Raw genomic sequence first — 115,343 nt, forward strand, 5'->3', positions numbered from 1 at the left:
CAAGGAAACCCGCGGCAGCTTTTCGGTGGACATGCTCGCCGGCGGGCACTTTTTCATTCATGAGCATGAAGCCAAAGTGCTCAAGGTGATCAAGGATCAACTGGAAGGACATCATCGCCGGCACAGCCTGGCCATCACCGCCTGATCCGCTCCCTGTAGGAGCTGCGGCACGCTGCGATCTTTTGATCCTAATCTTTAAAATCAAAAGATCGCAGCGTGCCGCAGCTCCTACAGGGTTGTGCGATACGACAGAAATTCCCTGCTCTGCCTCCCGCCTGACACTTGTTCTCATTCGCTAATTTTTCCGGTCTGCATTCGTTTTATAGGGACGACGTGCCTTTGTGCTTCCTGCCTACTGATCCGGATGCTGAGAAATGAATGCTGAAGACTCCTTGAAACTTGCTCGCCGGTTTATCGGGTTGCCCCTGGAAAAGCGCCAGATGTTCCTCGCGGCCCTGCACAAGGAGGGCGTGGATTTCGCGCGGTTCCCGATACCCGCCGGCATAGAAGCCGAGGATCGTCAGGCGCTGTCCTACGCGCAGCGCCGCATGTGGTTCCTGTGGCAACTCGATCCGCAGAGCGGCGCCTACAACCTGCCGGGTGCGGTGCGGCTCAACGGGCGGCTGAACCTGACGGCACTGGAGCAAGCCTTCGCCAGTCTGGTGGAGCGTCACGAAACCCTGCGCACAGTGTTCCAGCGCCAGGCCGATGACAGTCTGCTGCAAGTGCCGGCCACCGCATCGCTACTGATTAACCGGGAAGACTTCAGCGCTCTGTCGACCAGTGAGCGCGAACAGGCGGTGATCGATGCCGCCGAACAGCAGTCGCTGCTGCCATTCGATCTGGCGGTCGGCCCGTTGCTGCGAGTGACCTTGCTCAAGCTGGCCGAGCAGGAACACGTGCTGCTGCTGACCCTGCACCACATCGTGTCCGATGGCTGGTCGATGAACGTGTTGATCGACGAATTCATCCGTTGCTACGACGCGTTCGACGCCGGTCACGCGCCGCAATTGCCGCCACTGCCGATCCAGTACAGCGACTATGCGCTGTGGCAACGCCGCTGGCTGGAGGCCGGTGAGCAGGCGCGTCAGCTCGACTATTGGCAGGCGCAACTGGGCGACGAACACCCGGTGCTGGAGCTGCCACTGGATCATTCGCGCCCGGCGATGCCGAGCTATCGCGGCACCCGCTATGAATTCGCGGTCGACGACCAACTCGCCGAGCAACTGCGCAGCACGGCGCAACAGCATCAGGTCACCGTGTTCATGTTCCTGCTCGGCGCCTTCAACGCGCTGCTGCACCGATACACCGGGCAGACCGACCTGCGCGTCGGTGTGCCGATCGCCAACCGCAATCGCGGCGAGATCGAAGGCCTGATCGGCTTCTTCGTCAACACCCAGGTGCTGCGCACGCAACTGCACGGTCAGACCCGGGTCGACGAACTGTTGCGGGCGGTCAAGGAAACCGCGCTCGGTGCCCAGGCGCATCAGGATCTGCCGTTCGAGCAACTGGTCGAAGCGCTGAAGCTGGAACGCAGCCTCAGCCACACGCCGCTGTTCCAGGTGATGTACAACCATCAGCCGCACGTCGCCGATATCGCCACCCTCCGCACCGCATCCGGCCTGCAACTCGACAGCCTCGACTGGCAGAGCCGCACCACCCAGTTCGACCTGACGCTGGACACCTGGGAGCAGGGCGGCAAGCTGCACGCCGCGCTGACCTACGCCAGCGACCTGTTCGCTGCACCGACCATCGAACGCATGGCGCGGCACTGGCTGCGCTTGTTGACGGCGATGGTCGCTGATCCGTCGCAGCGCATTGGTGAGTTGCCGCTGCTGGAGGCTGACGAGCAGCGCACGCTGGTGCACGACTGGAACAACGTCCATGCGCAGTACCCGAGCGACACGCCGATTCACCGACTGATCGAAGCGCAGGTCGCGCGTACGCCGCAGGCACCGGCACTGCTGTTCGGCGAACAGACCCTGAGTTACGCCGAGCTGGATGCCCGGGCCAATCGCCTGGCGCATCTGCTGAGCGAACAGGGCGTGCAAGCGGACAGTCTGGTTGGCGTCTGCGCCCTGCGTTCGGTGGAAATGGTCGTCGCGCTGCTGGCGATTCTCAAGGCTGGCGGCGCTTACGTGCCGCTGGATCCGGAATACCCGCAGGAACGTCTGGCCTACATGATCGAGGACAGCGGCATTACTTTGCTGCTGACGCAACAGGCGCTGCTGGCAACGCTGCCGACTGACGGCGTGAATGTCGTCATCCTGGATCAGCCGGAGCTGCTCGACCGTTACAGCGATAGCCGTCCCGACGTCAGTGTCGATCCGCTGAACCTGGCGTATGTGATTTACACCTCGGGTTCCACCGGCAAGCCGAAGGGCGCCGGCAACAGCCACGCGGCGCTGGTCAACCGTTTGTGCTGGATGCAGCAAGCCTATGCGCTGGACACCAGTGATTCGGTGCTGCAGAAAACCCCGTTCAGTTTCGACGTGTCGGTGTGGGAGTTCTTCTGGCCGCTGCTGACCGGCGCGCGGCTGGTGGTGGCCGCGCCGGGCGCGCACCGTGATCCGCTGCAACTGATCGATAGCATCAACCGCCACGGCATCAGCACGCTGCACTTTGTGCCGTCGATGTTGCAGGCGTTTATTCACGAGACCGGCGTGGAAAGCTGTAGCAGTCTCAAGCGGATTGTCTGCAGCGGTGAAGCGTTGCCGCTGGATGCGCAGCTGCAAGTCTTCGCCAAGCTGCCGAACGCCAGCCTCTACAACTTGTATGGCCCGACCGAAGCGGCCATCGACGTCACCCACTGGACCTGTGTCGATGAAGGCGCGGACAGCGTGCCGATCGGCCGGCCGATCGCCAACCTGCGCACCCATGTCCTCGATGCCGAATTGCTGCCGGTACCGAGCGGTGTCGCCGGTGAGCTGTATCTGGGTGGCGCCGGGCTAGCGCGCAGTTATCACCAGCGTCCGGCGCTGACGGCCGAACGTTTTGTGCCGTGCCCGTTCCATGACGGCGCGCGCCTGTACCGCACCGGCGACCGTGTGCGGCAGCGTGCCGACGGCGTGATCGAATACCTCGGCCGTCTCGACCACCAGGTAAAATTGCGCGGTTTGCGCATCGAACTGGGCGAAATCGAAACCCGCCTGATGCAGCATTCGCTGGTGCGTGAGGCGGTGGTGCTGGTGCAGGGCGGCAAGCATCTGGTGGCTTATCTGGTGCTGGAACAGGCGCAAGCGGACGAACAGTGGCAGCAGGAGCTCAAGGCGTGGCTGCTCGGCAGCCTGCCGGAGTTCATGGTGCCGACCTACCTGATCACCCTCGACAAATTGCCGGTCACCGCCAACGGCAAACTCGACCGCAAGGCCTTGCCGCAACCGGATGCCGCGCCGCAACAGGCGTTCGTGGCGCCACAGGACGCCATGCAGAAAGCCCTCGCGGCGATCTGGGAAGCTGTGCTCGGCCTCGACCGCGTTGGCCTCGACGACAACTTCTTCGAGCTGGGCGGCGATTCGATCATCTCGATTCAAGTGGTCAGCCGCGCGCGGCAGGCCGGGATCCGTCTCAGCCCGCGTGACCTGTTCCAGTACCAGACGGTGCGCAGTCTGGCACTGGTCGCGAGCCACGACCATCTGTCTTCGGTGGATCAAGGGCCGGTGACCGGCGATGCCGTGCTCGGGCCGATCCAGCAAGACTTTTTCAGCCGGGCGATGCCGGTGCGCGAGCACTGGAACCAGTCGTTGCTGCTGACCCCGCGTGAGGCATTGAACGCGCAATGGCTCGATGCGGCGCTGACCCACCTGATCAATCACCACGATGCCTTGCGCCTGCGCTTTGTCGAAGGCAGCGAAGGCTGGCAGCAAAGCCACGGCCCGCTGTTGACCGGCGCTGAGCTGTGGCAACGCGACGCCGAATCTGCCGAACAGTTGCAGGCGCTGTGCAACCAAGCTCAGCGCAGCCTCGACCTGCAAAACGGCCCGCTGTTGCGTGCGTTGTTGGTGACGATGGCTGACGGCTCGCAACGACTGGCACTGATTATTCATCACCTCGCGGTCGATGGCGTTTCCTGGCGGGTGCTGCTGGAAGATCTGCAGCAGGCCTACGAGCAGCTCGCGGCGGGCGGCGGCATTCAGTTACCGGCGAAGACCAGCGCGTTCCAGAGCTGGACCGCGCGTCTGGCGCAGGACGCATCGCGCTTCGATGACCAATTGAGCTATTGGAAAGCCCAGCATCAGGGCGCCGAGGATCTGCCGTGCGACCGCCCGGATGGCAGCCTGCACAATTTGCATGGCGAGAAAATCGAATGGCGCCTCGACGCCGAGCGCACCCGCCAGTTGCTGCAACAGGCGCCGGCCGCGTATCGCACCCAGGTCAACGATCTGTTGCTTACCGCACTGGCGCGCACCATCAGTCGCTGGAGCCAGCAGCCGGGCACGCTGGTCGAACTGGAAGGGCATGGCCGCGAAGACCTGTTCGATGACATTGACCTGACCCGCACCGTGGGCTGGTTCACCAGCCTGTTCGCGGTCAACCTGACTGCGAGCGAGGATCTCGACGGTTCGATCAAGGCGATCAAGGAGCAACTGCGCGCGGTGCCGGACAAAGGTCTGGGTTACGGCGTGCTACGGCATCTGGCCGCGCCGTCGGGGCGCGCCGAACTGGCCGCGCTGCCGCAACCGCGCATCACTTTCAACTACCTGGGCCAGTTCGACCGCCAGTTCGACGAGGCGGCGCTGTTCGTGCCGGCTGTTGAAACCAGCGGCGTGGCGCAGGATCCGTCGGCGCCTCTGGGCAACTGGCTGACCGTGGAAGGTCAGGTGTATGGCGGCGAATTGTCGATGAGTTGGGGCTTCAGCCGCGAGATGTTCGACGTTGCCACGGTGCAGCAACTGGTCGATCAATACGCCATCGAGTTGCAGGCGCTGATCGAACACTGCTGCACGCTACCCATTGCGCAAGCGACGCCATCGGACTTCCCGTTGGCTCGGGTGACCCAGGCGCAACTGGATGCGCTGCCGGTGCCGGCCGGTCAGCTCGATGATGTCTATCCGCTGTCGCCGATGCAGCAGGGTTTGCTGTTCCACACCCTCTACGAGCAAGCGGCGGGGGAATACATCAACCAGTTGCGCGTGGATGTGCAAGGTCTTGACCCTGAGCGTTTCCGCGCCGCGTGGCAGGCCACCGTCGCTGCGCAGGACATTCTGCGCAGCGGTTTCGTCTGGCAGGGCGAACTGGCGCAACCGCTGCAGATCGTGCACAAACAGGTGCAGTTGCCGTTCAGCATTCTCGACTGGCGCGAGCGTGATGATCAGCCGGCAGCCCTCGCGGCGTTGGCCGATGCCGAGCGTCAGCAAGGGTTCGATCTGAGCCATGCACCGTTGCTGCGTCTGGTGCTGGTGCAGACCGCTGCCGAGCAATGGCACCTGATCTACACCCATCACCACATTCTGATGGACGGCTGGAGCAACTCGCAGTTGCTCGGTGAAGTCTTGCAGCGTTACAGCGGTCGCACCCCGGCTCACGGCGGCGGACGTTATCGCGATTACATCGCCTGGCTGCAACGTCAGGACGGCAAGCTCAGTCAGGACTTCTGGAGCGCTCAGTTGGCCACGCTGCAAGAGCCGACCCGACTGGCCCGCGCCGCCACCGGTGGCGAGCGCAACAGTGGCCACGGCGACCATTACCTGACGCTGGAAGTGCCGCGCACTCAGGCACTGGAAGCGTTTGCCCGCCAACAGAAAGTCACCGTCAACACCCTCGTGCAAGCTGCGTGGCTGCTGTTGCTGCAGCGCTACACCGGTCACGAAGCGGTGGCGTTCGGTGCAACCGTGGCCGGGCGTCCGGCGGATTTGCCGGGCATCGAGCAACAGGTCGGCCTGTTCATCAACACCTTGCCGGTGATCGGCGCGCCGCGTCCGGACCAAAGCGTGGGCCAATGGCTGCAAGCGGTGCAGGCGCAAAACCTCAGCCTGCGCGACTTCGAACACACGCCGCTGGCGGATATCCAGCGCTGGGCCGGGCAGGGCGGGGAAGCGCTGTTCGACAACATTCTGGTGTTCGAGAACTACCCGGTCGCCCAGGCGCTGAGCCGGGCCGGACAAGGCCTGACATTCGGTGAGGTCGGCAACCTGGAGCAAACCCACTACGCCTTGAGCGTGGCGGTCACCCTCGGTCAGCAACTGGCGCTGCACTACAGCTTCGACCGCAGCCAGTTTGCCGGTGAAGTGATCGAAGGCATCAGTGCCCATCTGTTGCAATTGCTTGAGCAGTTTGCGCTGTCGGCCGAACGCAACCTCGGCGAAATCGCTCTGGCCAGCGCTGACGAGCATGCCCGCCAGCAAGCCGAAAACCAGCCGCAGCCGTACCCGCTGGACACCGCTGTGCATCAGCGCATTGCCACGCTGGCGGTCGAGCGTCCGCAGCGCACCGCGGTGATCTTCAACGGTCAGCACTTCAGTTATGGCGAGATCGAGCAGCGTGCCAATCAACTGGCCCACGCGCTGATCGCCCGTGGCGTCGGCGCCGAGACTCGGGTCGGCGTGGCCCTGCCGCGCAGCGAGGCGGTGATCGTCGCGCTGCTGGCGGTGCTCAAGGCCGGCGGTGCCTATGTGCCGCTGGACACCAGTTATCCGCGTGAACGCCTGGCCTATCTGATCGATGATTCAGGGCTGGCGCTGTTGCTCAGCGATTCGTCGGTGTCGGCGCAATTGCCGGTCGGCGAATCGGTGCCGTTGCTGGAGCTGGATCGTCTCGACCTGCACGAGTTGCCGAGCACGGCGCCACAGGTAGCAGTCGATCCGCATAACCTCGCGTACGTGATCTACACCTCCGGTTCCACCGGCAATCCGAAAGGCGTCAGCGTTGCTCACGGCCCATTGGCGATGCATTGCCAGGCCATTGGTCAGCGCTACGAAATGCGCGACAGCGACTGCGAATTCCACTTCATGTCGTTCGCCTTCGACGGCGCCCACGAGCGCTGGCTGACCAGCCTGACCCACGGTGCTTCGCTGCTGATTCGCGACGACACGCTGTGGACGCCGGAGCAGACCTACAACGCGATGATCGAACACGGCGTGAGCGTGGTTGCGTTCCCGCCGGTGTACCTGCAACAACTGGCCGAACACGCCGAGCGTGTCGGCAACCCGCCGAAAGTGCGGATCTATTGCTTCGGCGGCGATGCGGTGCCAAACGCCAGTTTCGAGCGGGTCAAACGCGCGCTCGATCCGGACTACATCATCAACGGCTACGGCCCGACCGAAACCGTGGTCACCCCATTGATCTGGAAGGCTGGCCGTGAAGAGCCGTGCGGCGCCGCTTACGCACCGATCGGCAGCCGAATCGGCGATCGCAGCGCCTATGTGCTCGACGCCGATCTGAACCTGTTGCCGCAAGGCATGGCCGGGGAGTTGTACCTCGGTGGCACGGGTTTGGCGCGGGGTTATCTGAACCGTCCGGGGCTGACCGCCGAGCGTTTTGTCGCTGACCCGTTCAGCGCCCATGGCGGCTTGCTCTATCGCACAGGCGACCTGGTGCGCCAGCGTGTCGACGGCACCTTTGACTATCTGGATCGCATCGACAATCAGGTGAAGATTCGCGGGTTCCGTATCGAACTGGGCGAAGTCGAAGCGGCGCTGCAAGCCCTCGACGGCGTGCGCGAAGCGGTGGTCGTGGCGCAGGAAGGCAGCGCCGGCAGTGGCAAGCGTCTGGTGGCCTACGTGGTCGGTGATTCAGCGAGTGCCGAGTTCACCGACCACCTGCGCGCGCAGCTCAAGGCCAGCCTGCCGGCGCACATGGTGCCGGCGTATGTCCTGCGTCTTGAGCGCATGCCGCTGACGCCGAACGGCAAGCTCGATCGCAAGAACCTGCCAAAACCGGACGTCAGCCAACTGCAACAGGCCTACCTCGCGCCACAGACGGCGCTGGAGCAGCAACTGGCGGCGATCTGGCAAGACGTGCTCAAGCTTGAGCAGGTCGGCGTCAGCGACAACTTCTTCGAACTGGGTGGCGACTCGATCATCTCGATTCAAGTGGTCAGCCGGGCGCGGCAGGCCGGGATTCGCTTCAGCCCCAAAGACCTGTTCCAGCACCAGACCATTCAGGCCCTGGCCACGGTGGCGCAGACCGGCGAAGTCGTGCAGCCAATCGATCAGCGCGCGCAAACCGGCGAAACCGCGCTGCTGCCGATTCACCAGGCATTTTTTGCCGAGGCGATTCCCGACCGTCACCACTGGAACCAGTCGGTGATGCTCAAGCCGACGCAGGCGCTGGACGCTCAAGTACTGGAGCAAGCGCTGGATGCGTTGGTCGTGCAGCACGACAGCTTGCGTCTGGACTTTGTCGAGCAGGCCGCGGGTTGGTCGGCGCACTACCGCGACGTCGCCACGCAAGCGGGGGAAACCATTCTCTGGCAGGTCGAGGTCGCTGATCTCGCCGCCCTTGAGGCACTGGGCAACAAGGCCCAGCGCAGCCTGCAACTGAGCGGCGGCTCACTGATCCGCGCGGTGCTGGCGAACCTGGCTGATGGCAGTCAGCGCCTGCTGCTGATCGTCCATCACCTGGTGGTCGATGGCGTGTCGTGGCGGATTCTGTTCGAAGATCTGCAAAACGCCTATCGCCAGCTCCTCGCAGGTAAGCCCGTGCAATTGCCGGCGAAAACCAGTGCGATCAAAGCTTGGGCGGCGGCGTTGCAGGACTATGCCAAAACCCCTGCATTGCAGGCCGAGCTGAGCTTCTGGCAGCAGCAGTTGCACGGCGCTTCGGCGGCCTTGCCTTACGACCGGCCGCAGGGTGGTCAGCAACACGATCAGGCACTGACCCTGCGCAGCAAACTCGATCAGACTCTGACCCGTCAGCTGTTGCAGGAAGCTCCGGCGGCTTATCGCACCCAGGTCAACGATCTGTTGCTGACCGCGCTGGCGCGGGTGCTGGTGCGCTGGACCGGGGACGACAATGCACTGGTGTTGCTTGAGGGGCATGGTCGCGAAGACCTGTTCGAACACATCGATCTGACCCGCACCGTGGGCTGGTTCACCAGCGTATTCCCCGCACGCCTGGCACCGGCCGCCGAACTCGGCGCGTCGCTCAAGCAGATCAAGGAACAGCTGCGGGCGAGCCCCCACAAAGGCATCGGCTTCGGCGCGCTCGCACACCTCGGTGATGAGCCGGCGCGTGCCACCCTGCAAGCCTTGCCGACGCCGCGCCTGACCTTCAACTACCTCGGCCAGTTCGATGGTAGCTTCGACGCTGCCAGCGATGCGCTGTTCGTGCCGACCAGCGAGTCCGGCGGCGCCGAGGTCAACCTGCAAGGGCCGCTGGGCAATCCGCTGGCGCTCAACAGCAAGGTGTTCGGCGGCGAGCTGGACCTGAGCTGGACCTACAGCGGTGCGATGTTCGACACCGCCACCATCCAGCGTCTGGCCGACGACTATGTGCAGGAACTGACCGCGCTGATCGGCCACTGCTGCGACAGTGCCAACCGTGGCGTGACGCCGTCGGACTTCCCCCTGGCGCAACTGTCGCAAGCGCAACTGGATGCGCTGGTGCTGGAGCCGCAAGGCATCGACGACATCTATCCGCTGTCGCCGATGCAGCAGGGCATGCTGTTCCACACCTTGCTCGAACACGGCAATGGCGACTACATCAACCAGATGCGCCTGGACGTCGACGGTGTCGATCCGCAACGCTTCCGCGCGGCGTGGCAGGCGGCGGTAGATGCCCACGACATCCTGCGCAGCGGCTTCTTCTGGCAAGGCGATCTGCCGCAACCGGTGCAAGTGGTGCAGCGTCAGATCGAGGTACCGTTCAGCGTGCTCGACTGGCACGGCAGAACTGATCTGGAGGCAGCGCTGCAAACCCTCGCTGATGAAGAGCGCGCCCTGGGTCTGGATCTGAGCTGTGCACCGCTGATGCGCCTGGTGCTGGTGCGCACCGCAGCCGAGCGTTATCACCTGATCTACACCAACCATCACATCCTGATGGACGGCTGGAGCAGCGCGCAGTTGCTCGGCGAAGTGTTGCAGCACTACAGCGGCGAAGCGGTCGCCCGTGGCGCGGGTCGCTACCGCGATTACATCGCCTGGCTGCAACGTCAGGATGGCGCGGCGGCGCAAGCCTACTGGCGGGCGACGCTGGGCAATCTGCAGGAACCGACGCGCCTGGCCAATGCCATCGCACGGCCGCAGGCCGGTTTGCCGAGCGTGGGTTACGGCGATCATTACCAGGTGCTCGACGCTGAGCTGAGCCAGCGCCTGGGCGAGTTTGCCCGGGCCGCGAAAGTCACCGTCAACACCGTGGTGCAAGCGACGTGGCTGCTGCTGTTGCAGCGCTACACCGGCAAGGATTGCGTGGCGTTCGGCGCCACCGTCGCCGGGCGCCCGGCGGACCTGCCGGGTGCCGAAGCGCAGATCGGCCTGTTCATCAACACGCTGCCGGTGATCGCCGCACCGCCCGCGCAGCAGAGCGTGATCGCCTGGCTGCAAGCGGTGCAGGCGCAGAACCTCGCCTCGCGCGAGTTCGAACACACGCCGCTGGCGGACATTCAGCGCTGGGCCGGGCAGGGCGGCGACGCGCTGTTCGACAGCCTGATGGTGTTCGAGAACTACCCGATCGGCGAGGCGCTGGAACGCGGTGCGCCGCAAGGTCTGCGCTTCGGCGCGGTGGCCAATCAGGAGCAGACCAACTATCCGCTGACCTTGCTGGTCAACATGGGCGCGCAACTGTCGGTGCATTTCAGTTATCAGCGCGACAGCTTCGCGGCAGCCAGCGTGGCGCAGTTGGGCGCGCATCTGCAGCGTCTGCTGAGCCAGATGGCGGATGGCGGTGAGCGCACATTGAGCGAGCTGAACCTGATCGAACATAACCCGCCGGTGAACAGCGATTTCGTTACCGAGCAGTGCATCCATCAAGCCATCGCCCATCGAGTGGCGGCGACCCCGGATGCCTTGGCGGTGACCTTCGCCCATACGCAATTGACCTATGCCGCACTGGACGCGCAGGCCAACCGTCTGGCGCACAAGCTGCTTGAGCTGGGCGTCGGCCCGGAAGTGCGCGTGGGCGTGGCGATGCCGCGTTCCGAACAGTTGCTGATTGCCTTGCTGGCGGTGCTCAAGTCTGGCGGTGCGTATGTGCCGCTGGACCCGGATTACCCGGCGGATCGCGTGGCCTACATGCTCGAAGACAGTCGGGCGCGGGTGTTGCTCACCGAGCAGGCCGTTGCCGCGACTCTGAGTGTGCCGGGCGATACCCAAGTGCTGCTGTTGGATCAGCTGTCGCTGAGCGACTATTCAGCTGTTGCGCCAAAAACTACGGTGCAGCCGGACAACCTCGCCTACGTGATCTACACCTCCGGTTCCACCGGCAAACCCAAAGGCGTGGCGATTGCCCATCGCAACGTCATGGCGCTGATCGACTGGTCGGCCAAGGTCTACAGCCGCGACGACATCCAAGGCGTACTGGCCTCGACGTCGGTGTGCTTCGACCTGTCGGTGTGGGAGCTGTTTGTCACGCTGGCCAACGGTGGTTCGCTGATCATCGCGCGTAATGCCTTGGACCTGCCGCAACTGCCGGCCCGCGATCAGGTGCGTCTGATTAACACCGTGCCGTCGGCGATTGCTGCGCTACAGCGTGCCGGGCAGATTCCGCCAAGTGTGCGCATCATCAACCTGGCGGGTGAACCGCTGAAGCAAGCGCTGGTGGAGGCGTTGTATCAGCAGTCGACGGTCGAGCACGTTTACGACCTGTACGGCCCGTCGGAAGACACCACCTATTCGACCTGGACCCGCCGCAGCGCCGGTGGTCAGGCGCGAATTGGTCGTGCGCTCGAGCACAGCGCCAGCCATCTGTTGGATGCCGATTTGCACGCGGTTCCGCAGGGTGTTTCGGCCGAGCTGTACCTGTCCGGCGCCGGCATCACGCGCGGTTATCTGGGGCGTGCGGCGATGACCGCCGAGCGCTTTGTACCGAATCCTTTCGTCGGCAGCGGCCAGCGCATGTACCGCACCGGCGACCTGATTCGTCAGCGCGAGGAGGGCGAGCTGGAGTACATGGGCCGGATCGACCATCAGGTGAAAATTCGTGGATTCCGCATCGAACTGGGGGAGATCGAGGCGCGACTGCTCGCCCAGCCGACGGTCAGCGAAGCGGCGGTGCTGGCCGTCGACAGCGACACCGGGGCGCAACTGGTGGCGTATGTGGTCGCTCCGCAACTGGAGATGCACGACGGGGACGCGCAGCGGCAACTGCGCGAGGGACTAAAGACTGGCCTCAAGTCTTCGTTACCTGACTACATGATTCCCGCGCACCTGCTGTTCCTTGAGCAGTTGCCACTGACCCCCAACGGCAAACTCGACCGCAAGGCCCTGCCGGCGGTCGATGCCAGCCAGATGCAGGCCGCGTATGTCGCGCCGCACAGTGAGCTTGAGCAACAGGTCGCGGCGATCTGGCAGCAAGTGCTCGAAGTGCAACGCATCGGCTTGAACGATCAGTTCTTCGAACTCGGCGGGCACTCGCTGCTGGCGGTCAACGTGGTGTCGCGCATGGCTCTGGAACTGGGCCTGACGCTGACCCCGCAACTGTTATTCCAGCACCCCGTCCTGAGCGAGTTTGTCGCTCGACTCGATACAGGAGGCGGGGCAATCAACGAACAGAAACTGAGCAAGCTGGAAGCCCTGCTTGACGATATGGAGGAAGTCTGATGGACAAGAGTGTTGCTTTGAGGGTAGCCAAGCGCTTTATCACTCTGCCGCTGGACAAACGTAAGCTGTACCTGGAAAAGATGCTCGAAGAGGGCGTCTCTCCGGCCAACCTGCCGATCCCGGAAACACGTTCCGGGTTTGCGGCGATTCCTCTGTCGTACGCTCAGGAACGTCAACTGTTTCTCTGGCAAATGGACCCGCACAGCACCGCGTATCACATCCCCAGCGCCCTGCGCCTCAAGGGCCGGCTGGATGTGGCGGCGCTGCAACGCAGCTTCAACGCAGTGGCGGCGCGCCATGAAAGCCTGCGTACGACTTTCGCCGAGCAGGGTGAAAGCTTTTGCCAAGTGATTCATCCGCAACTGCCGCTGAGCATCAGCCTGACGCCATTGCCGGAGGGCCTCGATGCCGCCGGGGAAGACGCCGCGATCAAGGCCTTCGTCGAGAGCGAAACCGCGCGCCCGTTCAATTTGCAGCAGGGCCCGCTGCTGCGGGTGGCGCTGCTGAAAGTGGCGGAAGACGACCATGTGCTGGTGCTGATCCAGCACCACATCATCGCCGATGGCTGGTCGATCAAAGTCCTGGTCAACGAGCTGATCGAGCATTACGCCGCCGACACCGCCGGGCAGCCGCTGAGCCTGCCGGAACTGGAAATACAGTACGCCGACTACGCGATCTGGCAGCGCCACTGGCTGGAAGCGGGCGAGCGTGAACGCCAGTTGGCCTACTGGGTCAAGACCCTGGACGGCGAGCAGCCGGTGCTGGAACTGCCGATCGATTACCCGCGTCCGGCCGTGCAAAGCCTGCGCGGTGCGCGGCTGGAACTGAACCTGCCGGCAGACCTCGGTGATGCCCTCAAGCAGTTGGCGCAGCGCGAAGGCGTGAGCCTGTTCATGCTGCTGCTGGCGTCGTTCCAGGCGCTGTTGCATCGCTACAGCGGTCAGGCGCAGATTCGCGTCGGGGTGCCGACCGCCAACCGTAACCGGGTCGAGACCGAAGGCCTGATCGGCTTTTTCGTCAACACGCAGGTGCTGAGTGCCGAGGTCAGCGGGCAACTGCCGTTCAACCGGTTGCTGGCTCAGGTCAAACAGGCGGCGATGGCCGCGCAGGCGCATCAGGATCTGCCGTTCGAGCAACTGATCGAAGCTTTGCAACCGGAGCGCAGCCTGAGCCACAGCCCGGTGTTCCAGGTGATGTTCAACCACCAGACCAGCCGTGATCAGGGGCGCAGCGCGGCGCAGTTGCCGCAGCTGAGTGTCGAGGATGTGCAGTGGGAAGGGCGCACCGCGCAGTTCGATCTGACGCTGAATACTTATGAGTCCAGCGACGGCTTTGCCGCCGAGCTGACCTACGCCACCGATCTGTTCAAAGCTGAAACCGTCGAGCGCCTGGCGCGTCACTGGCAGAATTTGCTGCGCGGCATCGTCGCCGCACCGAACCAGCGGGTCGGCGAATTGCCGTTGCTGGAAAGCGCCGAGCACGGCGTGCTGTTGCAGGACTGGTTGCGCATCGCCGACCGCAGCGCGCAAGCCGAATGCGTGCAGCAGGATTTCTCCCGGCGTGCACAGCAAACGCCGCAGGCCACGGCCCTGATCATCGGCGAACACGTGCTGAGCTACGGCGAGCTGGATGCCCGCTCCAGTCAACTGGCGCACAAGCTGATCGAGGCCGGTGTCGGCCCGGATCAATTGGTCGGTATCGCCGTCGAGCGCAGCGTGGAAATGATCGTCGGCCTGCTGGCGATCCTCAAGGCTGGCGGTGCTTATGTGCCGCTGGACCCGGCGTATCCGCAGGATCGTCTGGCCTACATGATCGAGGACAGCGGCCTGCCATTGCTGCTGGCCCAAAGCCATTTGCAGACGCAGCTGCCGATCCCGCCGGGCGTGCAAACGCTGGTGCTGGATCAACCTCACGAGTGGCTGGCGGCTTATCCACAGACCGCGCCGGACGTTGCAGTCAATGGCGAGCATCTGGCCTACACGATCTACACCTCCGGTTCCACCGGCAAACCCAAAGGCGTGATGGTGCGCCACGCAGCGCTGAGTAACTTTGTCGCGAGCATGATCAAGCAGCCGGGCATCGTGGCCACGGATCGCGTGCTGTCGCTGACCACCTTCTCGTTCGATATTTTCGGCCTGGAAATCTACGCTCCATTGCTGGCCGGCGCTTGTGTGGTGCTGACCGGCAAGGATGTGCATCAAGACCCGCAAGCGGTGCTCGAACTGATCGAGCGTCACGCCGTGACGACGCTGCAAGCCACGCCCTCGACCTGGCGCATGCTGCTGGACAACGAACAGGCGCCCATCCTTTCGGGCCGCACGTTCCTCTGTGGCGGTGAAGCGCTGCCGCAGGAACTGGCGCAACGCATGCTGGCGCTGACGCCGAGCGTGTGGAACCTCTACGGCCCGACCGAAACCACCATCTGGTCGGCGCAACACGCCTTGAGTGCGGACAACAGCCGTCCATTCCTCGGCACACCGATCGACAACACCGCGTTGTACATCCTCGGCAGTGACCTGGAGCTCAATCCGCTCGGCGCCCCGGGTGAGCTGTTGATCGGCGGCGATGGCCTCGCTCGTGGTTACTTCCAGCGCCCGAGCCTGACTGCCGAACGTTTTGTCCCGGATCCCTTTTCGCAAACCGGCGCGCGCCTGTACCGCACCGGCGACCTGACCCGTTACCGCGCCGAGGGCGTGATCGAGTACATCGGGCGGATCGACCATCAGGTGAAAATCCGTGGTTTCCGGATTGAACTCGGCGAGATCGAAGCGCGTTTGCTCGCCCTCGATAGCGTGCGCGAAACCGTGGTAGTCGCTCAGGACGGCCCGACCGGCGCGCAACTGGTCGGCTACGTGGTGCCGACCGCCGACGATATTGATGAAGGCGAACTGCGCGCCGCATTGAAAGCCAGCCTCAAGGCCGAGCTGCCGGAATACATGGTGCCGGCGCACCTTTTGTTCCTTGCGCAACTGCCGCTGACGCCGAACGGCAAAGTCGACCGCAAAGCCTTGCCGGCACCTGACGCCAGCCAGCTGCAATCGACTTACATCGCCCCGCAAACCGCCACTCAACACAGCGTCGCCGAGATCTGGCAAGCGGTACTCAAGCTTGATCGCGTGGGCTTGAGCGACAACTTCTTTGAGCTGGGCGGCCACTCGTTGCTGGTCACGCAAGTGGTCTCGCGCGTCCGTCAGGCGCTGAACGTGCAGGTGCCGCTGCGCACGTTGTTCGAACACAGCACGCTGAAAGATTTTGTCGCCGCGCTGGGTGTCGATCAGGCGCATCAGCAACCGCCGATTGTTGCGTTGCCCCGCCAGCAACCGCTGGCGCTGTCCTATGCTCAGGAACGTCAATGGTTCCTCTGGCAACTGGAGCCGAACAGCACCGCTTATCACGTGCCGGCTGCGTTGCGTCTGCGCGGTGAGCTGGATTTGCCGGCGTTGCAGCGCAGCTTCGACGCGCTGATCGAACGCCATGAATCGCTGCGCACCTGCTTCGTCGAACAGCAGGGCCAGACCCTGCAAGTGATCCAGGCCCACGGCACGCTCGACCTGCAGGTGCAGGACGTGGCGGCGGATCTCGACGAGGCGACGCTGCAAGCGCGGGTCGCCGCCGAAACCCTGCACCTGTTCAATCTGCAGCAAGGCCCGTTGCTGCGGGTCAAACTGCTGCGTCTGGCGGCCGATGACCACGCGCTGGTCATCGCCCTGCATCACATCGTCGCCGATGGCTGGTCGATGAATGTCATGGTCGATGAGCTGGTGGCGTTGTATGCCGCCCACAGCCAGGGCCAGCGCGTGCAATTGCCGGCGCTGCCGGTGCAATACGCCGACTACGCCGCGTGGCAGAAACAGTGGATGGACGCCGGTGAACGCGAGCGGCAATTGAGCTACTGGACTGCACAACTCGGCGATGGCGATCAACCGCTGCTGGAGTTGCCGACCGACCGTCCGCGTCCAGCCGAGCAAAGCTATCGCGGAGCCCGTCGCGAGATCCCGCTGAGCCTCGAACTGGCCGCCGCGCTCAAGCAACTGGCGCAACGCGAAAACGTCACGCTGTTTGCGCTGTTGCTGGCATCGTTCCAGACCTTGCTGCATCGCTACAGCGGTCAGGCCGATATCCGCGTCGGCGTGCCGGTGGCCAACCGCAACCGGGTCGAGACCGAAGGCCTGATCGGTTTCTTCGTCAACACCCAGGTTCTGAAGGCCGAGTTCGACAGTCAGCAGACGTTCCGCAGCCTGCTGCAACAAGTGAAAAACACCGTACTCGGCGCGCAGGCGCATCAGGATCTGCCGTTCGAGCAACTGGTCGACGCGCTGCAACCGGAGCGCAGCCTCAGCCACAGCCCGCTGTTCCAGGTGATGCACAACCACCAGAGCCAGGTGCGTCAGGCGCAGGGCGCCACACGGCTGCCAAACCTGGCGATTGAAGGCTTGCCTTGGGCGTCCAGTACCGCGCAGTTCGACCTGACCCTGAACACCTTTGAATCGAGCGACAACGTCTGGGCCGAGCTGACCTATGCCACCGACTTGTTCGACGTGGAAACCATTGAGCGCCTGGCGCAACACTGGACCCATCTGCTGCAAGGCATCGTCGCCGACAGCGCTCAGCGCATTGCCGAACTGCCGCTGCATGATGCCAGCGAACGCGCGGCGACCCTGCGCCAGTGGAACCCGTGCATCCGCGATTTCCCGAGCGAACAGTGCCTGCATCAACGCATCGAACAACAAGCCGCCCGCGCCCCGCAAGCGATTGCCGTGAGCTGTGCCGGGCAGTCCCTGAGCTACGGCGAGCTGAACAGCCGCGCCAACCAGTTGGCCCACAAGCTGATTGCCAGCGGTGTCGGCCCGGACGTGCGCGTCGGTCTGGCGGTGGAGCGCAGCCTCGACATGCTGGTCGGCCTGCTGGCGATTCTCAAGGCCGGCGGCGCCTATGTGCCGCTGGACCCGACGTATCCGGAGGAACGCCTGAGCTACATGATCGGCGACAGCGGCATCGCCTTGCTGCTGACGCAGAGTCATCTGCTGGGACGTCTGCCAGTACCCGATTTGCTGCGCAGCCTGATGCTCGATCAGGAGCGTGACGGTCTGGAAGGCTACAGCGACAGCAATCCGCAAGTACGCATGAGCCCGGATAACCTGGCTTACGTGATCTACACCTCCGGTTCTACCGGTCAACCGAAGGGCACGTTGTTGGCCCATCGCAACGTGCTGCGCCTGTTCGAGGCCACGGATGCGTGGTTCGGTTTCGGCGCCACGGATGTCTGGAGCCTGTTCCATTCCTACGCTTTCGATTTCTCGGTGTGGGAGATTTTCGGGGCACTGCTGTACGGCGGCAAACTGCTGGTGGTGCCTTACGAGGTCAGCCGCTCGCCGGAAGATTTCTTCGCCTTGCTCTGCCGCGAAGGCGTCACCGTGCTCAATCAGACGCCGTCGGCGTTCAAGCAATTGATGCAAGTGGCTTGCGCCCCGCAGCATGCGGCGCAAGCACTGGCGCTGCGTTACGTGGTGTTCGGCGGCGAGGCGCTGGAGGTCAAGAGCCTGCGTCCATGGTTCGAGCGTTTCGGCGATCAGGCACCGCAACTGATCAACATGTACGGCATCACCGAAACCACCGTGCACGTGACCTACCGGCCGATTACGCTGGCCGACTTGCAGCGTGACGCCAGCAGTCCGATCGGCGAGCCGATTCCCGACCTGTCCTGGTACTTGCTCGACGGAGATCTGAACCCGGTCGCCAAAGGCTGCATCGGTGAGCTGTATATCGGTCGTGCCGGCCTGGCTCGCGGTTACCTGAACCGCGCGGATCTGACCAGCCTGCGCTTTATTCCCGACCCGTTCGCCGCCGATGGCGGGCGTCTGTACCGTACCGGTGACCTGGCGCGCTATCGCGCCGACGGCGTGATCGAATACATCGGGCGCATCGATCATCAGGTGAAGATTCGCGGTTTCCGTATCGAACTCGGCGAGATCGAAGCGCAACTGCTGGAACAGGCTGCCGTGCGCCAGGCCGTGGTGCTGGCGCAACCGGGGCTCAGCGGTCAGCAACTGGTGGCTTATCTGGTGCCAGGCGACGCCGCGCTGCTCGACGCAAGCCCGGCCGAACAGGCGCTGTGGCGCGACAGCGTGCGCGCCGAACTCAAGGCCAGTCTGCCGGATCACATGGTCCCGGCGCACCTGTTGCTGCTGGCGCAATTGCCGTTGACCGCCAACGGCAAACTCAACCGCAACGCCTTGCCGTCGCCGGACGCCAGTCAGGCGCAGCAGACCTATCAGGCGCCGCAAAGCGCGATGGAGCAGGGGCTGGCGGCGATCTGGCAGGACGTGCTGAAGCTGCCGCAAGTCGGCATCCACGACAACTTCTTTGAATTGGGCGGTGACTCGATCATCTCGATTCAGGTGGTCAGCCGCGCCCGTCAGGCCGGCATCCGCCTCAATCCCAAAGACCTGTTCCAGCACCAGACCGTGCAGCGTCTGGCGCTGGTCGCGCAGTGGGGTGGCGACGAATCGAGCATTGATCAGCAAGCCGCGAGCGGTGCGGCGTTGATGCTGCCGATCCAGCAGCAGTTCTTCGCCGACGAAATTCCGCAGCGTCATCACTGGAACCAGTCGGTACTGCTGCAACCGCGGCAGGCGCTGGACGCTGAAAAAGTCGAGCAAGTGTTGCGCGCACTGGTCGCTCATCACGATGCCTTGCGCCTGAGCTTCACCCAGCGCGATGGCGTGTGGCAGGCCGAGCATCGCGCGGTCGAAGCGCTGCCGCAGAACCTGCTCTGGCAGGAAGGCGTTGCTGATGCCGCCGCTCTTGAAGCCTTGGGTAATCGCGCCCAGCGCAGCCTCGATCTGCAACACGGGCCGTTGCTGCGTGCGGTGCTGGCAACTCTGGCCGATGGCACACAGCGTTTGCAGTTGGTGATTCATCACTTGGCGGTGGACGGCGTGTCGTGGCGGATTCTGCTGGAAGACCTGCAAAACGCTTATCAGCAATTGCTTGATGATCAGCCGTTGAGTCTGCCGTCCCGAACCAGTGCCTTCAAGGACTGGGGCGAGCACTTGCAGCGCTACGCCAACAGCCCGGCGTTGCAGGCCGAACTGGATTATTGGCAGACCTGCCTGAGCGATGTGAGCACCGATCTGCCGTGCAAACGCGTTGACGCCAGTCAGGACAATCGTCTGGCTCAGACCGTACAAACCCGCCTCGGCACCGAGCTGACCCGCCAACTGCTGCAAGAGGCCCCGGCGGCGTACCGCACCCAGGTGAACGATCTGTTGCTGACGGCACTGGCGCGGGTCATCGGCCGTTGGAGCGGGCAGGCGTCGACGCTGATCCAGCTCGAAGGCCATGGTCGCGAAGAACTGTTCGACGGTGTCGATCTGACCCGCACGGTGGGCTGGTTCACCAGCCTGTTCCCGGTGCGCCTGACACCGGCAGACACGCTTGGCGAGTCGATCAAGCAGATCAAGGAACAACTGCGCTCGATCCCCAACAAGGGCATCGGTTTCGGCGCCTTGCGTTACCTCGGTGATGCCCGCGCGCAGCAGAGCTTGCAGGCCTTGCCGAGCCCGCGCATCACCTTCAACTACCTTGGGCAGTTCGACGGCAGTTTCGCCGGCGACGAGGCTGCGCTGTTCGTGCCGTCGCCGGACAACGCCGGCCTCGATCAGAGCCCGGAGGCGCCGCTCGGCAACTGGTTGACCCTCAACGGTCAAGTGTATGGCGGCGAGCTGCGGGTCGGCTGGACGTTCAGCCATGAGCGTTTCGACAGCGCGGTGATCGAAGCCCTGGCCGCAGATTACGCCGCAGAACTCGCAGCGTTGATCGGCCATTGCCTGACCCCGGGCGTCGAAGGCCTGACCCCGTCGGACTTCCCGTTGGCCGGCCTGACGCAGGCGCAGCTTGATCAGTTTCCGCTGGCGCCACGCCAGGTCGCCGATGTGTATCCGCTGTCGGCGATGCAGCAGGGCATGTTGTTCCACAGCCTCTACGAGCAGGCCACTGGCGATTACATCAACCAGGTCCGGCTCGATGTCGAAGGCCTCGATCCGCAACGCTTCCAGCAAGCCTGGCAAGCGGCGGTGGACAACCACGACATCCTGCGCAGCAGCTTTGTCTGGCAGGGTGAACTGGCGCGTCCGGTGCAGGTGGTGCACAAGCAGCTGGACATGCCGTTCCGCGTGCTCGACTGGCGTGATCGCGACGATTGTCAGAGCGATCTGAATGCGCTGGCCGCAGCCGAACAGGCGCAAGGTTTCGACTTGAGCCAGGGGCCGCTGTTGCGCATGGTCGTGGTGCGTCTGGACGAGCAGCGCTGCCACTTGATCTACACCAACCACCACATCCTGATGGACGGCTGGAGCAACTCGCAGTTGATCGGCGAAGTCCTGCAACGCTACAGCGGGGTTGCCCAACCGCCACTGGCCGGGCGTTATCGCGATTACATCGAATGGCTGCAGCGCCAGGACGTGCAGGCCAGCGAACGTTACTGGACCGCGCAACTGGCTGACCTGCAAGCGCCGACCTTGCTCGCGCAAGCGTTGCAGGCGCAGCGCGGCGATGCACCACGCGATGGCCACGGCGAACATTTCTGCGTGCTCGACGCTGAGCAGACGCGGCGTCTGGGCGAGTTCGCGCGCCAGCAGAAGGTCACCCTCAACACGCTGATTCAAGCGGCCTGGCTGCTGCTGTTGCAGCGCCTGACCGGCCAGCCGTGCGTGGCGTTCGGTGCCACGGTGGCGGGGCGTCCGGCTGAACTCAAAGGGGTCGAGCAGCAGATCGGTCTGTTCATCAACACCTTGCCGGTCATCGCCAGCCCGCAGTCCTCATCGAGCGTTGGCGAATGGTTGCAGAGCGTGCAGGCGCAGAACCTCGCCTTGCGTGAGCATGAGCACACCCCGCTGTTCGATATTCAACGCTGGGCCGAGCGCAACGGTGAGGCGCTGTTCGATAACATTCTGGTGTTCGAGAACTACCCGGTGTCCGAGGCGCTGGCGCAGGGCGCACCGCAAGAACTGCGCTTCGGTGAAATCCACAATCATGAGCAGACCAACTATCCGCTGACGCTGTTGGTGCACTTGAGCGACGAGTTGTCGATGCACTTCAGCTACCAGTGCGAAAGCTTTGCCGAGCACAGCGTGGTGCAGCTGGCCGGGTATCTGCAGCGCTTGCTCGGGCAGATGAGCGAGTCGGGGGAGCGTTCGCTCAGCGAGCTGAACCTGATCGAGCACAGCCCGCAGGCGAACACCGACTTCTCCACCGATCTATGCATCCATCAAGCCATCGCCCGTCAGGTGGCGGCGACCCCGGATGCCTTGGCGGTGACCTTCGCCCATACGCAACTGACCTACGCCGAGCTGGACGCGCAGGCCAATCGTCTGGCGCACAAACTGTTAGAGCTAGGCGTCGGCCCGGAAGTGCGGGTGGGCGTGGCGATGCCGCGTTCCGAGCAGTTGCTGGTCGCCTTGCTCGCGGTGCTCAAGGCTGGTTGCGCTTACGTGCCGCTGGACCCGGATTATCCGGCGGATCGCGTGGCTTACATGCTCGAAGACAGCCGTGCGCGGGTGCTGCTCACCGAGCAGGCGGTTGCCGCGACGCTGAGGGTGCCGGGCGATACGCAAGTGCTGCTGATGGATCAGCTTTCGTTGAGCGATTATCCGAGCAGCGCGCCGCAAACATCGGTCGCTCCGGACAACCTCGCCTACGTGATCTACACCTCCGGTTCAACCGGCAAACCGAAAGGCGTGGCGATTGCCCATCGTAACGTCATGGCGCTGATCGACTGGTCGGCCAAGGTCTACCGCCGCGAGGACATTCAAGGCGTACTGGCCTCGACGTCGGTGTGCTTCGACCTGTCGGTCTGGGAGCTGTTTGTCACCCTGGCTAACGGTGGCTCGCTGATCATCGCCCGTAATGCCTTGGAGCTGCCGCAACTGCCGGCCCGCGATCAAATTCGTTTGGTCAACACGGTGCCGTCGGCGATTGCCGCGCTGCAGCGTGCCGGGCAGATTCCGCCAAGTGTGCGCATCATCAATCTGGCGGGTGAACCGCTGAAACAAGCGCTGGTGGAGGCGCTGTATCAGCAGTCGACGGTCGAACACGTCTACGACCTGTACGGCCCGTCGGAAGACACCACTTATTCGACCTGGACCCGCCGCAGTGCTGGCGGTCAGGCGCGGATTGGGCGTGCCCTTGATCACAGCGCCAGCCATCTGCTGGATGCCGATCTGCACGCGGTGCCGCAAGGCGTTTCGGCCGAGCTGTACCTGTCCGGCGCCGGCATCACGCGCGGTTATCTGGGGCGTGCGGCAATGACCGCCGAGCGCTTCGTGCCGAATCCTTTCGGCGGTAACGGCGAGCGCCTGTACCGCACCGGTGACCTGATTCGTCAGCGCGAGGAGGGCGAGCTGGAGTACATGGGCCGGATCGACCATCAGGTGAAAATTCGCGGCTTGCGTATCGAGCTGGGCGAAATTGAAGCGCGTCTGCTGGCGCATGCTGCCGTGCGTGAAGCGGTGGTCGTCGCCAGCGAAGTGTCGGGCAGTCAGCAACTGATTGCCTATCTGGTGCCGAGCGATCCGGCGATCATCGACGCCAGCGCCGAACAACAGGCGGCACTGCAGCAAAGCCTCGGCAACTGGCTGGGCGCGACCTTGCCGGATTACATGGTGCCGAGCCATCGCCTGTGGCTGGCGCAGTTGCCGCTGACCCCCAACGGCAAGATCGATCGCAAGCGCCTGCCAGCACTGGAACTCAGCGCCGCGCAGTTGCATGTCGAACCGGCGAATGCCACTGAGCAGGCGCTGGTGGAGATCTGGAAAGACGTGTTGGGCCTTGAGCAGGTCAGCACCCACGACAGTTTCTTTGCCTTGGGCGGCGACTCGATCATCTCGATTCAGGTGGTCAGTCGCGCCCGTCAGCAAGGGCTGGAGCTGAGCCCGAAAGACCTGTTCCAGCAACCGACCATTCAGCAACTGGCCCTGTGCGTGCAAGCTGCCGAAGGGCGTGTGGCGCCGGAGCCGGCGCTGATCGACCTGCCGCTGCACGGTTTGAGCGAGGCGCAAGTGGCGCAGCTGCCATTGCCGGCGGGGCAACTGGACGGGCTCTATCGCTTGTCGCCGATGCAGCAGGGCATGCTGTTTCTCGGCCTGAATTCGCCGGAATCCGATCTCTACGTCAACCAGTTGAGCGTTCCGGTGCAGGGCCTTGAGCCGCTGCGTCTGCAAGCCGCGTGGGAAACCGTCAGCCGTCGTCACGATATTTTGCGCACCGGTTTCCTTTGGCAGGACATGGCCGAGCCGCTGCAATTCGTACTCGCCGATCCGCAGTTGCCGTTCAGCCTGCTTGACTGGCGCGAGCAGGATCATTGCGCCGAGGCCTTGCAAGGTCTGGCGGATGCCGAGCGGGCCAAGGGCTTCGACCTTGACCAGCCACCGCTGCAACGGCTGACGCTGGTGCAAGTCGGCGAGCACAGCTATCAGTTGATCTGGACCTACCATCACATTCTGATCGACGGCTGGAGCAGTTCGCAGTTGATCGGTGAGGTGCTGAGCCAGTATTCCGGACGCCCACTGGCCGAAGCGGTGCCGTATCGCGGTTACATCAACTGGCTGCAGCAGCAGGACGCGAATGCCAGCGAAGGTTTCTGGCGTCAGCACCTGAGCCTGCTCGACGAACCGACCTATCTGGCGGACGCGGTGACGCGCACCGGCAGCGGTCGCGGTCACCAGGCGCTGTACAGCCGTCTGGGCGAGGCCCGCACCGAACAGTTGAAAGCCTTTGCCCAGGCGCAGCAGGTCACCCTCAACACTTTGGTGCAGGGCGCGTGGCTGGTGCTGCTCAGCCGGTACAGCGGCCAGCGTTGCGTGGCGTTCGGCGCCACGGTGGCGGGGCGTCCGGCGAGCCTGCCGGCCTCGGAATCGATCCTCGGCCTGTTCATCAACACCTTGCCGGTGATCAAGGACGTGCCGGCCGAGCAGGCCGTGGGCGCCTGGTTGCGCGAGTTGCAGGATTTCAATCTGGAACTGCGCGAGCGCGAATACACGCCGCTGACCGACGTCCAGCGTTGGGGCGGGCGTGCCGGGCAGTCGCTGTTCGACAGCATCATCGTGTTCGAAAATCACCCGATCGATCAGGCGCTGCGCGAGTGGCGCGATGATTCGCTGAAGTTTGGCGAGATCAATAACTCGGGCCTGACCAACTTCCCGATGGACCTGATGGTCACCCTCGAAGACGGGTTGGTGATCGAGTACATGTTCCTGCGCGAACATTTTGATCTGGCGACCGTGGAGGGCATCCGCAGCAACATGGAAGGCCTGCTCACGGCACTGGTTCAGGACGCCGGGCAGGCGCTGGGACGCATCGGTCTGCCGACCGGGCAAGTCGCGCCCGCGCCGGACGTTGTCGCGCAACCGCAGACCACGCTGGTGCACCAGCGCATTGCCGGGTGGGCCGCGCAGCGGGCCGAACAAACCGCAGTGATCTTCAATGAGCAAGCCTTCAGCTACGGCCAGATCGACGCGCGGGCCAATCGACTGGCGCATGCGCTGATCGCCGAAGGTGTCGGTCCGGAAGTGCGGGTCGGTGTGGCCCTGCCACGCAGCGAAAACATGATTGTCGCGCTGTTGGCGGTGCTCAAGGCTGGTGGCGCCTACGTGCCGCTGGACGCGACCTATCCGCGCGAACGCTTGAGCTATTTGATGCACGATTCGGGCATCGCTTTGCTGCTCAGCGATTCGAGTCTGCGTCAGGTGCTGCCGACCCAGGCCAACCTGCAGGTGCTGGAACTCGATCAGCTGGATCTGCGCGCTCAGCCGGATTCGGCGCCGCAGGTCACGGTGCAGCCGGGCAACCTGGCCTACGTGATCTACACCTCCGGTTCCACCGGTCAGCCGAAAGGTGTCGGCGTGGCGCACGGGCCGCTGGCGATGCACTGTCAGGCGATCGGTCAGCGTTACGAAATGAGCGCAGCCGATTGCGAGTTGCACTTCATGTCGTTCGCCTTCGACGGCGCGCATGAGCGCTGGCTGACCACCCTGACACACGGTGCTCGTTTGCTGATTCGCGACGACAGCCTGTGGACGGCCGAACAAACCTTTGACGCCCTGCATCAGCATGGCGTGAGCGTGGCCGCGTTCCCGCCGGTGTACCTGCAACAACTGGCCGAACACGCCGAACAGCACGGCAATCCGCCGCCGGTACGGATCTACTGCTTCGGCGGGGATGCGGTGCCGGTGGCGAGTTTCGAACTGGCCAAACGCGCACTGCAACCGCAGTACATCATCAACGGCTATGGCCCGACCGAAACGGTGGTCACGCCGCTGATCTGGAAGGCTGCGGCGGATGATCAATGCGGCGCGGCCTATGCGCCGATCGGCAGCGTGGTCGGCGAGCGCAGCGGTTATGTGCTCGACAGCGATCTCAACCCGCTGCCGGCCGGCATTGCCGGTGAGTTGTACCTGGGTGGCGTGTTGGCGCGCGGTTATCTGGGGCGTGCCGGTGGCACCGCCGAACGGTTCGTCGCCAACCCGTTCAGCGCCGACGGCAGTCGCCTGTACCGCACCGGCGACCTGGTGCGCCAGCGTGCCGACGGCACTGTCGACTACCTCGGGCGGATCGACCATCAGGTGAAGATCCGTGGTTTCCGCATCGAGCTGGGTGAAATCGAAGCGCGCCTCAAGCAGCAGCCGGGCGTGCGTGACGCCGCCGTGGTGGCCCGCGAGGGCGTGAGCGGCAAGCAACTGCTCGGCTATGTGCTGGCCGCTACCGACACGCCGGCCGACGGTTTGGGCGAGCGTCTGCGCGAGCAACTCAAGGCCAGCCTGCCGGATTACATGGTGCCGGCGCACCTCATGGTCCTTGAGCGCATGCCGCTGACACCGAACGGCAAGCTCGACCGCAAGGCCCTGCCGAATCCGGACGCCGAACAGCGTCTGGCCTATGTCGAGCCGCGCACCGAGCTGGAAAAAGCCCTGGCGAAGATCTGGCAGGAAGTGCTGAAAGTCGAACGGGTCGGGCTCACCGACAACTTCTTCGAACTGGGTGGCGATTCGATCCTCAGCCTGCAAGTGGTGGCCCGCAGCCGCGTACTCAAGGCTCAAGGCCTGAGCCTGAAACTGCGTGATCTGATGCAGAAACCGAGCATCGGCGAACTGCTGGCGAGCGTTCAGGGCACGGCGGAAAAAGCCTCCGGGTTGCTGGCGATGAACGCCGAGGTCACGGGCGTGGCGCCGTTGTTCTGCCTCCACGCCGGCTTCGGCACGGTGTTCGACTACGAGCCGCTGGCGCGGCGCTTGAGCGGTCGGCGCCAGGTGTTGGCGATTCAGTCGCGGATGCTGCTGGATCCGGCGTTCAACGACACCTCGCTGCAGGAAATGGCCAGTGATTACCTTGCGCAGATTCGCCAGAAACAGCCGCAGGGGCCGTATCACCTGCTCGGCTGGTCGCTGGGCGGTACGCTGGCGATGTTGATCGCCGCGCAACTGGAGCAGGCCGGGCAACAGGTCAAGTTTGTCGGGCTGGTCGACAGCTTCGTGCCGTCGGCGGCGGTCGACGCCGGGGCGGTCGATGACTGGCAAGCCGACCTGCGCGACTTCCTGCAGGTGACGCTGCCGGACGCCGCACCGGGCTTGTCCATCGACGGTGAAGAAACGCCGCACAATCTGCGTGCGCTGTTCCAGCGTGCGATGAGCGCCGAGCGCGGGGCGTCGACTTATGTGGCGCTGGGTGCCGATGAACTGGCGCAGGTGTTCAGCGTGGCGCGCCGGCTCAAGCAGTTGTCGCTCAAGCTTGAGCGTTGTGCGCCGTTGACCGTCAACCCGACGTGCTGGTGGACACTGGGTCGCGAAGCCGAGGCATTGGAGCTGGCGGCGCAACTGGAACAGCCGGGCATGGGCGGCGAATGGCTGGATTGCGGGCACTTCCAGATCCCGCGCGATGAAACTTTCCTGTCCGAGGCTGAAGAAATGCTCGGCCAGATCGTTGAATCAGTAGTCATGTCCTGAAACCTGCTGTGAAAGCCAAGTAAAACCGATCGGGCGCTGATGGCGCCCGATCGGTTTGGAGATTTGAATGTCATTGAATCCTGATATCGGCGCATTTCTGCAACTGGTCGGCAACGGCCGGGCCAGTGGCAAACGCGTCGGCATGTATGAGTTGAGCCCGACCGAGGCTCGCGAACAATTCGATCAGTCGTCCTTGCTGATGGACGCCGGCGGTGAAGAACTGGCCGTGGTGGATGAGCTGCAATTGCCGGTGCGTGACGGTGCACTGTTGAACGCACGGATCTACAGCAATCATCCGTTGCAGGCGGGCGCCGGTCGTCCGGCACTGTTGTATTTTCATGGCGGCGGCTATGTGGTCGGCAGCCTCGATTCGCATGATTCGCTGTGCCGTGCGTTGGCCTCGCTGGCCGATTGTGTGGTGATTTCGGTGGCGTATCGACTGGCACCGGAACATCGCTTTCCGACAGCGGCCGATGATGCCCGCGATGCCTGGGACTGGCTGCTGGCGAGTGCGGCTGATCTGGGCATCGACACGGCGCGGCTGGCGATTGCTGGTGACAGCGTCGGTGGCAGCCTGGCCACGGTGCTGGCTGCGCAACTGACGGATGCCGCTGTGCAGCCGCGTTTGCAGGTGCTGATTTATCCGGTCACCGATGCCAGTCGCAGCACGCCGTCGATCGAGCGTTTCGCCGAAGGTTATCTGCTGGAGAAGGCTTCGCTGCAGTGGTTTTACGAGCACTATCAGCGTGATGCCAGCGATCGTCTTGATCCACGTTTTTCGCCGTTGCTCGGCGAAGTTCCGGCCGATGTCGCGCCGGTGTTGATGGTGTTGGCCGAGTGTGATCCGTTGCACGATGAGGGGGTGGCGTATGCCTGGCATCTGCAGGCGGCGGGGGTTGTTGTGGATTTGCAGGTGTACTCGGGCATGACCCATGACTTTATGCGGATGGGGGCGATTGTTGATGAGGCTGAAGAGGCGCTGGAGTTGATTGCTGGGCGCTTGGTGGAGGTGTTTGATTTGGCTTGACGGGGCGGGGGGTGAATATCCGTTGCTGCGGTAACGGCGGCCTAGGGTTCCGCCCTTACGGCGGGTCACTTTTGGCAAACGCCCCAAAAGTAACCAAAAGGTCTATGCCCTGACGTTCGGCCCTCGCCTAGGCTCGGGTTCCTTCGCTCCGGGATTCATCCGGGGGCAGCGCCTACGGTTTGCTTCGCTGCACCTCCTCTCGCTGTGTTTGGCTGCGCCAAACGGTCGCTGCGCTCCCACCCCGGATAAATCCCTCCACTCAGCCTGCCGACGGGCCCTCAGATCAAAAGCTTTACTCGAGCTAACGCTCATTGTGTTGAGCGGTGGAAAAGCGAGCGCTCGGCTTTTGCTTTTCTGTAGGAGCCAGCCTGCTGGCGATGGCGGCCTGCGAGCCGACCGATCTCTGACTGAATGCACTCATCCCCCTGTGGGAGCGAGCTTGCTCGCGAAGGCGGCCTGACAGCCGACCAAACTCCAACTGAATACACCCAATCCCCTGTAGGAACTGCCGAAGGCTGTGATCTTTTGATCTGCTTTGGCTTTGGCTTTGGCTCTTGATGTGGCTTTTGATCTTCAGCCCCATCGGCAGGCCGAGCGTAGGTGTCCAACCGGGGGGTAGGCGCGCAGCGCCATGCGGCGAAGCCGCATCCATCGAGAGGAGGTGCAGCGAAGCAAACCGTAGGCGATGCCCCCGGATGGACACCGTAGCGAGGGAACACTGAGCCTCAGCGAAGTGCCGTACGCCGGGGGAAGCCTTTTTGGTTACTTTTTCGGCGTTTGGAAAAAGTGACCCGCCGTAAGGGCGGAACCATAGGAGGCCGTTACCGAAGCAACGGATATTCACCCAAAACCCCAAGAGCCTGGTCGGCCCAAAGGCCGCCAAGCCCCAATCAGCCCGCAAAAAAAACGCCAGCAAATGCCGGCGTTTCAGTGAGCGCTAAACGTATTACCAGTTGTAGGTCACGTCAGCAGTCATGGTCCGGCCTTCGCCGTAGTAGCAATCGAGGGTACCGTTGCACGCGGCAACGTATTTCTCGTCGGTGAGGTTTTGCAGGTTGGCTTGCAGCTTCACGCCTTTGACATGCAGCGGCGATTTCTCCAGGTCGTAAGAGACCATGGCGTCATACACGGTGTAGGACGGAATCTGGAACGAGTCCGACTCGTAATCCGAACCGTAGCTGCTGCGCACGTAGCGGGCGCCCAGGCCCATGCCGAAACCGGCGAGGGCGGTGGAGATGTCGAAGTCATAGTTGACCCACGCGGAGGCGGTCAGCGGTGGACGCATGGCCAGGGTGCGACCTTCGCGCCCGTCGTTGTCTTTCTCCCACTTGGTCTGGTTGCGCGACACCGCTGCCAGCACGCGCAGGTTGCGGGTGACGTTGACCTTGCCTTCCAGCTCGATACCGCGCGAACGCACGGAGCCGCTCTGGGTGCTGAAACCAGGGTTGTTGAGGTCGGTGGTGAGCATGTTGTCCTGGTCGATCTGGTACGCCGACAGCTGAATGAAGCCGTCGATCGACTTCGGCTCGTACTTGACGCCGACTTCGTACTGCTTGCCGGTGGTCGGTTCGAAGGCGCTGCCGCTCATGTCGGTACCGGTTTGCGGCAGGAACGATTCGGCGTAGCTGACGTACGGTGTGATGCCGTTTTCGAACTCGTAGCCGAGGCCGGCACGCCCGGTGAACTTCTCGTCCTTCTGGTTGCTGTGGCCGCCGCTCAGCGGTTGCTTGTTGTCGGTTTCAGCGAAGTCATACCGACCGCCGAGGGTCAGGAACCACTGGTTCCAGCGCAGTTGATCCTGAGCGTACAGGCCGGTCTGGGTGATGGTGTTGTCCCACTTGTACGGCTGGCGGAAATTGATCTGACTGCCATACACCGGGTTGTACAGGTCCAGACCTGGAGCGGTGCGGTCGTACAGGCCGAGGAACTTCGAATTGTAGTGGTAGTAGTCCACACCCAGCAGCACGGTGTGTTCGACATCGGCGGTGTTGAACTTGGCCTGGGCGATGTTATCGATGCCGTAGACCTTGTTGTGCTGCGACCAGTCCACCGCATAACGGCTCTGGTAGCTGCCGTCGTTGAGGCCGGTGACCGGGTTGGTCGGGAACGAATAACCGTGCAGCGGCGCCACGTACTGGTCATTGATGTCGGCGTAACGCGCGTTCTGCTTCAGGGTCCAGACGTCGTTGAGTTCGTGGGCAATCTCGTAACCGACCACGAACTGCTCGCGGTGGTATTTGTTCACGTCCGGCTCGCCGAGGAACAGGCTGCGGCTGATGCGCCCGGCCTGGCTGCGATGCACGGTGCCGTTGGCCGGCAGGCCCTGGGCTTCCGGTACGTCGTGGTCTTTCTGGTACTGACCGAACACGGTGATGGTGGTCTGATCGTTAGGCAGCCAGGTCAGGCTTGGCGCCAGCAGCATGCGGTTCTGGCTGGCGTAGTCGATGGCCGAGCCGCTGTCGTTGACCACACCGGTCAGGCGATAGAGGAATTCGCCTTGATCGTCGATCGGGCCGCCGAGGTCGAAGGCACCGTACTTGCGGTCATAGCTGCCGCCACCGATCTTCACTTCGTGCAGCGGGGTCGCGGTCGGACGCTTGCTGACCATGTTGACGATACCGCCAGGCTGGTTCTGGCCGTACAGCACCGAGGCCGGGCCCTTGAGCACTTCGACGCGCTCCAGCGTGTACGGGTCGATCTGCAGCGAACCACCGGTGCTGCCGCCGCCGTAAGGCATGTGCAGGCCGTCGAGGTACAGCGGAGTAGGGGAGAAGCCGCGGGAGGTCGGTTCGTCGAAGATCTTCACCCGGTCCGAGAAACCGCCGCCGGTCATGCCTGGCGTGTATTGCAGGGCTTCGGTGACGGTCTTCGAGCCGCGCATCTTGATTTCGTCTTGAGTGACGACGTTGATGGTCTGCGGGATTTCCTTGAGCGACGAATCGGTCTTCGAACCGGTGGCGCTGCGCTTGGCGACGATCCCGTCGACCGGGCCCCAGGCCGATTCGGCGGTGGCGGAAATGCTGGTCGGGGCCAGATCGAGGCTGGCGCCACCGCTGCTGCGCGAACGCAAGGCGACGTTGTTGCCCTCGACGCTGTAGGCGATGTTCGTGCCTTGCAGCAGTTGCGCGATGGCGGCGGTCGGTTCCAGGTTGCCACTGACCGCGCTGCTGCGCAGGCCGCTGACTTCATCCGGGCTGTACAGCACTTGGAGGTTGGTCTGGCGACCGAATTCCTGCAGGGCGCTCCCCAGCGACTGTGCAGGAATATTGATCGCCACGGCGGCGGCCTGGGCCTGGCCGATCATCGGCACGGTCAGGGCCATGGCGCAGAACGCGGGCAAGGTGCAACGGAAGGAGCGGCGGATCAGCAGGGCCTTGGCGAGCGGGTGGAGTCCGTGCGGTGCGGGCATTGTTCTTCTACTCTTCAAAGTGTTGACTGAGAACTATTTCTATTAACTGTTAGTAAGACGTTGAGCCTTCCGAAAACCGGAAAGCTCAACGCCATTTTTTTTACAAAATTTTCACAGTCAGGCGGGTTGCAGCTCAGTGACCACTTTGCCGGCGCTCATGCGCACCAGTTGGTCTGCTACATCGAAGTAACGATCGTCGTGGGAAATGACGATGATGGTCTTGCCCAGACGCTTCAGGTCCGGCAGCAGCTCGGTGTAGAAAATCCGCCGGAAGGTCGGGTCCTGATCGGCGGCCCACTCGTCGAACACCAGCACCGGACGCTCCTCCAGCCAGGCGTTGATCAGGGCCAGACGCTTGCGCTGGCCGGTGGACAAGTCGGTGGTGGTGAACGAGCCGTCACGCACACTGACCTTGTGCGCAATTTCCAGGCGCTCCAGGTATTTGTTGGCGTCTTCCGGGATATGGGTGTCGCCCTGGACCACGTCGTCGAACAGGTAATAGTCGGCGAAGATCGTGGTGAACAACTGGCGGTAATCGTCGCGGTTGGCGGCATCGACGAGCTGCTGATTGAGGCGGATTTCGCCTTGCTGTGGCGCGTACAGGCCCAGCAGCAATTTGATCAGCGTGGTCTTGCCGCAGCCGTTTTCGCCGACGATGAAAATGATGTCGCCCTGTTCGATTTTCAGGTTCACCGGCCCCAGACGGAACGGCTTGGCGCCTTCTACCGTCGGGAAACTGTACGAGACATCGGTCAGTTCCAAACTGTGCACCGGGGTCTTTTGATGGCCCTGGTCGCTGAGCAGCAGGTGCGGCTCGGGCGAGGAGAATTGCTCGGACAGATCGGCAATGCGGCGGAACGCAATCTGCGCGCGACTGACGATCGGCAAGGTGCCGATGATGTGTTCCAGCGGCCCTTTCATGTACAGCAGCACCAGCACGAAGCCGCTCATGACTGCTTTGTCAGCACTCGGCCACAGCGATTGCAGGCCCAGCGCCAAGCCGATCACCACGAAGAACAGCATCGAACCCAAAGTCTTGGCGACCACGAAAATGTTTACCGAACGCACCTGCGTCGCGCAGATCTTGTCGGCCGTGCCTTCGATGCCCGAGACAAACATGCGATGCCGGCGCGGGCGGTGGATGCGCAGTTCCTTGGCGCCCTCGGCGACCGCGTGGTAGTGCTTCTGCAACTCGTCTTCGTAGTCGCGGGCCTTGAGGAAACCCTGCATGCCGCGCCCGCGCGCGATGTACTGAATGACCGTGCCGACCAGGATCGCCACCGCCATCATCAGGAACATCGGCCACGACAGTATCGCCAGGTAGCCCATGCAACCAAGGGTCACGGTCAGGGAAATCGCCAGCGGCGCAAAGGCAAAGGCGAAGTCGCTGATGGTGTCGACGTCGTGGGTCAGCACCGGAATCAGCCGATGGCTGCGATAGCGCTCGATCTGCTCGATCGGCGCCGAGAGGACTTTCTCGCCGAGCTCTTTGCGCAATGTAGCGATGATGTGCTGGCCGACGAAATTGGTGCCGATGTCGGAAAAGATCGAGCTGGTCAGCGCCAGCAGGCACAGGCCGGCGAACACCGCGACCATCGTGCTGGTCAGTGCGCCCTCGGTGTGCAGCGCATTGTTGATGGTCGCCAGCAGCGCGGTGACGCTCAGGCCACCGACCATGCCGAGCAGGATCGACACGCTGACGATCAGTCGAAAGGGTTTGAGCAGGGCGAACAATTCATTGATCACCCCGCGTGTTGGTTTGCTCATGGAGGTTCCCTGCTTGAAGGAGCGGCGAACACCGGCACTGCGCGTGGGTTCGCCTGGATGACGTAGAGGGCAGTGGGCGCGCCATGGAGGATCGCGCCCACTTTTAGAACGACTGGCAGGACGGCTAATTTAGCCGGGCGATGGCCTTACAGATCACGGGCGACCCGGAAGCCGATCCAGTCGCCACGGGTGTCGGTGTAGGTGGCGTTGCGGTTGCCCGAACGCGAGAACACCGGGGCCTCGCCCCAGTCGTTGCCACGGATGCGCCGCACTTCGCACTTGCCGCTCAACCAGGCGCTGCCATCGCTAGGCGCGCCGACGTAGTTCTCGTTGTAGCAATCGGCGGTCCACTCATAAATATTGCCGTGCATGTCGTAGACGCCGAAGGCGTTGGCCGGGAAGCTGCCGGCCGGCGCGGTGAAGTTGTAGCCATCAGCGGCGCCGTAGGTGTTGGCGTGTTTGGCGATGCTGTATTCCTTGCCTTCGTCGAACGGGAAGGGGAAGGGTCCCGTGCTGCCGGCGCGGGCGGCGTATTCACGCAGCGACTCGCTGACCAGTCGATAGGGCTGGCCGGTCTTCTTCGACAGCCAGGCCACGTACGCTTCGACCTCCGGGAAATCCATGCACACCGCCGGGTGCTTGTCGGTGTACTGCTTGCGCGGGTCGCTGCCCTGATAATCCGGGATCCCGGCCTTGCACGCGCGACCGGGGCGCGTGTCGCCGTCGGGCATCTTGTAGCCGCTGTCCTTGAGGTAGGCGTCCCACTCGCCGCGCAGAATCTGGAAACGGCTGATCGCCAGCGGTTTGGCAAACGTCACCGGGTGCATCGGCCCTTCATCCGGCTCGCGGCCGACCTCATCCTCCGGCGTGCCCATGGTAAACGTGCCGGTGGGCAGCACGACCATTTCCGGGCAGTCCTTGCAGTCCTTGAACACCTTGCCCGGCGCAGGCGGGGTGGCGGCCTGCGCGGCGCCCGGCAGCAGGCCGGCGGCGAGGGCGGTGAGCATCAGCGCCGGCAGCGCCTTCAAGGAAAATCGACGCAGTTCACTGTTCATTGCGAGTCTCGCTAAATGGAAAAAGGGAGCGTCCGGGTTCACAGGGCCTGGTCGAGCACGGCCAGCAAGCGGTTGATTTGCTCTTCGTCGTTGAGCAGCCCCGGTGCGGTGCGGATCACCGGGCCGACGTCGCGGTGCACGGCATCGGCCACCACACGGTTGGCCATCAGGTGCGCGGCGATCTTGTCGCTGTCCTTGCCCTTGACCCGGAAGAAGGTGAAACCGGCGGACAGCTCAGGGCTCAACGGCGTGACCAGTTCGATCTGCGGACGTTGCTGCAGGCGTTGTTTCAGGTAGCTGTTGAGCGCGTGAATGCGCGCCTCGACCTCGGCCTTGCCCAGCTCAAGATGCAATTTGAACGCTTCGTCCAGCGCCCAGCGGTGTTCGAACGAGTGATAGCCGCCAGGCGTCATGGTGGTGGAAAACGCCGTGGCTTCGGAGAACGTCGGAATGATCGGGGTCACGTACCTGACTTCGGCGAAGCGGCTGCAGACGATGCCGGTGCCGCGCGGGCCGAACATCCACTTGTGGGTGCCGGCGATGAAGAAGTCGCAGTTCATTTGCGCAAAGTTCAGGTTGTCCACGCCGAAGCCATGCACTCCATCGACCACGTAAACGATGCGGTCGGCGTCGCTGCGACCACGGTTGTGCCGGTCGACGATGGCGCCGATTTCACCGATGGGCAGTTTCATGCCGCTGCCCGAATGCACCCAGCACATGCCCAGCACCCGGGTTTCGGGGCGAATGGCGCCGTCGATGGCAGCAAGGATTTCTGCTTTGCTCGCGTTGTACGGATCCTTGAACAGCCGAATCTTGCGCACCCGGGTGCCGTCGCGTTCGCTACGCAGGGCGAGGATGGTGTGGGTCGCATAGTGCTCGTGTTCGGTGGTGAGGATTTCCTGATCGGGGCGCACGTGCACGCCGCCGTAGATCGTCGCCAGACCTTCGGTGGTGCTGCCGGTCAGGGCGATCTGTTTGGCGTCGGCTTGCAGATAGCGACCGGCCCAGACCCGCACGTTCTCTTCGCGCTGTTCGATCACGCCGTGGTCCCAATCCATGGCCAGGCCGGGATTGTTGTCGAGGGCGGCGCGGTGTCGTTCAATCGCCTCGCGCACCGGTTTCGGGTGCGAGGTGATCAGGAAGTTGGAGAAGTGCAGATACGCTGGATCCTGATCGAACAGCTGCTGCAACCGCGTCCACTTGTTGCCGGTCGCGGGCGCCGCGTTCGCAGCACCGGCGACGTTCGGCAGGCTCGCGCCCAGTGGCAGCGCCGCCGCGAGAATCCCGGCCTGCTTCAAGAACTCACGACGATTGCTCATGGCTGGGCAGTTCCCGGCGCAGCGGCCAGTGCCGGTTTCGCGGCTTTCTCGACCTGATCCCAGACCCGCAGGAAGTTGCCGCCCCAGAGCTTGGCGATGTCCGCTTCGGAATAACCGCGCGAGATCAGCTCGGCGGTGACGTTACGGATCTCGCCGACGTTCTCGAAGCCTTTGACGCCGCCTCCTTCGTTGAAGTCGGAGCTAATGCCGACATGGTCGATGCCGATTTTGCGCACCGCGTAATCGATGGCATCGCCCAAATCCTTGAGGCTGGCTTTCGGTTCCTCTTCGAGGATCGCGTACAGGCGGCTGGCGTACTGGCCGAACTTCTGCTCGGACCACGCGGCAATGATCGGGTCGCCGGGCATCAACGCCATCGCCAGGTTCGGCAGCGGCGGCAGGTCGAAGTCCTTGCGCATCGCGTTGAGCTTGTCCTGGGTTTGCTGGGTGAGCGGACGCAGGTACTGCGAAAACGCAACGATCTGCACCACGCCGCCGCTGTTTTTGATCAGCTGCATTTCCTTGTCGCTGAGGTTGCGCGGGATGTCGACCATCGCGCGTGGCGCCGAATGCGAGGCTACCAACGGCGTGCGGCTCAGTTGCGCAACTTGTTCGAGGGCCTTCGTCGACATTTGCGAGACGTCGATGATCACGCCCAGATCGTTGAGGCGCTTGACCGCTTGCTTGCCCAGATCCGAGAGACCGTCGAGGGCGTCCGGCGAATCATTGAGAAATGGCAGCGGCCGCGACGAATCCGCCCAGTCGTTGTTGCCGATGTAGCTGAAACCGAACATGCGCATGCCGCGCGCGGTCCACAGGTCCAGCAGGTTGAGGTCGTGACCCAGCGGATAGGCGTTGAGCATGCTGATGAAAATCGCGAATTTGCCTTCGCCGTGCAAGCGCCGGAAATCGTCGGGGGTATAGGCAATGGCGACCTGATTGGGGTAGTCGCGAACCATCCCGGAGATGATCTTGAAGCGGATTTCCTGCTGGTTGCGCGCCTCGTCGACGAAGCCGGGTGTTGGCTTGTGCGGGGCGTTCGGGCCGTTCCACATTTCCGGCCAGCCGAAGATGGTCAGCGCGGCGCCGGACAGGCGCCCGCGGTTGGCCTTGGCGAGGTCGAACTGGCCGTCGCCGTCCTTGTCGGCTTCGTGGCCGTCGGTGCCGAAATTTTGCGTCAGGCTGACATGGCTGTCGAAAGAGAGCATGCGTTCGTGCAGCTCATCGGCCTGCTTCATGACTTTGGCCGGGTAGCCGAGGTCGTCCTTGAACCAGTGATGCCACACGGCAAAGCCTGCGCCGGCGCTGATCGCCAGGGCCAACGGCAGGCCGATGAATAGAGCCTTTTTCGAACGTGGTTTTGTCATTGCCATCTCAGTCAGGTTCGCCATCGAGGTGCAGGCGCGGGGGCCTTCGCTATCTGGGAAGAACGAGTGGATGGCGGCAAAATTTAAGCCTGGTGCTGTGGCGAGGGGATTTATCCCCGATCGAGTGCGGCGCTCGCAAAGCCTGCGAGCGCTGTCCCTTCTGGTGTCGCCGCCAAGGTCGGATGGGAGTTGCTTCGCAACTCATCGGGGATGAATCCCCTCGCCACGGGTCATCAGCGCCGGGCGCGTTAAATTTGCCGGGGCAACAAACGTTCTAGCTTGGATAAAGCCTGCTTCATGGCTGACACAGGTAGGGCAATGAAGATTTCTCGACGATGGTTCATGGCGGGCCTGGCGCTGACCGGCGCTGCCGTGCCTGCGGCGTATTTTGGGCATCGTGAATGGACGAAGCCGGACCCGACGATCACCCCGGGCGAAGCGTCTTTCGATGTCGCGGACAGGGCCGGGCAGCGCCTGGCAAATGCGTTGCGCGGGGTGTGGGATATCCGTTTCGAAGGTGCCGATGCCGGCCTCGAAGGCTTGCCGCCCAAGGGCCTGCAGGTGTTTCTCGACATCGGCCAGAAGGGCCGTGGCGTGTGCGGCTTTCTCGACACGCCCGAGCGCCTGCGTTCAGCTGAAACCCCGCGTTATCGAATTCTGGGCGACCTCGCGAAAGCCGATGCGGCGAAACTGAGCTGGCGCCTGATTGGCGCCGATGGCCAGATCAGCTATGAGCTGGAGATGATTCTCGATGAGGTCTGGGCCGACTTCGGCAATGCCGGCAGTGGCACCCTCAGCGGCAAGGCCTTGCGCCTGGACCGGTCGCTGGCCTTGCCGGCGCAGGACAACCGCTTCGTCGCCGTCAAACGGCTATTTCCCGAAGCGCGCGAGCGCACGCCGCTCAACCCGACATTGCTGGCGTGGCTGATCTCGCCCGAGCACCGCCTGTTTCACCAGTTGTGGCATGCGACCCGGGACAAGTGGCACAAGCTGCCCGAGGACAAACGCGAAGCCTTGCGCGGCATTGGCTGGCAGCCCGGCCCGCGCGACAAGGAGCGCGATGCCCGTGGCCCGCGCAAGGATCGCAATGGCTCGGGTGTGGACTTTTTCTTCATGCACCGGCACATGCTCGGGACGGCGCGTTCGATGCAGGATCTGCCGTCGTGGGAATTCTTCCCGCTGCCGCAGCCGGAGCTGATCCGCGACCGCGTAGGATTCGCCCGCTATTTCGACAACCACGACGGCACGGCCTTGCCGCCGACCTGGACGGCGGCGGGCGATGACGAATTCAGTCAGTGGGTCAGCGACATCAAGACTGCCGAGACTTACGAAAGCAACTTTCAGGTCTGGGAGTCGCAGTATCGCGATCCGGCGTATCTGGCCCGGCTCACCCTCGGCCAGTTCGGCTCCGAAGTCGAGTTGGGCCTGCATGACTGGCTGCACATGCGCTGGGCCTCCGTGCCACGCGATCCGTCCAACGGTCAGCCGGTGCCATTCGCCCGCGATCCGGCGGACTTCGCAGCCCGCTGGTACAACGCCGAAAACGATTTCCTCGGCGATCCGTTTTCTTCCCACGTCAACCCGACGTTCTGGCATTTCCATGGCTGGATCGACGATCGCATCGAGGACTGGTTCCGCGCCCACGAGCGGTTCCATCCGGGCGAAGTCACGCGGCTGCAGGTCAATGGCGTGCCATGGTTTGCCCCGGGGCGTTGGGTGGAAGTCGACGACCCATGGCTCGGGCCGATCACCCATGGCTGCAGCACCACGCCGGGTTTGCAGATGGGCAAGTCGGTGGAGATGGATCCGGAAACCATGAAACTGGCGCTGCGCATCACCTTCATCAGCGACGAGGAAAAACTCGCCGGCCTGTTCCGCCGCGTGCCGCAACGGCCATGGTATGCGCGCAATCTGAAGGCTAAAACCAGCCCGACTTGAGGGCTGCGTCATCGATCATTCGCGAGCAGGCTCGCTCCCACAGGTTCAGGTGTCAGCCCACGGGCTGACTTCTACATGGGAACGCATTCTTACTGATGGAACGCGTTCAAATGTGGGAGCGAGCCTGCTCGCGAAAGCGATCTGTCAGTCGCTGCAATTACAGCGTCTGCCACCCGCCGCCAAGTGCCTTGTACAGCGCAATGCTCGCCTGCACTCGTGACAGCCGTAGTTGTGCATGCTGATCCTGGGCCGCGTACAGCGTGCGCTGGGTTTCCAACACGGTCAGCAAGTCTTCTGCGCCGGCCTGGTAGCGGCTTTGGGCGATGTTGAAAGCGGTCTGCGCCTGATTCAGTTCTTCGTTCTGCCACAACCGCTGCTCATCCAGGCGACGAATGCCATTGAGCGCTTTTTCCACATCGGCAAACCCGTTGATGATCGCCCCACGGTAGGTTTCCAGCAGCTCTTGCTGGCGCGCTGCAGCCTTGTCGCGTTCAGCACCGAGACGACCGTTATTGAAAATCGGCGCGACCAGTCCGGCGGTCAGGTTGTAGAAAGGGCTGCGAATCAAATCGTCGAACTGATTGGCGCCTGAGCCGAGTTGGGCGGTCAGGGTCAGTGCCGGCAACATGGCCGCGCGAGCGACTTTGACGTCAGCTTCGGCGGCGGCCAGTTGGGCTTCGGCGCGTGCGATGTCTGGACGATGCGTGAGCAACTCGCTGGGCACGCCGGCGGTGATATCTGGCCATTGCAGGTGATCGAAGGACTCTGTCGCCGACAGTTGCTGCACCGGTCGGCCAAGCAGGGCGGCGAGGCTGATCAGCGCGTCCTGGGCTTGCTGTTGCACGCGCGGCAGTTGCCATTGCTGGGCGGCGACCAGGCTCTTCTGCTGGGCCAGCTCCAGCGCGGTGGCGGAGCCTGAATCAAACCGCGTCTGCACCAGTTTCAGCACGCTTTGTGCGTTGGCCAGATTGAGTTCGGCGATGCGGCTCTGCTCGCGCAGCGACAAGGTTTGCGCATACGTGCTGGCAACGCCGCTGAGCACTGTCAGCTCGACCGTCGCCCGGTCGAATTCGCTGGCGCGCAGGGCGAACTGCGCACTGTCGCGCGACGCGCGTTTGCCACCCCAGAAATCGATTTCGTAGGTGGCGCTCAGGTTGGTATCGAAATAGTCCACCGCCTTGTTGCTGCTGTTGGCATCGAGTTGGCTGTAGCCATTGCCGCGCAGCAGTTTCTGCCGATTGGCATTCAGTCCGGCCTTGACCTCCGGCAACTGTGAGCCGCCAGCGATGACGGTGCCCGCCTGCGCCTGACGCACGCGAGCAACGGCGGCCGCGAGGTCGAAACTGCCGACGCGCGCCTGTTCGATCAGGCGATCCAGTTCCGGGCTGCCAAATTGCGTCCACCATTGCGGGTTGTTGCGCGCGAGGCTGGCCGCCGGCGCCGATTGCCAGGCGGCGGGCGGCTGCACGCCGCTGTCGGGACGCTGAACGGGACTGCCGCAGGCACTGAGAATCAGGCAGACGGTCAACAGGCTGAGACGCGGTTTCATAGATCGATCATTCACTGGTAAGGGCCGTGACCGGGTCGAGCCGGGCAGCTTTGCGGGCAGGCATGAAGCCGAAGACAACACCGGTGACCAGGGCGCAACCGAAGGCACCGAGCACCGCCATCAACGAAAAAGCCACGGCCACTTCGCTGAGGATCAGCACGCCGCCGACGAGCAGCGCCAGGGCGATCCCGGCAAGGCCGCCGACCACCGAGAGCATCACCGCTTCGGTGAGGAACTGCCGGAGGATGTCGCGCTGGCGGGCGCCGGTGGCCATGCGAATGCCGATCTCGCGAGTCCGCTCACGCACGGTCATGAGCATGATGTTCATCACCCCGATCCCGCCGACCAGCAGCGAGATCGCGGCAATCGAGCCGAGCATCAGCGACAGGGTGGTCTGGGTGCGCGCCTCGGCCTGAATCATCGCGGCGTTGTTGGTCAGTTCGAAGTCCTTCTTGCCGTTGTGCAGGCGCAGCATCAGTTGCTCGATGGCCTGCTCGGTGTCCTTGACCTTGCGCGCGTCGGCGGCGGCGATGGCCACGTATTCCGGGTTGCGTGTGCCGAACAGCCGGACGCTGGCCGCCGAATAGGGGATGGCGATGCGATTGTCGCTGTCGGAGTCGCCGGAACTGGCGCCTTTTTCCGCAAGCACGCCGACCACCTGGAACGGCACATTCTCGATCAGGATGAATTGGCCGATCGGGTTCGGCACATCCTTGAGCAGTTTGCTGCGGACCTTGTGGCCGATCACCGCGACGGCTGCAGCATTCTGCTCATCGGCCTCGGTGAAGTAACTGCCTTGCACCACCGGCCAGTTGAAGATCGCCGGGAAGTGGGTGTCGTTGCCGCCGACGTAACTCAGGTGGTCGGCATTGCCGTACCGCACGCCGGCCTCGGCACCGTTGACCGGCATGATCCGCTGCACTTGCGGCAGGCTGGCCAGGGCGTGCACATCGTCGAGGGTGATGATCCCCGGCGGCGTGCGCGGGTTGGGCGCCGAGCCGCTCAGGTAAATGATGTTCGAACCGAAGGCGCCCATCTGCGCCATCACCTGGCGTTTGCTGCCTTCGCCGACCGCCAGCATCACCACCACCGACGCCACGCCGATGATGATCCCGAGCAGGGTCAGCGCGGTGCGAAAGCGGTTGATCCACATCACTCGCCACGCGGCGTGCAGGGCATCGATCAGTTCGCTTTTCCAGGCACCGGTGGCTTCGGCGCCGTCGGCCAGACGCTGGCGCAGATCCACCGCTTGCAGGGCGCCGGGGTTGGCGCTGGTCTGGGCGTGGGGATTGTCGCGGGCGCTGTCGCTGATGATCAGGCCGTCGCGGATTTCGATGATGCGTTTGGCCCGGGCCGCGACTTCGCGGTCGTGGGTGATGAGGATTACCACGTGGCCCTGACTTGCCAGTTCATCGAGCAGCGCCATCACCTCTTTGCCGCTGTGACTGTCGAGGGCGCCGGTGGGTTCGTCGGCGAGAATGATGTGGCCACCGTTCATCAGTGCCCGGGCAATCGACACCCGTTGCTGTTGGCCGCCGGACAACTGATGCGGGCGATTGCCGGTGCGCGAGGCCAGGCCGAGGCGGTCGAGCAGGGCGGCGGCGCGGGCGTGACGCTCGGCAGCCGGGGTGCCGGCATAGATCGCCGGCATCTCGACGTTTTCCTGAGCCGAGCCGGACGGGATCAGGTGATAGCCCTGGAACACAAATCCAAAGGCTTCGCGGCGCAGCCAGGCCAGCTCGTCACTGTCGAGGCCGGCGACGTTTTCCCCGGCGAAGCGGTACTCGCCGGAGGTCGGGCGGTCGAGGCAGCCGAGGATATTCATCAGGGTCGATTTGCCGGAGCCGGAAGCGCCGACAATCGCCACGAATTCACCGGCGTGAATCGACAGGTCGATGCCGCGCAACACGTGAACTTCAGGCACGTCACCGCCGCCGTAGGATTTGCGAATGTCCTGCAGGTCGATCAGAGGCGTTTGCATTCAGCCTCCGTTGCCGTCGACCGGGCCGATCAACAAGTGATCGCCTTCGTTGAGGCCGTCGACAATCTGCACCTTGAGCCGGTCGCTGATGCCGGTGCGCACCTCGCGTTGCTGGATGTCGCCGTTGGCCGCCACCACCTGCGCGGTCTGCAGGTTGGCGCTGGTGCTGCCCTGCAACGCGGCGACCGGCGCGGTGAGCACGCCTTTGGCCTGATTGGCGACGAAAAACACCTGGGTGGTCATCTCGGCCATCAAGGCGTTGTCGGCGTTATCGACGTCGAGCAAAACCGTGTACAGCACAACGCGGGCGCTGCCGCTTTTGCTGGTGCTGGCCGGGCTGCCGCCGCCCTGGCTGGTCTGATCCAGCGGCTTGGGCGGCACCGGCAGAATCTGCCGCACGGTGCTGCTCCAGCGCCGCTGGCCGCCGCTGAGGGTGGTGAAGTAGGCGGTCATGCCCGGTTTGACGTGGCCGATGTCAGCCTCGGAAACCTCGGCCCACACGGTCATCGGTGACAGTTTGGCGATGCGCAGGATCAGCGGTGTCTGCTGTTGTGCGTTGAGGGTCTGGCCCTCGCGGGCGTCGAGGGCGACCACGGTGCCGGCCATCGGCGCGTAGATTCGGGTGTAGCCGAGCTCGGCCTGATCGCTTCGCAGGCTGGCTTCGGCCTGGCGGATCTGTGCCTGGAACATGTCGACGCGGGCCTGAGTGGCTTTCAGTTCGGCGCGGGCGGTCTGCACGTCTTCTTCACGGGTGGCGCCGCCGGCCGCGAGATGCTGCTGCCGCTGATACTTCTGCCGCGCCAGCTCATGCTGGGCGAGTTGCTCCTGCAATTGCGCCTTGAGGTTTTCGATCGAGAAGCGCCCGGCGTCGAGTTTGGCCTTCTGCGTGGACGGATCGATTTCCACCAGCAGTTGACCCTCCTTGACCACGTCACCGACTTCGACGTGGATTTTCTGGATCTGCCCGGAGGCCTGCGCACCGACATCGACATATCGGCGCGGTTGCAGGGTGCCCAGCGCAGTGACGCTGCTTTCAATGTCGCCGCGGCTGACTTGCACGGTGGCGAAGCGCTCGCGGCCTGGCGGCATGATTTGCCACGCGGCGTAGGCAACAACGGGTATCAGACAGAGGGCTGCGAGCAGGGCGCGTCGGGCGGGGCGGGGACGTTTCATGCAGGGTTCCGGCCAGTGGAATTCGGCCCGTCGTCCGGCTGTACGCCACAGCGCGCAGCCGCAGAACGCTGTCGCAGGACGCGACAGACACGGGGAGCTGTCCTGTAAACGAGGAATGCGCAGGGGAATTTAAGCGAAGACACAGGATGTTACAGGTATAGAACGGCACTATTTGGCGGGCAACGACAAACGCCACTTTAAATCTATATGAGAATTACTATAAATTACGCACCTCAAGTTGCCACTATCTTGCTACCCGTGTTTGCGGGGCCGTCGATCAGTGTGCTCAAGGATCGAATCCGCATCGAAGCGGCCGGGAGTCATGTTGGAAAACTACTATCGCGAGCTGGTGTGTTTCCTGAACGCCAAGCTCGGCAACCGTCAGGTCGCCGAAGATGTGGTGCATGACGCTTATGTGCGCGTACTGGAACGCTCCAGCGACACGCCCATCGAGCAGCCGCGGGCGTTTCTTTATCGCACGGCGCTGAATCTGGTGATCGACGATCATCGGCGCAACGCCTTGCGTCAGGTCGAACCGCTGGAAGTGCTCGACAACGAAGAGCGCTATTTCACCCCGTCGCCCCACGGCACCCTCGATCACGGCCAGCGTCTGGAGATGCTCCAGCGCGCACTGGCGGAATTGTCGCCGCTGTGTCGCGACAGTTTTCTGCTGCGCAAGATCGAAGGCCTGTCGCACCCGCAGATCGCTGAACATCTGGGGATTTCCAAGGCACTGGTGGAAAAACACATCGTCAACGCGATGAAGCATTGCCGCCTGCGCATCAAGCAATGGGATGCCCATTGAGCCGCCATCGCTAAATTTTATTTCACTGTCCTCGTTCCTACTCAACAGACGACCTGCTGTCCTGCTCAAGGCCAGTCGGGTCACTTAGGCTCTCCTTTCCCCTTGTTGAGGGGTTCATCCAGAGGACACTGGAAATGACTCAGGCAATTGCATCGCCCATCGTTCACGACCTGATCGGCGTCGGTTTCGGCCCTTCGAACCTGGCGCTGGCCATCGCTCTGCAAGAGCGCGGCCCGACCCACGGCGAGCTGGATGTGCTGTTCCTCGACAAGCAGGCCGACTACAGCTGGCACGGCAACACTCTTTCGACCCAAAGCGAATTGCAGATTTCCTTCCTCAAGGATCTGGTGACCCTGCGCAACCCGACCAGCCCGTACTCGTTCGTCAATTACCTGAAGGCCCACGGCCGTCTGGTCGACTTCATCAACCTCGGTACCTTTTACCCGTGCCGCATGGAGTACAACGACTACCTGCGCTGGGTCGCCGGGCAGTTCACCGAGCAGAGCCGCTATGGCGAAGAAGTGCTGACCATCGAACCGGTGCTGCACAACCATCAGGTTGAAGCGCTGCGCGTGATCTCCCGCGACAGCGAAGGCCAGCAGTTCGTGCGCACTGCGCGTTCGGTGGTGGTCAGTGCCGGTGGCACGCCGCGAATTCCTGAAGCGTTCAAGGCACTGAAGGGCGACAGCCGCGTGTTCCACCACTCGCAGTATCTGTCGCAGATGGCCAAGCAGCCTTGCGTCAACAATCAACCGATGAGCATCGCGATCATCGGCGGCGGGCAGAGCGCGGCGGAAGCCTTTATCGATCTGAACGATTCGTTCCCGTCGGTGCAGGTCGACATGATCCTGCGCGGCTCGGCGCTCAAGCCTGCGGACGACAGCCCGTTCGTCAACGAAGTGTTCTCGCCGGAGTTCACCGATCTGGTGTTCCAGCAAAACAGCGCCGAGCGCGAGCGGCTGGTCAACGAGTACCACAACACCAACTACTCGGTGGTCGACATCGACCTGATCGAGCGCATCTACGGCATCTTCTATCGGCAGAAAGTCTCGGGCATTGCCCGTCATGCGTTCCGTACCCTGACCACCGTCGAGAGCGCCACCGCCACCGAACGCGGCATCGAACTGGCGGTGCGCAACAACGCCACCGGCGAAGTCACCGTGCGTATCTATGACGCCGTGGTCCTGGCCACCGGTTACGAGCGGCAGATGCACCGCAAACTGCTGGCACCGCTGGAAGAATACCTCGGTGATTTCGAGGTCGATCGCAACTACAAACTGATCACCGACGAACGCTGCAAGGCCGGCCTGTATATGCAGGGCTTCTGCCAGGCCAGCCATGGCCTGAGTGATACGTTGCTGTCGGTGTTGCCGGTGCGTGCCGACGAGATTGCCGGGTCGTTGTATGAGCATGGCAAGAACCGTGGGCATCGTTCGATGGCGGATCTGTTGTTGGCGACTGCCAGCTGATTCTGTAGCGCCTGACACACCGCTTTCGCGAGCAAGCTCGCTCCCACAATGGTTCTGTGTACGCAGAACAAAATGTGGGAGCGAGCCTGCTCGCGAAGGGGCCGTCAAAAACACCCTGAAATCTGAATCCTGAACCCTTCCTGAACACCCGCCACATTCCCCGACACACTTCCTTTTGCGGGTTTACTCTCCAATCCTCGAGGCGTAAGCTTCGCGCGTTTTCATCAATAGCGGAGACCCACAGTGGGTACTTGTTCGAGTGACAGTTGTCGGCCGGTCTCGGTAACCGGCAGATTCTCGGCAAGATAACGCGCAGCCTTTCTCTGCCGTTGTCTCGCCGTAAAGCGAGCAGCGGCATCCCGATCATGGTCAGTTGAGGCCATGTCCCGACGTCCTTCTCATCGACACTGAAAGTATGTGATTTCGACCGTGTGGTCGTGATCGCAAACCTATCGACACGCCTGTCTTTTCTGACCGGCGCGCCAAGCCTTGCCGTGCCGGATTTTCCGGTGAACGAGGCATGGTCGTACCTGCTCGACGGTTTCCCGGCTGACCATAGGGGCAACAGCCATGAAACTTACGCTCAAGGAATTTTTCGCAGGCTTCCTGCGCACACGCCACATCGCCCGGCACTTCCGTCGTCTGGCGCTGCTGGAATCGATCAACGACACCACGGTCAGCCGTGAAGTCCCGCCCACTCTGGCCAACACCCTGGTCGATGCAGCCCATCGCGACAGTGGTGAACTGCTGTCTTCGCTGGGCACTCACACCGACGGCCTGACCGATTTTGAAGTCGACGCCCTGCGTGCGCAGTACGGCCTCAACGAAGTCGAGCACGAGCAGCCGCTGCCATGGTGGACCCACCTGTGGCACTGCTACAAAAACCCGTTCAACCTGCTGCTGACCCTGTTGGCGGTGATTTCGTGGTTGACCGAAGACCTGAAAGCCGCCACGGTGATTTTCTCCATGGTGGTGCTGTCGACGCTGCTGCGCTTCTGGCAGGAAAGCAAATCCAACCAGGCCGCCGACGCGCTCAAGGCGATGGTCAGCAACACCGCCACGGTGATGCGCCGCGACGAGCCACGCATCGAGCTGCCGATCAAGCAACTGGTCCCGGGCGACCTGATCGTGCTGTCGGCCGGCGACATGATTCCCGCTGACTGCCGGGTGCTCAGCGCCAAGGATCTGTTCGTCAGCCAGGCGGCGATGACCGGCGAATCGATGCCGGTGGAAAAGTTTGCCCGTCAGGCCGACCGCGACACGCGCAATCCGCTGGAGCTGGAGAACATTCTGTTCATGGGCACCAACGTGGTGTCCGGCACGGCGGTGGCGGTGATTCTCACCACGGGCAACAGCACCTATTTCGGCGCGTTGGCACAGCGTGTGGGCGCAACTGACCGCGCGGTGACCTCGTTCCAGCTGGGCGTGAACAAAGTCAGCTGGCTGCTGATCCGCTTCATGTTCGTCATGGCGCCGCTGGTGCTGTTCATCAACGGTTTCACCAAGGGCGACTGGACCGAAGCGCTGCTGTTCGCGCTGTCGATTGCCGTGGGCCTGACCCCGGAAATGCTGCCGATGATCGTCACCTCGACCCTGGCCAAAGGTGCGGTGTTCCTGTCGCGCAAAAAGGTCATCGTCAAGCGGCTGGATGCGATCCAGAACTTCGGCGCCATGGACGTGCTGTGCACCGACAAGACTGGCACCCTGACCCAGGACAAGATCTTCCTCGCGCGCAATGTCGATGTCTGGGGTGAAGACTCCGACGATGTGCTGGAAAAGGCCTACCTCAACAGCTACTACCAGACCGGGCTGAAAAACCTGCTCGACGTGGCGGTGCTGGAACACGTGGAAATCCATCGCGAACTGAAGGTTGGCACGGCATTTCGCAAGGTTGATGAGATCCCGTTCGACTTCAATCGTCGGCGCATGTCGGTGGTGGTCGAAGGGCGTGGTGAACCGCATCTGCTGATCTGCAAAGGCGCAGTGGAAGAAGTGTTGGCGGTGTGCACCCGTGTGCAGCACGGCGAAGTCGAAGAAGCCTTGAGCGATGAATTGCTGACCCGGATTCGTCAGGTCACCGCAGCATTCAACGCTGAAGGCTTGCGCGTGGTGGCGGTGGCTGCCCGTTCGATGCCGGAAGGTCGCGATACCTACAGCCTGGCGGATGAACAGGAACTGACGCTGATCGGTTACGTGGCGTTCCTTGATCCACCCAAGGAAAGCACTGCGCCGGCGCTCAAGGCGCTGGCCGAGCACGGCGTCGCGGTCAAAGTGCTGACCGGCGACAACGAACTGGTGACCGCGAAGATTTGCCGCGAAGTCGGCCTTGCGCAACAGGGTTTGCTGATGGGCAACGACATCGAGCGCATGAGCGATGCCGAACTGGCCGTGGCGGTAGAGAAAACCAACGTCTTCGCCAAGCTCACGCCGTCGCACAAGGAGCGCATCGTGCGCATCCTCAAAGGCAACGGCCATGTGGTCGGTTTCATGGGCGATGGCATCAACGATGCACCGGCGCTGCGTACCGCCGACATCGGTATTTCGGTGGACAGTGCGGTGGACATCGCCAAGGAAGCCGCCGACATCATCCTCCTGGAAAAGAGCCTGATGGTGCTGGAGGAGGGCGTGCTCGAAGGGCGTCGGACCTTCGCCAACATGCTCAAGTACATCAAGATGACCGCCAGCTCGAACTTCGGCAACGTGTTCTCGGTGCTGGTCGCCAGTGCGTTCATTCCGTTCCTGCCGATGTTGCCGATGCACCTGCTGGTACAGAACCTGCTCTACGACATTTCGCAGATCGCCATTCCGTTCGACAACGTCGATGACGAGATGCTGAAAAAGCCACAGCGCTGGCAGCCGGCGGATGTCGGTCGCTTCATGCTGTTCTTCGGGCCGATCAGTTCGATCTTTGACATCACCACGTTCGCCTTGATGTGGTACGTGTTCGATGCCAACACCCCGGATCACCAGACGCTGTTCCAGTCCGGCTGGTTCGTGGTGGGCTTGCTGACCCAGACGTTGATCGTGCACATGATCCGCACGCCGAAGATTCCGTTTCTGCAAAGCCGTGCAGCCATGCCGCTGCTGGTGATGACCGGGATCATCATGGCGGTCGGGATCTTCCTGCCGATGGGGCCGCTGGCCAACTACTTCAAACTGCAGGCACTGCCGTCGATGTATTTCGTGTTCCTGCCGATGATCCTGCTGGCGTACATGGCACTGACCCAGGCGGTGAAAGGTTTCTACATCCGCCGGTTCGGCTGGCAATAACAGCAGGCTGCAATCTTCACCTGCCACCCTGTAGGAGCTGCCGCAGGCTGCGATCTGTTGATTTTGTTTTTAAAAGACAAGATCAACAGATCGCAGCCTGCGGCAGCGCCTACAGGGATCGGGTAGTTCAAGTGAATTGGCAGCAAGCCCAACGAAGGGACTGTGGGCTATTCAAGGAGCTTCATCATGCAAGCCATCAACAACCTCAACCTCACCTCGCTGCTCGACACCCTCGTCAGCCTCAGCGCGGCGTTCATCCTCGGTGGCCTGATCGGGTTCGAGCGCCAGTACCGGCAACGCACCGCCGGTCTGCGCACCAACGTGCTGGTGGCGGTCGGCGCGGCGATTTTTGTCGACATGGCCAACCGTCTCGGCGGCGCTGAAGGCGCGGTGCGGGTGGTCGCGTACGTGGTTTCCGGCATCGGCTTTCTCGGCGCCGGCGTGATCATGCGCGAAGAAGGCAACGTGCGCGGCCTCAACACCGCCGCGACCCTGTGGACGTCAGCTGCCGTTGGCGCCTGCGCCGGTGCCGACCTGTTGGCCGAAGCGCTGCTCGGCACGCTGTTCATCCTCGCCGCCAACACGTTGCTGCGGCCGATCGTCAACAACATCAACCGCCAGCCACTGGACGTGGTCTCGGCGGAAGTCACCAACATCGTTTACGTGATCGCCCGGCGCTCGCAGCAGAAAGCCGTGTTCGCCCTGCTCGAAGCCGAGCTGGAACGCAGCAATTACCCGGCGAGCGATGTCGATGTACACGCCTTCGGTGCCGACGAAATCGAGATCGAAGCGACGCTGGCGACCACCTCGGTCGATGGTGATGAACTCGATGCACTGGTGGCGCGGATCTCGACGTCGGCGCTGGTGGTGCAGGCGTTCTGGAGTCCGAGCACCACCGAATAAGGCAACAATATCGGGCTGCCATTGGGCGTGGCTCTCGGCGATTACAATCGCCGCCTCTGTCATGAACATCGCCGCATCGGCCAATGCCTGTGCGGCACGTCGTCGGCTTTCAGGAGCTTTCCAGCTGTTTTCAGGACGTTTCCTACAGCGTTTCTGATGACTTCTGGTTAGCGTGCTCAGCACATTTTCTTACGCCGTCAAACTCTAAGTCCTACACGCTCTGCGACCCGGAATCGCCAGGGCCCAGGCTCCGTGCTGGAACATCTTGATGGTTAAGCAATTGCAGACGCTCCCTCGCGAGCTCCATTCTCATCCGTGCGTCACCCACAGCGAGCCGACCCTCATGCCCAACCTGCCGCTTCGTATCCTGGTGCTGGAAGACCACGCTTTTCAGCGCTCCGTGGCGGTGAACCTCCTGCAAAGGCTGGGTTGTCAGCAGGTGCTGGAGGCCAGCGATGGTGCGCAGGCGCTGGCGTTGCTCGATGAAGTCGGCGCGGTGGACATCGCCCTGTGCGACTTGCAGATGGAGGGCATGGACGGGCTGGCGTTTCTGCAACGGGTCGGCGCCTCGGGGCAGGTCAGGTCGGTGATCATCTGCAGTGCGCTGTCGGCGGACCTGCGGCGGGCGGTGCATCAGATGGTCGCGTTGCTTGGGCTGAATCTGCTCGGTGATGTCGGCAAACCGCTGCACGTTGAGGGACTGGCCGAATTACTCGACACATTCGTCAACCGGCAGATCAGCCCGCCGCAGCCGCTGCGCGCGATGACGCTGGCCAGTGAAACGGCGGTCCGCCATGCGCTGGCCAAGGGCCAATTACAGGCCTGGTATCAACCCAAGTTCGACCTGCAGAACGGCGAGGTTCGAGGCGTCGAAGTGCTGTGCCGCTGGCAGCACCCGACACGCGGGCTGATTTCGCCAGCGCTGTTCTTGCCGGTGCTCGAGCGTTGCGGTTTGCTCGACGAGATGCTGTTGGCGCAGATCGACCAGGCCTTGCACGTGCAGCGCAGCGCCCGGGCGCAAGGCTTTGTCCTGAACATGGCGTTCAACCTGCAAACTGTGCAACTGGCCAATGCGCAACTGACGTCGACCTTGAAAAGCCTGTTGGCCGAACATACAAGCAGCGGCTCGAGCCTGACCTTCGAGCTGACCGAAAGCGGCCTGCTCGAGGCACCCGCCACCAGCCTGGAGACACTGGTGCGGTTGCGGATGATGGGCTGTCGCTTGTCGATCGATGACTTCGGCGCCGGATTCTCTTCGTTGCAACGCCTGTGTCAGTTGCCCTTCAACGAGATCAAGCTCGACGCCGATTTCATTCGCAACCTTGCGCATGAACCCCGTTGTCGCGCGGCCATCAGCAGCACCCTGGCGTTGGGCGAAGCCTTGGGCATGAACGTGGTCATCGAAGGCATCGAAACCGCCGCGCAACGTCGTGAACTGCTGGCGCTGGGCTGCACGCAAGGGCAGGGCTACTGGTACGCACGGCCGATGGCCGGGGCCGATCTGTTGAATTGGCTGCAACGGCGCAACCACGGCAAAGGAACAGACGAATGAGCGGATTTTTAGGAAAGGTCCTACAGAGCTGTTCCGACGAGATGCGTAGTCTTGGCGCGCCATCTCCGAGCTTCGGGACATCGAGCATGATCAATAAAACCCTGCGCATCCTGATTGCCGATCCGCAGCATTTTCACCGAATGAAAATCGAGCGGCTGTTCAACCATCTCGAATACTTCCGCGTCGCTCCGGTGCAGAGTCTGCTGGAGTTGCTGACGCTGGTGGAATACGGCTGCGATCCCTTCGATGCCGTAGTCATCAATGCCGAACTGGCGGCCGGGTCGCTGGATCTGTCGGCCTTTTTCCTGAACAACCCGCATGTCCGTCATGTTCTGATCTACAACGAACCTTCGGCCCCGGTGCAGACCCCGGCAGGATTTGCTCAGGAGAACATGCAGATCAGCCATGTCGCACTGCCCGACCTGGCAGCGATCAAGCACCTGATGGATCGGGTTGAGGGCCCGCCGCAAAGCGCATCGAATGCCTGGAACCCGGCATCGGCCCTGCAGCGCCGGGCTTGAGCACGGTTTGGCGTTCGCTGCAACTGTCAGATCTGACAGGTAGATCCCGCAGGGTTCCCGTGTAACAGTCTTTGCACAGCAACGGCGTCCGCCACATCCGACGTCGTGGCGCCTTTGTCATGTGGTTGCACGGGGAGCCGTCATGAAGTCAGCGCTGATCGTCGACGATCATCCGGTGGTGCGCGCAGCCGTGAGACTCGTACTCCAAACCGAGCGATTCAAGGAGATTCACGAGGCCGCGAGCGCCAGCGAGGCCCTGGCGCTGAATCGTGAGCACAAGCCCAAGCTGGTGATACTCGACCTCAAGTTACCGGGGATCGGTGGCCTGGAGCTGCTGGAACGGCTGAAGGCCATCGACCCCAAATGCAAGGTGCTGATCTTCACCTCTCAGGACCCGCAGTATTATCAGGACCGCTGCTTGCGTGCCGGTGCCTTGGGCTTCGTGGCCAAAACCAACCAGTTGCTGCAATTGCACAAGGCAATTCAGGCGTTGATGTCAGGCTATTCCTACTTTGCGGCGCCGTCTGACAAGGACTATACGTCGACCCCTTTGCACCGCAGCGAAAAACAGATGATCGACGACCTGTCCAATCGTGAGCTGAATATCCTTGAGCAATTGGCCCAGGGCAAAGCCAACAAACTGATCGCCGAAGACATGCACCTGAGCCATAAAACCGTCAGCACCTACAAAACCCGTTTGATGAAAAAACTCGGGATCACCTCGACGGTGCACTTGCGCGAATTCGCCAAACGCAATCATTTGCTCTGAGTGACCTGATGAATCGGCAAGGCTGGTGCTGTGTCCTGTGGTTGAGCATCACGGCCACCTCTTGGGCCAGTGACCCGGCGCAGCACCTGCAACTGTTGCCCCAGGCCGAACTGGACAATGTCCATGTTGCGCTCGATGGGCGTGACCGTCAGTGGTTACGCCAGCATCCGGTCTTGCGCATGGGCATTTCCGGTGCGGACTATCCGCCGTTCGAAATCACCCGCAATCAACAAGAGTTGGAAGGGCTCACCGCCGATTACGCCGAGCTGCTGGCGCAACTGCTCGGGGTGCGCGTCGATGTGCAGCGTTTCGCCAACCGCGAGCAAGTCATGGCTGCGCTGAAACATGGCGAACTCGACCTGCTCGGCACCTCCAACAGCTTTGAACTCGCCGACCCTGATTTCGTCCTGTCGCGACCCTACGCCGACGATCAGCCGATGTTGGTGACCCGGTTTGACGAAACGTTGCCGGTGGATCTGGCAGGCAAACGCCTCGCCATGGTCGAGGATTATCTGCCACTGGCCAGTGTGCAGGCGTTCTATCCCGAGGCGCAGGTGCTGCGCTATCCCTCGGCGATGGACGCACTGGGGGCGGTGGCTTTCGGTGTCGATGATGGCTATCTCGGCGATCTGATCAGCGCCAATTACCTGATCAACACCAATTATCGCAATGACCTGCAATTGGCCGGGCCGTCCGGGCTGGATGCCAACGCCTTCGGTTTCGCCCTGCGGCTCAGTGAAGTACGCCTCAAACGCATCATCGACAAGGCACTGGTGGCGATTCCCATGGAGCGTCGTCAGCTTATCGAGCAGCGCTGGAGCGCAGGGCGCGCGCAGATGGCCGCACAGTCGCGGGTTCGTCTGAGTGCCAGCGAGCAAGACTGGTTGGCGCAGCACCCGGTGGTGCGGGTGGGGGTGATCGAAGACTTCGCGCCGCTGAGTTTTTTTGATGCCGAGGGGCGTTTCAGTGGTCTGTCGGCACAGCTGCTCAACCTGATCAGCCAGCGCACCGGTTTGCAATTCGACGTGGTTCGGGGGCGTTCGCTGGACCGCCAGATCGAACAGCTCAAGGCCGGTGAACTCGATGTGTTGCCGGTGGTGACGCCGAGCAGCGAGCGTGAAGCGGAGCTGCAGTTTACCCGCGCGTATCTGAACAACCCGTTTGTGCTGATCAGTGCGACAACGGCCGGCAGTCCGCGCAGCCTCGACGATTTACAGGACAAGCGCCTGGCTATTTATCGCGGGCATCCATTGCGCGACTACCTGGTGCGGCGCGTGCCACGAGTCCGACTGGTGGAGGTGCGCAGTCCCGCCGAGGGCATGGAACTGATCGTCAAGGACCAGGCCGATGCGACCGTCAGTTCACTGCTGGTGGCGCGCTTTCTGCTTGCCCGCCAGTACCGCGAGCGTTTGCGCATCACCAACACCGTCGGCGATCAACCGGCACGCATCGCATTGGCGACCGCACCGCAGGCCACGGCGCTGCACACAATGTTGAACAAGGCACTGCTGAGCATCGCGCCTCAGCAGATGGATGAGTTAGTCGAGCGTTGGAGCCATGATGTGGTGGTGGAGGAGAGCTATTGGGTGCGCCACCGCCGCGAGATTGTCCTCGGGTTTGCCGCCGCGGCGGTGTTGCTGGTGCTGGCGCTGGCCTGGATCGGTTTTCAGCGCTGGCAGTTACGTCAGCGTCAGCAATGGTTGCATCAGTTGCAGCAGGCCAAGGAGGCGGCTGACGATGCCAACCGCGCCAAGACGACTTTCCTGGCGACCATGAGCCATGAAATCCGCACGCCGATGAACGCGTTGATCGGCATGCTCGAACTGGCGCTCAAGCGTGCCGAGGAGGGTGTCACTGACCGGTTGGCGATTCAGGTTGCGTCGGGCGCCGGTCAGCAACTGCTCGCGCTGATTGGCGATATTCTCGATATTGCGCGCATCGAATCCGGGCAGTTGTCCCTCGCGCCGCAGCGGGCCAACCTGCGTGAACTGGTGGCTTCGGTGTGCCGGGTATTCGAAGGGCTGGCGCGACAAAAGTGCCTGTTATGGCACATCGAACTGGGGGCGGGCAGCGACGTTGACGTGTTGATTGATCCGGTGCGCTTCAAGCAAGTGCTGTCGAACCTGTTGAGCAATGCGATCAAGTTCACCGAGCAAGGCGAGGTCAGCGTGCGGCTGTCAGTGCACGCGATGCCGCTCGCAAGCGTGGGCGTGATGGTGGTGATCGAAGACAGTGGCATCGGCATCAGTGAGCATGACCGCCAGCGCCTGTTCAGCCCGTTTGCGCAGGCTGGCAACCCCGGGCAGTCCGCGCGCAGTGGCTCGGGGCTGGGCTTGGTGATCAGCCGTGAGCTCTGCGAAATGATGGGCGGTACGCTGCGCCTTGCCAGCGAGCCGGGACATGGAACACAGGTCGAGATCAGTCTGCAATTGCAATCGTTGGCCGCGCTTGCCACCGAGGCTGCAAGCACTGCGGTGGCGGACACGCCGGCGCGCTCACTGAGCGTGCTGGTGGTGGATGACCATCCGGTCAACCGGCTGCTGCTCTGTTGGCAGTTGAGTGAACTCGGCCACCGCACCGTCGATATCGAAGACGGTGAACAGGGGCTGCAACGCTGGCGGGCACAAGCGTTTGACGTGCTGATCACCGACTGCAACATGCCCCGGCGCAACGGCTACGAACTCGCGCGGGCCATCCGTGGCGAAGAGGCGGCGAGCGGCCGGGCACGGTGTCTGATTCTCGGCTTTACCGCCAATGCGCAGATCGAGGAAAAGGCGCGGTGTCTCGAGGCCGGTATGGATGATTGCCTGTTCAAACCGATCCGCCTGGCTGATCTGGCGCTGGCATTGCAGGGCACCAGGCACAGCGAAAATGCAGGCGAGCCAAAGCAGCCACTACCCTTGACCGAACTCGATCTGAGCGCGCTGGAGCAAATGGCCGGTGACGATCATGCGCTGATGCAGCGATTGCGAGAGCAAGTCTTGTGCAGTCTGCAGGACGACCTGCAACGGCTGGACATCGCATGCCGGCCCCTCAATCTGAGCGAATTGGGCACGCTGGCACATCACATCAAGGGCGGCGCGCAGATGGTCGGTGCCGCGCGAGTGGCGGCAGCCTGTGGGGATCTCGAGCACGCCTGCCGAGACGCCGAAATCCAAGTGGTCGAGCGCTCGGTCGAGGTGCTGCGCGAGGCCATGCTCAGTCTCGCGCAGCACCTTCAGACTTGAACGATCAGTCCCACTGCGGGGCAATGCCTTTCGGGCTGGTCAGACGCTGGCCACGCTCCAGCGTGGCGATCAACGCCATGTCGGCGTCGCTCAGGGTCAGCGCCGTAGCACCGAGGTTGCTCTGCAGATTGGCGCGTCGGGTCGACGATGGAATCACCGCGTAGCCCTGTTGCATTGCCCAGGCCAGAGTGACTTGCGCCGGGGTCGCTTGCAGGCGTGCGGCAATCTGCTGGATCAGCGGGTCCTTGAGCACTTCGCCATAGGCGAGGGTCATGTACGAGGTGATCTGGATGCCTTGGCTTTGCGCGAACTCGACCACTTTGCGGTTTTGCAGGTACGGGTGCAGTTCGATCTGGTTGGTGGCGATGTTTTCTGCGCCGACCGCTGCAATCGCCTGTTGCATCAGCTCGATGGTGAAGTTGGAAACGCCGATCTGCCGGGTCAGGCCCAGACGTTTGGCTTCGAGCAGCGCGCCCATGAACTCGGCGACCGGCACTTGATTTTCCGGCGACGGCCAGTGGATCAGCGTCAGGTCGAGGTAGTCGGTTTGCAGCTTGCGCAGGCTTTCCTTGAGGCTGTCGATCAAGCGATCCTTGGCGAAGTTGGCGATCCAGATCTTGCTGGTGATGAACAGCTCTTGGCGAGCAATGCCGCTGGCAGCGATGGCTTGACCGACCTCGGCTTCGTTCTCGTAGATCTGCGCGGTGTCGATGACGCGGTAACCGAGATCCAGCGCATTACGCACCGAATCGATCACCACCTGGCCTTGCAGGCGAAACGTACCCAGACCAAAAGCAGGAACAGACATTGATGACTCCAGGGTTGCAGTGAGAATGGGCGGGAGTATCCGCGTCTGAGTTCTTGAGAAAAACCGCTGGTGGGGCAAAGCACTGTTGAGCAGAAGTTACGAATCTTGCAGGCGCTGCGGCACGCTGCGATCTTTTGATTTTAAACAACAAGATCAAAAGATCGCAGCGTGCCGCAGCGCCTACAGGGGGTTCTGAATTGCTCGCGAAAAGTGCACTACTGTCCTGCAGATGGAACACTTAAGCTGATTTTTGCCGTCTAGTCCTCCGACCGTCATGGATTTAAGCTTAATCCATTGCGTTACCCACTTTTCTGGAGGCAACCATGAAAAACATCATCGGTATCTACACCAGCCCTCGCGGCCATTGGGTCGGCGATGGCTTCCCGGTGCGCACTCTGTTTTCCTACGACAACCTGGGCAAACACATCAGCCCATTCCTGCTGCTCGATCACGCAGGACCCGCGCAATTCACCCCGACCACCGAGCGCCGCGGTGTTGGCCAGCATCCGCATCGTGGTTTTGAAACCGTGACCATCGTCTACGACGGCGAGGTGCAGCACCGTGACTCCACCGGCAGCGGCGGCACCATCGGCCCGGGTGACGTGCAGTGGATGACCGCCGCGTCCGGGATCCTGCATGAAGAGTTTCACTCGGATGATTTCGCCAGAACCGGCGGCAAGCTGGAGATGGTGCAGCTGTGGGTCAACCTGCCGGCCAAGGACAAAATGGCCACGCCCGGCTACCAGACCATTCTCGACGGCGATATTCCGAATATCGCGCTGAAGGACGACGCCGGCAGCCTGCGGCTGATTGCCGGTGAGTTCGAAGGGTATACAGGCCCATCGCGCACGTTCACGCCGATCGACGTCTGGGACCTGCGGCTCAATGCCGGCAAGTTGCTGAGCCTGGATCTGCACGAAGGGCGCAACACTGCGCTGGTGCTGTTGAAAGGGTCGGTCAAGATAAACGGTGTGGAAACTGCGGGTGTCGGGCAGTTGGTGCTGTTCGAGCGCGACGGTCGTCAGTTGACCCTTGAGGCCAGTGAAGACGCGGTGGTGCTGCTGCTCAGCGGCGAGCCGATCGACGAACCGATTGTCGGCCATGGCCCGTTCGTGATGAACACCGAACAGGAAATTCATCAGGCATTCGCCGACTTCCAGTCCGGGCGTTTTGGCCAGATGCACGGGTAAATTTCACCCCTGTGGGAGCGGGCTTGCTCGCGAAAGCGCAGTGCCAGTCAATGCGTGTCTGACTGATCCACCGCCTTCGCGAGCAAGCCCGCTCCCCCATTGGTTTTTGGTGTTTTTGCGCGAGCGTTCTGCCTCTGAAATCAATTGCTCCTACACTGAGCCAATCTGTGCGATCTTCTCGCGATTGGCCCGTATCGGAGTGGTTTGATGCTGTCTTTCTTGACCGAACATCCGTTGTTTTGCGCGTTGATCCTGATCCTGCTCGATCTGGGCCTGTGGCGCCTGATCAGTTCCCGTGGCAGCGAGTGGAAGCTGTTGGTGCGGGTGCTGATTTTCAGCCTGTTCAGCGCGGTGCTGTTCAACGAAGGCCTCAACCCGATGGAGCCTGCGCCGTGGGCGGACAACGTGCCGTTGCATCTGGCGGCGACCGGGTTGCAGATCGGCTGGTGGCTGTTTGGCGCACGCACCCTGACCGTGCTGATCGGCGCGGTGATGATGCAGCGGGTCGGGCACACCGGGCGGCTGTTGCAGGATCTGCTCGGTGCGGTGATTTTCCTGATCGCCATTATCGCCGCACTGGCCTACGTGCTGGACTTGCCGGTCAAAGGCGTGCTGGCGACGTCCGGGGCCTTGGCGATCATTGTCGGTCTGGCGTTGCAGAGCACTCTCAGTGATGTGTTTTCCGGGATCGTGCTCAACACCACCAAGCCGTATCAAATCGATGACTGGATCTCCATCGACGGCACCGAAGGACGGGTCATCGACATCGATTGGCGCGCTACGCGTCTGCAGACCAGCCAGGGCAGCATGGCGGTGATTCCCAACTCGCTGGCGGCCAAGGCCAAGATCATCAACTTCAGCCGGCCGAGCAACATGTTCGGCCTGGCCGTCAGTGTCCAGGTCAGCCCGCATGCCCGGCCCAATACGGTGATCGATGCGCTGGAACGGGCGATGCAGGGTTGCCGCCCGCTGCTGGACAATCCCGCGCCGAGCGTTGCGCTGAAAAGCGCCAGCAGCACCGGTGTCGAATACGAAATCAGCGGCTTTGTGTCGTCGATGGACCAGAAGCGTCCGGTGCGCAATCAGCTGTTCGATCTGGCTTACCGGCATCTGCAGGCGTCCGGGGTCAATCTGTTGTCGAGTGTCGAGCCAATCGTTGCCGGCAACCTTTCGCGCCCGCGCGCGCTGCTCGACAGCTCACCGATTTTCTCCACCCTGCGCCAGGAAGAGAAAGACACCTTCAGCCAGAACATGACCTTGCAAACCTTTCGTGCCGGCGAGACGATTCTCGAAGCCGGGGAGGTCAGCGATCATTTGTTCATCATCGAATCCGGCGTGGTCAGCGTGACGTTGACCCGCCATGGCAGCCCGTTCGAATCCGGGCGCATGGGGCCGGGCGAAGTGATTGGCGAGGCCGGGATTCTGTCCGATTCGTCGGTGCCGGCGACCTTCGCAGCAAAAACCTTTTGCGCGCTGTATCGCATCGAGAAGACCTACCTGAAGCCGTGCCTGGATGCCCGCCACGACATCAACGAGGCGATGAAAGCCTTGCTCGATTATCGCCTGCACAAGGCCCAGACCCTGACCCAGGACGTGCCGACCGTGGTGGCGAAAACCGGCTTCCTGCACTGGTTGCGCAAGCGCGTGTGACGCGGTGGTCTACTCGTCTTCCGGGAGATTGGCTATTTGTCCGGGGCAGTGGCGGGACTACCTTAGTCACACATTCACTGGCCCCGGAAACTCAATCATGAAAGCTCGTACCGATTTCTACACCGCCTCCCCAGACGCCCTGAAAGCGATGATGGCCCTGGAAACCGCGGTCTCGAAACTGCCGCTGGAAAAGACCCTGATCGAGCTGGTCAAGCTGCGTGCATCGCAGATCAACGGCTGCGCATTCTGCATCGACATGCACACCGCTGACGCAATCAAGGGCGGTGAGACCCCGCGCCGGTTGTTCGCGGTGACCGCCTGGCGTGAAGCACCATTCTTCACTGAGCGTGAACGCGCCGCGCTGCTGTGGACCGAGTCGCTGACCCAGCTGAGCCTGACCCACGCCCCGGACGAAGACTACGACATTGTCGCGGCGCAATTCACGCCCAAGGAAATGGTCGACCTGAGCGTGGCGATCAACACCATCAACAGCTGGAACCGTCTGGCCGTAGGCTTCCGCAAAACCCCGCAGCTCTAAGCCGCAATACATAACCCTGTAGGAGCTGTCGAGTGAAACGAGGCTGCGATCTTTTAAAGACAAGATCAAAAAATCGCAGCCTGCGGCAGCTCCTACACGGGCGAGGCATCAATGCGCATCCGCACTCGGCGCGGCCGGTGGTTGTACCTTGCGCATCAAGGGCACCATCGCCGTGGCGATGATGAAGCACAGCATGATCATCAAGAAGGTATCGCCGTAGGTCTGGGTCTGCGCCTCGCGGTAGGTCAGCAGCCACAGTTGACGCAGGCCGGCGGTGGTCCCGACATCACCGCTCTGACCGAGCGTCGCCAGGTTGCCGCTGACCTGCGGCAACCACTGATTCAGCGCCTCATTGCTGCTGTTCAGATGCTCGGCCAGGCGGGTGAAGTGCAGGTTGGTGCGGTCATTGAGAATGGTCGCGCAGGCAGCAATGCCGATGGCTCCGCCCAGATTGCGCATCAGGTTGAACAGCCCCGAAGCGTGCTTCAAGCGTGCCGGTGCCAAGCCTCCCAAAGTCAATGTCACTGCCGGCGGCACCGCCAGTTGCTGGGCGATCCCGCGCAGCGCTTGCGGCAACATCAACTCAGCGGAACCCCAGTCGTGGGTGATCGGACTGAACTCCCACATCGACACCGCAAACAAGCCCAGCCCAAGCATCATGATCCAGCGCAAGTCCATGCGATTGGCGAGAAAGGCGTACAACGGAATCGCCATGATCTGGAACACCCCGGTGGAAAAAACCGCCAGACCAATGTCCAGCGCGCTGTAGCCTCGCACCCGGCCGAGAAACAGCGGCGTCAGGTAAATCGTCGCGAACAGACCAATCCCGGTGACGAAGGAAAAGAAGCAGCCGAGGGCGAAATTGCGATCCTTGAGTGCGCGCAGGTCGACGATCGGATTGGCCACGTGCAAGGTGCGCCCGATAAAGGCCAGACCCGCCAGACCGCTGATCCACGCCGTGGTCAGAATCGTTTGATCGCTGAACCAGTTCCAGCGCGGACCTTCTTCGAGGGTGTATTCCAGGCAACCGAGAAACAGCGCGAGAAACACCATGCTCAGGTAGTCCGCGCCCTTGAGCAGCGCCAGTTCCGGCTGGTCGATCTTCACCAGCATCGGCACGGCCACCGCGACGAAAATCCCCGGCACCAGGTTGATGTAGAACAACCAGTGCCATGAGGAAATGTCGGTAATCCAGCCACCGATTACCGGACCCAGGGTCGGCGCCAGTGATGCCACGGCGCCGATGGTTGCGGCGGCGATCACCCGTTGTTTGCCGGTGAAGAAAAAGAACGCGGTGGTGAACACCAGCGGAATCATCGAGCCGCCAAGAAAACCTTGCAGCGCCCGAAAGGCGATCATGCTCTGGATGTTCCAGGCCACGCCGCAAAGCAGACTGGCCAGGGTGAAGCCGACCGCCGAGGCGCAGAACAGCCAGCGTGTGGAGAACACCCGCGACAGCCAGCCTGATAGCGGGATCACGATGATTTCGGCGATCAGATAACTGGTCTGCACCCACGCGGTTTCATCGGTGCCGGCCGAGAGTCCGCCGCCGATGTCACGCAGAGAGGCCGAGACGATCTGGATGTCCAGCAGCGCGATGAACATGCCGATGCACATCGTGGCGAAGGCGAACACTTTGGTCGCGGTGGCCATGTCGGCGGCGTTGAGCGGTTGCGCCGGGGCGGTGAGGGTGGTGCTCATGGTGCGACGGCCACGGCGCTGGATTCAGCGGGCGCGCGGGTGTCGACTTCAGCGGTGACCGACAGCCCTGGCCGCAGATGCCCGAGCACGCCGTCGGCCGGATCGAGCAGAATTCGCACCGGCACCCGCTGGACGATTTTGGTGAAGTTGCCGGTGGCGTTCTCTGGCGGCAACACGCTGAATTGCGAGCCGGTGGCGGGGGCGAGGCTGTCGAGGCGGCCGTGGAATTCCTGGCCGGAAAGCACGTCGGCGCGGATGCTCACCCGTTGCCCGGGTTTCATCCGCGCCAGTTGGTCCTCCTTGAAATTGGCATCCACCCACAGACCGCTGGCCGGTACCACCGATAACTGTTGCGACCCGGCCTGGGCATAGGCGCCGACCCGTGCGCGACGATTGCCGATCACGCCATCAACCGGCGCGCGCAGTTCGGTGTAGCCGAGGTTCAACTGCGCCAGATCACGCTCGGCCCGGGCTTGTTGCAGGGCGGCGCGGGCCTGTTGTTTCTGGGTGTCGATCACCGCCAGTTGGCGCTGCGCGGCGAGCAGTTCGGCCTGGGCGCGGGCACTCAGGGCCTGGGCGGTCTTGAAGCTGGCGTCGGCGCGTTGGGCGCTTTCCACCGACACGGCATTGCTGCTGACCAGGCGTTTGTAGCGCGCGTTGTCATCCCGCGAGCGGGCGGTTTCAGCACCGGCGGCATCGATGCCGGCGCGGGCCTGGCCGATCACCGCTTGCTGCAGTTGCTCAGTGGCGTCGAGGTTGGCCAGCAGCGCCTCTTCGGCGGCTACTGCGCCTTCGGCTTTGGCGAGGTTGGCGCGATAGTCGCGCGCATCAAGTCGGATCAACACATCGCCGGCTTTCACCGACTGGTTGTCGCTGACCAGCACTTCTTCGATGTAGCCGGCGACCTTTGGCCCGATCACCGTGACGTCACCACCAATGTAGGCATCGTCGGTCTCCTCGAGAAAACGCCCGGTGCTCCACCAATGACTGGCGTACACGCCGACCACGACCAGCGCGATCAGGCCAGAGCCGGTCAGCAGCAGGCGCTTGCGCAATGGCGGTTTGGCGGGGGTGACCGGGGATGACAGGCCGGGCTCGAGGGTGGACATGGCGGTCATGGCGTAATACCTGCGGGTACGAGTAGTTATTACGGCTGTAATATGACGCAAGTAATATTTTGTGGCAATTATGTTTTTGTGCCGATCGTCAGTTGCTTACCCGGCCTCGGGGTTTGGAGCGGTTTCGATAAATAACAGCCCCGGTAATGCGGGGCAGGTCTTGGAGAACTCGATGAGAGTCCTCGGGGAAACCCTGATGGCCTAGCGTTGAACGCAGAAAAATCAAATGTTTAAGAAATGTAAGCGCTGTAGGAAGCATCTTGCATTTGTGTAGGAAGGCTCTGACTATCACTCGCATTGATGAAGTGGCATTACGCCATTTCATGCTTGCAAGGATGTTGCGTGCCGTATTTGCTTCGCGCTGTTTCTCGTCGTCGCTTCACGCTTTGCCCGCTGTTGTCGGCCTTTGTGTTGAGTGTGTGTGCCTCCTCGATTCAAGCGGCTGACCCTGTTGCGCCGGGCCAGGAAGTGCTGCGCCAGCAGCAACAGCAACAACGCGATTTGCAACAACTGCAGCTTGAGCAACGCAAGCGCCAACTGGAGCGCGGTGCGTTCAGTGCTGCGCCCGCCACCCCCGCGCTCCCGCAAACTGTCGCTGCCGATGAACGCTGCTGGCCACTGAGCGGCACGCGCATCGGCGGCGTTACGCTGCTCGACAGCGACAAGCTCAACACGCGGATCAAACCGCTGCTGGCGCCGTGCATGGGCGTCGGCCAGATCAATCATTTGCTGGCGACCATCACCGCGATCTATGTCGAGCAGGGCTACATCGCCAGCCGCCCGTACCTGTTGAGCGCGCCGGCGGCGGGGCAGTCGCTGGACATCATGATCGACGAGGGCTACATCGAGTCCATCGAACTGGCCGATCAAAGCCTGCCCGTTTCGCTGGGTGGCGCGTTCCCGCACATGCTCGGCCAGCCGCTGAACCTGCGCGATCTGGAGCAGGGCCTGGATCAACTGAACCGCTTGCGCTCGATTGACCTGACCGCCGACATCGCCCCCGGCAGCCAGCCCGGCGCGTCGCGAATCATCCTGCGCTCGCGCACGGCGGGGCAGTCGCGCTGGGCGTTGGGGCTGGGCATGGACAACCTCGGCAGCGCCAGCACCGGGCGGGATCGCAACAGCGTCAGCCTGAGCGTCGACAGCCCGTTGCAACTTAACGACCTGCTGAGCCTCAGCGCCAGCGACACGTTGAATCAGGGCGACCGCTACAGTCGCAACGCCAGCCTGTATTACGCGATTCCCTACGGCTACTGGACCTACAGTGCATTCGCCAGCCACGCCGAATATCGCGCGCCGTTCAAACTGCCCAGCGCGACCCTGTACAGCACCGGCATCACCGATCAACTGAGCCTGCGCGCCGACCGCGTGTTGTGGCGCGACCAGAGCCGCCAGCTCAGCGCTAACCTGCAACTGGCGCACAAGGACGTCGACAGCTATCTGGAGAACGTTCGCCTGGGCATTCAGAGCCCGACCCTGACCGTGGCCGAAGCCGGGCTCAATCTGTTCTGGCTCGACCGTGCGGTGTGGAACCTCGACTTCACCTACTCGCAAGGCCTGCGCTGGCTGGGCGCCGATGACGACGCCAATCACGCGGTCAACAACCTGCCCAAAGCGCAATTTCACAAGTACCGCGCCGGCCTCAGCCAATGGCGCAACGGCCAGTTCGGCGCGCAAGCGTGGCAGTGGCAGAGCCAGCTCAATCTGCAATACAGCCCCGACCCGTTGCCGGCCATCGAACAGTTGCTCGGCACCGACGATTCGGCAGTGCGCGGCTATCGGGTCAACAGCGCATCCGCTGCCAGCGGCGCGATCTGGCGCAACACCTTGCGTCTGCCCCTGCGCAACGACTGGCCGCTGCAGATCACCCCGCGCGTGGCGCTGGACAACGGCTGGCTCAAGGCCGACCACGGTGCCCAGAGCCAACGCCTGAGCGGCGCCAGCGTCGGGCTGAATCTTGGCTGGAAGAATCTGCAAGTGGACGTCGATTACCAGCGCGCCCTCAACACCCCCAACGGATTGCAGCACGAGCCAGAGACCTGGCTGATGCGCGTGGGGTTGCAGATATGAGCACCACCGAGACTCATCAAGCAGTGAACAAACAGCCGTCGGATCTGAGCGCGACAGCCACGGCCAATACTCAATCGCGCGCCGTGATGCCGTACTTACATGGAGACGTTTTTATGCCAGCACACACCTTTGCATTTCATCTTTCTCCTCGGGGCAAACTGCGCTGGGCGATCGCCAGCCTGTTCTTCGCCGTGCACCTGCCGACCGCTCTCGCCGGCGGTGTGGTGGTCGCACCCGGCCCCGGCGGCACCGCGCAATTGCAGACCCAGGGCGGCGTGCCCATCGTCAATATCGTCGCGCCCAACGGCTCGGGCCTGTCGCACAACCAGTTCCTCGACTACAACGTCGACCGTCAGGGCCTGGTGCTGAACAACGCTTTGCAGGCCGGGCAATCGCAGCTCGCCGGGCAACTGGCGGCCAACCCGCAACTGCAGGGGCAGGCGGCGAGCGTGATCCTCAACGAGGTGATCAGCCGTAACCCTTCGGCGATCAATGGCGCCCAGGAAATCTTCGGCCGCGCCGCCGATTACGTGCTGGCCAACCCCAACGGCATTTCGGTGAACGGCGGCAGTTTCATCAACACGCCGAACGCCAATCTCGTGGTCGGTCGTCCGGAATTGAACGACGGCAAACTGCAAGCGCTGAACACCCGCGACGCCAGCGGTCAGTTGCAGATTCAGAGTGGCGGCCTGCGTAATGCCGAGGGTTCGGTCAATCTGATTGCCCCGCGTATCGACAGCCAGGGCCGCATCGACGCCCGCGATCAACTGAACCTCACGGTCGGACGCAATCAGGTCGATTACGCCAGCGGGCAGGTGAAAACCGTGGACCCGGCGGGCAACACCACCGATCAACGCATCGACGCCAGCCTGTTCGGTGCGATGCAGGCCGGGCGCATCAACATCGTCAGCACCGCCGAAGGCGCGGGCGTGCGTGTGGGCGCGGTACAAGTGGCCGGGCGTGACGGCGTGCAGATCCGTTCGGCTGGCGACCTCGGCGTCAGCGGTGAGGCGACCCCCAACAGCCTCGACGTGACCCGTGCCGGCATTCGCAGCAGTCAGGGCGATGTCGGCCTGCACAGCGGCAACGACCTGACATTGGCCGCCACCGACGTCAGTGGTCGCGATGTCAGCGTCAACGCCAAGCGCAACCTGACCTTGAGCACCGTCGAAAGCCGCAAGCTTCAGGAAAAGCGCGAAAACTGGAGCAACAGCACCATCGGCATCACTTGGGAAACCTACGACCGCACCCAGACCGACAGTGAAACTCGCCAGCACGGCAGCCAGATCGTCGCCAGCCGCGATGCGAAATTGTCTTCCGGCAAAGACACCGAACTCAAAGCCGCCAAGGTTGAAGCGGCGAAAAATCTCGATGTGCACAGCGGCGGTGATCTGCGCCTGACTGCGGCCACCGAAAGCCACACTCAGACCGATCAGGGCAACCATCGCAAGCATTTGTGGAAGGCTGACTGGAACAGCAGCAGCGAAGAGCAGCGCAGCCTCGGCAGCCAGTTGCAGGGTGGCAATATCGCGCTGCAAACCGCCGCGTTGTTGCGTTCCGAAGGCGCCGAACTGAACAGCGCCGGCGATGTGAAACTGGCGGGCAAGCAAGTGGACGTCACCACCGCCACGCGCACCAGTCGCAGTAATAACAACAGCTACTCAGGCGACCTGGTTGGCGGCGGATTTTTCGGCAAGACCGGTGATGCCGACAAGGGCCAGACCCGGCATCAGGGCAGCAAAATCAATGCGGCCGGCAAACTGATCGTCAAGGCTGACGACGTGCGCATCAGCGGCAGCCAGGTCCGTGGCGGCACCGAGGCCAGCGTGATCAGCGATCAGGGTTCGCTGGTGATCGACGGCGTGCAGGACTCCTCGCACAGCAACAATCACGACAAGGACAGCAAGTTCTTCGGCATCAGCAAGGACGAATCGCGGCAGAACGCCAGGGACAGCACCACGGTGCGCAGCGAGCTGGTCTCCGACAGCAACCTCAAGCTCAAAAGCGCCAAGGACATCGAGGTGGCCGGTTCCACGATCAAGGCCGGTGGCGCGCTGACGGCGGACGCTGCCGGTGATGTGAACGTGCATTCCACGCAGAACAGCCACGACAGCAGTTCGACCACCGAGACCCGTGGCTTCGATGCCTACGCCAAAGAGCAAACGCCGGAGCAATACCGCGCCGGGGTGCACTACGAAGACAAGCAGCAGACCGTTACCCGCAACGACGTCAATCAGCAAGGTTCGAGCCTCAGCGGCGGCAGCGTGCAAGTGAAGGCCGGCGGCGATCTGACGATCAAGGGCGGTGAAGTCAGATCCACCGCCGGCGACACCACGCTGGGCGGCAAAAATGTGTCGTTACTGGCCGAACAGGACAGCCACAAAACGTCGACCGACACCTCCAGCACCGGCGTTGGTTTCTACTACACCGGTGGCCTCGACCGCGCCGGCAGTGGTGTCGATTTTGCCCACAGCACCACGCAAGACAGCAGCAGCAAAACCACCGCGCAAACCACCAACGTGCAGAGCAGCGGCGGCTTGACCCTCAACGCCGACAAGCTGGTGACCGAAGGCGCGCAGGTCAAGGCTGGCAACGGTCTGAACGTCGCGGCCAACGAGATCGACAACCGCGCTGCAAGCAACACCGAAAGCAGCAGCCACAACCAGAGCAAGTGGTCGGCGGACATCGGCGCCAATGTCGAGTACAAGGACATCGCCCGCCCGATTGCCGGTGCGGTCAAGGAAGTGCTCAACGGCAAGGTGCCGGACAAGGAAGGCCTGAGCAATCTTGGCCAGCCGAACGTCGGTCTCGACGTGGCGATCGGTCACGGCAGCGCCGAGAAGACCGAGCAGAGCAGCAACGCGGTCGTCAGTCGTTTCGATGGCGGCAGTGTCGAAGTGAAAAGCGCCGGCACCCTGCGTGACCAGGGCACTCAGTACAGCGCGAGCAACGGCAAGGTCAACATCAACGCCGACACACTGGTTGCCGATGCCGCGAGCAACACTCACAGCAGCACCGATAATTCAGTTGATGCCAAGGTCGACGTGCGCGTTTACACCAAGACCGGCGAAGACGTGAACGTCGCCGGCAGCGGTGCGGGCGGCAACAGCTACAGCAGCAAGGACAGCAGCACGGCGGTGGTCGGCGGGTATGCCGGCAATCAGGGCGTGAACATCAACGTTGGCGCAGATGCGCAGTTCGCTGGCAGCCGTTTTGACGGCGGGCAGGGCGGGGTGAACATCAAGACCGGCGGCGATCTGGCGCTGAATCAGGCCAATGATCGCCAGAGCAGCAGCGACTCCAGCCTGCGTGGCAACGGCTCGCTGACGGTCGGCACCTTGCCGGGCACCGACGGCACCAACGTCGACCTCGGCGCAGGCTTCCAGCTCGATCATACCGGCAAGCAGACCACTGACACTCAGGCTCATGTGGCGAGCATCAGCGGCAACGGCTCGGTGCAACTGAGCAGCGGCGGCAATCAGGTTCAGCAAGGCACGAAGATCGACAGCGCCGGCGCTATCGATCTGCACGCTGACGGCAAGCTTGATCTGCAAGCGGCCGTTGATACCCACACCGCGACCGGCAGCAATCTCGGCGGCGGTTTGAAGGGCGGCGGCAGCAAATCCAGCAGCGAGAAGAGTCGCGATCAGGGCGCTAATCTGAGCGGCAACTTCAACATCGGTCGGGTCAACGAACACTCGCAAACCCTGACCGGTGGTCAGCTCAACAGCCAGAGTAACGTCGTGTTGAGCGGTGATGCGGTGCACCTGCAAGGCACGCAAGTCAGCGCGCCGAACGTCAGCATCAATGCGCAGAAGGGCGGTTTGGTTCAGGAGTCGGCGCAATCCACCGAGACGCGCAACAACTGGAACGTCGCGCTGAATGCCGGCGGCAACCTGAGCAGCAAGACCCCGACCGCCGCCGATGAAAAGGCCAGTGGCGACCACGGCTTCAACGCCGGGGCCAAGGTCGGCGTCGATTACCTGCAAGGCACCACCCAGCAGAACAGCCAGATCAAGGGTGACAGCGTGGTCCTCAACAGCGCAGGCGATGCACAACTGTCGGGCGCACGGATCGACGCGAACACTGTCAGTGGCAAGGTTGCCGGTGACCTGACCGCCGACAGCCGTCAGGACTCGAAGACGCAAGCCAGGGTCGATGTCGATCTGGGCCTTGCCGCGAAGAAGAACCCGCCGAGTGACAAGGAAAAACTCGCCGGCACCGACTACAAACCAACGCTGAAAGCGCAGGGCGAATACGCGCACAAGGACAGCGTGGCGCAGGCGTCCGGCATCGGTGGCAATCAGGGTGTGAACCTTGCGGTGGGCGGTGCGACACAGTTGACCGGCGCGCGGATTTCATCGGCTGAAGGCAAGGTGGATCTGGGCGGTTCGAAAGTGGGTAGCAGCGACTTGGTCAATCGTGAATACGGCGTGAAAGCCGGGCTGGACCTGCCGCAGAAAGCCGAGGAGAACGCACCGAAGGTGTCGTTCGATAACGGCAACCTGAAAGTCGGTCCGGTGACCCTGAGTGGCAATCTGGACAGCCAGACCCTGCAGGCCGGGATCGACGAAAAAGGCTGAGCAGCACCGCTGTAAAAACTGTGGGAGCGAGCCTGCTCGCGATAGCGTCAGTTCAGTCAGCGAAGCTGTTGACTGAACCGGTGCCTTCGCGAGCAGGCTCGCTCCCACATTGTTTTTTGTTTCGATGAGACCTTGAGGTCAGTTCGAAGCCTTCGCTTTACCCGCATTCATCAGCACAACCACCGCCAGCAGCGCCGACAGGATCGAACCCAGCAACACACCGACCTTCACCGAATCGACCAGATGCGGCGCGCCCGGAAAGGCCAGTGCGCCAATGAACAGGCTCATGGTGAAACCGATCCCGCAGAGCAAGGCGACGCCGTACAGTTGCAGCCAGCTCGCGCCTTGCGGCAGTTGCGCCAGACCACTGCGAATCGCCAGGGCGCCGAGGCCGAGGATGCCGATCTGCTTGCCGAACAACAGCCCCAGCGCCACGCCCAGCGGCACCGGCTCAAGCAGGTTGCTCGGAGAAATGCCGGTCAACGACACGCCCGCGTTGGCGAAGCCGAAGATCGGCACCACGGCGAACGCCACCCACGGATGCATTTTTTCTTCGAGGTAGAGCAGCGGCGAGTTGTGCTCGTCTTCCGGGTTACCCAGCGGAATGCACAACGCCAGAATTACCCCGGCGAGGGTCGCGTGAATCCCCGATTGCAGCATGAAGAACCACAACAGGGCGCCGGCGATCAGGTACGGCCACAGCTTTCTGACGCCGCAGCGGTTGAGGATCACCAGCAGCGCAATCACCGCCAACGACGCCAGCAGCATGCTCACCGACAGCCCGCTGGTGTAGAAAATCGCGATGATCACCACTGCACCCAGATCATCAAGAATGGCCAGTGCGGACAGGAAGATTTTCAGCGACACGGGCACCCGTTTGCCCAGCAGCGACAGCACGCCCAGGGCAAAAGCAATGTCGGTGGCAGCGGGGATCGCCCAACCGCTCAGGGTCTGTGGATTGCCCCAATTGATCGCAACGTAGATCAAGGCCGGGACCAGCATCCCGCCCAGTGCGGCAAAGCCCGGCAGCGCGCGCTGCCCCCAGGTCGACAACTGACCGGCGAGCATTTCGCGCTTGATCTCCAGGCCCACCAGCATGAAGAAGATCGCCATCAGGCCATCGTTCACCCAATGTTCGATCGACAGACCAGCGACTTTGATGTGCAGGGTCGAGAAGTAGGTGGCCGCCCAAGGCGAGTTGGCGACCAGCAGCGCGGCGAGGGCGGCGGCCATCAGGATCAGGCCACCGGCGGACTCGGCAGCGAAGAATCGGGTGAGAAAGGCCAAAGCAGACGGCGACTGCTGACGGGCAGCCTGCAGGCGTGACGGATCGTGGCTCATAGGCACAGCAACTCCGCGCGGCGGCCCGACCTGCGCTGAATTAAACCTGCCCTGCCGCGTTGTTGCGGTGGCACCCGGGCGGCATTTTACACAATAGGTGGGGGAAGGCGCGGTTTTACTGACGATTACCCTTGAATCGAGCGTATCCAAGGAATGAATTGCCGGGCTTAATAGGAACTATTACTATTCGAACCCCTTTCCCCCAGCACGCTGTCATGAACCCCATGCTGCCCCGCAGACCCGGCTTTTTCGAGCATTACGAAGAGTTGATCGGCACCTGGACCCGGCGCCTGCGCAATCGCGCGCAGGCCGAGGATCTGGCGCACGACACCTTTGTGCGGGTGCTCGAATCCGATTCGGCAGCGGTGCAGCAGCCACGGGCGTATCTGCACCAGACCGCACGCAATATTGCGGTCGACGGTTATCGGCGTGAGGATCGGCGGGAAGCCATGGAGTCGCAGGCGATCGATCACAGTGTGTCGTCAACCGGCGACCCGGAGCATTACATGCAGGCGATCCAGTTGGCCGACTCCATCGAACGGGCGCTGCAGGAATTGCCGCTCAATTGTCGGAGGATTTTCGTCTGGCAGAAGATCGAAGGGCTGACCCAGGCAGAGATCGCCGAACGCCTGGGACTGTCCAGGAACATGGTCGAAAAATATATGATTCGCACCCTGCGGCATCTGCGCGACCGTCTCGATGGCATGCAGTCATGAGCGGCCGCCGCTTTTCATCCCCAGCCCGACAGGACATTCCATGATGGATACCCGTGATTGCGCGTGCGGGCAAACAACGGTGCGCGATGAGGCGGCACGCTGGTTTGTGCGTTTGCAGGAACCGCTGATCAGTGCCGATGAGCAGCAGCGCTTCGACGCCTGGCTGAACCAGCATCCACAGCACCGTGATGAATTCCAGTTGCTGCAAGGCCTGTGGACAGCCGCTGATCTGTTACCGGCGCCACGCCTCAAGGCGCTTGTTGAAACACCGTCAACCCGCCGCGAGCGACGTCCTTTACTGCGTTATGCCGTGGCCGCCAGCGTGTTGGCGGTGGGGCTCGGGCTCGGTCTGTTCAGTGGTTTGAATCATCCGGGCGGCTATCACGCCGAGTTCGCCACGGCGCTGGGCGAACGCAAGCACGTGGCGTTGCCGGACGGTTCAGTGATTGATCTGAACAGCCGCAGCCGTCTGCAGGTGCGTTTTGAGCAGGATCGACGACTGATCGAATTGAGTGAAGGCGAAGCGATGTTCAGCGTTCAGCACGACACCGCGCGCCCGTTCGTGGTTGAGGCCGGTAGCGGCAAGGTCACGGTTACCGGCACGCGTTTCGATGTGCGCCGCGATGCCACGCAAACCCGGGTCGCGGTGGAGCAGGGCACGGTCAAGGTGCAGGGGCGCAATGCACCGGACAATGCTTTCATCAACCTCACCGCAGGCCTCGGCACCCATGTCGACGCCGAGGGCAAAGTCGCTGCGGCCTATGCGGTCAACCCCGTCGAACTGACGGCCTGGCGCAGCGGCAAACTGGTGTTCAACAACGCCAGCCTCAGCGAAGTGGTGGCGGAGGTTTCGCGTTATCGCGACAAACCGCTGAAGGTCGCCAACACGACGGTGGCCAACCTGCGCCTGACCAGCGTGTTCAAATCCGACAACACCGACGCCTTGCTCAAGGCCCTGCCAAACATCCTGCCGGTGGCCGTGCGCACCCTGGCCGACGGCAGTCAGGAAATAATTTCAAAATAACATTCAGGTTTTTTTCGAGTTCATCGTCTTCCTGTTCAACTGCAACTGGTTTGCATTAACAGACGCACACTCTTGCGATCCACAGGACTACGTTCGACGTGAAAAACACCTCAGCCCACAACAAAAAATCCCCTTGGCTGCCGCTGGCTCTCGCGCTGGCGGTCAATGCCGCCGTGCCGCTGGCCTTCGCCGCTGAAGCCATTCACATCCGCGCCCAGCCGCTGGGCCAGGCCCTGAGCGAACTCGGCCAGCAAACTTCGCTGCAGGTTTTCTTCAGCCCGGATCTGGTTGCTGGCAAACAGGCACCGGCGGTCGACGGCAACCTTTCCCCCGAGCAGGCGCTGCGTCAGTTGTTGCAGGGCAGCGGCCTGGACTATCAGATCAACGACGGCTCGGTGACTTTGGCTCCGGCCGCAACTGCCGCCAGCAATGGCCCGCTGGAACTGGGCGTGACCGACATCAAAGTGGTCGGCGACTGGCTCGGTGACGCTGATGCCGCAGTGGTGCAGAACCACCCGGGTGCGCGTACGGTGATCCGCCGCGAAGCCATGGTCGAGCAGGGCGCGATGAACGTCAGTGATGTGCTCAAGCGCGTGCCCGGCGTGCAGGTGCAGGACTCCAACGGCACCGGCGGCAGCGACATCGCGCTGAACGTTGGCGTGCGTGGTCTGACTTCACGACTGTCGCCACGCTCCACGGTGTTGATCGACGGCGTGCCGGCCGCGTTCGCACCGTATGGCCAGCCGCAACTGTCGATGGCACCGATTTCTTCCGGCAATCTCGACAGCATCGATGTGGTGCGTGGCGCCGGTTCCGTGCGTTATGGGCCGCAGAACGTCGGCGGCGTGATCAACTTCGTCACCCGCGCCATCCCGGAAAAAGCCACCGGGGAAATCGGCACCACCCTGGAAACCTCCCGTTACGGCGGCTGGAAACACATCGACACGGCGTTCCTCGGCGGCACCGCCGACAATGGCATGGGTGTGGCGTTGTTGTATTCCGGGGTCAACGGCAACGGTTACCGCGAGCGCAACAACGGTAACGACATCGACGATGTGCTGCTCAAGACGCACTGGGCGCCGACCGATCAGGACGATTTCAGCCTCAACTTCCATTACTACGACGCCAGTGCCGACATGCCCGGCGGCCTGACGCAGAAACAGTACGACGACAAGCCGTACGACTCGGTGCGTGATTACGACAACTTCAGCGGTCGGCGCAAGGACGTATCGTTCAAGTGGATTCGCCAGATCGACGAGCGTACCCAGGCAGAAATCCTCACCTACTACACCGACAGCTTTCGCGGCAGCACCATCGCCGCCCGCGACCAGAGAACTCTCAGCTCGTACCCGCGTTCCTACTACACCCTCGGCGTCGAACCGCGTGTGTCGCGGGTGTTTGATGTCGGCCCGACCACTCAGGAAGTCAGCGTCGGTTATCGCTACCTGAAAGAGGCGATGCACGAGCAGTCGAGCCGTCTGGCGCTGGTTAACAATCAGCCGGTGGTCACCCCGACCTCCGATGGCCATGTGTTCCAGGACCGCACCGGTGGCACCGAAGCCAACTCGGTGTACGTCGACAACAAGATCGACGTCGGCAACTGGACCATCACCCCGGGCATTCGCTTCGAACACATCAGCACCGACTGGCATGACCGCGCCGTGCTCGACACCGCAGGCAAGCGCGTGCCGGAGAAAAACCGCAGCATCGAAAGCAACGAACCGCTGCCGGCACTGAGCGTGATGTATCACCTGTCGGATGCATGGAAACTGTTCGCCAACTACGAAACCTCGTTTGGCAGCCTGCAGTATTTCCAGCTCGGCCAGGGCGGCTCGGGTGACCAGACCGCCAACGGCCTGGAGCCGGAAAAGGCCAAGACCTACGAGATCGGCACACGCTACAACGATGATGTGTGGGGCGGGGAAGTGACGCTGTTCTACATCGACTTCGATGACGAACTGCAATACATCAGCAACGATGTCGGCTGGACCAACCTCGGCGCGACCAAGCATCAGGGCATCGAAGCGTCGGTGCATTACGACATGGCCGCGCTCGATCCACGCCTTGACGGGCTGACCGCCAACGCCGGTTTCACTTACACCCGCGCCACCTACGAAGGCGAAATCCCGGGCTTCAAGGGCCGTGATCTACCGTTCTATTCGCGGCAGGTGGCGACCGTAGGCTTGCGCTACGACGTCAATCGCTGGACCTACAACATCGACGGTTTTGCCCAGTCCAAACAGCGCTCACCGGGTACCGGGGTCAACGCCGATGGCAGCTTCAACGGCAACTACATCACCGAAGGCACGGCGGACGGGCAGTATGGCGACATCCCGGGTTACGTGACCTGGAACGTGCGCGGCGGTTATGACTTCGGGCCGCAAGTGTCGAATCTGAAACTGGGTGCCGGGGTGAAAAACGTCTTCGACAAGCAGTACTTCACCCGCTCCAGCGACAACAATTCGGGGATGTATGTCGGCGCGCCGCGTACGTTCTTCGTGCAGGCCAGTGTAGGTTTCTAAGGCGCTGTTGTGGCTGAACCGGTTTCACACGGTTCAGCCACAAAAAGCCTGAAGCTATTGAGGGATCAGAAACTCGATGGTCGGCCCGGGATTCCCGGCCAGGTCTGCGCCTTTGAGGCAGACGTTCTGTCGGCCATTGGCAATGGAAACATGGAACACGCCTGTGGAGGGTGATACGCGTTGAAATCCCTGCCCGTCATTGCAATTGATGCTCCCTGGCTGGCCGTACTTGTATTGAAACCGGGCGGGATCCAGATCCGGTGAAACCGGAAATACTCTGATGTCGTACTCGTCGCCACCTACGCCTTCGACCTTATAGACAGGTTTCAGCGGTGCGGGCGCTTCCATCAACCAGCGCCAGTAGACGCTGGGTGTTCTTCCGGCCCATTGCTTGGGTACGTCTGTAGGCCGCTGTTGGCCAATCAGGCAGAGAAAGTACAGGCCTGAGCCGTCTTTAAGTTCATGACTCAATTGAATATCGGCGTCCGGTGCAGCCATTTGCACTTGGCTATAGCCATCAAGGTTCTGACATTCGTCCAGAGTGCGCGTAAAGCGATAGCGGTAGTAAGGCGCGGTTGTGGTGAACGTTTGCAGCCATCGCCAAGGCACGACTTGTCCATGTTCGTCGCGCTCGAGCTTGATGTAATCGCTGTTTTGCGACGAACCAGGAAACGACCAGTTCTCCCCCAGCGGGCAACCGCCCAGACGTGGATTGAAATGTCCGTTGGCGAAACAGGCGTCCAGCCCATCGGTTGTGGAGGCGTAGTTGGTGTTGCTGCGTTTGTCGACCTGTCCCCCCACGACTTCGCAGGGCGCGCCCTTGTCGCAGCGATTGCGGTCACTCCCGCGAGTGGTGGTGCCGAGCACACCCACAATTTCATTGCTGTAACGCGCAAGCAGTGGCGAGCCTGACAGCCCGCTGACAACATCGAGACAACGGTTGCTCAGTTGTCCGACCCAACGCCATGGGCCTTCAATAATCGCCGCCGAGTGTTCTTGTTTGCAGGCCATGCGCTGAATGAAACCGTTCATGGGCGCGCCGGTGATCAGAATATCGTCTTCGCTGACCAATGGGGTCCGCGCCAGTTTCAACGGCTGGATACCGTCTCTGATCAACTGTTCCAGAGGCTGTTCAAGCTCAATGATAGAGAGGTCTTGACCGCGTAGCGTGCTCCAGCCAATGCGACTGACCGTGTAGGAACGGCTTTGCGGTTGCGTGTCGAAAAAATAATTGAACGTCACCCGACCCTTTGCTGGTTGATTGACGATGATCTCGTTATTGCCTATCTCCGGATGTGTGCAGTGTCCGGAGGTCAGCACGTAGGCAGGTTGCGATACTGCTCCGGGTTCTCGAGTGTCAATCAGCGTGCCGGAGCAGGTCATGCCGTCTTCAACTTCAACACGGCCAATGGCTTGCCAATGCGCATAGTTACCGCCGGCATTGGCCAGGCGCTCAGCGGGCGCAAAATTGGCAGTGCCTTCACCCCAGTCGTATCGATTGACGGAGGCACATCCCTGGAGAAGCGTGATTAGCGCGATAACCGATCCGGTTCCAATGTTCATGACAGATTTCCATTTCCGCTGAGCTGGAAATCAACATGATGCCTGGGGGCAATTCTTGTCTACTGTCAAAGCTGACAGGTATCGCACCCGTGTTCAGACTTTCAAGGTCTTGCCGCCGATAGCCACCGCCACCAATAACACCGCCATCAAGCCAAAGGCAAAACTCAAACTGCTGGCATGTGCCACAAAGCCAATCACCGCCGGACCGGCCAGAATCCCTGCATAACCGAGCGTGGTGATTGCCGGTACCGCGATGCTCTCCGGCATCACCGTCTGCTTGCCCACCGCCGTGTACAGCACGGGCACGATGTTCGAACAACCCGCACCCACCAGTGCGTAACCGACCAATGCCGCTTCCCAGCTCGGCGCGAATGTCGCCAGAAACAGACCTGCAGCTGCCAACAGACCACCGAACAAAATGATCCGCGTTGCACCGACTATCCGCACGATCCGGTCACCCATCAAACGTCCGGCCGTCATGGTCAATGCAAACGCCGCATAACCCAATCCCGCGTACGCCGTGTCGATCCCGCGCTCCTGCGCAAGAAACACCGCACTCCAGTCCAGCGCCGCGCCTTCGGTGAGGAACACGATGAAGCACATGCCGCCGATGAACAGCACAATGCCGTGGGGAATGGCGAAGGCGGGGCCCGAGCTTTCACTGCCGTACGGCAACATGTGCGGTACACACTTGAACAGCGCGCCGGCCAACACCGCTACCACTACCAGCATCGCTGCCAGCGGCGTCAGGCCGAGGCCGAGCAGGGCACTGACCCCCGCTGCGCCGACAATCCCGCCGAGGCTGAACAGGCCATGAAACCCCGACATCATATTCTTGCCGCTGGCCCGTTCGACGATCACCGCTTGCAGGTTGACGGTCGAATCCACCGTGCCCAGACCGGCACCGAACATGAACAGCGTGGCGATCAGCGCCGGAATCGACGATACCGTCGCCAGCAACGGCAGCGCCGCGCAGATCAGCAGGGTGCCGCCGGTGGCGACTTTGCGGCAGCCGAAGCGCGTGGCGAGAATCCCCGCCAGCGGCATTGCGAGAATCGAGCCGACGCCGAGGCACAACAGCAGCAGGCCCAACGTGCCTTCGTCGAGCCCGGCGCGAGCCTTGGCGTATGGCACCAATGGCGCCCACGCGGCGATGCCCAGGCCGGCGATGAAGAAAGCGATGCGCGTCGACATCTGCTGCAGGCGTCCGGGGACGAAGGTGTCTTGGGGGTTGAGGCTGGTCATATCGATCCTTGGCAAAAAACGTCGCGTCCCCCGAATGACAGTCATCGCGCGTCGAGGTTCGATCGCAGGTCTCGGGGCGGGGCAGCCGACATCCTAACCTGTAGGCATGAGATTGCTCGCGACAACGGTGGATCAGGCAATGAAAAGGATGCCTGAAAGTCCGCTATCGCGAGCAGGCTCACGCCTACAAGGGTTCGCGGTTTAAAGTGAGTGCTTCCACAAGACGAGCAGGGGCGGTGATGACGCAGTTCTACGATGCGCGGGGCAATATTTACGGGGTGATTTCGCCGCAGGCACTTCGTGAGGCGGGGATCGATCTGCCGATCAGTGCCGCGCAGTGTGCTGTGTCGAGACCGGCATGGAGCCGCGCAGCCATTGCGCTGTGTTGCGACTGGCCCGAGGGCCAGCGGCCGGCGGGGAGCAAATCGCACCGCAGCGACGGACTGCTGATCGGTCCGTTTCAGTCTGCACCGCCGTTCGACGTGCTGATCGTCAACACCGACGGCACCTTGGCCGAGCGCAGTGGCAATGGCCTGACGATTTTTTCCCAGTCGTTGCTGGAGCAAGGGCTGATGCCGGCGCAAGGGGCGTCGCTGCGAGTGCATCACGACAAGGGTGATGCCGTGGAAACCTCGGTGAAACCGGCCGTAGTCGAAGGCGTCAACGGTTTCTGGCTGGACCTTGGTCAACCGGGCTTCGGGCCTCCAGCGGTGGGTGCGCAGCAGGTCGAAAAGCGCGGGTTCAATGGTCATGAGGTGAGCCACGTAGCACCCTTGGCACAACTCGATTCCGCGTGGCAGCACAGTCAATTCGTGCGCATCGGCAATCCGCATTGCGTAACGTTGTTGACCGACATCGCCGAGTTGCCGAGCAACTCACAAATGCGCCAGTCGCCATGGGCCGAAGGCCTGACCCGAATCGCCTACGCGATGCCGACGGGCGCCGGCCAGCCATGCCCGGCGGGCGTCAATCTGCAATGGGCCGCGCTTGAGTCAGCGCAGCGCATCGTCGCCCGGGTGTTCGAGCGTGGTGAAGGACCGACGGCGTCTTCCGGTACCAGCGCCAGTGCAGTGGCCTGTGCCGCATGGGCGGTGGGCTGGGTGGCGAGTGGGGAGGTACACGTCGTCATGCCGGGCGGAACGGCGCCGGTGTTGCTTGAAGAAGAGCGGGGCGAATTGATGCGGGTCAGGTTGTTTGGTACGGCTCGCTTGATCGGTTGAAGCGGCAATCGCCTTCGCTGGCAAGCCAGCGCCCACAGGGAAATGCATACCCATGCAGGATCGCGAGCATTCTGTAGGAGCTGCCGCAGGCTGCGATCTTTTGATCTTGTTTTTAGAATCAAAAACAAAGATCGCAGCCTGCGGCAGCTCCTACAGGAAATGGCGGTCAGTTAAGAGGGTTGTTGAACTCCACCACCGGCATCTGCCGCTGCATCAACACCTTGCCGCCGCGAATCGAATACAGCGGCAGGCCCTGGCTGCGGATCACTTCGTAATCGCTGTCCGCCGACAGAATCAACAGGTTGGCCGGACGGCCCTGTTCCAGTCCATAACGTTCGCCCAGGTGCATGGCTTTGGCGCTGTTGTCGGTGACCAGGTCCAGCGCATTCTGCAGATTTCGGTAGCCGAGCATATGGCAGATGTGCAACCCGGCTTCGAGTACGCGCAGGATGTTGCCATTGCCCAGCGGGTACCACGGATCGACGATTGAGTCCTGGCCAAAACATACGTTCATCCCGGCCTCCAGCAGCTCGTTGACCCGGGTCACGCCCCGGCGTTTCGGGAAGTTATCGAAACGCCCCTGCAAGTGAATGCTTTCGGTCGGGCACGAGACGAAACTGATCCCGGAATGACCGAGCAAACGGAACAATTTCGCGCAGTAAGCGTTGTCGTAAGAGCCCATCGCCGTGGTGTGGCTGGCCGTGACCCGCGCGCCCATGTCGCGGCTGCGTGCCTCTTCGGCGAGTACCTCAAGAAAGCGCGAATGGGGGTCATCGGTTTCGTCGCAATGCACATCGACCAGGCAACCGGTGCGTTCGGCCAGGTCCATCAGAAACTTCACCGAACTGACGCCCTGATCGCGGGTGTATTCGAAATGCGGAATGCCGCCCACCACATCGGCGCCCATGCGAATCGCTTCTTCCATCAGCTCGCGACCGTTGCGGAACGACTCGATGCCTTCCTGTGGGAACGCGACGATTTGCAGGTCGATCAGATGGCGGGTTTCTTCGCGGACTTCGAGCATCGCCTTGAGCGCGGTGAGTTGCGGGTCGGTGACGTCGACGTGGGTGCGCACGTGCTGAATGCCGTGAGCGGCCAAGGCTTGAATGGTCTTCTTGGCGCGGGTTTTGGTGTCTTCTTCGGTGATGGTGACCTTGCGTTCGCCCCAGCACTCGATGCCCTCGAACAGCGTGCCGCTCATGTTCCAGCGCGGTTCGCCAGCAGTCAGCGTGGCGTCGAGGTGGATGTGCGGCTCGACGAAGGGCGGCACCACCAAATTGCCGCCGGCGTCGAGGTCGCCGGGGTTGAGGGTCGGGGCTTCGGTCTGGCGGCCGATGCTGCGGATCAGGCCGTCTTCCAGGTGCAGTTCGTGCAAACCTTCCTGGTTGCGCAGCCGGGCGTTGATGATGTGCATCAGGCGAATCCTTCTTATAGGTCTGGTAGTGGCGCACTGGCGCGACGGGCGCCGAGCAGGCCGGTGACGATGACATACGTTAGCGCGGCGGCGGCAATCCCTACCAGCGGCGCGACCCACGGCGAATGGAACGCGGCGAGCGTACCGACCGCATAAGCCCCCAGCCCCGGCCAATTGAACGCTGGCAGCCGTGTGTCGGCCAGACGCGGATAGCGCCCGCGCCAGCGGAAGAAAAAGTCGGCCATGATCACCCCGCCAATCGGTGGAATCACCGTGCCCAGCAGGATCAGGTACGGCACCAGCATGTCGTACATGCCCAGCAGCGCGAGCAGGGTGCCGATCACCGCGCCCGCCAGGGTCACGGTCTTGCGCCGCCCGGTGCGCAGCAGGTTGCAACCGGCGACGGCGAAGTTATAGATGGTGTTGTCCTGGGTGCTCCAGATATTCAGTAACAGCATGGCCATTGCGGCCATGGCGAAGCCTTGCAGCAACAACACTTCAACCACGTCGGGCTGCTGATAGACGATTGCGCCGTAGGCACCGATCAGCACCATCAGGCCATTGCCGATGAAAAAACCGATCAGGCTCGCCAGCACGGCAACCCGTGCCGAGCGCGAGAAGCGGGTCCAGTTGGTCGCCTGGGTCGCGCCACTGACAAAGGTGCCGAACACCAGAGTAATGGCGGTCGACCAGTCCAGCGAACCCGTCGGTACCACGCTGAGCAAACCTTCGAGGCCGCCGACTTTCACCGTCGCGACCCACATCGACAGCATCAATAGCAACATCATCGCCGGCACCGCGATGTACGACAGGATCTCCAGGCCGCGATAACCGACATACGCCGTGGCGCAGAACACCAGGCCGAACAGCACCATCAAACCGAGCACTGTGCCTTGCTCCAGTTCGAAGTATTTGCCGAGCACCACGGCGGCGGTCGCAGTGCCCCAGGCGTACCAGCCGATCTGGGTGAAACCGAGGATCAGGTCACTGAGTTTGCTGCCAACCTCACCAAAACAGAAACGCCCCATCAGCACCGAATTAAGCCCGCTCTTGAAGGCGATATAACCCAGCCCCGCCGCATACAGCCCGAGCAGCAGGTTACCGACGACGATCACCGCCATCATCTCGCCAAAACTGAAGGCCACACCGAGCTTGCCGCCGGCAAACATGGTTGCGGTGAAAAATGTGAATCCCAGTAACACCATGGCGGTCGAGGCCAGGCCTTTTCGCGCATGCATCGGGACTTCGCTGAGGGGGTAGTCGTTGCCGGGATCGTTCTGCGTCATGGGGCGTTCCTTGCTGAAAGGGGAGGACGCGAAGCAGGTTGCAGTGGTCGTGCCAGGTTTGAGTATCGTCCGTCCCAATGTTTGAAGATGTCTAAGTTATTGATTGTTGAGCATCTAAGTATTAGATCAGTAGGCATGTCGTTTTCTAACGAATTTATTGTTTGTGTGAAAATCTTCATATTTTGGATTAAATATGGATTGCTCCCATGGGCTTGCTGGAATAATCCTACACGATATTAGTCTTATTCCTGCCTTTAATTTATTGACCGTAAAGGCTTGATCCAATATATCTATAAGTGCAAGTGATTCACGATTTTTCAGAAAATTCTAATGGCGATACAAGGATGTGAGATGAATATTCGAAACGTTGATATTGAAACTATTAAAGATGTTATTCGGGCAGACGGCGTTATGATGAGCGCTGTCTTTGGGGAAAAGTACGTAGATCCACTTCTTATGCAAGTTTAGAACACTCCCCCGGGAATGGAACTGACTAGGCCAGTACATACGGGGGCAGCAACAAGTAATTGTACTCAATGTTTCGGTCGGTGTTGCTATGCTTCTTACTCTCCGAAATCAATAAAAAGTGGCACCTGTTATGGACTGGTATCCAGAGCCAATGTAGTCGTTTTTAACTAGGTATGTGCCGCCTCAAGGCGGCATTTCAATTGACATAAGGAAGTGTTAATGAGTGATTTGTCGATGGTTGATTCTATGGCGACTTATTCTGGTTCACACAGGATTTTAGTGAATGATTTTTTAAATAGCCTGCATGAGAGTAAGAGGTTTGATCTTGCTTGTCTGATTGATAAGAAGTTGGCTAATGCCTTTGCTATACACGTAGCAAATAAGGTGGAAAGCTATGTTCGCCAATCCATCGAGGCAGAGGTGTCACATGTTAATGAAAACCTTGGGGTCAGGATGACCTACGAGGATTTTTTAGAGCAGGATGAATTGTATCTCGAGTTTTTGAGGAAGTACGAGTCGCTGAGGTACTTGCTTGATAAACTTTTTGTGGATGAATTAGAGAATTTCTCATTAGTTAAAGAGTGTTTTTTAGAGTCGCTTCCAGAATTGCTGAGTAGTGGTTTTTTGGATGCTCCTCATGAAGTGAGTGATGTGTTTTTGCTGGGAGACGAGAGTCACGATGGAAATAAAAACGTAGCACTTTTTATGTTCAAGGATGCCCTGCTTTTGCCTTGAAGTTGCGTGATTTGGAGTTGGAAAAGAAAACAAGCGAGTTTCTTGGAGTTTTTTTCAATGAACAATGTGGTATTCGCGGCTGGGAGTTTCCAGAATACCTATCGGGGCAAGGTTTCGGGTGGGTGAAGTGGTGTGATCAGGCTCCTTTGAAAAGCAAGGCGGAGGTAGAGAATTACTATAGATTGGCAGGTTACTTGATTGCTGCGGCTGCGTCGTTAGGAATTACCGACCTCCATTATGAAAATATCGTAACTCATCATGGAAACCCCGTTCCGGTCGACTTGGAGGCAGTATTTCATCATGTCTATGTTGATGCGCCGCGTTTGGGAATACCTAGAACAGGGCTTGTGCCGAATGTTATTAAGTACACAGATGGAATTGCCGACACCGAGCACGCGGGCATAGGAAATATATTTCGGAAACAAGCCGTTAGAAAAGCATCATTAAACACAAATCCAAATGCGGTGGTGTTTAATGGTGAGGTACAGAATCCAATAGACTATATTGAACATATCGTTGCAGGTTGTGTTGAGTGCTACAAGGTCATAATTTATGAATATAAGCGTTTTGTAGATTTTTTGAATCAAGCTTCTAATCTAAGAAATAGAATAATCTTGAGAGATACCGCTAACTATTGCTTGGTGATTGAGGCTTCCTATCATCCGCGGTTTCTAAAAAATAACCAGGATAGAAAAAAATATATCGAGTCTTGCCTCGGATCAGTCAAAGATCATCGGGCCGACTCCGCTCTCTTAAAGGCGGAGGTTGAATCTTGCTTTTTTGGGGATGTTCCTAGATTTACTTCTTGTGCGAAAGATCTTGCTGTTTGTTCAACTCATGCGGCTGAAAGTATTAAGTTGATTAATTATGTAAACGGATACGACAGTGTGAAGGATAATTTACATCGCATAGTGAATGAGGGGTTTGGCAACGAGATTCAATTTTTAAAGTGCGTATACCGAGAGGCGGAAAAAATAGTTGACTTGAATTGTAGGTTTAGTCAAGTTCATGGTTTTGAGGAAGAAGATTCTTTCTTGACTCTAGAAAAAATGCCTTCTGCAGTAAATGTAACTGCTAAACACATGGTTGATACTCGGTCTCCTCCTTTAATATTTACTAGTAGGTGTGAAAGCTATCTCGAGTTAACTACCGTGGGGTTTGATTTGTTTTCAGGTTCGGGTGGGCTTGGTTATCTCGCTGCTACTGGGAGATTATTCGAATCAGAATCGGAGAATAAGGAATTTTTGTTTGCATATTTTGAAATGATTTTAGGTGATGAGTTGCTATCGTCGTCTCCAATAGGTGGAGCATATGTCGGTGGGTTAAGTTCTATAGCGCCAATTTTTATAGATGGAAATCCCTCCTTTCTTTCAACTGTAACCGATAAAATTGTTGCGGCTTTTTATTCTGAAGAATATAAAAATCTAGGTTTGGGCTTGATCTATGGTCTTGCTGGAGCTTTGGTAGTCGCCAGCTGTTATTTTCAATTGTCAAAGAAGGAGGAATGGCAAGATATTTCTAGATCACTATTCGAGGCGTTAGTCGCGAGATCTGAATTAGACGGTGAACAGATACTATTCCCTAGTAATATCTCAATGCATCCTAAAAAAATATTATGTGGGCTTTCGCATGGACAAGCAGGTATCGCTTATTCGATCGCTGTATATGCGATGGTTTTTGATATATCTGATGAAACGGTCCTTCCATTGATAAAAGGCGTAATTACGTCGGAAATCAACTGCTTTGAGCCGCAACTTGGCAACTGGCCAGATTTAAGACATAAGCCTCGAAGCATAGAGCTTCAAAATGAGTTTGGATGGGCGCATGGAGGCGCAGGAATTATTTATGTGTTCGATTTTTTAAGAAGACATTTTAATATCGATGTGCTTGACAGGTTTTTGCAGGAGCACAATTTTCGAGCGATGTTCGAGAAGAATTTCAAAGCTTCGGGCAGTAAAGAAAATTTCTCAGTTTCAAACGGAGTGTTGGGGGTAGAGTTAATTTATCAGCGACTATTCAAGAAAGCTTTGAACGTCGATTTAGAAAGTAAGTATTGGTCGATTCAGGGGGCGTCTACCTTAGGGTGTGGTCTGATGAAAGGGTGTGCCGGAGAGCAACTGGCCCTGAATTCTTTAATGACAGGTGACCAATCTTTTCCTCTGTTGCCTCATGAACTGTTTAAGCTGATTTTTCGGGAAGTGTCCAAATGAATGTCAAAGGATTTGTTGATGCTTATACGCTATTGAAGTTGTCCATGAAATCAAAGGACGTAAGTCGTTTGGCCTTTTTAGTAGTGTTGATTTTCCTTACCGCGATAGGTTTTGGTCTCGTACCTTTATTTTTGCAGAGGATGCTTGCGGTTGCATCAGGTAATCATGACCAGTTTCTGATGTTTTTGAGTTTGGTAGTTGGCGTTGTTTTTATATCTCAGGTGTTTTCTCATTTGTCTGATGTAATGACAATGATGTTTATCCAGCGGGTGAATATAAATCTTGGCGAGATGTTCATTAAGAGATCTATTCGTTTGTCTGCATGTGAGAGCCTTATAAAAGGCCCGGCGCAGCTGGCGCAGGTGCTGCAATGTGCTTCGGCGAGTATGGATAACACAATTCGATCAATGCTGGTTAGTGTACTACCCTCTATCGTTCAAATACTCGTATCGTTAGTTGTGTTGGGTTTTTTTAAAGATTTTTTCGTAATGTTCATGATTTTTTTATATGTTTTTACGTATGCAATTCTTAGCTCTTCAATGATCGGGCGCTTGTCAGAGTTGTTCAAGGTTGTGATATTAAAAGAGATGGGAAGTTCAAAAGCCATTCATGGAATTGTTTCGAATATTGAGACGATACGTATATATTTGGCCGATGAATTTCTGTTGCGTTTTTTTCGTGAAGATCAAGAAGGTGTTTATCAGTCTTGGTTGGGTTTTTATAGGAAAAGTACTTGTCTAGAAGTTTTTAGGGTATGTATTTTTGCGCTTGTTTTTTTTGTTGTTCTTTATGAGTCTTCACTAAGGTTGCTTTCCGAAGAGATAAGTGTTGGTCATTTTGTAATGGTTGCAGCCTATATGTTTCAGGTGTGTCAGCCATACGATGCTCTTTTGAAAAGTATTGGTAGCATGATTGAATCACTCGGTGGCTTTGCACCCTTACTAAAACATCTCGACGCTTGTGAAGTTCGGCATGTTGGAAAAGGTAATCAGCTTCCGAATATTAGTCATCACCTAGAATTTTCTAATGTTCGCTTTTCTTACCCTGAGCGACCTACAGAAAAGGTGCTGCACGATTTGTCAATCCGATTTATTCCAGGTGAAGTAGTTGCGATCACCGGTCCATCTGGTGTGGGTAAGTCGACAATTGTCAAGTTGCTGATGCGGCTCTATACACCCTCTTCTGGTTTAATCAAATATGGTGGTGTTGCGATAGAAGATTTGTCTGATCAAGACTTCTATTCTAGGTTTTCTTTCGTATCCCAAGAGGTTGGTTTATTCAACGGGTCGTTAAGATTTAATCTAAGAATCGCTGATCAAAATGCACCTGATGAAAGATTAGAAGCAGTTTTAAAACTTGCTGACCTTGGTGGGTTCCTAAAAGGCTTGCCATCCGGGCTGGATACGGAAATTGGAGACAGGGGGTTAATGTTGTCGGGAGGCGAGCGTCAACGTCTTGCCTTGGCAAGAAGTTTTTTGCGAGACCATAAGGTCGTCGTTTTTGACGAGAGCACGGCATTCCTTGATGAGGTTGCTGAGCGAACAGTGATCTCAAATATCAAAGAATATAATGCGTCTAATATTGTTATCGTTGTTGCTCATCGAGAGTCGATATTAAAGTTGGCTGATCGAGTGGTCTCGTTTAATGGCGAATTTTGTGAGGAGCTTTAATTGTGAGAATATTGTCTGTTTCAATTAAAGGATACCGCTCTGTTGATGATGTGTTTTTGAATCTTGATGGTTTGAATATTTTTCATGGTGCAAATGGAGTTGGGAAAACTAATTTATATAATGCACTCAAGCTTGTGCAGGCTGCTGCAACGGGAGAGTTTTCGAGGTTTATCGTTCGGGAGGGTGGCATGCAGTCGATCCTTTCGGAGAGTTCAACGCGCAATGCCGAGCGTTCAAAAATTATTTTTGAAGTGCGTTTCTCGATTTTTTCAGATGATGATGGCTATTACAGTTACGGAATCACAGCGGGACTTGTGCCGCAAAAAACCGCTTTTGGAGAAAAGATTGTATTGGGCGATGGTTTTGAGTTTGAACCTCAAATCAAAACCGAAAAACTTATTTTTCATAATGGACGGAAAAGTCATACTCTGATGTTCCGAGAAAATGGTTTCTTGAAGGTGATGGATCGAGAAATGGCCGTTCTCGACATGTCGAATGCTATTCGACTATTCCCCTCTGCGACGGCATTAAGCTCTCTCACGGATGCAGAGCGTTTTCCAGAGGTGTTACGTATCAAACATGAAATTATGGGGTGGCGTTTTTATCACGGTTTCAGGACTGATATTGAGTCGCCCATTCGCAAGCCTTGCTACGCAGTTAGTGACACCGTACTTCATTCGTCTGGAGCAAATCTCGCTGCGGTTCTGGCGACGCAGAAATATATAGTTCAAGATCTCGATGTTGTTGAAGAGTTGATTGCGAATACATTCGGAGGGGCGATTTTGGAGATTTCCAGGCCGGAACGTACCGTTTCTTTTGGACTTCGCTTTCCTCAAAGTAATCGCACGAGCAATGCGTGGGAACTGTCTGATGGTACTTTGCAATATATTTGCCTAGCTGTTGCGCTGACATCCAGTTCTTTGCCTCCATTCATTGTTTTGAATGAGCCTGACAACAGTTTGCATCCCGATATGCTCAGGTCGTTGGCTGGTTTGATTAGTTCTGCCAGCAAGCGATCGCAGATTTGGGTTGTAACTCATTCACCCATATTGAAAGATATTCTTGAAAAGTCAGGGACGTCTAAATCTCGGCATGTCATTAAACGGGGGCTTCATACATGGATTGAAGGGTTGGCTCTAAATGGTGAAGTTAATGCTTTTTGACACAATCGAAAGCTGGGATTTTGATTCGCACATGCGCAGGGATAGGCATGAAATTGGTGCGTTGATGGTGCATCTTGGAACACTGTTTTTTCGGCATTTAGCGACTCTATATGAGTGGTTTTGACTTTGTGCACTTGCGCCATTCCGGGACGCGGACGCCGCGCGTCAAAGAAATCGCAGCAATGCGGCGACGATCGCTTCCGGTGCATCTTCCTGGATCAGGTGGCCGGCGTTGGCGATGGAGTGAAATAGCGCGCCAGGAATCATCTGGTGCAACGCCCGACCCCGTTCGATCGGAATCCACTGATCGGCTTCGCCCCAGAGAATCTGCACCGGGCAGCGGATGCTCGGGTACAGCGGTTCGGCTTCGCGGGTGTAGCGCTCGTCCATCTGCGCGATCTGCCGATAGAACGCCGCTTGCCCGGGATCGCCGAGCCACGGTTGCACATAGGGCGCCAGTTCAGCGTCGGGGATGTCGCGGTGAATCGCCCCGCGAATGTAAGTCGGGACGATCGCGCGCTGAATGTAATCCGGCAGACCACTGAATGCCGCTTCATGCTGGCGCACATGCTGCACGAACGGCGATCCCCATGGCGTCAGCGCCACCGGATCGATCAGCGTCAGGCTGCGGTAGTCCTTGCCATTGAGCAAATGCGTGCGCAATGCGGTGGCGCCGCCGAAATCGTGGGCGACCACGTCCGGGCGCTGGATATTCCAGTGATCGAGCAACTGCGCGAGAAGTTGATTCTGTACGCCGAGGGAAACGTCGGCGTCCGGTTGTGCGGAGCGTCCGTAACCCAGCAGGTCGAAATAATGCACCCGGTGACTGGCAAAGAAATGCGGCGCGATGCGATGCCACACGTACGATGAAAACGGCGTGCCATGCACGAACACCAGCGGCGGGCCGTCACCGCGCACGGCGTGGCGCACCGGATGCCCATTGAAATCGAAGACCTGATCCAGCAGCCAGCCTGTCATCGGCCTGTCCTCTTGACGGGGTTGAGCCAAAAAGCATAGGCATAAAAAACAGCCGTGAAGGCTGTTCTCTATTTTCCTGACAAAACACCATTCCCTGTGTAGGAGCTGCCGCAGGCTGCGATCTTTTGATCTTGATCTTTAAAAACAAGATCAAAAGATCGCAGCCTGCGGCAGCTCCTACAAGGGGATTTGTGTTGGATCATTCACCGCGATAGATGCAACCGCTGGTGCAGGTCTCGTGAATGCGGATCGCGCTGAGTTCCGGCAGCAGTGGCTTCATTTCATTCCAGATGAATTTGGCCAGCACTTCGCTGGTCGGGTTTTCCAGGCCAGGAATGTCGTTCAGGTAGTTGTGATCCAGACGCTCGTACAGCGGCTTGAAGATCGCCTTGATCTCGGAGAAATCGCGGATCCAGCCCGTGTGCGGATCGAGGTCGCCGCTCAGGTGAATCGCCACCTTGAACGAGTGACCGTGCAGGCGTCCACACTTGTGGCCGTCCGGGACGTGCGGCAGGCGGTGGGCGGATTCGAAAGTAAACTCTTTGAAGATTTCCACAGTGATTTCGGCTCTGTTCAGGTGGCGTTCGCCGCAGCGATTCGGGCAGGCGGCGAGTTTACCAGCTTGTGTTTGGCGATGCGGGAAAACACTGACTAAAGGGTCAGCAAGCGCTCGGCGAGGCGACCGCTGGCCGCCAGTTCGAGAAACTCGTCGCCCAGGCGGCGGCTTTCATCCATCGCCGCGTGCCAGTATTTCTGCCGACTCGGCGCATCGCCCATGAAACGCTTGAAGTCGTTACGATCCGGCAGTTTGCCGTAGGGCAGGCGCGCCAGATAGTCCTTCGACGGCGCCAGCAACAGCACGTCCTGCAAGCGCTCCACCGAGGCGCGGCGCCAAGGCAGGGTCTTGTCGAACCAGCCCGGGATCACCCGGTCGGTGAAGTGCGGATAGAGCACGATGCCATCGCCGCTGTAGGGCAGGTCGAGGTGATAGTCGAGCAGACCGCCGTCGCGGAAGGTGCCGGCACCGGCACCCGGCAGGTCGCGCACGCCTTCCATGACCATCGGGATCGAACCGGACGCCAGCAGCGCCTGGCGCAGATTGCCCGTATTGAGCGCGACAAAGCGCGACGGAAAGTCATTCAACGCATTCACCGGTGGGGCGAGGCGCGGGTCGTGAACGATCAGGCGTTCGAAGTGCCGCGACAGCCGCGCGCGGCCGCGCAGGTTATCGGCGATCACCGAACCCAGCGCCAGGCCGAGGCGTCCGCGGTGATCATCGGCCAGGCGCCCGTGGCTTTTCACGACCATGATGTTCAGGCGGTAGTCGGCATTGTTGAGGATGCTGGCGTCGCGGCCGTCGAGCAGGTCATTGAGCATGCGCTGCGAGCTCGCGCTGATCTCGGCCATGGTCACGCCTTTGTTGAAATTCTGATCGGCGTACAACTGGCCGAGGCGGCGAATACCTTCGGCCGCGTCCGGCAGGCAAGCACTGGCGAAGCGCCAGGAACCGACCGAGGCGCCGATCAGCGAGCGCTCACGCGGCGCGCTCGGCAGCCATTCGCCGAACAACGCCAGGTCCAGCCCCTGAATCCCCAGCGCCTTCGGCCCTCCGGCCGCACCGGGCAGGGTGCCGACGTCGGCGGCGTTCAGGCCTTCGGCACGAATGCGCGCCATGGCCCGCGGGCCGGCCTTGAGGGTGAGGGCGGGGAACTTGATGTGAATGGCAGTCATACCGGTCTCGATCGTTAGCAAGCGAACAATTATAAGCACATGTTACCGATCTCTGTAGGAGCTGCCGCAGGCTGCGATCTTTTGATTTTTAAAGGCAAGATCAAAAGATCGCAGCCTGCGGCAGCTCCTACAGGGGCAATGATGGCAATTCAGTTTCAGTTAAGTTGATCCCGCTATGGTGCCCACCGTAGCTGCACATAAAAATACGGAGACATCCATGAGAACCCTGACTGCCCTGTCCATTGCCTCGATCATCGGCCTGACCGCCAGCCTCGTCCATGCCCGCGATCTTGGCCCCGACGAATCCCTGCGCCTGCGCGACGCTGGTACTATCGTCTCCTTCGAGAAGCTCAACGCCACGGCGCTGGCCAGACATCCAGGGTCGACCATCACCGATACCGAGCTGGAAGAGCAGTACGGCAAGTACATCTACCAGATCGAAATGCGTGACCCGCAAGGGCTGGAGTGGGATCTGGAATTAGACGCCGTGACTGGGCAAGTTCTCAAGGATCATCAGGATACGTAATGAAGGTTAATGTTCGCGCCACCCGCCGCACGGCGTTGGCGCTGGTTATGTGTTGCTCGACGGCCATGGCCCGCGATCTCGGTCCGGATGAAGCGCTTGATCTGCGCAAGCAGGGCGTGATCCTGCCGCTTGAGCAAGTGCTGCAGCAGGCGATGGACCGTTACCCCGGCGCAAAACTGCTGGAAGTCGAGCTGGAAGAAAAACACGACGTCTACATTTATGAAGTCGAGTTGCTGACCGTCGAAGGTGTCGCCCGGGAGTTGCACCTGAAGGCCGATACTGGCGAATTAGTTAAAGACAAGGAAGATTGACCGATGCGTTTGCTTCTGGTGGAAGACCACGTGCCGCTGGCTGACGAATTGATCGCCGGCCTGCAGCGCCAAGGCTACGCGGTGGACTGGCTGGCGGACGGGCGCGATGCGGTGTATCAGGGCAGCAGCGAGCCGTATGACCTGATCATTCTCGACCTTGGTCTGCCCGGCGTTCCCGGGCTGGAGGTGCTGGCGCAATGGCGTGCCGGTGGCCTGTCGACGCCGGTGTTGATCCTTACCGCCCGCGATTCCTGGGCCGAGCGCATCGAAGGCCTGAAGGCCGGCGCCGATGATTACCTGACCAAACCGTTTCACCCTGAAGAGCTGCACCTGCGGGTGCAGTCGTTGCTGCGCCGCTCCAAGGGCCAGGCCAACCAGCCGACACTCAAGGCCGCCGGCCTGCATCTGGACGAAGGTCGCCAGTGCGTGATTCGCGACGGCAGCGAGATTCAGCTGACCGCCGCCGAATTCCGCCTGCTGCGTTATTTCATGCTGCACCCGGAACAGATCCTGTCGAAAACCCACCTCGCCGAGCACCTCTACGACGGCGAGACCGAGCGTGACTCCAACGTCCTCGAAGTCCACGTCAACCACCTGCGGCGCAAGCTCGGCAAATCGGTGATCGAAACCCGGCGCGGCCAGGGTTACCTGTTCGGCGGGCAGGCTTCGTGAGGTCAATCCAGCGCCGTTTGAGCCTGGGTTTGATCAGCGTGATGGTGATCGTCGGCGTGGTGCTGGCGCAAACCAGCCTGTGGTTGTTCGAAGTCGGTTTGCAGCGTTATCTCGAAGCCGGCCTGCGCAACGACAGCGAAAGCCTGCTGGTGGCGCTGGTGCGTGGCCCGCAAGGTTTGCAACTGGATGAGCGGCACCTGTCGCCGGCCTATCAGCGACCGTTTTCCGGGCATTACTTCCGCATCGATTTTGCCGACAGCCACTGGCGCTCGCGTTCGCTGTGGGATCAGGACTTGCCGCTGCTTGACCATCCTGGACTGCACAGCAACCTGCAACTGGGCCCGGACGGTCAGCAGTTGCTGGTGTTGCGTTCGGATTATCGGCGTTTGGGGCAGTCAATCTCCATCAGCGTCGCCCAGGATTACACCCCGGTGCGCGAGAGTTTCCAGCGCATGCGCCAGATCGGCCTCGGGCTGGGCCTGGCCGGCTTGCTGCTGATTCTGATCCTGCAACGGTTGACGGTGCGTCGCGCGCTCAAGCCGCTGGAGCGCGCCCGCGAGCAGATCGCCCAGTTGCAGCAGGGGCAGCGCTCGCAACTGGACGATCAGGTGCCGGTCGAGTTGGAGCCGCTGGTGGCGCAGATCAACCATTTGCTGGCGCACACCGAAGACAGCCTCAAGCGTTCACGCAATGCGCTGGGCAATCTGGGGCATGCGCTGAAAACGCCGTTGGCGGTGCTTTTGAGTCTGGCGTCGAGCGAGAAACTCGACGCCCATCCGGAGTTGCGCCGAATCCTCAAGGAGCAACTGGAGCAGGTGCAACAGCGGCTCAATCGCGAACTCAATCGCGCACGGTTGTCCGGAGATGCGCTGCCCGGTGCGCTGTTCGACTGTGATGCGGAACTGCCGGGACTGCTGGCGACGCTGAACATGATCCACGGCGAGCATCTGGCGCTGAGCTACGTCGCGCCGCCGGGGCTGCAATTACCGTGGGATCGCGAGGACTTGCTGGAGCTGCTCGGCAACCTGCTGGATAACGCCTGCAAATGGGCGGATGCCGAGGTGCGTCTGAGCGTGATCGAACGGACTGACGGTTACGCCCTGAGCGTTGAAGATGACGGGCCGGGGATTCCTGAGGAGCAACGCACTCAGGTGTTCAGCCGTGGCACGCGGCTCGATGAGCAGACTGACGGGCATGGCCTGGGGCTGGGGATTGTGCGGGATATCGTCGAGACATGGGGCGGAGTGCTGGTGTTGGGCGAGAGTGAGTGGGGCGGGCTGAAGGTGGTGATCGAGTTGCCTAAACGCTGATCACCCAAACACCACCAATCCCCTGTGGGAGCGAGCCTGCTCGCGAATGCGCTGGATCAGACACATCATCGCTGACTGACATACCGCTTTCGCGAGCAGGCTCGCTCCCACATTGGGTTTGGCAATGGGCCGTCAGACCCGGAACTGATCCATCAGACTCTGCTGCTGATTCGCCAGGCTGTTCAGCGACTGGCTCACCCGCGCCGACTCATTGGCCTGTCCGGACAGCGATTCGGTCACGTCACGAATGGTCGCGACGTTGTTGTTGATCTCCTCGGCCACCGCGCTCTGTTCTTCCGCCGCGCTGGCGATCTGCAGGTTCATGTCGCTGATCACTGTCACCGCGTCGCCGATCTGGCGCAGTGCGGTGACCGCTTGCCCGACCTGTTCGACACTGCCCTGAGCCTGACGATGGCTGTTGCCCATCGAACCGACCACATCCTGGGTACCGGTCTGCAGTTGTTCGATGACCTGACGGGTTTCTTCCACCGACTCCTGCGTGCGGCGGGCGAGGTTGCGCACTTCGTCGGCGACCACGGCAAAACCACGCCCGGCTTCGCCGGCACGCGCTGCTTCGATCGCCGCGTTGAGCGCCAGCAGGTTGGTCTGTTCGGCGATGGCGCGGATGGTTTCCAGCACCGTACCGATCTTCTCGCTGTTGGCCGCCAGCCCTTCGACCTGAACCATCGCCGCGCTCATGTCGGCGGCGAGGGTGTCGATGCTCGCGGTGGTGCGGTCGATCACAGTCAGGCCCTGACGGGTGGCGCGGTCGGCGTCTTTGGCCGCTTCGGCGGCTTGCGCAGCACTGCGCGCAACATCCTGCGCGGTGGCGCTCATTTCGTGGGACGCGGTGGCGACCTGATCGACCTGACGGTATTGCTGCTCCATGCCGGCGCTGGTCTGAGTCGCGATGGCCGAGGATTGGTCGGCGGTGTTGCGCGCGTCCTGCACCGAGCGTTTCACTTCGGCGATGATCGGTTGCAACTTGTCGAGGAACTTGTTGAACCAGCCGGCCAATTGGCCGAGTTCATCTTTTTTGTCGTAGGCCAGGCGGCGGGTCAGATCGCCTTCGCCACTGGCAATGTCTTCAAGCATGTTGGCCACGCCGAGGATCGGTCTGGTCACACTGCGCGCCATCAGCCACACCAGCAGCAGGCCGATCAGCGCAGCAAGCACGCCGAGGCTCAGTTCGATCAGGGTGCCGGAGTGGTTGCTCGCATCCAGTTGCTGCTTGAGTGCTTCGGCGCGGCTGACCAGCACCTTTTCCGGCACATCGAGCAACACGCCCCACGCCGGGCCGCCGGGGATCGGCTGGAACGGCGACAGCACTTTCAACTGGCCGTTGCTGTGCAGGCTGCTGACGCTGCTGCTGGCGCCGAGTTGACGCAGCAGTTCGGCGCCGCTGACGGTGTCCACGGCATCCAGACGCTTGCTCAGTTTGCTCGCATCCGGGCTGTAACCGGCGAGCAGGCCGGTGGGGCTGATGATGCTCACGGCGGTCTGGCCGTCGTAGAGTTTTTTGCTCGCGCCCTGACTGATCGCCTGCAGGCTGTTGAGATTGATGTCCACCGACAGCGAGGCGATGACTTTGCCGTTGACCATCAGCGGGAAGACGATGCTGGTCATCAGCACGTTCTGGCCGTCGATCACATAAAAGTACGGTTCGATCACGCACGGTTTGAGCGTGGTGCGCGGGCAAGTAAACCAGGCGTTGGCCGCCTGACCGCTGGGCCCGGTGCTGGTGTCGGTCATGTCGCTTTCCGGCAGGGCCATCGAGGTGACTTTGCCCGAAGTCGGCTGCGACCAGTACAAGGCGAAGCGGCCCTTGTCGTTGCTGCCCAGCTCGGCCTGACCGGCGAACAGTTCATCCTTGCCATCCAAGGCGTTGGCTTCGAACACCAGTGACAGACCGAGCAGGTCCGGGTTGGCCTGCAGTGCGGACTTGACCTGACGGGTCATGTCTTCGCGCAGGTCAAAAGCATCGAGGAAGCGCTTCTCGGCCTGCTCGCGCAGGAACAGCACCTGACGCGAAAAACCGTGACCGTACTGATAGGCGTCCATGAACTGCTGGCGAATCCCGGCGGCCTGCACCTCACCTTGCGATTCAATGCGCGCCTGGGCCGACTCGGTCAGCATCTCCATGCTCGACGCCTTCACCAGCTCGGAGCTGTGCTCCATGCGGTACAGCGAAAGACCCACCAGCAGGGTCACGATGCCCGCCAGGCACAGGCCGGCGAGCAGGGTGATTTTCCATTGAATGGAAAGTTGTCTGAGCGACATGGAGACGTCCTTATTCGATAAATATCTGAGACTTTGCACTGTAACGGCCGCGTTGCGGCTTTCTTTATTGTTCAAGTGCAATATGACCGATTGCCGCATGCAACCAATCCCCTGTAGGAGCTGCCGAAGGCTGCGATCTTTTGATTTTGATTTTTTAAAAACAAGATCAAAAGATCGCAGCCTTCGGCAGCTCCTACAGGGTGGTTCATCGGTTGTTACATTCGGTTGCTTTGACACCATCGCCACTCTGCGGCACAGTGCGCGCCCTTCTAATAAGACCCTCTTTGCCAATCCGCCGGTTAACCGTTGGCGGACTCATCCTGTCTGGCGGTGATATTTCATCGCAGTGTTTTTGAGGTAGTGAAATGAATGCAGTGATTGCTGCGGTCGGCATCATGCTGATCCTCAGCCTGTCCCGTGTGCACGTGGTGATCGCCCTGATCGTCGGTGCGCTGGTCGGTGGCCTGACCGGTGGTTTGGGCATCGACGCCACGCTCAAGGCGTTCAACAGCGGTCTGGGTGGCGGCGCAACCGTGGCCTTGTCCTACGCATTGCTGGGCGCGTTCGCTGTGGCGATTGCCAAGTCCGGTCTGGCCCATGCGCTGGCCGACAAGGCGCTGGCGATGGTCGATCGGCAACACGCGACCGGGGGCGGCAGCGTCAAATGGCTGCTGATCGGCCTGCTCTGGGTGGTGGCGATTGCCTCGCAGAACATTCTGCCGATCCACATTGCGTTCATTCCGCTGCTGGTGCCGCCACTGTTATATGTGTTGACCAAGCTGCAACTCGATCGCCGGTTGATCGCCTGCGTCATGACCTTTGGCCTGATCACTCCGTACATGTTCCTGCCGGTGGGCTTCGGCAACATCTTCCTCAATGAAATCCTGCTGGCCAACGTCGCGCGCAGCGGCGTCGACATCAGTGGCATCAACGTCACCCACGCCATGGGCATTCCGGCGCTGGGCATGCTGTTCGGCCTGGCCATGGCGTTCATCAGCTACCGCAAGAAGCGCGTCTATGATCTGCAGAAAATCGAGCAGGTCGAGCAAGTGGCCGTGCAGTACAACCCGCTGAGCCTGATGATCGCCGGTGTGGCGATTGCGGCGGCGTTCATTGTGCAACTGCTGTTGGACTCGATGATTATCGGGGCGCTGGTCGGTTTCCTGATCTTCTCGGTGTCCGGCATCGTCAAGTGGCGTGAGACCGATGACCTGTTCACCGAAGGCATGAAGATGATGGCGATGATCGGTTTCATCATGATTGCCGCGTCCGGGTTCGCCGAAGTGATGAAGGCCACCGGACAAGTGCAGACCCTGGTCGAATCGTCGGCGTCGTGGATCAATCACAGCAAGGGCATCGGTGCGCTGTTGATGTTGCTGGTGGGGCTGCTGGTGACCATGGGCATCGGTTCGTCGTTCTCCACGGTGCCGATTCTGGCGGCGATTTTCGTGCCGCTGTGCGTGCAACTGGGTTTCAGCCCGCTGGCGATTGTCTGCATCGTCGGCACCGCCGGAGCCCTGGGTGACGCCGGTTCGCCCGCCTCGGACTCGACGCTGGGCCCGACTTCCGGCCTGAACATCGACGGCCAGCATCACCACATCTGGGACACCGTGGTCCCGACCTTCCTGCACTACAACCTGCCGCTGCTGGCGTTTGGCTGGGTGGCGGCGATGGTCCTCTAAACCCGCCAATTGCTTGTGGGAGCGAGCCTGCTCGCGAAAGTGGTGTGTCAGCTAAAAACAGGCTGGCTGACACGACGCCTTCGCGAGCAGGCTCGCTCCCACAGGGATAACAGGTCTTTCTCCAGACTCAACTTTTGCTTGCGCGTGCCGTTAACGCCTTTAACCACGCCAATAAAACCAAAAGAGTGAGCCCCCCAATGCGCTTGAGTCTCAAGGCCAAAGTCCTGTCCCTTGCCGTCCTGCCGGTGCTGCTCTTTGCGCTGGTCATCAGCCTGACCACGCTGTTCATCCTTCAGCAGCAGGCGCACACCGAGGTCGAGCAGACCCGCGAACGCCTGCTCGCCGACGCCAAGGCCACGCTGCAAAGTTACGTCGCCGTGGCGATGACCACGATCAAACCGCTGTACGACGCGGCCGCCCCCGGTGATAACGCGGCGCGGGCGCAGGCGATCAAATTGCTGTCGGGCATCCGCTACGGCAAGGACGGCTACTTCTTCGGCTACGACTCCGAGACCGTGCGCCTGTTCAAGGCCAATGATCCGGAAGGTGTGGGCAAAAGCTTCAAGGACAACCGCGACCCCAACGGGGTTTACGTCAATCGCGGCCTGGTGAGCGTAGCGAAGGACGGCACCCACTATCTGCAATACAGCTCGCCACTACCGGGCAATGCCAATGTGCTGGTGCCGAAACTCGGCTACACCGAATACCTGGCGAAGTGGGACATGGCGGTGGGCACGTCGGTCAACCTCGACGGCATTGAAGCGCAAGTGGCGGTGGTCGAGGCGCAAGTGCAGGAGCGTATGCAAGGCGTGATTCTCAGCATCGTCGGCGTGGCCGTTCTGGTGCTGTTGGTGATCGCCGCAGCGGGCATGCTGTTGGCCAACACCATTTTGCGGCCGCTGAACCTGATGAAAGCCAACCTCGACGACATCGCCGCAGGCGAGGGCGATCTGACCCGCCGGCTGAACATCAGCAGCCAGGATGAGCTCGGCGAACTGGCCGGCTCGTTCAACCGCTTCGTCGACAAGATCCACGGCCTGGTGCGACAGATCACCGAGATGACCACGCAACTGACCGGCCTGGTGACCCAAGTGTCGGATCAGGCCCAGCGTTCCGATCAGGCGATGGAGCGTCAGCGTCACGAGACCGATCAGGTTGCCACGGCGATCAACGAAATGTCCGCCGCCGCCCAGGAAGTCGCCAAAAGCGCGCAGAACGCCGCGGTGGCCGCGCAGCAGACCGACGAGGAAGGCCAGAGCGCCAAGCGCGTGGTGGCTGGCAGCATCAAACAGATTCATGCGCTGGTGGATGACATTCGCAGCAGCGGCGTATCGCTCGACAGCCTGCAGCAAGACGTGTCGTCGATTGTAGGCGTGCTCGGAGTGATCCGCTCGATTGCCGAACAGACCAACCTGCTGGCATTGAACGCGGCAATTGAGGCGGCGCGGGCCGGGGAGGCCGGGCGTGGCTTTGCGGTGGTGGCGGACGAAGTGCGGGCGCTGGCCAGCCGCACGCAGATCAGCACCCAGGAAATTCAGGGCATGATCGATCGCTTGCAGGCCGGCACACAGTCGGCGGTCGAGGCGATGCGCCGCTCCAGCGAGGCGGGCGATGGCACCTCGGCGCAAGCCAATCAGGCTGGCGCGTCGCTGGATGCGATGGCCGAGCTGATCGCGACCATCAATTCGATGAACGCGCAGATCGCCAGTGCGGCGGAAGAGCAGACGGCGGTGGCCGAAGAGATCAACCGCAGCGTGCATCAGATCGCCGTGGCGGTGGACAGCGTGGCGGATGAGACCCAGTTGGGCGCGCAGACTTCGCGCAGTCTGGCGGAGCTGGGGCAGCGGTTGGGCAAGCTGGTGGGCCAGTTCCGAATTTAATGTTTTAGACAAACCGTGTAGGAGCTGCCGAAGGCTGCGATCTTTTGATCTTGCGTTAAAAGATCAAAGTCAAAAGATCGCAGCCTTCGGCAGCTCCTACACGGGGGGCGGTGTAAGGCTCAGGGTCTGTCCCAGTAGGGGACTTCGCCGAAACATTCGATGAAGAAGTCGATCACCGTACGCACCTTCACCGACAGTCGCCGGCTACCCGGCCACAGCACCGCAATCTGCTGCGGCTCCAGACTGTTGGACACCTGATACTCGCGCAACACCGGCACCAGCGTGCCTTCACGCACCGCCTCACCAATCAGCCACGACGGAAACATCACCAGCCCCAGGCCTTGTTCGGCGGCCTGGGTGAGGGTGTCGGCGTGGTTGCCAGTGATCGGGCCTTTGACCGAGTAAGGCGTCCAGTCGCCCTGACCTTGACGAAAGAACCAGCGCTGCTGACCGGTTGCGCCTTTGTAGGCCAGGCACTGGTGCTGCGCCAGATCTTCCGGGTGTTGCGGGGTGCCGTGGCGCTGCAGATAGGTCGGGCTGGCGGCGACCTGAAAACTGTGCGGTGCCAGAATCCGCGCCTGCATGCTTGAATCGTGCAGCGGGCCGATGCGAAACAGCAGGTCGGCACCTTCCTGCAGCGGGTCGACGTAATGGTCGGTCTGCTGGATGTCCAGTTGCAGCTTCGGATAGCGCGCACACAATTTTCCCAGCCACGGCGTCAGGTGACGCTGGCCGAACACCACCGGCGCATTGATGCGCACCAGCCCCGTGGGTTCGCTTTGCTGCTCCTGCAGCGCCTGTTCGGCTTCTTCCAGTTGCACCAGCACCAGCCGCGCATGGTGGCCGAGCATGCGTCCGGCTTCGGTCGGCGTCACGGCACGGGTGTGGCGGTAGAGCAATTGCTGGTTCAGCGCCTGCTCCATCAACTGGATCTGCCGCGAGATCGAAGAGGGCGCCACGCCCTCGCGACGGGCGACTTCAGAGAAACTGCCGTGGTCGAGTACCGCCACAAACAGCCTCAACGTCTTGAATCCCAGTTCGTTTAGCCCGTGCATGAATCTGTCCTGTTGTGCGAGTTGCGCAAAAGTGTTGTCTGGATGCTCCCATTTATCGCACAGCGGCGCCAGCCGATAATCCGCACCATCGTTTACTTGCAGGGGAATTTGAATATGCAAACGCTGGATGAAGTAAGTGGGGTGGCACCGGCGACCCGGTCGGGGCTGCGCTTGTTGTTATTGCCGCTGGTCATTCTGGCCGGCATGGGCCTGTCGGTGGAGGCCGGATTGCTTGGGCCATTGGGTGAGCAAGTCGGGCATCTGTGGGCGACCTTGAGCATCTTCGGCGTGGGTTCGGCGATTCTGTTTTTGCTGCTGTTGTTCGCAGGGCCGCAAAAGGGCCCGGCGCTGACCGAGCTGCCGCGCTGGCAGTTGATCGGAGGATTTCTGGGACCGATGTACGTGGTGGTGCTGACCCTGGCGACGCCGCATATCGGGATTGCGATGACGATGATCGCGATTCTCTCGGGGCAGGTCGGCAAGAGTGTACTGATCGACCATTTCGGCTGGTTCGGCGCGACGCGCAAGAAGGTCAACGCCGAGCGCTGGCTGGCGTTGGTGTTGATTGTGGTGGCATTGATTCTGATTGCGCGAGGTTGAAGAGATGAGTCTGGTTATTTTGTTGGCAGTGGTGGTGTTGGCTGGCGCGGTGTTGAGTGTGCAGGCGGCGATCAATGGACGCCTGGGTGAAACGGTCGGAGTGTTGCGCAGTAGTCTGCTGACGTTTGTCGTGGGGGCTGTGACCACCGGATTGTTGATTCTGTTCTTTGAGCCGGCGCAGGCGGTCAGCCTCTTGGACGTGCCGAAGTGGCAGCTCACCGGGGCGCTGTTTGGTGTGGTTTACATGATGGTCATGGTCGGTGCTGTGCCTGTCGTGGGTACGGCGGTGGCGACTGTTGCGGTGATCGTCGGGCAATTGGGGATGGGGATGTTGATCGATAATTTTGGATGGCTGGGGAATCCGGCGATCGAGCTTTCGTCTTCACGGGTGTTGGCGATGGTTTGTCTGGGGTTGGCTTTGGTTTTTATGTATCGCAGCAGTGTTCGTCGTTCTGGTTGAGATTTGGGTGAATATCCGTTGCTGCGGTAACGGCCACTTAGGGTTCCGCCCTGACGGCGGGTCACTTTGGCAAACGCCCCAAAGTAACCAAAGGGCTTTACCCTGACGTTCGGCCCTCGCTTAGGCTCGGGTTCCTTCGCTGCGGGATTCATCCGGGGGCATCGCCTCCGGTTTGCTTCGCTGCACCTCCTCTCGCTGTGTTTGGCTGCGCCAAACGGTCGCTGCGCTCCCACCCCCGGATAAATCCCTCCACTCAGCCTGCCGACGGGCCCTGAGATCAAAAGCTTTACTCGAGCTAACGCTCATTGTGTTGAGTGGGGCGGCTTCGCCGCATGGGGTGCACGCTCTCTAAATTGTAGGAGTCAGCCTGCTGGCGATGGCGGCCTGACAGCCGACCAATCTCTTGCGGATGCACCCGGCCCAACTGTGGGAGCGGGCTTGCTCGCGAAGGCGGCCTGTCAGCCGACCAATCTCCAACTGAATACACCCAATCCCATGTAGGAACTGCCGAAGGCTGTGATCTTTTGATCTGCTTTGGCTCTGGCTCTGGCTTTTGATGTGGCTTTTGATCTTCAGCCCCTTCGGCAGGCCGAGCGAAGGTGTCCATCCGGGGGTAGGCGCGCAGCGCCGTGCGGCGAAGCCGCATACATCGAGAGGAGGTGCAGCGAAGCAAACCGTAGGCGATGCCCCCGGATGGGCACCGTAGCGAGGGAACACTGAGCCTAAGCGAAGTGCCGTACGCCGGGGCAAAGCCTTTTGGGTTACCTTTTCGGCGTCTGGAAAAGGTGACTCGCTGTAAGAGCGAAACCGCCAGCGGCAGCACCCGAAGAAACGGATATTCACCCAATATCGCCAGCACGAATAGATATTCACCCAATATCGCCAGCACGAACGGATATACACCCAATCCCGCAAAAAACACCAGATCAAAAGATCGCAGCCTTCGGCAGCTCCTACACTGGTATTCACGGCTTATCCCACAAGCCCAGACAACCACCCAAAAAGGAGTCTGCCCCCATGCCCGATAGAAAATGCGACTGCCCCAACTGCAAATGCACCATCAAGGAAGGCGACCACGCCTACGCCGTGCACGGCAAACACTATTGCTGTGAAGCCTGCGCGCACCACCACAAGGGCGGTGAAGAGTGTTCAAGCAAAGGCTGCCATTGCGCCCACCCCAAATAACCGCGCGCAAAAAAAGTGGAGCCTAATCAGGCTCCACTTGCAGTTTCAGGCTTTCATCATCCAGCCGTTCGGTATGGCGGACCGTGCCTTGCAGACGCCGGCCTTCGACCCTGACCACCACGGTTTTCGCCTGGTCGAGGTCCTCCGGTAACGGCGCCGGCACGCGCAGGGCGAAGCGATAGGGGTCGTCTTCGACAGCCTCAAGACCCACCTGACAGTCCACGCTTCTGGTGATACGTCCGAAAAGGGTGTCCAGGCCATAATCCAGATGCGCCGGGCTGAAGATGCTGGTCATTGTGTACGCCCCCAAAGAGTCCCCATTGCCTGGCGAGAGTCTAGCTCGCCGGTCGCCATGTGACGTTTTCCACGCCGAATTTCTCCGCCATCGGTTTGCTGGTCTTTTGCACTTTTTCCCGGCCGAAACGCGGGATGCGACCCACGCCGGCATCACAGCTTGCCCAGTGCCACGCCTCGGCGTTGTCCATTTTGTCCGAGCGGATAATGAACGACTTAGGCGTGCCGTGAAGGGTGTAATCGATGACAAACAGTTTTGCGTTGTTCATAAAGCCCGTATTCCTCCCTGTGGTATTAGAAGGATCGCGGCGCGTCGCGAAAATTCATTCGGATTGTCCGACGGTATCTATCGTTGGCGACGCTGTGACCGACTGGTTACCATGCGCCTTCCGCCAACCCCAATGAATACTCGCCATGGCCCTCGCCGCGCCCCCCGATCTGACGGATACCGATGTGCCGGTGCAACCGCTGGCGCGTACCTATCCGCGTGGTTTGTTCATTGAGCCGCATGAGCATGTCTGGGGGCAGTTGCTGTATGCGATGAGCGGGGTGATGTGGGTCGAGACTCCGCATGAGGCGCTGGTGGTGCCGCCGCAGCGCGCGGTGTGGTTGCCGCCTGGAGTGCCCCACGGGATTCGCGTGGTGTCGGACTTGCAGATGCGCAATATCTACCTGCGCCCGGCGCTGGCGGCGACGCTGGATGCGACGGTACAGGTGATCGAGGTCGGTGGGCTGCTGCGTGAGTTGATCGTCGGTTTGGTGGAGCAGGGTGACAGCGGCGAGCCGGCTTATTACGACGCCTTGGTCGGGCTGGCGTTGCTGGAACTCAAGCGTGCCCGGCGCTCGCCATTGAAGATCCCGCTGCCCGACGATTCCGACCGGCGTTTGATGAATTTGTGCCAGGCGGTGATGGCGGCGCCGTCGCTGGACATTCCATTCGAGCAGCACGCGGAAAACGCCGGAGCCAGCGTGCGCACGCTGGCGCGGCTGTTCAAGGACAGCCTCGGCATGGGCTTCGCCGAATGGCGGCGGCAGGTGCAACTGGCGACGGCGGTGGCCGAGTTGATTCAGGGCGTGCCGGTGAATGCGATCGCTCGGGAGCTGGGGTATTCACCGAGCAGTTTCAGTGACATGTTCCGGCGTGAACTGGGGGTGGCGCCTTCGCAATTCTCCACCACCTGAACGCGACCCTGTAGGAGCTGCCGCAGGCTGCGATCTTTTGATCTTGTTTTCAAAATCAAAGTCAAAAGATCGCAGCCTGCGGCAGCTCCTACAGGGGAATGTCGGTCTTTTGGCCGAAATTCAGAAGTCCTTGGCCGACACCTCTGCCCATCCTTCCCTAGACTCTGCCCATTCCTTTCACGCGGCGGAGTTTTCCATGAACTACCTGATTTCGCTGGGCATCGGTCTCGGTGTCGGCCTGCTCTATGGCGCGCTGGATTTTCGTTCCCCGGCACCTCCGGCGATTGCGCTGGTGGGGCTGCTGGGCATGCTCGCGGGTGAGCAGCTGTGGCCGCTGGGCCGGCAACTGGTCGCCGGTTGGTTGTCCTGAATGTCCTTTTTTTCCTTTGGTGGATGTCCTCATGAAAGCACTGCAATTCGATAAAACCGGCGATCTGTCCTCCCTGCGTTTCGTCGACGTACCGACCCCGGTGCCCGGCGCTGATGACGTGCTGGTCGAAATCAAGGCCGCCGGTCTGAACCCCAGCGATGTGAAGAACGTACTCGGGCGGTTTCCCTACACCACATTGCCACGGATTCCCGGGCGCGATTTTGCCGGTGTCGTGGTCGAAGGCCCGCAGGCGTTGCTCGGTCAGGAAGTCTGGGGCACCGGGCGCGAACTGGGCTTTTTTGCCGATGGTTCGCACGCGCAATTCGTCAAATTGCCGGCCAATGGCGTGGCGCATAAACCGTCGCACTTGAGCTTCGCTCAGGCGGCCAGCCTCGGCGTGCCTTATACCACCGCTTGGGATGCGTTGGAGCGCAGCCTGGTGAGCGCTGAAACCCGTTTGCTGGTGATCGGCGGTGGTGCGGTGGCGACAGCGGCGTTGGCTTTGGCCAAGGTGCGCGGCGCGCAGATCCTCGCGGCCGCGCGGCGGCCGGAGCAGGTCAAGGCGTTGCAGGCACAGGGCTATCCGACGATTCAGCTGGATAAGCCCGAAGACCTCGGCACGCAGGTCAGCGCGGTGTACAGCGGCGGCGCTGACGTGATCTTCGACACCACCGGTTTCTGGCTGCCGGCCTCGGTCGCGGCATTGGCAGCCTTCGGGCGCATCGCGATCATCGCCGCACCGGTCGACGGCCATGTGCAATTGCCGGCATTGGCGTTGTACCGCAAGGGCGGTTCGGTGGTCGGGATCAACTCGCTGCTGTACGGCGTGCAAGCCTGTGCGGTGATGCTCGAGCAGTTTGGGCGGTTCTTTGATGAGGATCTGTTGCCGTTGCCGCAGGGGTTGGTGGAGGTGCCGCTGGCGGAGGGGTTGGACAGCTACGCGCAGGTGAATCAAGGCAGTGGCGACAAGATAATTCTCATCCCCTGACACCACAAAACAACTGTGGGAGCGGGCTTGCTCGCGAAAGCGGTGTGTCAGCGAAGCAAATATTGACTGACACAGCGCATTCGCGAGCAAGCCCGCTCCCACATTTTTTACCGTGTTGTACTCAGGATTGCGGGACGCCGTTTTCCCACGCCGACCAGTTTTTCAGAATGTCCTGCACCAGCGGATTGCCGGCGCGATAGAGGTTTTCCAGCGCCGGCACAAAGCCGCCCTGATCGGCGTACTTGAGCAGATTGTCCACTTCGCTGCCGCCCGGAGCAGGGCGGTCGAAGTCGGAGCCAGCACGCACCACGGCCAGACGCTGCACATCCACCAGACCTTCGCGACTGGCACGCAGCAGCGCTTCATAGGTCGAGTTGTCTTCCTGTTGCGTGGTGCAGTACTCGCCCTTGTTGTCGGTCAGCAATTGGGTCCAGACCTCGGCGCGTTCGCTCAGGCGCGTACCGGAGAACCACGTGTTGCCAGCCAGCGTGTCGCAGCGCGTAACCACTGGCGGCTGGTTGGCCGGGGCCGACGGGTATTTCCGGCGCCACGCCGCCGATTCCTTGCTTTCACTCAGCTCGACCTTGTGGCTCAGGGCAAAGGCTTTGGCCTGCAGTGTCGGGTTGAGTTCGAAGACTTCGGTCTTGTAGTCCAGCGGCGGTTTTTCGTTCGGGCCCTTGGTGTTGATGCCCAGGTAGCCGGTCGGCCAGCTCGCCGGCGCATCACGCGAATCCAGCTCCCATTGCGTACCGAACTCCACCAGGTAATGCGCCCACGCGGCGGTGCCGAGGGTCCCGTGTTTCGGGCTGATGCCGGCGATCCCGGCGATCAGAAAGTAGCTTTTGCGCAGGTCGAATTTCGGCGACAGGGCCAGTGCCAGGGTTGAAGCAGCGGCGTTGGTCTGACCCATGCCGGTGGTCAGCAGGCACACCTGTTGTGCATTGCAGCGCACGGTCGGGTACTCGGCGGACAGGCCCGGCACGCGGATTTCCTGTTGCAGATCGAGGCGCTCGATCCAGTGCTGCGCCTCGGGGGCGAACATGGTGATCAGCACCACTTTCGGCTGGATCGGCGCTTGCGCCGCCCACGCCGTGGAAGAGAGCAGGGCCGCAGCGGCCAGGGTCAGACGCGTCATTGCTTGCATGAGAATCTCCTGATTTCAGAACTGATAGCCGATGCCGGCGTAGTAACCCCAACCGTTGGAGCGCGCGCGGAAATTGCCGTCGCCGAAGTTCAGCTCGCTGCCGTCCTCCCAGTTGCCGCCGTTGTGGAAATAACGGCCGACCAGGGTGAAACGCAAGTGGGTGAACGAATACAGCAACACGTTGGTTGCCACCGTGGCATTGGCGGTGCGTGCCGGGTTGTCCTTGTGGATGTCGGAGCCGAAGTCGAAGTTGGTGAAACCGATGTAGGTCAGCGACGCGCCGTTGCTGAATTTGTCGATGGGCACGATGTATTTGAGCTGCGCGCGGTAGCCGTCCCACGAATACTCATTGCTCGCACCGTAGTTTTCCCACTGGTAGCGCCCGTACAGGTTGGCCGACAGGTTGACCCGCGAATGGGTGTCGATGTCGGTGCCGAAGCCGCTGTACAGGGTGTTGGCGCGGTTCTCTTTACGGCTGCCGTGATCGTAGATCCAGTCGAACGCCACGTACCATTCCTTGAACGGGCCGATGGCCAGGCTGCGGCCGGCGAGGTAGTCGATGGAGATGCGCGGCTCGTGCTCCATGAACACCGGTGAGCCATGGTCCCACACGCCTTTGTCGTGGCTGTTGCCGATGTTGAAAATCTTCGGAATGTCGACGTAGCCGTACAGCTCGAACGGCCCCTTGCGCCCGAAGTACTCGTATTCCAGATAGATGTCGTCAGCCGGTTGCGGGCCGAAGCTGATGTCCTTGCTGCCGATCAACGTCAGGTCCTGGTTGTACCAGTCCGACAGATACGCGCCTTTTTTCGCCGGGGCAGCTTCCGGGCTGAGGGCTTCGCCCTGGGCCGATTCGTCGGGCAGCGCCGGTTGCGCCAATGCGCTGTGGCTGAGAACTCCGGTAACGCCGGTCAGTAGCAGGGAAACAGCAAACGTGCGCGCAAACGGGGCGCGAAGAAGGGAAGCAGCGTGCATTCAAAGTCCTTTTTTGCGGATCAAGGCCCGGGTTCTGCGGGTCTGTACGGTTTTGTTACGAAAAAGCCGATATAGGCAGGTCGCAAACGTTTGCACAACACGTACCAAGTCGCACCGTTCGCCCCTGTAGGAGCTGCGGCATGCTGCGATCTTTTGATTTTGTTTTTAAGGATCAAGATCAAAAGATCGCAGCGTGCCGCAGCTCCTACAGGGGGATGTCGTTTAGGCAGAGTCCTGTGTTTAGGGGCCGAAACCCGCGGTTTAGACGGCCGTAGTATTAAAGTATTAACACCATTTAATCAGTGCCTCATCGCGGGGCGTCTACTAGCTTGTCACCCATAACGCGGTTTTGTGATGACCGTCGCAGTCTTGATTCGCGTGTGGAATAAGCCCGACTTGCACGCCTTCAAGGAAGAATTTGGCCACGACAAGGAGTAGCCCGTGGAAGCAAGGTTTGGTGTCGCCCTCGTTTCGCGTTTTTCCCCTCTTTCCCTTGCCGTGCACTTGAGCGTTGCCGGACTTTTGTTCGGTGGGGTCAGCGAGCAGGCGCTCGCGACATGCTCGGCGGCAGGTTCGACGATTACCTGTTCGGGCGTCCCGACGCTGCCGCTGTTTCTCAATGACTACAGCAGCGCCACCAGCGGCTTGACGGTCAACGTCAACTCCGGGGCGCAGATGAACGCGACGCTGGGTGGCAAGGTCATCAACCTGACCGGGGCCAATATCAACCTGAACAACTCCGGTACCCTCGACCCGGCCTTGCTGGGCCTGGTCTCGATCCTCAGTGGTGGTGCGTTCATCGGTACCGGCGCGACCAGCACGGTGAGCATCGTCAACAACGCCACCGGGATCATTCGCGGTACCGGCATGCTGCTCGGCCTCAACCTGACCAGCATCGACGGGCTGGGGATTGGCGTGAACAACTCGGTGTCGGGCACCACGACCATCACCAACGACGGTACGATTACCTCGACCGGGCTGTCGGTCGGCGGCATCACCCTGGCCGATACCCCGGTGGTCGGGGTGTACGGCGGTTCACAAGTCAACATGACCAACAGTGCCAGCGGCACGATCAACGGCCGGATTGCGTTCGAGACGTCAGTGGCGGGCAACACCTTCACCAACGCCGGCAACATCACCGGCGGTGTGTCGATGGGGGCGGGCAGCACCAACACCTTCTACGCGATCACCGGTTCCAGCGTTAACGTCGGCGACGGTGTGCAAGTCTCCGTCGGTCTCGGGGGCCTGATTGGCATCAACCTGACCTTCGCCCCGACCGGCACGATCGATGGCGGCGCGGCGGGCACCAACACGCTGATCCTGCAAAACCCGATCGGCCTCGGCGGCGGCACCACCGGGACCGGCACGGCGTCCAGCGCGACCTACGTCAACTTCAACAACCTGATCCTCAATAGCGGCACCTGGACCTTGCAGGGGCCGTTGGTCAGCGGTGCGACCACGCTCAATGGCGGTGTCGCGCAGTTCAACGACAACGCGGCGTTCGGCAGCGGTGTGCTGACGTCCAACGGCGGGATCCTGCAGGCCAGCAATGCCGGTTTGACGCTGGCCAACCAGATCAATCTGGGCGCCGGCGGCCTGACCCTGCAGGGCATCAATGGTACGACCCTCAACGGTGTGATCTCCGGCAGCGGCGGCCTGACCAAGATCGGCAGCGGTCAGCTCAACCTCAACGGCATCAACACTTACACCGGCAACACCGTGCTCAATGGCGGTGTGGTGCTGGTGGGCAACAACCAGTCGTTCAGTACCGGTGGCATCACGGTTGGCGGCTCTTCGAGCATCTCGGCAACGACGCCCATTTCGCTGGCGAACGCGATCACGCTCAACAGCACCCTGACCGCAACCGGCACCGGTGCGCTGACCCTGGGCGGGGTGATCAGCGGCGCCGCCAACCTGACCAAAACCGGCAGCGGCAGCCTGACCCTCAACGGCAGCAACACCTACACCGGGATCACCAGCCTCAACGCCGGGACCTTGCGCGTCGGCAACAACAACGCATTGGGTACCGGAGTCCTCAACACCAGCACCGGCACCAGCCTCGACAGCACCGGCAACGTGACCCTGGCCAACAACGTCGGCATCACCGGTGCGTTGAACGTGCTCGGCAGCAATGCCCTGACCCTGGCCGGTATTGTGTCCGGCACCGGCGCGATCACCAAAAGCGGCAGCGCCAGCCTGACCCTGACCGGCAACAACACCAACAGCGGCACCACCGCGCTCAACGGCGGCAGCTTGCTCCTCGGCAGCAACACCGCTCTCGGCACGGGCGCCTTGAACGCGGCGGCAGGCACCACGCTGGATGCGACCACCGCGGTGACCTTGGCCAACGCTGTCGCGCTGGCGGCGGATCTGACCCTCGGCGGCACCCAGGCGCTGGGCCTGAGCGGCGTCATCAGCGGTGCCGGCAACCTGATCAAGAATGGCACCGCGAACCTGACCCTCAGCGGTAACAACACCTTCTCCGGCGGCACGACGCTCAATGCCGGGACGCTGATCGTCGGCAGCAACACCGCGCTGGGCACTGGCGCACTGACAACGGCGGCGGGCACTACCCTCGACGCCAGCACCACCGTCGCGCTGAGCAACGCGGTCGCCCTTGGCGGTAACCTGAACATCGCCGGCAACGCCAACCTGACCCTCGGTGGTGTGGTCAGCGGCAGCGGCGGGCTGACCAAGAACGGCGCGGCCAACCTGATTCTCAACGGCGCCAATACTTTCCTCGGTGCTGTTGCGTTGAACGCAGGCACCATCACGGCGGGTGCCAATGCTGCGCTCGGTAGCGGCGATATCACCGTCGGCGGCGCTGCGACCCTCGACAGCAATACAGCGGTGACGCTGAACAACAACGTCATTCTCAACAACAATCTGGGGATCGGCGGCAGCAACGGGCTGACCCTCGGTGGCGTGATCAGTGGCGCCAGCCAGTTGACCAAGAACGGTACCGCCAACCTGACCCTCAACGGCGCCAACACCTTCACCGGTGGCACCGCGCTCAACGCCGGCAGCCTGACCGTCGGCAACGGCGCGGCACTCGGCACCGGTACGCTGACCGTGGGCGGCGCGGGCGCAACGCTCAACAGCAGCACCAACGTGAAGCTGAACAACGCGATTGCCCTGAACGCCAACCTGACTGCCGGCGGCGCCAACCCGCTGACCCTCGGCGGCGTGATCAGTGGTGGTAGCAACCTGATCAAGACCGGTTCTTCGACCCTGACCCTGACCGGCAACAACACCTACACCGGCGCTACCTCGCTGAACGCCGGGACACTGATCGTCGGCTCCAACACCGCCCTCGGCACCGGCGTGCTCAACGCCGGCAACAACACCACGCTGGATGCCAGCACCGCGACGAGCCTGGCCAACAACGTCAACCTCGGCGGCAACGTGACCGTCGGCGGCAGCAACGCGCTGACCCTCGCGGGCGTGGTTTCCGGCGTCGGTGGGTTGACCAAAAGTGGCCCCGCCGACCTGATTCTCAACGGCGCCAACACCTACTTCGGCAACACCGCACTCAACGTCGGAAAGCTGATTGTCGGCAGCAACACCGCGCTGGGCAGCGGCGCATTGAACGCAGCGGCGGGCACCACGCTGGACACTAATACCGCCGTCACTTTGGACAATCAGGTCAACCTCGCCGGGGCGCTCAATGTGGGCGGCAGTGCGGATCTGAGCCTTACCGGAACCGTCGCTGGCGCCGGTAGCCTGGTGAAAGACGGCGCGGCCAACCTGAGCCTCAACGGCACCAACACCTACGCCGGCGGTACCACCCTGAATGCCGGCACCCTGACCGTCGGTAACAGTTCGGCGCTCGGTACCGGTGTGTTGACGGTCGGTGGTGCGACAACCCTCGACAGCAGTTCGCCGCTGGTCAGCCTGGCCAACGCGGTCGTGCTGAATGCGGCGTTGAGCGTGGGCGGAACGCAGAACCTGACCCTCGGTGGCGTTACCAGCGGCACCGGCCAGTTGATCAAGAACGGCGCGGCCAACCTGACCCTCAACGGCACCAACACTTTCAGCGGCGGCACCACCCTCAACGCCGGCACCCTCACCGTCGGTGCGCCCGGCGCCTTGGGCAGTGGCACCCTGACCGTCGGTGGCGCCGCGACGCTGGACAACAGCAGCGCCTTCACCCTCGGCAACAACATCACCCTCGATGCCGGGCTGACCCTGGCCGGCAACAACGGGCTGACCCTCAGCGGTGTGATCGACGGTGCCGGCAGCCTGACCAAAACCGGCCTGGATGACCTGGCCCTCAGCGGCACCAACACCTTCACCGGCGCGCTGAACATTGCCGCCGGCAGCGTCACCACCCTGAGTAGCGGAGCCCTGGGCAACACCGCCGGTGCCAATATCAGCGCCGGCGCCAGCCTCAACCTCGGCAGCGACGCCAGCCTCGACGGCCTGAGCGGCAGCGGCAGCGTGCAGATCGCCGGCGGCAACACATTGACCGTGGGCGGCGTCAGCAGCACCAGCACCTTCGACGGCGACCTCAGTGGCAACGGCGGCCTGACCAAGGTCGGCACCGGCACCCTGAACCTCACCGGGATCAACGGCATTGTCGGCAACACCGCCGTCGACGGCGGCACCCTGAGCCTCAGCGGGTCGCTGGCCAGCACCCAGGTCAACGTCAATACCGGCGCTAGCGTAACCGGCAGCGGTTCGCTGCTCGGCACTCTCAACATTAACAACGGCGGCCACCTGGCGTTGTCCTCGGGTACCACCCTGTCTGCCGCCTCACTGGTTCTGGCCGCCAACAGCAATATCGATGCGAACCTCGCCACGCCATCGACCACCTCGCTGATGAACATCGGCGGCAACCTGACCCTCGACGGTAACCTCAACGTCACCGATGCCGGCGGCTTCGGCGTCGGTGTCTATCGCCTGTTCAACTACGTCGGCGCACTGACCGACAATGGCCTGACCGTGGCCGGTGTGCCGGTGGGTTATGGCCTCGGCGACATCCTCGTACAGACCCTTGGCAATCAGATCAACCTGGTGGTGTCGGCACCGAACACCAACCTGCGCTTCTGGGACGGCAGCCAGACCATCCCTAACGGTAATGTGGACGGCGGCAGCGGCACATGGACTGCCGGCGGCACCAACTGGACCAATTCCAACGGTACGCTGAACCAGACCTGGGCCGGCGACTTTGCGGTGTTCCAAGGCACGGCCGGTACGGTGTCGGTCAACGGCACGCAACTGTTCACCGGAATGCAATTCCTCACCGATGGCTACAACGTGGTCAATGGCACGTCGGGGCTACTGACTGCCGTCAATGGCAGCGGCGGAACCACCGCGATGCGGGTCGATCCGGGCGTGACCGCCACGGTCGGCGTGAACATCGACGGCAGCGGGATTCTCAACAAACTCGACGCCGGCACCTTGGTGCTCAACGGCGCCAACAGCTACAGCGGCGGCACACAACTGGATGGCGGCACCCTGGTGGTCGGCAGCAACAGCGCGCTGGGCAGCGGCGCACTGATTGCCAACGCTGGCACGCAACTCGACAGCAACACCGCCGTGACCCTGGCCAACGCAGCCACCCTCAACGGCAACCTGACGATCCTCGGCAGCAATGCGCTGACCCTCAACGGTGTCATTTCCGGCACTGGCGGCTTGATCAAGAACGGTTCGGCCAGCCTGACCCTCGGTGGCAACAACGCTTTCCTCGGGCCGGTGGCGCTGAATGCGGGAGGCTTGATTCTGGCGTCGAACAGCGCGCTGGGCTCGGCGACCCTGAACGCGGCGAACGGCACCACTCTGGATGCCAGCGGCGCCTTCACGGCGGGTAACGCGATCAACCTGGCGGGCAACCTCGGCATCGTCGGCGGCAACGATCTGACGCTGAGCGGCGCGATCAACGGCGCCGGCAGCCTGACCAAGAACGGCGCGGCCAACCTGATCCTGAGCGGGGCCAACAACTTCCTCGGTGGCGTCACCCTCAACGCCGGCACCCTGACCGCCGGCAGCAACGGCGCCCTCGGTCTGGGCAACCTGACCGTGGCCGGTGCCTCGGCGCTGGACAGCAGCACCTCGGTGTCGCTGGGCAACAACGTGGTGCTCAACGCCAATCTGACCAACACCGGCAACAGCGACGTAGCGCTCAGCGGCGTGGTCAGCGGTACCGGCGGTCTGATCAAGAACGGTGCGTCCAACCTGACCGTCAACGGCATTAACACTTACAGCGGCGGCACCACACTGAACGCCGGCACCGTGACCCTCGGCACTTCGTCGAGCCTGGGCTCCGGCGCGGTGACCGTGGCGGGCGCATCGACCCTCGACACCACCGCGCCGCTGGTGCTGGCGAACAACGTCAACGTCAATGCCAACCTGAGCGTGGCCGGCAACAACAACCTGACCCTCGGCGGTGTGATCGCCGGGGCGGGCACCTTGACCAAGAATGGTCTGGCCGACCTGACGCTGTCCGGCAACAACACCTTCAGCGGCACCTTTGATGTGCAGTCCGGCAGCCTCACGACACTGGGCAACTCGGCACTGGGCAGCGACGCCGGAGTCAATCTCGGCGCTGCGGCAACTCTCAATCTCGGCGGCTCTGGCAGCCTCGCCAGTCTGACCGGCAGCGGCACCGCGCTGATCGGCGGCAGCAACACCCTGAGCATCGGCGGCAACAACGCCAGCAGCGTTTTCGCCGGTGTACTCACCGGAACTGGC

Annotated in this window: 64 protein-coding genes and 2 pseudogenes (2 of these 66 cut by a window edge); 40 read left to right on the forward strand and 26 right to left on the reverse strand. The window is 61.2% G+C overall.

The genetic code is table 11. From position 1 onward, the window contains the following. The 4 genes from ACM6HV_RS00475 to ACM6HV_RS00490 form a co-directional block, all read left to right on the forward strand. A protein-coding gene (locus tag ACM6HV_RS00475; protein ID WP_414902876.1) for a thioesterase II family protein crosses the window boundary here: on the forward strand, positions 1–145 show its 3' portion. It extends 590 nt beyond the left edge of the window; the window shows 145 of its 735 coding nt (coding positions 591–735); its start codon lies off the left edge, out of view; the stop codon is at positions 143–145. Positions 146–374: 229 nt separating this feature from the next. Continuing rightward, positions 375–12,695, forward strand: coding sequence for a non-ribosomal peptide synthase/polyketide synthase (locus ACM6HV_RS00480; protein WP_414902878.1), 12,321 nt, complete (start codon positions 375–377; stop codon positions 12,693–12,695). After that, a complete protein-coding gene (locus tag ACM6HV_RS00485; protein WP_414902880.1) occupies positions 12,695–27,691 on the forward strand; it encodes a non-ribosomal peptide synthase/polyketide synthase in 14,997 nt (4,998 codons plus the stop codon). Before ACM6HV_RS00480 ends, ACM6HV_RS00485 begins: the two co-directional genes overlap by 1 nt. A gap of 67 nt (positions 27,692–27,758) precedes the next feature. After that, complete coding sequence (locus ACM6HV_RS00490) at positions 27,759–28,718, forward strand: alpha/beta hydrolase (protein WP_414902882.1); 960 nt, start codon at positions 27,759–27,761, stop codon at positions 28,716–28,718. A 946-nt stretch (positions 28,719–29,664) separates the two neighbouring features. Here the strand turns inward: ACM6HV_RS00490 and ACM6HV_RS00495 are convergent. The 5 genes from ACM6HV_RS00495 to pvdM form a co-directional block, all read right to left on the reverse strand. Beyond that, the gene (locus tag ACM6HV_RS00495; protein WP_414902884.1) at positions 29,665–32,127 is read right to left on the reverse strand and encodes a TonB-dependent siderophore receptor; all 2,463 of its coding nucleotides are present in this window, start codon (positions 32,125–32,127) and stop codon (positions 29,665–29,667) included. Between the two features lie 117 nt (positions 32,128–32,244). Continuing rightward, entirely contained in the window at positions 32,245–33,894 is a 1,650-nt protein-coding gene (locus ACM6HV_RS00500) for a cyclic peptide export ABC transporter (protein WP_414902886.1), read from the reverse strand. A gap of 146 nt (positions 33,895–34,040) precedes the next feature. Next, a complete protein-coding gene (locus tag ACM6HV_RS00505; protein ID WP_414902888.1) occupies positions 34,041–34,949 on the reverse strand; it encodes a formylglycine-generating enzyme family protein in 909 nt (302 codons plus the stop codon). Between the two features lie 38 nt (positions 34,950–34,987). Further along, complete coding sequence (locus ACM6HV_RS00510) at positions 34,988–36,268, reverse strand: aminotransferase class V-fold PLP-dependent enzyme (RefSeq protein ID WP_414902890.1); 1,281 nt, start codon at positions 36,266–36,268, stop codon at positions 34,988–34,990. Continuing rightward, positions 36,265–37,635, reverse strand: a complete 1,371-nt coding sequence (pvdM, locus tag ACM6HV_RS00515; RefSeq protein WP_414902892.1) for a pyoverdine-tailoring dipeptidase-like protein PvdM — start codon at positions 37,633–37,635, stop codon at positions 36,265–36,267. Before pvdM ends, ACM6HV_RS00510 begins: the two co-directional genes overlap by 4 nt. Before the next feature lie 318 nt (positions 37,636–37,953). Between pvdM and ACM6HV_RS00520 the strand changes: the two genes are divergently transcribed. Then, positions 37,954–39,573, forward strand: coding sequence for a PvdJ/PvdD/PvdP-like protein (locus tag ACM6HV_RS00520; RefSeq protein ID WP_414902894.1), 1,620 nt, complete (start codon positions 37,954–37,956; stop codon positions 39,571–39,573). A gap of 157 nt (positions 39,574–39,730) precedes the next feature. Here ACM6HV_RS00520 and ACM6HV_RS00525 read toward each other — a convergent pair whose 3' ends face one another. The 3 genes from ACM6HV_RS00525 to ACM6HV_RS00535 are packed head-to-tail and all read right to left on the reverse strand — an operon-like array spanning position 39,731 to position 44,276. Further along, a complete protein-coding gene (locus tag ACM6HV_RS00525; RefSeq protein ID WP_414902896.1) occupies positions 39,731–41,122 on the reverse strand; it encodes an efflux transporter outer membrane subunit in 1,392 nt (463 codons plus the stop codon). 7 nt (positions 41,123–41,129) lie between these two features. Then, a complete protein-coding gene (locus tag ACM6HV_RS00530) occupies positions 41,130–43,103 on the reverse strand; it encodes a MacB family efflux pump subunit (RefSeq protein WP_414902898.1) in 1,974 nt (657 codons plus the stop codon). Continuing rightward, the gene (locus ACM6HV_RS00535; protein WP_414902900.1) at positions 43,104–44,276 is read right to left on the reverse strand and encodes an efflux RND transporter periplasmic adaptor subunit; all 1,173 of its coding nucleotides are present in this window, start codon (positions 44,274–44,276) and stop codon (positions 43,104–43,106) included. 322 nt (positions 44,277–44,598) lie between these two features. Between ACM6HV_RS00535 and ACM6HV_RS00540 the strand changes: the two genes are divergently transcribed. From ACM6HV_RS00540 to ACM6HV_RS00575, 8 genes are all read left to right on the forward strand, one after another. Then, entirely contained in the window at positions 44,599–45,081 is a 483-nt protein-coding gene (locus ACM6HV_RS00540; RefSeq protein ID WP_095138702.1) for a sigma-70 family RNA polymerase sigma factor, read from the forward strand. A 134-nt stretch (positions 45,082–45,215) separates the two neighbouring features. Next, the gene (locus tag ACM6HV_RS00545; RefSeq protein WP_414902903.1) at positions 45,216–46,550 is read left to right on the forward strand and encodes a lysine N(6)-hydroxylase/L-ornithine N(5)-oxygenase family protein; all 1,335 of its coding nucleotides are present in this window, start codon (positions 45,216–45,218) and stop codon (positions 46,548–46,550) included. A 570-nt stretch (positions 46,551–47,120) separates the two neighbouring features. Continuing rightward, positions 47,121–49,820, forward strand: a complete 2,700-nt coding sequence (mgtA, locus tag ACM6HV_RS00550; protein WP_414902905.1) for a magnesium-translocating P-type ATPase — start codon at positions 47,121–47,123, stop codon at positions 49,818–49,820. 186 nt (positions 49,821–50,006) lie between these two features. After that, positions 50,007–50,723 (forward strand): MgtC/SapB family protein, encoded by a 717-nt coding sequence (locus ACM6HV_RS00555; RefSeq protein ID WP_095138705.1) that lies wholly within the window; start codon positions 50,007–50,009, stop codon positions 50,721–50,723. 343 nt (positions 50,724–51,066) lie between these two features. Continuing rightward, positions 51,067–52,275 carry an EAL domain-containing protein gene (locus ACM6HV_RS00560; RefSeq protein ID WP_414902907.1) on the forward strand — a complete coding sequence of 403 codons (1,209 nt, stop codon included), beginning with the start codon at positions 51,067–51,069 and terminating at the stop codon, positions 52,273–52,275. Between the two features lie 86 nt (positions 52,276–52,361). Further along, positions 52,362–52,796, forward strand: a complete 435-nt coding sequence (locus tag ACM6HV_RS00565) for a chemotaxis protein CheY (RefSeq protein WP_414902909.1) — start codon at positions 52,362–52,364, stop codon at positions 52,794–52,796. A 142-nt stretch (positions 52,797–52,938) separates the two neighbouring features. Beyond that, entirely contained in the window at positions 52,939–53,565 is a 627-nt protein-coding gene (locus ACM6HV_RS00570; protein WP_414902911.1) for a response regulator, read from the forward strand. A gap of 8 nt (positions 53,566–53,573) precedes the next feature. Further along, the gene (locus ACM6HV_RS00575; protein ID WP_414902913.1) at positions 53,574–56,792 is read left to right on the forward strand and encodes a transporter substrate-binding domain-containing protein; all 3,219 of its coding nucleotides are present in this window, start codon (positions 53,574–53,576) and stop codon (positions 56,790–56,792) included. A gap of 4 nt (positions 56,793–56,796) precedes the next feature. Here ACM6HV_RS00575 and dkgB read toward each other — a convergent pair whose 3' ends face one another. Beyond that, entirely contained in the window at positions 56,797–57,600 is an 804-nt protein-coding gene (gene dkgB, locus ACM6HV_RS00580) for a 2,5-didehydrogluconate reductase DkgB (RefSeq protein ID WP_414902915.1), read from the reverse strand. Positions 57,601–57,923: 323 nt separating this feature from the next. Between dkgB and ACM6HV_RS00585 the strand changes: the two genes are divergently transcribed. The 3 genes from ACM6HV_RS00585 to ACM6HV_RS00595 all read left to right on the forward strand — a co-directional run bounded on the left by ACM6HV_RS00585 (position 57,924) and on the right by ACM6HV_RS00595 (position 60,978). Beyond that, complete coding sequence (locus ACM6HV_RS00585; RefSeq protein WP_414902917.1) at positions 57,924–58,790, forward strand: pirin family protein; 867 nt, start codon at positions 57,924–57,926, stop codon at positions 58,788–58,790. A 207-nt stretch (positions 58,791–58,997) separates the two neighbouring features. Beyond that, a complete protein-coding gene (locus ACM6HV_RS00590) occupies positions 58,998–60,440 on the forward strand; it encodes a mechanosensitive ion channel domain-containing protein (protein ID WP_414902919.1) in 1,443 nt (480 codons plus the stop codon). A 97-nt stretch (positions 60,441–60,537) separates the two neighbouring features. Beyond that, positions 60,538–60,978, forward strand: coding sequence for a carboxymuconolactone decarboxylase family protein (locus ACM6HV_RS00595; protein ID WP_047295168.1), 441 nt, complete (start codon positions 60,538–60,540; stop codon positions 60,976–60,978). A gap of 108 nt (positions 60,979–61,086) precedes the next feature. Here ACM6HV_RS00595 and ACM6HV_RS00600 read toward each other — a convergent pair whose 3' ends face one another. Together ACM6HV_RS00600 and ACM6HV_RS00605 are read right to left on the reverse strand one after the other, a co-directional pair. Continuing rightward, positions 61,087–62,679 (reverse strand): DHA2 family efflux MFS transporter permease subunit, encoded by a 1,593-nt coding sequence (locus tag ACM6HV_RS00600; RefSeq protein WP_414902922.1) that lies wholly within the window; start codon positions 62,677–62,679, stop codon positions 61,087–61,089. Beyond that, positions 62,676–63,797 carry an HlyD family secretion protein gene (locus tag ACM6HV_RS00605; protein WP_414902924.1) on the reverse strand — a complete coding sequence of 374 codons (1,122 nt, stop codon included), beginning with the start codon at positions 63,795–63,797 and terminating at the stop codon, positions 62,676–62,678. The genes ACM6HV_RS00600 and ACM6HV_RS00605 overlap by 4 nt, the downstream gene beginning before the upstream one ends. A gap of 342 nt (positions 63,798–64,139) precedes the next feature. On the opposite strand from ACM6HV_RS00605, the gene ACM6HV_RS00610 reads away from it, so the two are divergent. Both ACM6HV_RS00610 and ACM6HV_RS00615 read left to right on the forward strand, forming a co-directional pair. Continuing rightward, positions 64,140–65,867: a ShlB/FhaC/HecB family hemolysin secretion/activation protein gene (locus ACM6HV_RS00610; RefSeq protein WP_414902926.1), complete on the forward strand. Its 1,728-nt coding sequence runs from the start codon at positions 64,140–64,142 to the stop codon at positions 65,865–65,867. Between the two features lie 113 nt (positions 65,868–65,980). Then, on the forward strand, positions 65,981–70,450 hold the full coding sequence (locus tag ACM6HV_RS00615) for a hemagglutinin repeat-containing protein (protein WP_414902928.1): 4,470 nt from the start codon (positions 65,981–65,983) through the stop codon (positions 70,448–70,450). A gap of 138 nt (positions 70,451–70,588) precedes the next feature. Here ACM6HV_RS00615 and nhaA read toward each other — a convergent pair whose 3' ends face one another. Next, positions 70,589–71,791: a Na+/H+ antiporter NhaA gene (gene nhaA, locus ACM6HV_RS00620; protein ID WP_414902930.1), complete on the reverse strand. Its 1,203-nt coding sequence runs from the start codon at positions 71,789–71,791 to the stop codon at positions 70,589–70,591. A 215-nt stretch (positions 71,792–72,006) separates the two neighbouring features. On the opposite strand from nhaA, the gene ACM6HV_RS00625 reads away from it, so the two are divergent. From ACM6HV_RS00625 to ACM6HV_RS00635, 3 genes are all read left to right on the forward strand, one after another. Next, positions 72,007–72,507: a sigma-70 family RNA polymerase sigma factor gene (locus ACM6HV_RS00625; protein WP_047295156.1), complete on the forward strand. Its 501-nt coding sequence runs from the start codon at positions 72,007–72,009 to the stop codon at positions 72,505–72,507. 40 nt (positions 72,508–72,547) lie between these two features. Continuing rightward, a complete protein-coding gene (locus tag ACM6HV_RS00630) occupies positions 72,548–73,531 on the forward strand; it encodes a FecR family protein (RefSeq protein WP_414902932.1) in 984 nt (327 codons plus the stop codon). Between the two features lie 98 nt (positions 73,532–73,629). Beyond that, complete coding sequence (locus ACM6HV_RS00635; RefSeq protein ID WP_414902934.1) at positions 73,630–76,053, forward strand: TonB-dependent siderophore receptor; 2,424 nt, start codon at positions 73,630–73,632, stop codon at positions 76,051–76,053. A gap of 54 nt (positions 76,054–76,107) precedes the next feature. On the opposite strand, the gene ACM6HV_RS00640 is transcribed toward ACM6HV_RS00635, so the two are convergent. Together ACM6HV_RS00640 and ACM6HV_RS00645 are read right to left on the reverse strand one after the other, a co-directional pair. Further along, positions 76,108–77,616: a trypsin-like serine peptidase gene (locus ACM6HV_RS00640; protein ID WP_414902936.1), complete on the reverse strand. Its 1,509-nt coding sequence runs from the start codon at positions 77,614–77,616 to the stop codon at positions 76,108–76,110. A gap of 93 nt (positions 77,617–77,709) precedes the next feature. Beyond that, the gene (locus tag ACM6HV_RS00645) at positions 77,710–78,861 is read right to left on the reverse strand and encodes an MFS transporter (RefSeq protein WP_414902938.1); all 1,152 of its coding nucleotides are present in this window, start codon (positions 78,859–78,861) and stop codon (positions 77,710–77,712) included. A 239-nt stretch (positions 78,862–79,100) separates the two neighbouring features. Between ACM6HV_RS00645 and ACM6HV_RS00650 the strand changes: the two genes are divergently transcribed. Further along, complete coding sequence (locus ACM6HV_RS00650) at positions 79,101–80,081, forward strand: diaminopimelate epimerase (protein ID WP_414902940.1); 981 nt, start codon at positions 79,101–79,103, stop codon at positions 80,079–80,081. A 166-nt stretch (positions 80,082–80,247) separates the two neighbouring features. On the opposite strand, the gene codA is transcribed toward ACM6HV_RS00650, so the two are convergent. Both codA and codB read right to left on the reverse strand, forming a co-directional pair. Beyond that, positions 80,248–81,495, reverse strand: coding sequence for a cytosine deaminase (codA, locus tag ACM6HV_RS00655; RefSeq protein WP_145596427.1), 1,248 nt, complete (start codon positions 81,493–81,495; stop codon positions 80,248–80,250). A 14-nt stretch (positions 81,496–81,509) separates the two neighbouring features. Beyond that, complete coding sequence (gene codB / locus ACM6HV_RS00660; RefSeq protein ID WP_414902942.1) at positions 81,510–82,781, reverse strand: cytosine permease; 1,272 nt, start codon at positions 82,779–82,781, stop codon at positions 81,510–81,512. A gap of 687 nt (positions 82,782–83,468) precedes the next feature. On the opposite strand from codB, the gene ACM6HV_RS00665 reads away from it, so the two are divergent. Genes ACM6HV_RS00665 through ACM6HV_RS00680 form a run of 4 tightly spaced genes read left to right on the forward strand, consistent with a single transcriptional unit; the run spans position 83,469 to position 89,027 of the window. After that, positions 83,469–83,984 carry a hypothetical protein gene (locus tag ACM6HV_RS00665; RefSeq protein ID WP_414902944.1) on the forward strand — a complete coding sequence of 172 codons (516 nt, stop codon included), beginning with the start codon at positions 83,469–83,471 and terminating at the stop codon, positions 83,982–83,984. Further along, a complete protein-coding gene (locus ACM6HV_RS00670) occupies positions 83,981–86,194 on the forward strand; it encodes a DUF4135 domain-containing protein (protein ID WP_414902946.1) in 2,214 nt (737 codons plus the stop codon). The genes ACM6HV_RS00665 and ACM6HV_RS00670 overlap by 4 nt, the downstream gene beginning before the upstream one ends. Then, on the forward strand, positions 86,191–87,864 hold the full coding sequence (locus ACM6HV_RS00675) for an ABC transporter ATP-binding protein (protein ID WP_414902948.1): 1,674 nt from the start codon (positions 86,191–86,193) through the stop codon (positions 87,862–87,864). The genes ACM6HV_RS00670 and ACM6HV_RS00675 overlap by 4 nt, the downstream gene beginning before the upstream one ends. Before the next feature lie 2 nt (positions 87,865–87,866). After that, complete coding sequence (locus tag ACM6HV_RS00680) at positions 87,867–89,027, forward strand: AAA family ATPase (RefSeq protein ID WP_186448486.1); 1,161 nt, start codon at positions 87,867–87,869, stop codon at positions 89,025–89,027. A gap of 165 nt (positions 89,028–89,192) precedes the next feature. Here ACM6HV_RS00680 and ACM6HV_RS00685 read toward each other — a convergent pair whose 3' ends face one another. The 3 genes from ACM6HV_RS00685 to ACM6HV_RS00695 form a co-directional block, all read right to left on the reverse strand. Further along, the gene (locus ACM6HV_RS00685; protein WP_145596437.1) at positions 89,193–90,005 is read right to left on the reverse strand and encodes an alpha/beta fold hydrolase; all 813 of its coding nucleotides are present in this window, start codon (positions 90,003–90,005) and stop codon (positions 89,193–89,195) included. 199 nt (positions 90,006–90,204) lie between these two features. Further along, positions 90,205–90,561: a 6-carboxytetrahydropterin synthase QueD gene (queD, locus tag ACM6HV_RS00690; RefSeq protein ID WP_003223505.1), complete on the reverse strand. Its 357-nt coding sequence runs from the start codon at positions 90,559–90,561 to the stop codon at positions 90,205–90,207. Between the two features lie 95 nt (positions 90,562–90,656). After that, on the reverse strand, positions 90,657–91,736 hold the full coding sequence (locus tag ACM6HV_RS00695; RefSeq protein WP_414902952.1) for a patatin-like phospholipase family protein: 1,080 nt from the start codon (positions 91,734–91,736) through the stop codon (positions 90,657–90,659). A 217-nt stretch (positions 91,737–91,953) separates the two neighbouring features. Here ACM6HV_RS00695 and ACM6HV_RS00700 point away from each other — a divergent pair, with 217 nt between their 5' ends. The 4 genes from ACM6HV_RS00700 to ACM6HV_RS00715 are packed head-to-tail and all read left to right on the forward strand — an operon-like array spanning position 91,954 to position 94,555. Beyond that, positions 91,954–92,262 (forward strand): PepSY domain-containing protein, encoded by a 309-nt coding sequence (locus tag ACM6HV_RS00700; RefSeq protein WP_414902954.1) that lies wholly within the window; start codon positions 91,954–91,956, stop codon positions 92,260–92,262. Continuing rightward, positions 92,262–92,573, forward strand: a complete 312-nt coding sequence (locus tag ACM6HV_RS00705) for a PepSY domain-containing protein (protein WP_007915591.1) — start codon at positions 92,262–92,264, stop codon at positions 92,571–92,573. The genes ACM6HV_RS00700 and ACM6HV_RS00705 overlap by 1 nt, the downstream gene beginning before the upstream one ends. 3 nt (positions 92,574–92,576) lie before the next feature. Beyond that, positions 92,577–93,245 (forward strand): response regulator transcription factor, encoded by a 669-nt coding sequence (locus ACM6HV_RS00710; RefSeq protein WP_041070845.1) that lies wholly within the window; start codon positions 92,577–92,579, stop codon positions 93,243–93,245. Further along, entirely contained in the window at positions 93,242–94,555 is a 1,314-nt protein-coding gene (locus tag ACM6HV_RS00715; protein WP_414902957.1) for a sensor histidine kinase, read from the forward strand. Before ACM6HV_RS00710 ends, ACM6HV_RS00715 begins: the two co-directional genes overlap by 4 nt. A gap of 132 nt (positions 94,556–94,687) precedes the next feature. Here the strand turns inward: ACM6HV_RS00715 and ACM6HV_RS00720 are convergent, their stop codons facing one another. Next, on the reverse strand, positions 94,688–95,443 hold the full coding sequence (locus tag ACM6HV_RS00720; RefSeq protein WP_371262551.1) for a methyl-accepting chemotaxis protein: 756 nt from the start codon (positions 95,441–95,443) through the stop codon (positions 94,688–94,690). A 102-nt stretch (positions 95,444–95,545) separates the two neighbouring features. Then, positions 95,546–97,075, reverse strand: a pseudogene (locus ACM6HV_RS00725) (HAMP domain-containing protein); the annotation flags it as partial. 125 nt (positions 97,076–97,200) lie between these two features. On the opposite strand from ACM6HV_RS00725, the gene ACM6HV_RS00730 reads away from it, so the two are divergent. From ACM6HV_RS00730 to ACM6HV_RS00740, 3 genes and pseudogenes are all read left to right on the forward strand, one after another. After that, on the forward strand, positions 97,201–98,517 hold the full coding sequence (locus tag ACM6HV_RS00730) for a Na+/H+ antiporter family protein (RefSeq protein ID WP_041070854.1): 1,317 nt from the start codon (positions 97,201–97,203) through the stop codon (positions 98,515–98,517). A gap of 197 nt (positions 98,518–98,714) precedes the next feature. Next, a pseudogene (locus tag ACM6HV_RS00735) lies at positions 98,715–99,539 on the forward strand (cache domain-containing protein); the annotation flags it as partial. A gap of 102 nt (positions 99,540–99,641) precedes the next feature. Beyond that, complete coding sequence (locus ACM6HV_RS00740) at positions 99,642–100,397, forward strand: methyl-accepting chemotaxis protein (RefSeq protein WP_371260415.1); 756 nt, start codon at positions 99,642–99,644, stop codon at positions 100,395–100,397. Positions 100,398–100,516: 119 nt separating this feature from the next. On the opposite strand, the gene ACM6HV_RS00745 is transcribed toward ACM6HV_RS00740, so the two are convergent. Beyond that, positions 100,517–101,452: a LysR family transcriptional regulator gene (locus ACM6HV_RS00745; RefSeq protein ID WP_145596450.1), complete on the reverse strand. Its 936-nt coding sequence runs from the start codon at positions 101,450–101,452 to the stop codon at positions 100,517–100,519. Positions 101,453–101,566: 114 nt separating this feature from the next. On the opposite strand from ACM6HV_RS00745, the gene ACM6HV_RS00750 reads away from it, so the two are divergent. The 3 genes from ACM6HV_RS00750 (at position 101,567) to ACM6HV_RS00760 (ending at position 103,697) form a co-directional block, all read left to right on the forward strand. Further along, complete coding sequence (locus tag ACM6HV_RS00750; protein WP_086794869.1) at positions 101,567–102,052, forward strand: DMT family transporter; 486 nt, start codon at positions 101,567–101,569, stop codon at positions 102,050–102,052. A gap of 4 nt (positions 102,053–102,056) precedes the next feature. Next, positions 102,057–102,512 carry a DMT family transporter gene (locus ACM6HV_RS00755; RefSeq protein WP_222015322.1) on the forward strand — a complete coding sequence of 152 codons (456 nt, stop codon included), beginning with the start codon at positions 102,057–102,059 and terminating at the stop codon, positions 102,510–102,512. A gap of 1,017 nt (positions 102,513–103,529) precedes the next feature. Then, on the forward strand, positions 103,530–103,697 hold the full coding sequence (locus ACM6HV_RS00760) for a metallothionein (protein ID WP_081730276.1): 168 nt from the start codon (positions 103,530–103,532) through the stop codon (positions 103,695–103,697). A 22-nt stretch (positions 103,698–103,719) separates the two neighbouring features. Here ACM6HV_RS00760 and ACM6HV_RS00765 read toward each other — a convergent pair whose 3' ends face one another. Then, positions 103,720–103,992: a hypothetical protein gene (locus ACM6HV_RS00765; RefSeq protein ID WP_145596453.1), complete on the reverse strand. Its 273-nt coding sequence runs from the start codon at positions 103,990–103,992 to the stop codon at positions 103,720–103,722. Positions 103,993–104,032: 40 nt separating this feature from the next. Continuing rightward, positions 104,033–104,260: a DUF6555 family protein gene (locus ACM6HV_RS00770; RefSeq protein ID WP_003223528.1), complete on the reverse strand. Its 228-nt coding sequence runs from the start codon at positions 104,258–104,260 to the stop codon at positions 104,033–104,035. A 145-nt stretch (positions 104,261–104,405) separates the two neighbouring features. On the opposite strand from ACM6HV_RS00770, the gene ACM6HV_RS00775 reads away from it, so the two are divergent. From ACM6HV_RS00775 to ACM6HV_RS00785, 3 genes are all read left to right on the forward strand, one after another. Further along, positions 104,406–105,173 (forward strand): AraC family transcriptional regulator, encoded by a 768-nt coding sequence (locus ACM6HV_RS00775; RefSeq protein ID WP_414902961.1) that lies wholly within the window; start codon positions 104,406–104,408, stop codon positions 105,171–105,173. A 196-nt stretch (positions 105,174–105,369) separates the two neighbouring features. Further along, entirely contained in the window at positions 105,370–105,543 is a 174-nt protein-coding gene (locus tag ACM6HV_RS00780) for a DUF1427 family protein (protein ID WP_414902963.1), read from the forward strand. Positions 105,544–105,574: 31 nt separating this feature from the next. Then, positions 105,575–106,531 (forward strand): quinone oxidoreductase family protein, encoded by a 957-nt coding sequence (locus ACM6HV_RS00785; RefSeq protein WP_414902965.1) that lies wholly within the window; start codon positions 105,575–105,577, stop codon positions 106,529–106,531. A 121-nt stretch (positions 106,532–106,652) separates the two neighbouring features. On the opposite strand, the gene ACM6HV_RS00790 is transcribed toward ACM6HV_RS00785, so the two are convergent. Further along, entirely contained in the window at positions 106,653–107,675 is a 1,023-nt protein-coding gene (locus ACM6HV_RS00790) for a purine-nucleoside phosphorylase (protein WP_414902967.1), read from the reverse strand. A 15-nt stretch (positions 107,676–107,690) separates the two neighbouring features. Then, positions 107,691–108,650 carry a nucleoside-specific channel-forming protein Tsx gene (locus ACM6HV_RS00795; protein ID WP_108182238.1) on the reverse strand — a complete coding sequence of 320 codons (960 nt, stop codon included), beginning with the start codon at positions 108,648–108,650 and terminating at the stop codon, positions 107,691–107,693. 441 nt (positions 108,651–109,091) lie between these two features. Between ACM6HV_RS00795 and ACM6HV_RS00800 the strand changes: the two genes are divergently transcribed. Beyond that, positions 109,092–115,343, forward strand: the 5' portion of a protein-coding gene (locus ACM6HV_RS00800) for an autotransporter-associated beta strand repeat-containing protein (RefSeq protein WP_414902970.1). The gene runs 4,269 nt beyond the window's last position; only the first 6,252 of its 10,521 coding nucleotides appear in the window; its start codon is at positions 109,092–109,094; the stop codon falls past the right edge of the window.

Origin of the sequence: Pseudomonas sp. IT-P260 (assembly GCF_949768395.1) — a bacterium.
Lineage (GTDB): Bacteria > Pseudomonadota > Gammaproteobacteria > Pseudomonadales > Pseudomonadaceae > Aquipseudomonas > Aquipseudomonas parakoreensis.

Coding starts and splice junctions, on each gene's coding strand:
- ACM6HV_RS00675 (WP_414902948.1), top strand. CDS start 86,191: ATGAATGTCAAAGGATTTGTTGATGCTTATACGCTATTGAAGTTGTCC.
- ACM6HV_RS00595 (WP_047295168.1), top strand. CDS start 60,538: ATGAAAGCTCGTACCGATTTCTACACCGCCTCCCCAGACGCCCTGAAA.
- ACM6HV_RS00540 (WP_095138702.1), top strand. CDS start 44,599: ATGTTGGAAAACTACTATCGCGAGCTGGTGTGTTTCCTGAACGCCAAG.
- ACM6HV_RS00650 (WP_414902940.1), top strand. CDS start 79,101: ATGACGCAGTTCTACGATGCGCGGGGCAATATTTACGGGGTGATTTCG.
- ACM6HV_RS00490 (WP_414902882.1), top strand. CDS start 27,759: ATGTCATTGAATCCTGATATCGGCGCATTTCTGCAACTGGTCGGCAAC.
- ACM6HV_RS00615 (WP_414902928.1), top strand. CDS start 65,981: ATGCCAGCACACACCTTTGCATTTCATCTTTCTCCTCGGGGCAAACTG.
- ACM6HV_RS00665 (WP_414902944.1), top strand. CDS start 83,469: ATGAGTGATTTGTCGATGGTTGATTCTATGGCGACTTATTCTGGTTCA.
- ACM6HV_RS00625 (WP_047295156.1), top strand. CDS start 72,007: ATGAACCCCATGCTGCCCCGCAGACCCGGCTTTTTCGAGCATTACGAA.
- ACM6HV_RS00570 (WP_414902911.1), top strand. CDS start 52,939: ATGAAGTCAGCGCTGATCGTCGACGATCATCCGGTGGTGCGCGCAGCC.
- ACM6HV_RS00700 (WP_414902954.1), top strand. CDS start 91,954: ATGAGAACCCTGACTGCCCTGTCCATTGCCTCGATCATCGGCCTGACC.
- ACM6HV_RS00525 (WP_414902896.1), bottom strand. CDS start 41,122: ATGAAACCGCGTCTCAGCCTGTTGACCGTCTGCCTGATTCTCAGTGCC.
- ACM6HV_RS00775 (WP_414902961.1), top strand. CDS start 104,406: ATGGCCCTCGCCGCGCCCCCCGATCTGACGGATACCGATGTGCCGGTG.
- ACM6HV_RS00745 (WP_145596450.1), bottom strand. CDS start 101,452: ATGCACGGGCTAAACGAACTGGGATTCAAGACGTTGAGGCTGTTTGTG.
- ACM6HV_RS00740 (WP_371260415.1), top strand. CDS start 99,642: ATGGAGCGTCAGCGTCACGAGACCGATCAGGTTGCCACGGCGATCAAC.
- ACM6HV_RS00705 (WP_007915591.1), top strand. CDS start 92,262: ATGAAGGTTAATGTTCGCGCCACCCGCCGCACGGCGTTGGCGCTGGTT.
- ACM6HV_RS00530 (WP_414902898.1), bottom strand. CDS start 43,103: ATGCAAACGCCTCTGATCGACCTGCAGGACATTCGCAAATCCTACGGC.
- ACM6HV_RS00795 (WP_108182238.1), bottom strand. CDS start 108,650: ATGCACGCTGCTTCCCTTCTTCGCGCCCCGTTTGCGCGCACGTTTGCT.
- ACM6HV_RS00640 (WP_414902936.1), bottom strand. CDS start 77,616: ATGAACATTGGAACCGGATCGGTTATCGCGCTAATCACGCTTCTCCAG.
- ACM6HV_RS00505 (WP_414902888.1), bottom strand. CDS start 34,949: ATGAACAGTGAACTGCGTCGATTTTCCTTGAAGGCGCTGCCGGCGCTG.
- ACM6HV_RS00535 (WP_414902900.1), bottom strand. CDS start 44,276: ATGAAACGTCCCCGCCCCGCCCGACGCGCCCTGCTCGCAGCCCTCTGT.
- mgtA (WP_414902905.1), top strand. CDS start 47,121: ATGAAACTTACGCTCAAGGAATTTTTCGCAGGCTTCCTGCGCACACGC.
- ACM6HV_RS00785 (WP_414902965.1), top strand. CDS start 105,575: ATGAAAGCACTGCAATTCGATAAAACCGGCGATCTGTCCTCCCTGCGT.
- ACM6HV_RS00645 (WP_414902938.1), bottom strand. CDS start 78,861: ATGACCAGCCTCAACCCCCAAGACACCTTCGTCCCCGGACGCCTGCAG.
- ACM6HV_RS00585 (WP_414902917.1), top strand. CDS start 57,924: ATGAAAAACATCATCGGTATCTACACCAGCCCTCGCGGCCATTGGGTC.
- ACM6HV_RS00575 (WP_414902913.1), top strand. CDS start 53,574: ATGAATCGGCAAGGCTGGTGCTGTGTCCTGTGGTTGAGCATCACGGCC.
- ACM6HV_RS00520 (WP_414902894.1), top strand. CDS start 37,954: ATGAAGATTTCTCGACGATGGTTCATGGCGGGCCTGGCGCTGACCGGC.
- ACM6HV_RS00555 (WP_095138705.1), top strand. CDS start 50,007: ATGCAAGCCATCAACAACCTCAACCTCACCTCGCTGCTCGACACCCTC.
- ACM6HV_RS00485 (WP_414902880.1), top strand. CDS start 12,695: ATGGACAAGAGTGTTGCTTTGAGGGTAGCCAAGCGCTTTATCACTCTG.
- ACM6HV_RS00605 (WP_414902924.1), bottom strand. CDS start 63,797: ATGACCGCCATGTCCACCCTCGAGCCCGGCCTGTCATCCCCGGTCACC.
- pvdM (WP_414902892.1), bottom strand. CDS start 37,635: ATGACAAAACCACGTTCGAAAAAGGCTCTATTCATCGGCCTGCCGTTG.
- codB (WP_414902942.1), bottom strand. CDS start 82,781: ATGACGCAGAACGATCCCGGCAACGACTACCCCCTCAGCGAAGTCCCG.
- ACM6HV_RS00685 (WP_145596437.1), bottom strand. CDS start 90,005: ATGACAGGCTGGCTGCTGGATCAGGTCTTCGATTTCAATGGGCATCCG.
- ACM6HV_RS00695 (WP_414902952.1), bottom strand. CDS start 91,736: ATGACTGCCATTCACATCAAGTTCCCCGCCCTCACCCTCAAGGCCGGC.
- ACM6HV_RS00600 (WP_414902922.1), bottom strand. CDS start 62,679: ATGAGCACCACCCTCACCGCCCCGGCGCAACCGCTCAACGCCGCCGAC.
- ACM6HV_RS00510 (WP_414902890.1), bottom strand. CDS start 36,268: ATGAGCAATCGTCGTGAGTTCTTGAAGCAGGCCGGGATTCTCGCGGCG.
- ACM6HV_RS00710 (WP_041070845.1), top strand. CDS start 92,577: ATGCGTTTGCTTCTGGTGGAAGACCACGTGCCGCTGGCTGACGAATTG.
- ACM6HV_RS00630 (WP_414902932.1), top strand. CDS start 72,548: ATGATGGATACCCGTGATTGCGCGTGCGGGCAAACAACGGTGCGCGAT.
- ACM6HV_RS00755 (WP_222015322.1), top strand. CDS start 102,057: ATGAGTCTGGTTATTTTGTTGGCAGTGGTGGTGTTGGCTGGCGCGGTG.
- ACM6HV_RS00780 (WP_414902963.1), top strand. CDS start 105,370: ATGAACTACCTGATTTCGCTGGGCATCGGTCTCGGTGTCGGCCTGCTC.
- dkgB (WP_414902915.1), bottom strand. CDS start 57,600: ATGTCTGTTCCTGCTTTTGGTCTGGGTACGTTTCGCCTGCAAGGCCAG.
- codA (WP_145596427.1), bottom strand. CDS start 81,495: ATGCACATCATCAACGCCCGGCTGCGCAACCAGGAAGGTTTGCACGAA.
- ACM6HV_RS00730 (WP_041070854.1), top strand. CDS start 97,201: ATGAATGCAGTGATTGCTGCGGTCGGCATCATGCTGATCCTCAGCCTG.
- ACM6HV_RS00770 (WP_003223528.1), bottom strand. CDS start 104,260: ATGAACAACGCAAAACTGTTTGTCATCGATTACACCCTTCACGGCACG.
- ACM6HV_RS00545 (WP_414902903.1), top strand. CDS start 45,216: ATGACTCAGGCAATTGCATCGCCCATCGTTCACGACCTGATCGGCGTC.
- nhaA (WP_414902930.1), bottom strand. CDS start 71,791: ATGAGCCACGATCCGTCACGCCTGCAGGCTGCCCGTCAGCAGTCGCCG.
- ACM6HV_RS00590 (WP_414902919.1), top strand. CDS start 58,998: ATGCTGTCTTTCTTGACCGAACATCCGTTGTTTTGCGCGTTGATCCTG.
- ACM6HV_RS00480 (WP_414902878.1), top strand. CDS start 375: ATGAATGCTGAAGACTCCTTGAAACTTGCTCGCCGGTTTATCGGGTTG.
- ACM6HV_RS00560 (WP_414902907.1), top strand. CDS start 51,067: ATGCCCAACCTGCCGCTTCGTATCCTGGTGCTGGAAGACCACGCTTTT.
- ACM6HV_RS00765 (WP_145596453.1), bottom strand. CDS start 103,992: ATGACCAGCATCTTCAGCCCGGCGCATCTGGATTATGGCCTGGACACC.
- ACM6HV_RS00565 (WP_414902909.1), top strand. CDS start 52,362: ATGATCAATAAAACCCTGCGCATCCTGATTGCCGATCCGCAGCATTTT.
- ACM6HV_RS00760 (WP_081730276.1), top strand. CDS start 103,530: ATGCCCGATAGAAAATGCGACTGCCCCAACTGCAAATGCACCATCAAG.
- ACM6HV_RS00720 (WP_371262551.1), bottom strand. CDS start 95,443: ATGGAGCAGCAATACCGTCAGGTCGATCAGGTCGCCACCGCGTCCCAC.
- ACM6HV_RS00790 (WP_414902967.1), bottom strand. CDS start 107,675: ATGCAAGCAATGACGCGTCTGACCCTGGCCGCTGCGGCCCTGCTCTCT.
- ACM6HV_RS00495 (WP_414902884.1), bottom strand. CDS start 32,127: ATGCCCGCACCGCACGGACTCCACCCGCTCGCCAAGGCCCTGCTGATC.
- ACM6HV_RS00500 (WP_414902886.1), bottom strand. CDS start 33,894: ATGAGCAAACCAACACGCGGGGTGATCAATGAATTGTTCGCCCTGCTC.
- ACM6HV_RS00750 (WP_086794869.1), top strand. CDS start 101,567: ATGCAAACGCTGGATGAAGTAAGTGGGGTGGCACCGGCGACCCGGTCG.